At 68.4% G+C, this 93,120-nt stretch carries 91 protein-coding genes, 2 tRNA genes, 3 rRNA genes and 1 riboswitch; of the genes, 29 read left to right on the plus strand and 67 right to left on the minus strand.

From position 1 onward, the window contains the following. The coding region (locus tag ACXJLU_RS06490) for an FtsX-like permease family protein (RefSeq protein WP_457329630.1) at positions 1 to 1,856 on the plus strand (1,856 nt) is incomplete at its 5' end. Positions 1,857 to 1,868: 12 nt separating this feature from the next. On the opposite strand, the gene ACXJLU_RS06495 is transcribed toward ACXJLU_RS06490, so the two are convergent. Further along, positions 1,869 to 2,384, minus strand: a complete 516-nt coding sequence (locus ACXJLU_RS06495) for a M48 metallopeptidase family protein (protein ID WP_457329631.1) — start codon at positions 2,382 to 2,384, stop codon at positions 1,869 to 1,871. A 68-nt stretch (positions 2,385 to 2,452) separates the two neighbouring features. Between ACXJLU_RS06495 and ACXJLU_RS06500 the strand changes: the two genes are divergently transcribed. Further along, positions 2,453 to 3,019, plus strand: coding sequence for a DUF1415 domain-containing protein (locus tag ACXJLU_RS06500; RefSeq protein ID WP_457329632.1), 567 nt, complete (start codon positions 2,453 to 2,455; stop codon positions 3,017 to 3,019). 43 nt (positions 3,020 to 3,062) lie between these two features. On the opposite strand, the gene ACXJLU_RS06505 is transcribed toward ACXJLU_RS06500, so the two are convergent. From ACXJLU_RS06505 to ptsP, 7 genes are all read right to left on the minus strand, one after another. Continuing rightward, a complete protein-coding gene (locus ACXJLU_RS06505) occupies positions 3,063 to 3,635 on the minus strand; it encodes a hypothetical protein (protein WP_457329633.1) in 573 nt (190 codons plus the stop codon). A 292-nt stretch (positions 3,636 to 3,927) separates the two neighbouring features. After that, positions 3,928 to 4,040 (minus strand): 5S ribosomal RNA (rrf, locus tag ACXJLU_RS06510). A 211-nt stretch (positions 4,041 to 4,251) separates the two neighbouring features. Next, positions 4,252 to 7,128, minus strand: a 23S ribosomal RNA gene (locus ACXJLU_RS06515). Between the two features lie 338 nt (positions 7,129 to 7,466). Next, positions 7,467 to 7,542, minus strand: a tRNA-Ala gene (locus ACXJLU_RS06520). Between the two features lie 9 nt (positions 7,543 to 7,551). Continuing rightward, positions 7,552 to 7,628, minus strand: a tRNA-Ile gene (locus tag ACXJLU_RS06525). Positions 7,629 to 7,714: 86 nt separating this feature from the next. Continuing rightward, positions 7,715 to 9,245 (minus strand): 16S ribosomal RNA (locus ACXJLU_RS06530). Together the 16S, 23S and 5S rRNA genes with 2 tRNA genes alongside form the textbook arrangement of a ribosomal RNA operon. A gap of 369 nt (positions 9,246 to 9,614) precedes the next feature. Further along, entirely contained in the window at positions 9,615 to 11,399 is a 1,785-nt protein-coding gene (gene ptsP, locus ACXJLU_RS06535; RefSeq protein WP_457329634.1) for a phosphoenolpyruvate--protein phosphotransferase, read from the minus strand. A gap of 130 nt (positions 11,400 to 11,529) precedes the next feature. Here ptsP and ACXJLU_RS06540 point away from each other — a divergent pair, with 130 nt between their 5' ends. Continuing rightward, positions 11,530 to 12,375: a GNAT family N-acetyltransferase gene (locus tag ACXJLU_RS06540; RefSeq protein WP_457329635.1), complete on the plus strand. Its 846-nt coding sequence runs from the start codon at positions 11,530 to 11,532 to the stop codon at positions 12,373 to 12,375. Between the two features lie 41 nt (positions 12,376 to 12,416). On the opposite strand, the gene ACXJLU_RS06545 is transcribed toward ACXJLU_RS06540, so the two are convergent. From ACXJLU_RS06545 to ACXJLU_RS06555, 3 genes are all read right to left on the minus strand, one after another. Next, positions 12,417 to 12,686 (minus strand): HPr family phosphocarrier protein, encoded by a 270-nt coding sequence (locus ACXJLU_RS06545; protein ID WP_073468190.1) that lies wholly within the window; start codon positions 12,684 to 12,686, stop codon positions 12,417 to 12,419. After that, positions 12,655 to 13,104: a PTS sugar transporter subunit IIA gene (locus ACXJLU_RS06550; RefSeq protein WP_073468189.1), complete on the minus strand. Its 450-nt coding sequence runs from the start codon at positions 13,102 to 13,104 to the stop codon at positions 12,655 to 12,657. The genes ACXJLU_RS06545 and ACXJLU_RS06550 overlap by 32 nt, the downstream gene beginning before the upstream one ends. 166 nt (positions 13,105 to 13,270) lie before the next feature. Next, positions 13,271 to 13,789 (minus strand): hypothetical protein, encoded by a 519-nt coding sequence (locus ACXJLU_RS06555; protein ID WP_457329636.1) that lies wholly within the window; start codon positions 13,787 to 13,789, stop codon positions 13,271 to 13,273. Positions 13,790 to 13,828: 39 nt separating this feature from the next. On the opposite strand from ACXJLU_RS06555, the gene ACXJLU_RS06560 reads away from it, so the two are divergent. Together ACXJLU_RS06560 and ACXJLU_RS06565 are read left to right on the plus strand one after the other, a co-directional pair. After that, complete coding sequence (locus ACXJLU_RS06560) at positions 13,829 to 15,079, plus strand: CaiB/BaiF CoA transferase family protein (RefSeq protein ID WP_457329637.1); 1,251 nt, start codon at positions 13,829 to 13,831, stop codon at positions 15,077 to 15,079. 134 nt (positions 15,080 to 15,213) lie between these two features. Beyond that, positions 15,214 to 16,356 (plus strand): hypothetical protein, encoded by a 1,143-nt coding sequence (locus ACXJLU_RS06565; RefSeq protein WP_457329638.1) that lies wholly within the window; start codon positions 15,214 to 15,216, stop codon positions 16,354 to 16,356. On the opposite strand, the gene ACXJLU_RS06570 is transcribed toward ACXJLU_RS06565, so the two are convergent. Next, positions 16,349 to 17,038 carry a DUF4197 domain-containing protein gene (locus ACXJLU_RS06570; protein ID WP_457329639.1) on the minus strand — a complete coding sequence of 230 codons (690 nt, stop codon included), beginning with the start codon at positions 17,036 to 17,038 and terminating at the stop codon, positions 16,349 to 16,351. The genes ACXJLU_RS06565 and ACXJLU_RS06570 overlap by 8 nt on opposite strands. Positions 17,039 to 17,050: 12 nt before the next feature. Between ACXJLU_RS06570 and ACXJLU_RS06575 the strand changes: the two genes are divergently transcribed. Continuing rightward, positions 17,051 to 17,569: a TlpA family protein disulfide reductase gene (locus tag ACXJLU_RS06575; RefSeq protein WP_457329640.1), complete on the plus strand. Its 519-nt coding sequence runs from the start codon at positions 17,051 to 17,053 to the stop codon at positions 17,567 to 17,569. Between the two features lie 19 nt (positions 17,570 to 17,588). Here ACXJLU_RS06575 and lipA read toward each other — a convergent pair whose 3' ends face one another. The 9 genes from lipA to ACXJLU_RS06620 are packed head-to-tail and all read right to left on the minus strand — an operon-like array spanning position 17,589 to position 24,339. Next, positions 17,589 to 18,581, minus strand: coding sequence for a lipoyl synthase (gene lipA, locus ACXJLU_RS06580; RefSeq protein WP_457329641.1), 993 nt, complete (start codon positions 18,579 to 18,581; stop codon positions 17,589 to 17,591). A gap of 44 nt (positions 18,582 to 18,625) precedes the next feature. Further along, positions 18,626 to 19,291 (minus strand): lipoyl(octanoyl) transferase LipB, encoded by a 666-nt coding sequence (lipB, locus tag ACXJLU_RS06585; protein ID WP_457329642.1) that lies wholly within the window; start codon positions 19,289 to 19,291, stop codon positions 18,626 to 18,628. A 27-nt stretch (positions 19,292 to 19,318) separates the two neighbouring features. Continuing rightward, positions 19,319 to 19,594 carry a YbeD family protein gene (locus ACXJLU_RS06590; RefSeq protein ID WP_073468198.1) on the minus strand — a complete coding sequence of 92 codons (276 nt, stop codon included), beginning with the start codon at positions 19,592 to 19,594 and terminating at the stop codon, positions 19,319 to 19,321. Positions 19,595 to 19,646: 52 nt separating this feature from the next. Next, entirely contained in the window at positions 19,647 to 20,522 is an 876-nt protein-coding gene (locus ACXJLU_RS06595) for a D-amino acid aminotransferase (protein WP_457329643.1), read from the minus strand. Between the two features lie 39 nt (positions 20,523 to 20,561). Beyond that, positions 20,562 to 21,752 (minus strand): D-alanyl-D-alanine carboxypeptidase family protein, encoded by a 1,191-nt coding sequence (locus tag ACXJLU_RS06600; RefSeq protein WP_457329644.1) that lies wholly within the window; start codon positions 21,750 to 21,752, stop codon positions 20,562 to 20,564. A 40-nt stretch (positions 21,753 to 21,792) separates the two neighbouring features. Beyond that, positions 21,793 to 22,407 (minus strand): alpha/beta hydrolase, encoded by a 615-nt coding sequence (locus ACXJLU_RS06605; RefSeq protein ID WP_457329645.1) that lies wholly within the window; start codon positions 22,405 to 22,407, stop codon positions 21,793 to 21,795. Positions 22,408 to 22,421: 14 nt separating this feature from the next. Continuing rightward, positions 22,422 to 22,748, minus strand: coding sequence for a (2Fe-2S) ferredoxin domain-containing protein (locus ACXJLU_RS06610; protein ID WP_056804579.1), 327 nt, complete (start codon positions 22,746 to 22,748; stop codon positions 22,422 to 22,424). Positions 22,749 to 22,757: 9 nt separating this feature from the next. Beyond that, entirely contained in the window at positions 22,758 to 23,891 is a 1,134-nt protein-coding gene (locus ACXJLU_RS06615; RefSeq protein WP_457329646.1) for a VanZ family protein, read from the minus strand. Between the two features lie 7 nt (positions 23,892 to 23,898). Continuing rightward, positions 23,899 to 24,339 carry a CopD family protein gene (locus ACXJLU_RS06620; protein WP_457329647.1) on the minus strand — a complete coding sequence of 147 codons (441 nt, stop codon included), beginning with the start codon at positions 24,337 to 24,339 and terminating at the stop codon, positions 23,899 to 23,901. Between the two features lie 274 nt (positions 24,340 to 24,613). Here ACXJLU_RS06620 and hemB point away from each other — a divergent pair, with 274 nt between their 5' ends. Next, on the plus strand, positions 24,614 to 25,621 hold the full coding sequence (hemB, locus tag ACXJLU_RS06625) for a porphobilinogen synthase (RefSeq protein ID WP_457329648.1): 1,008 nt from the start codon (positions 24,614 to 24,616) through the stop codon (positions 25,619 to 25,621). Positions 25,622 to 25,650: 29 nt separating this feature from the next. Next, positions 25,651 to 26,769, plus strand: coding sequence for a magnesium transporter CorA family protein (locus ACXJLU_RS06630; protein ID WP_457329649.1), 1,119 nt, complete (start codon positions 25,651 to 25,653; stop codon positions 26,767 to 26,769). Positions 26,770 to 26,773: 4 nt separating this feature from the next. Here ACXJLU_RS06630 and ybeY read toward each other — a convergent pair whose 3' ends face one another. Then, entirely contained in the window at positions 26,774 to 27,223 is a 450-nt protein-coding gene (gene ybeY, locus ACXJLU_RS06635; protein ID WP_457329650.1) for an rRNA maturation RNase YbeY, read from the minus strand. A 2-nt stretch (positions 27,224 to 27,225) separates the two neighbouring features. Further along, positions 27,226 to 28,248 carry a PhoH family protein gene (locus tag ACXJLU_RS06640; RefSeq protein WP_073468176.1) on the minus strand — a complete coding sequence of 341 codons (1,023 nt, stop codon included), beginning with the start codon at positions 28,246 to 28,248 and terminating at the stop codon, positions 27,226 to 27,228. A 104-nt stretch (positions 28,249 to 28,352) separates the two neighbouring features. Here ACXJLU_RS06640 and ACXJLU_RS06645 point away from each other — a divergent pair, with 104 nt between their 5' ends. From ACXJLU_RS06645 to ruvA, 3 genes are all read left to right on the plus strand, one after another. Beyond that, positions 28,353 to 30,275, plus strand: a complete 1,923-nt coding sequence (locus ACXJLU_RS06645) for a sensor histidine kinase (protein WP_457329651.1) — start codon at positions 28,353 to 28,355, stop codon at positions 30,273 to 30,275. A 72-nt stretch (positions 30,276 to 30,347) separates the two neighbouring features. Continuing rightward, positions 30,348 to 31,001 (plus strand): response regulator, encoded by a 654-nt coding sequence (locus tag ACXJLU_RS06650; RefSeq protein WP_073468174.1) that lies wholly within the window; start codon positions 30,348 to 30,350, stop codon positions 30,999 to 31,001. Continuing rightward, the gene (ruvA, locus tag ACXJLU_RS06655; RefSeq protein WP_457329652.1) at positions 30,998 to 31,570 is read left to right on the plus strand and encodes a Holliday junction branch migration protein RuvA; all 573 of its coding nucleotides are present in this window, start codon (positions 30,998 to 31,000) and stop codon (positions 31,568 to 31,570) included. The genes ACXJLU_RS06650 and ruvA overlap by 4 nt, the downstream gene beginning before the upstream one ends. A gap of 7 nt (positions 31,571 to 31,577) precedes the next feature. On the opposite strand, the gene ACXJLU_RS06660 is transcribed toward ruvA, so the two are convergent. From ACXJLU_RS06660 to ACXJLU_RS06670, 3 genes are all read right to left on the minus strand, one after another. Further along, a complete protein-coding gene (locus ACXJLU_RS06660) occupies positions 31,578 to 32,045 on the minus strand; it encodes a copper chaperone PCu(A)C (RefSeq protein ID WP_457329653.1) in 468 nt (155 codons plus the stop codon). 26 nt (positions 32,046 to 32,071) lie between these two features. Next, positions 32,072 to 34,294, minus strand: a complete 2,223-nt coding sequence (locus ACXJLU_RS06665; protein ID WP_457329713.1) for a TonB-dependent receptor — start codon at positions 34,292 to 34,294, stop codon at positions 32,072 to 32,074. 152 nt (positions 34,295 to 34,446) lie between these two features. Beyond that, positions 34,447 to 34,842, minus strand: a complete 396-nt coding sequence (locus ACXJLU_RS06670; RefSeq protein WP_457329654.1) for a DUF2946 family protein — start codon at positions 34,840 to 34,842, stop codon at positions 34,447 to 34,449. A gap of 99 nt (positions 34,843 to 34,941) precedes the next feature. Between ACXJLU_RS06670 and ruvB the strand changes: the two genes are divergently transcribed. Beyond that, the gene (gene ruvB / locus ACXJLU_RS06675) at positions 34,942 to 35,997 is read left to right on the plus strand and encodes a Holliday junction branch migration DNA helicase RuvB (protein ID WP_457329655.1); all 1,056 of its coding nucleotides are present in this window, start codon (positions 34,942 to 34,944) and stop codon (positions 35,995 to 35,997) included. A 30-nt stretch (positions 35,998 to 36,027) separates the two neighbouring features. On the opposite strand, the gene ACXJLU_RS06680 is transcribed toward ruvB, so the two are convergent. From ACXJLU_RS06680 to ACXJLU_RS06705, 6 genes are all read right to left on the minus strand, one after another. Further along, complete coding sequence (locus tag ACXJLU_RS06680; protein ID WP_457329656.1) at positions 36,028 to 36,432, minus strand: hypothetical protein; 405 nt, start codon at positions 36,430 to 36,432, stop codon at positions 36,028 to 36,030. A 66-nt stretch (positions 36,433 to 36,498) separates the two neighbouring features. Further along, entirely contained in the window at positions 36,499 to 37,335 is an 837-nt protein-coding gene (locus ACXJLU_RS06685; RefSeq protein ID WP_457329657.1) for a helix-turn-helix transcriptional regulator, read from the minus strand. Next, positions 37,328 to 38,116, minus strand: a complete 789-nt coding sequence (locus tag ACXJLU_RS06690) for an acetoacetate decarboxylase family protein (protein ID WP_457329658.1) — start codon at positions 38,114 to 38,116, stop codon at positions 37,328 to 37,330. The genes ACXJLU_RS06685 and ACXJLU_RS06690 overlap by 8 nt, the downstream gene beginning before the upstream one ends. A 69-nt stretch (positions 38,117 to 38,185) precedes the next feature. Further along, positions 38,186 to 39,289, minus strand: a complete 1,104-nt coding sequence (locus ACXJLU_RS06695; RefSeq protein ID WP_457329659.1) for a sterol desaturase family protein — start codon at positions 39,287 to 39,289, stop codon at positions 38,186 to 38,188. 90 nt (positions 39,290 to 39,379) lie between these two features. Beyond that, positions 39,380 to 39,658 (minus strand): hypothetical protein, encoded by a 279-nt coding sequence (locus ACXJLU_RS06700; protein ID WP_457329660.1) that lies wholly within the window; start codon positions 39,656 to 39,658, stop codon positions 39,380 to 39,382. A gap of 92 nt (positions 39,659 to 39,750) precedes the next feature. Further along, positions 39,751 to 39,873 (minus strand): hypothetical protein, encoded by a 123-nt coding sequence (locus tag ACXJLU_RS06705; RefSeq protein WP_457329661.1) that lies wholly within the window; start codon positions 39,871 to 39,873, stop codon positions 39,751 to 39,753. Between the two features lie 24 nt (positions 39,874 to 39,897). Between ACXJLU_RS06705 and ACXJLU_RS06710 the strand changes: the two genes are divergently transcribed. Next, the gene (locus ACXJLU_RS06710) at positions 39,898 to 40,785 is read left to right on the plus strand and encodes a helix-turn-helix domain-containing protein (protein WP_457329662.1); all 888 of its coding nucleotides are present in this window, start codon (positions 39,898 to 39,900) and stop codon (positions 40,783 to 40,785) included. A 3-nt stretch (positions 40,786 to 40,788) separates the two neighbouring features. Here the strand turns inward: ACXJLU_RS06710 and ACXJLU_RS06715 are convergent, their stop codons facing one another. Then, on the minus strand, positions 40,789 to 42,135 hold the full coding sequence (locus tag ACXJLU_RS06715) for a sensor histidine kinase (RefSeq protein ID WP_457329663.1): 1,347 nt from the start codon (positions 42,133 to 42,135) through the stop codon (positions 40,789 to 40,791). Next, positions 42,132 to 42,536 carry a putative pterin-binding protein gene (locus ACXJLU_RS06720; protein WP_457329664.1) on the minus strand — a complete coding sequence of 135 codons (405 nt, stop codon included), beginning with the start codon at positions 42,534 to 42,536 and terminating at the stop codon, positions 42,132 to 42,134. Before ACXJLU_RS06720 ends, ACXJLU_RS06715 begins: the two co-directional genes overlap by 4 nt. A 151-nt stretch (positions 42,537 to 42,687) precedes the next feature. On the opposite strand from ACXJLU_RS06720, the gene ACXJLU_RS06725 reads away from it, so the two are divergent. After that, entirely contained in the window at positions 42,688 to 43,032 is a 345-nt protein-coding gene (locus tag ACXJLU_RS06725) for a dihydroneopterin aldolase (protein WP_083614573.1), read from the plus strand. After that, a complete protein-coding gene (locus tag ACXJLU_RS06730) occupies positions 43,029 to 43,736 on the plus strand; it encodes an SDR family oxidoreductase (protein WP_457329666.1) in 708 nt (235 codons plus the stop codon). The genes ACXJLU_RS06725 and ACXJLU_RS06730 overlap by 4 nt, the downstream gene beginning before the upstream one ends. 40 nt (positions 43,737 to 43,776) lie before the next feature. Here the strand turns inward: ACXJLU_RS06730 and ACXJLU_RS06735 are convergent, their stop codons facing one another. The 8 genes from ACXJLU_RS06735 to ACXJLU_RS06770 form a co-directional block, all read right to left on the minus strand. Continuing rightward, positions 43,777 to 44,892 (minus strand): DSD1 family PLP-dependent enzyme, encoded by a 1,116-nt coding sequence (locus tag ACXJLU_RS06735; protein WP_457329667.1) that lies wholly within the window; start codon positions 44,890 to 44,892, stop codon positions 43,777 to 43,779. Next, positions 44,892 to 45,581: a histidine phosphatase family protein gene (locus tag ACXJLU_RS06740; protein WP_457329668.1), complete on the minus strand. Its 690-nt coding sequence runs from the start codon at positions 45,579 to 45,581 to the stop codon at positions 44,892 to 44,894. The genes ACXJLU_RS06735 and ACXJLU_RS06740 overlap by 1 nt, the downstream gene beginning before the upstream one ends. Positions 45,582 to 45,585: 4 nt before the next feature. Continuing rightward, positions 45,586 to 46,212 carry a YbhB/YbcL family Raf kinase inhibitor-like protein gene (locus ACXJLU_RS06745; RefSeq protein WP_457329669.1) on the minus strand — a complete coding sequence of 209 codons (627 nt, stop codon included), beginning with the start codon at positions 46,210 to 46,212 and terminating at the stop codon, positions 45,586 to 45,588. Positions 46,213 to 46,221: 9 nt separating this feature from the next. After that, positions 46,222 to 46,545 (minus strand): DUF1840 domain-containing protein, encoded by a 324-nt coding sequence (locus tag ACXJLU_RS06750; protein WP_457329670.1) that lies wholly within the window; start codon positions 46,543 to 46,545, stop codon positions 46,222 to 46,224. Beyond that, on the minus strand, positions 46,542 to 47,795 hold the full coding sequence (locus tag ACXJLU_RS06755) for a class I SAM-dependent methyltransferase (RefSeq protein WP_457329671.1): 1,254 nt from the start codon (positions 47,793 to 47,795) through the stop codon (positions 46,542 to 46,544). Before ACXJLU_RS06755 ends, ACXJLU_RS06750 begins: the two co-directional genes overlap by 4 nt. A 113-nt stretch (positions 47,796 to 47,908) precedes the next feature. After that, a complete protein-coding gene (locus ACXJLU_RS06760) occupies positions 47,909 to 49,981 on the minus strand; it encodes a putative bifunctional diguanylate cyclase/phosphodiesterase (RefSeq protein ID WP_457329672.1) in 2,073 nt (690 codons plus the stop codon). Further along, positions 49,978 to 51,279 (minus strand): cyclic di-GMP phosphodiesterase, encoded by a 1,302-nt coding sequence (locus ACXJLU_RS06765; protein WP_457329673.1) that lies wholly within the window; start codon positions 51,277 to 51,279, stop codon positions 49,978 to 49,980. Before ACXJLU_RS06765 ends, ACXJLU_RS06760 begins: the two co-directional genes overlap by 4 nt. Before the next feature lie 167 nt (positions 51,280 to 51,446). Beyond that, entirely contained in the window at positions 51,447 to 51,887 is a 441-nt protein-coding gene (locus ACXJLU_RS06770; RefSeq protein ID WP_457329674.1) for an Lrp/AsnC family transcriptional regulator, read from the minus strand. 120 nt (positions 51,888 to 52,007) lie between these two features. Between ACXJLU_RS06770 and ACXJLU_RS06775 the strand changes: the two genes are divergently transcribed. The 4 genes from ACXJLU_RS06775 to pcaF all read left to right on the plus strand — a co-directional run bounded on the left by ACXJLU_RS06775 (position 52,008) and on the right by pcaF (position 55,763). Next, entirely contained in the window at positions 52,008 to 53,126 is a 1,119-nt protein-coding gene (locus ACXJLU_RS06775; protein ID WP_457329675.1) for a saccharopine dehydrogenase family protein, read from the plus strand. 80 nt (positions 53,127 to 53,206) lie between these two features. Beyond that, on the plus strand, positions 53,207 to 53,908 hold the full coding sequence (locus tag ACXJLU_RS06780) for a 3-oxoacid CoA-transferase subunit A (protein ID WP_457329676.1): 702 nt from the start codon (positions 53,207 to 53,209) through the stop codon (positions 53,906 to 53,908). A gap of 5 nt (positions 53,909 to 53,913) precedes the next feature. Then, positions 53,914 to 54,549, plus strand: a complete 636-nt coding sequence (locus ACXJLU_RS06785) for a 3-oxoacid CoA-transferase subunit B (protein WP_457329677.1) — start codon at positions 53,914 to 53,916, stop codon at positions 54,547 to 54,549. Between the two features lie 11 nt (positions 54,550 to 54,560). Continuing rightward, on the plus strand, positions 54,561 to 55,763 hold the full coding sequence (gene pcaF, locus ACXJLU_RS06790; RefSeq protein ID WP_457329678.1) for a 3-oxoadipyl-CoA thiolase: 1,203 nt from the start codon (positions 54,561 to 54,563) through the stop codon (positions 55,761 to 55,763). Between the two features lie 59 nt (positions 55,764 to 55,822). On the opposite strand, the gene ACXJLU_RS06795 is transcribed toward pcaF, so the two are convergent. From ACXJLU_RS06795 to ACXJLU_RS06850, 12 genes are all read right to left on the minus strand, one after another. Beyond that, entirely contained in the window at positions 55,823 to 56,692 is an 870-nt protein-coding gene (locus ACXJLU_RS06795) for an EamA family transporter (RefSeq protein WP_457329714.1), read from the minus strand. 8 nt (positions 56,693 to 56,700) lie between these two features. After that, a complete protein-coding gene (locus ACXJLU_RS06800; RefSeq protein WP_457329679.1) occupies positions 56,701 to 57,807 on the minus strand; it encodes a GGDEF domain-containing protein in 1,107 nt (368 codons plus the stop codon). 51 nt (positions 57,808 to 57,858) lie between these two features. After that, a complete protein-coding gene (locus ACXJLU_RS06805) occupies positions 57,859 to 59,145 on the minus strand; it encodes an FGGY-family carbohydrate kinase (protein ID WP_457329680.1) in 1,287 nt (428 codons plus the stop codon). Between the two features lie 3 nt (positions 59,146 to 59,148). After that, the gene (locus ACXJLU_RS06810; protein ID WP_457329681.1) at positions 59,149 to 59,463 is read right to left on the minus strand and encodes an L-rhamnose mutarotase; all 315 of its coding nucleotides are present in this window, start codon (positions 59,461 to 59,463) and stop codon (positions 59,149 to 59,151) included. Then, the gene (locus ACXJLU_RS06815) at positions 59,463 to 60,428 is read right to left on the minus strand and encodes an ABC transporter permease (RefSeq protein WP_457329682.1); all 966 of its coding nucleotides are present in this window, start codon (positions 60,426 to 60,428) and stop codon (positions 59,463 to 59,465) included. Before ACXJLU_RS06815 ends, ACXJLU_RS06810 begins: the two co-directional genes overlap by 1 nt. Further along, positions 60,425 to 61,408 carry an ABC transporter permease gene (locus ACXJLU_RS06820; RefSeq protein WP_457329683.1) on the minus strand — a complete coding sequence of 328 codons (984 nt, stop codon included), beginning with the start codon at positions 61,406 to 61,408 and terminating at the stop codon, positions 60,425 to 60,427. The genes ACXJLU_RS06815 and ACXJLU_RS06820 overlap by 4 nt, the downstream gene beginning before the upstream one ends. Further along, a complete protein-coding gene (locus ACXJLU_RS06825) occupies positions 61,405 to 62,940 on the minus strand; it encodes a sugar ABC transporter ATP-binding protein (protein ID WP_457329684.1) in 1,536 nt (511 codons plus the stop codon). Before ACXJLU_RS06825 ends, ACXJLU_RS06820 begins: the two co-directional genes overlap by 4 nt. Positions 62,941 to 62,948: 8 nt before the next feature. Further along, positions 62,949 to 63,878 (minus strand): rhamnose ABC transporter substrate-binding protein, encoded by a 930-nt coding sequence (gene rhaS / locus ACXJLU_RS06830; RefSeq protein ID WP_457329715.1) that lies wholly within the window; start codon positions 63,876 to 63,878, stop codon positions 62,949 to 62,951. Positions 63,879 to 64,004: 126 nt separating this feature from the next. Further along, a complete protein-coding gene (gene rhaI / locus ACXJLU_RS06835) occupies positions 64,005 to 65,297 on the minus strand; it encodes an L-rhamnose catabolism isomerase (protein WP_457329685.1) in 1,293 nt (430 codons plus the stop codon). A 16-nt stretch (positions 65,298 to 65,313) separates the two neighbouring features. Next, positions 65,314 to 67,413 carry a bifunctional rhamnulose-1-phosphate aldolase/short-chain dehydrogenase gene (locus tag ACXJLU_RS06840; RefSeq protein ID WP_457329686.1) on the minus strand — a complete coding sequence of 700 codons (2,100 nt, stop codon included), beginning with the start codon at positions 67,411 to 67,413 and terminating at the stop codon, positions 65,314 to 65,316. Positions 67,414 to 67,675: 262 nt separating this feature from the next. Next, entirely contained in the window at positions 67,676 to 68,605 is a 930-nt protein-coding gene (locus tag ACXJLU_RS06845) for a LysR family transcriptional regulator (RefSeq protein ID WP_457329687.1), read from the minus strand. Then, the gene (locus ACXJLU_RS06850; protein ID WP_457329689.1) at positions 68,602 to 69,156 is read right to left on the minus strand and encodes an Lrp/AsnC family transcriptional regulator; all 555 of its coding nucleotides are present in this window, start codon (positions 69,154 to 69,156) and stop codon (positions 68,602 to 68,604) included. Before ACXJLU_RS06850 ends, ACXJLU_RS06845 begins: the two co-directional genes overlap by 4 nt. Before the next feature lie 189 nt (positions 69,157 to 69,345). Here ACXJLU_RS06850 and ACXJLU_RS06855 point away from each other — a divergent pair, with 189 nt between their 5' ends. The 4 genes from ACXJLU_RS06855 to ACXJLU_RS06870 all read left to right on the plus strand — a co-directional run bounded on the left by ACXJLU_RS06855 (position 69,346) and on the right by ACXJLU_RS06870 (position 76,125). Beyond that, entirely contained in the window at positions 69,346 to 72,909 is a 3,564-nt protein-coding gene (locus tag ACXJLU_RS06855) for an indolepyruvate ferredoxin oxidoreductase family protein (RefSeq protein ID WP_457329690.1), read from the plus strand. 119 nt (positions 72,910 to 73,028) lie between these two features. Then, on the plus strand, positions 73,029 to 74,336 hold the full coding sequence (locus ACXJLU_RS06860; RefSeq protein WP_457329691.1) for a HipA domain-containing protein: 1,308 nt from the start codon (positions 73,029 to 73,031) through the stop codon (positions 74,334 to 74,336). Between the two features lie 20 nt (positions 74,337 to 74,356). Continuing rightward, positions 74,357 to 75,859 (plus strand): S8 family serine peptidase, encoded by a 1,503-nt coding sequence (locus tag ACXJLU_RS06865; protein ID WP_457329692.1) that lies wholly within the window; start codon positions 74,357 to 74,359, stop codon positions 75,857 to 75,859. 8 nt (positions 75,860 to 75,867) lie between these two features. After that, a complete protein-coding gene (locus ACXJLU_RS06870; protein ID WP_457329693.1) occupies positions 75,868 to 76,125 on the plus strand; it encodes a hypothetical protein in 258 nt (85 codons plus the stop codon). Between the two features lie 25 nt (positions 76,126 to 76,150). Here ACXJLU_RS06870 and ACXJLU_RS06875 read toward each other — a convergent pair whose 3' ends face one another. The 8 genes from ACXJLU_RS06875 to ACXJLU_RS06910 all read right to left on the minus strand — a co-directional run bounded on the left by ACXJLU_RS06875 (position 76,151) and on the right by ACXJLU_RS06910 (position 83,699). After that, on the minus strand, positions 76,151 to 76,480 hold the full coding sequence (locus ACXJLU_RS06875; protein WP_457329694.1) for a low molecular weight protein tyrosine phosphatase family protein: 330 nt from the start codon (positions 76,478 to 76,480) through the stop codon (positions 76,151 to 76,153). 28 nt (positions 76,481 to 76,508) lie between these two features. After that, positions 76,509 to 77,534, minus strand: coding sequence for a phospholipase A (locus tag ACXJLU_RS06880; RefSeq protein WP_457329695.1), 1,026 nt, complete (start codon positions 77,532 to 77,534; stop codon positions 76,509 to 76,511). Positions 77,535 to 77,699: 165 nt separating this feature from the next. Next, positions 77,700 to 79,292 (minus strand): chitinase, encoded by a 1,593-nt coding sequence (locus tag ACXJLU_RS06885; protein WP_457329696.1) that lies wholly within the window; start codon positions 79,290 to 79,292, stop codon positions 77,700 to 77,702. 165 nt (positions 79,293 to 79,457) lie between these two features. Continuing rightward, positions 79,458 to 80,435: a hypothetical protein gene (locus ACXJLU_RS06890; protein WP_457329697.1), complete on the minus strand. Its 978-nt coding sequence runs from the start codon at positions 80,433 to 80,435 to the stop codon at positions 79,458 to 79,460. Position 80,436: 1 nt separating this feature from the next. After that, a complete protein-coding gene (locus tag ACXJLU_RS06895; protein ID WP_457329698.1) occupies positions 80,437 to 81,168 on the minus strand; it encodes an outer membrane lipoprotein-sorting protein in 732 nt (243 codons plus the stop codon). Between the two features lie 10 nt (positions 81,169 to 81,178). Continuing rightward, positions 81,179 to 82,387, minus strand: coding sequence for an ABC transporter permease (locus ACXJLU_RS06900; RefSeq protein WP_457329699.1), 1,209 nt, complete (start codon positions 82,385 to 82,387; stop codon positions 81,179 to 81,181). After that, a complete protein-coding gene (locus tag ACXJLU_RS06905; protein WP_457329700.1) occupies positions 82,384 to 83,058 on the minus strand; it encodes an ABC transporter ATP-binding protein in 675 nt (224 codons plus the stop codon). The genes ACXJLU_RS06900 and ACXJLU_RS06905 overlap by 4 nt, the downstream gene beginning before the upstream one ends. After that, entirely contained in the window at positions 83,055 to 83,699 is a 645-nt protein-coding gene (locus tag ACXJLU_RS06910) for a hypothetical protein (protein ID WP_457329701.1), read from the minus strand. The genes ACXJLU_RS06905 and ACXJLU_RS06910 overlap by 4 nt, the downstream gene beginning before the upstream one ends. A 155-nt stretch (positions 83,700 to 83,854) precedes the next feature. Continuing rightward, positions 83,855 to 83,967, plus strand: a riboswitch (TPP riboswitch). Positions 83,968 to 84,027: 60 nt separating this feature from the next. On the opposite strand from ACXJLU_RS06910, the gene thiC reads away from it, so the two are divergent. From thiC to ACXJLU_RS06935, 5 genes are read left to right on the plus strand one after another with little or no spacing between them, the layout of a single operon-like run. Further along, entirely contained in the window at positions 84,028 to 85,920 is a 1,893-nt protein-coding gene (gene thiC / locus ACXJLU_RS06915; protein ID WP_457329703.1) for a phosphomethylpyrimidine synthase ThiC, read from the plus strand. Positions 85,921 to 85,922: 2 nt separating this feature from the next. Continuing rightward, a complete protein-coding gene (locus ACXJLU_RS06920) occupies positions 85,923 to 86,987 on the plus strand; it encodes an FAD-dependent oxidoreductase (protein WP_457329704.1) in 1,065 nt (354 codons plus the stop codon). Then, positions 86,987 to 87,202, plus strand: a complete 216-nt coding sequence (thiS, locus tag ACXJLU_RS06925; RefSeq protein WP_457329705.1) for a sulfur carrier protein ThiS — start codon at positions 86,987 to 86,989, stop codon at positions 87,200 to 87,202. Before ACXJLU_RS06920 ends, thiS begins: the two co-directional genes overlap by 1 nt. 1 nt (position 87,203) lies before the next feature. Continuing rightward, a complete protein-coding gene (locus ACXJLU_RS06930) occupies positions 87,204 to 87,989 on the plus strand; it encodes a thiazole synthase (protein ID WP_457329706.1) in 786 nt (261 codons plus the stop codon). 27 nt (positions 87,990 to 88,016) lie between these two features. After that, entirely contained in the window at positions 88,017 to 89,447 is a 1,431-nt protein-coding gene (locus ACXJLU_RS06935; RefSeq protein WP_457329707.1) for a bifunctional hydroxymethylpyrimidine kinase/phosphomethylpyrimidine kinase, read from the plus strand. Between the two features lie 27 nt (positions 89,448 to 89,474). Here the strand turns inward: ACXJLU_RS06935 and ACXJLU_RS06940 are convergent, their stop codons facing one another. From ACXJLU_RS06940 to ACXJLU_RS06955, 4 genes are read right to left on the minus strand one after another with little or no spacing between them, the layout of a single operon-like run. After that, positions 89,475 to 89,891: an ExbD/TolR family protein gene (locus ACXJLU_RS06940; protein WP_457329708.1), complete on the minus strand. Its 417-nt coding sequence runs from the start codon at positions 89,889 to 89,891 to the stop codon at positions 89,475 to 89,477. Positions 89,892 to 89,903: 12 nt separating this feature from the next. After that, positions 89,904 to 90,578, minus strand: coding sequence for a MotA/TolQ/ExbB proton channel family protein (locus ACXJLU_RS06945; protein WP_457329709.1), 675 nt, complete (start codon positions 90,576 to 90,578; stop codon positions 89,904 to 89,906). Positions 90,579 to 90,603: 25 nt separating this feature from the next. Then, positions 90,604 to 91,419, minus strand: a complete 816-nt coding sequence (gene dapB, locus ACXJLU_RS06950) for a 4-hydroxy-tetrahydrodipicolinate reductase (protein ID WP_457329710.1) — start codon at positions 91,417 to 91,419, stop codon at positions 90,604 to 90,606. Beyond that, positions 91,416 to 91,952 (minus strand): outer membrane protein assembly factor BamE, encoded by a 537-nt coding sequence (locus ACXJLU_RS06955; protein WP_457329711.1) that lies wholly within the window; start codon positions 91,950 to 91,952, stop codon positions 91,416 to 91,418. Before ACXJLU_RS06955 ends, dapB begins: the two co-directional genes overlap by 4 nt. 118 nt (positions 91,953 to 92,070) lie before the next feature. Here ACXJLU_RS06955 and fur point away from each other — a divergent pair, with 118 nt between their 5' ends. Further along, entirely contained in the window at positions 92,071 to 92,496 is a 426-nt protein-coding gene (gene fur, locus ACXJLU_RS06960; RefSeq protein ID WP_073468120.1) for a ferric iron uptake transcriptional regulator, read from the plus strand. Positions 92,497 to 92,918: 422 nt separating this feature from the next. On the opposite strand, the gene ACXJLU_RS06965 is transcribed toward fur, so the two are convergent. Beyond that, on the minus strand, positions 92,919 to 93,120 hold a 202-nt coding region (locus tag ACXJLU_RS06965), incomplete at its 5' end, for a transposase (protein WP_457329712.1).

A 93,120-nucleotide genomic window follows, 5' to 3' on the forward strand; every position in this document is an offset into this window, starting at 1 on the left:
GCCCGAGGGCGTGGCCCGAGGGCGTGCGCGCGGCGTCGCCGGACGAAGCGGCGCAGCGTGTCTCGAACGTGTCGCGCGCCTACCGCGTGAACCTGACGGTGCTGGCGCTGGTGGCGCTGTTCACTGGCGCGTTCCTGGTGTTCTCGATCCTGTCGCTGTCGGTCGCGAAGCGGCAGCCTCAACTCGCGCTGCTGGGGGTTCTTGGCCTCGGCGGGCGCGAGCGGTTGCAACTGGTGCTGGCGGAGTCGGCGCTGCTCGGGGTCGCCGGCAGCGTGCTCGGGCTGGCCCTCGGCACCGGGCTCGCGGTCTTGGCGCTGCGGCTGCTGGCCGGCGACCTGGGCGGCGGCTACTTTCCCGGCGTCGCGCCGCACCTGCAGTTCAGCGCGCTGGCGGCGCTGGCGTATGGCGGCTTGGGCGTAGCGGCCGCGCTGGTCGGCGGCTGGCTGCCCGCGCGGGCCGCGCAGCAACTGGCGCCCGCGCTGGCGCTGAAGGGGCTGGGCACGCAGCAGGGCCGCGCGGCGCGCTGGCCGGGGCCGGCCTTGCTGGCCGCGGGGGTCGGGCTGGCGTTGCTGCCGCCGATCGCCGAGATCCCGCTCGCCGCGTATCTCTCGGTCGCGTGCCTGCTGCTGGGCGGCATCGCCTGTGTGCCGGTCGGCGTCGCGGCGCTGCTGTCGGTGCTGAAGCCGTCGACACGGCCGCTGGCGCTGCTGGCCATCGAGCGCGCACGCCATCAGCGCAACACCGCGACGATCGCAGTCGCCGGCGTCGTCGCGAGCCTGAGCCTCGCGGTCGCGCTGACGGTGATGGTCGCGAGCTTCCGCGATGCCGTCACCCAATGGCTGGACACCGTGCTGCCGGCCGATCTTTACCTGCGCGCAGCGGCCAACGCCGGCGGCAACGATGTGGTGACGCTGCCGCCGCAACTGCTGCAGCGCGCGGCGGCGATCGGCGGCGTGCTGCGCGTCGAATCGCAGCGGGTGTCGGTGGTGCAGCTGGATCCGCAGCGGCCGGGCGTCGTGCTGATCGCGCGGCCGTTGTCGCAGCCCGAGAAGGAACTGCCGCTGGTCGGCGAGCTGCTGCCGTTGCCGGCAGGCGAGCGCGCCGCCTACGTCAGCGAGGCGATGGTGAGCCTGTACGGCGCGGCACCGGCCACGCGCCTCGACCTGCCGCTGCCGAACGGGCAGCGCGCGCGGCTGTTCGTGCGCGGCGTGTGGCGCGACTATGCGCGCCAGCATGGGGCCGTGACGCTGCCGGCGGCCGACTATCAACAGCTGACCGGCGACACGCAGGTCAACGACATGGCGCTGTGGCTGGCGCCGGGCACCGATGCCGCTGCGGTGCAGGCGGCCCTGCGGGCCGCGGCGCAGGCGAGCGGGCTCGACGGGCGGCTGCTGGAGTTCGCGTCACCGGGCGAGATCCGCGCGCTCTCGCTGCGCATCTTCGACCGCAGCTTCGCGGTCACCTACTGGCTGCAGGCGGTCGCGATCGCGATCGGGCTGTTCGGCATCGCCGCCAGCTTCTCGGCGCAGGTGCTGGCGCGGCGCAAGGAGTTCGGGCTGCTGGCCCACCTCGGGCTGACGCGCCGGCAGGTGCTGGCGGTGGTGTCGATCGAAGGCGCGGTGTGGACCGCGGCGGGCGCGCTGCTCGGGCTGTTGCTGGGGCTGGCGGTCAGCGTCGTGCTGGTGAAGGTCGTCAATCCGCAGAGCTTTCACTGGACGATGGACCTGCTGCTGCCCTGGGGGCGCCTCGCGGCCTTGTGCCTGGCGGTGATCGCCGCGGGCACGCTGACGGCCTGGTTGTCGGCCCGCAGCGCGGCCGGGCGGCAGATGGCGCTGGCCGTCAAGGAAGACTGGTGACGGCGCTGCGGATCAGGGCTCGCGCGGTGCCTGCGATTCACATTCGCGCCAGGTGAGCCAGGCGCGCAGGTCGAACTCGAGCTGATGGTAGTCGGGCGCCATGTGGGTGCACAGCTGGTAGAAGGCCTTGTCGTGCGCGCGCTCCTTCAGGTGGGCGAGTTCATGCACCACGATCATCTTCAGGAAGTCGGCCGGTCCGGTGCGGAACACCCCGGCGATGCGGATCTCGCGCTTGGCCTTCAGCTGGCCGCCCTGCACGCGCGAGGTCATCGTGTGCAGGCCGAGCGCGTGCTCGACGACCTGCAGCTTGTTGTCGAACACCACCTTGCTGAGCGGCGGCGAGCTGCGCATGAAGCGGTTCTTCAGCGCCATCGTGTAGTCGTACAGCGCGCCATCGGTGCGGACCTCGTGCAGGTCGGTGTAGCGCGACGACAGTCGCTCGCCGAGCGTGCCGGCGTCGAGCAGGTCGCGCACCTGGGCTTGCAGAGGCTCGGGGTAGCCGGTCAGGTACTTCAGCGGCGGGGGCATGGGGCTGTTCAGGCGGGCGAGGCACGCAGTGTGCCAGCACGGTCGGCCGCACCGGCGACAATCCGCGGATGGACATCGATGCAGAGGCCGTGACGGCCGAAACCCGCGCGTGGGTCAACCGCGCCGTCGTCGGGCTGAACCTGTGCCCGTTCGCGAAGGCGGTGCAGGTCAAGGACCAGATCCGCTATGTGGTCAGCGAGGCGACCGACGAAGAAGTGCTGCTCACGGTGCTGTGCGACGAGATGCAGCGCCTGATCGACACGCCTGCCGACGAGATCGAGACCACCTTGCTGATCCATCCCGGCGTGCTGGGCGACTTCGAAGCGTTCAACGACTTTCTCGGCATTGCCGAGGCGGCGGTCGACGACATGGGGCTGGAAGGCGTGTTGCAGGTCGCCGCTTTCCACCCCGATTTCCAGTTCGGCGGCACCGAGCCCGACGACATCACGAATGCCACCAACCGCTCGCCCTGGCCCACGCTGCACCTGCTGCGCGAGGAGAGCATCACGCGCGCCGTCGACAGCTTCCCGGACCCGGACAGCATCTACGAAACCAACATGCGGACGATGCAGACGCTGGGCGTGGCCGGGTGGCTGGCGCTTCAGCAGGCTTGCAAGCGCGACGCGAAGGGATGAGCGTCGCGCCGTGAGTCGGACGGCCTGGCTGGACGTTGGACGCTCAGTTCGTCGCGAAGCAGTAGAAGAGGCCGGCACCGCCGGTCGCCTTCAAGGCATCCGGGCTGCAGCCGCGCGACGGGTGCGACGAGTTCCACGACTTGGCGGGCGCTTGCTCGTCGAGGCCGGTGCGGTCGTGGTGGCCGACGATCGCCGAGCCCTCGCCGCTCTGCGTCCAGTTGCCGCAGGTGAGATTCTTGTCGCCGGTCGCGACGCGGCCGTCCGGGGTCGAGCCAGTCAGCATGTCGTGCAGGTTCGGCGTGTCACCGCGGCCGTTGATCACGTCACCCTTCTCGGTGAGGGCGGTCTGCTTCGTGAGGGCATTCGCGCCATGCAATTCGTCGACGCTGTTGGCGATCACGACGCCGCGGGCGTTCTTCCACGGGCCTTTGCCAATGCGATCACGCGCATTCACCGGCGTCGTGCCACCAGATGCATCGGCACTGAGGTAGGCGCGCCAGTCTCTGTCGCCGGCGCCGACAGCCGTCGCGAGTGCCTTGCAGTATTGGTCTGCACCGGCCAGCCCGCCGAGGTCGGCCCCTTTGCCGGGATTCGCGCTGGTGACGAAGAAGGTCATCGGACTCTGGGGGGATGGCTTGCTCGCGCAAGCGGCGAGCATCGCGACTCCGGCAATGCATCCCAGGGCCATCCAATGGCGGGCGATGGTCATGGCGCGTCCTCGGTGAAGTTGTTGGAGCGCAGCAGGGTAGTGCATGACCCGGCGAGCAGCAATGCGGGTAATGCTTGGAAGCAAACTCGCCCGCGATGCGTATACCGCAGTTCAACTATTTCCACTCAACCGATTCCCGTTGCCCCAAAAGCGAAACCCCCGTCACCTTGGGAGGAGACGGGGGTTGGCTTTATTAATAGCCTGACGATGTCCTACTTTCACACGGGAACCCGCACTATCATCGGCGCTGAGGCGTTTCACTGTCCTGTTCGGGATGGGAAGGAGTGGGACCACCTCGCTATGGTCATCAGGCTTAACTTGTTGCCGCCGAGCTGGATCTTGTGAGATTCAGCTTTGCAGCCAATTGGTAGAGTCGACGCTTCGTGGATTGGAATCACACGAGCGTAATCAGCATGGCTTGATCGACGAATCGATCTGGAACTTGATTGCGTCCAAGGATATTCGTTGGAAGAACTGCACAACGCTTGTCCTCAGACAGCTTTGATCGTTGGATCAAAGTTATAGGGTCAAGCCTCACGAGCAATTAGTACTGGTTAGCTTAACGCATTACTGCGCTTCCACACCCAGCCTATCAACGTCCTGGTCTCGAACGACTCTTCAGGGGGCTCAAGGCCCCGGCAAGACTCATCTTGAGACGAGTTTCCCGCTTAGATGCTTTCAGCGGTTATCTCTTCCGCACATAGCTACTCGGCGATGCCACTGGCGTGACAACCGATACACCAGAGGTGCGTCCACTCCGGTCCTCTCGTACTAGGAGCAGGCTCTCTCAATCTTGCAGCGCCCACGGAAGATAGGGACCAAACTGTCTCACGACGTTTTAAACCCAGCTCACGTACCTCTTTAAATGGCGAACAGCCATACCCTTGGGACCGGCTACAGCCCCAGGATGAGATGAGCCGACATCGAGGTGCCAAACACCGCCGTCGATATGAACTCTTGGGCGGTATCAGCCTGTTATCCCCAGAGTACCTTTTATCCGTTGAGCGATGGCCCTTCCATACAGAACCACCGGATCACTTTGTCCTACTTTCGTACCTGCTCGACTTGTCAGTCTCGCAGTCAAGCACGCTTATGCCAATGCACTATCAGCACGATTTCCGACCGTGCCTAGCGTACCTTCGAACTCCTCCGTTACGCTTTGGGAGGAGACCGCCCCAGTCAAACTGCCCACCATACACTGTCCCCAACCCGGATAACGGGCCAAGGTTAGAACCTCAAACACACCAGGGTGGTATTTCAACGTTGGCTCCACGACACCTAGCGGCACCGCTTCAAAGCCTCCCACCTATCCTACACAGATCTGTTCAAAGTCCAATGTAAAGCTACAGTAAAGGTTCATGGGGTCTTTCCGTCTTTCCGCGGGGAGATTGCATCATCACAAACATTTCAACTTCGCTGAGTCTCTGGAGGAGACAGTGTGGCCATCGTTACGCCATTCGTGCAGGTCGGAACTTACCCGACAAGGAATTTCGCTACCTTAGGACCGTTATAGTTACGGCCGCCGTTTACTGGGACTTCAGTCAAGAGCTTGCACCCCATCATTTAATCTTCCAGCACCGGGCAGGCGTCACACCCTATACGTCGACTTTCGTCTTTGCAGAGTGCTGTGTTTTTAATAAACAGTCGCAGCCACCGATTCTCTGCGGCCTCATTGGGCTCCCCAAGTAAATGGTTCACCTACTAAAGGCACACCTTCTTCCGAAGTTACGGTGTCAATTTGCCGAGTTCCTTCTCCAGAGTTCTCTCAAGCGCCTTAGAATACTCATCTCGCGCACCAGTGTCGGTTTGCGGTACGGTCGTATGTAGCTGGAGCTTAGTGGCTTTTCCTGGAAGCAGGGTATCACTCACTTCAGCGGCAAGCCGCCTCGTTATCACGCCTCATCTAAGCTGCCCGGATTTGCCTAGGCAGCACGACTACACGCTTGAACCGGGACATCCAACACCCGGCTGAGCTAACCTTCTCCGTCCCCACATCGCACTACATATCGGTACAGGAATATTGACCTGTTTCCCATCAGCTACGCATCTCTGCCTCGCCTTAGGGGCCGACTCACCCTACGCCGATGAACGTTGCGTAGGAAACCTTGCGCTTTCGGCGAGGGGGCTTTTCACCCCCTTTAACGCTACTCATGTCAGCATTCGCACTTCTGATACCTCCAGCAGCCTTCACAAGCCACCTTCACAGGCTTACAGAACGCTCTCCTACCACTTGCTATTGCTAGCAAATCCGCAGCTTCGGTAACTGGCTTAGCCCCGTTACATCTTCCGCGCAGGACGACTCGATCAGTGAGCTATTACGCTTTCTTTAAATGATGGCTGCTTCTAAGCCAACATCCTGACTGTTTTAGCCTTCCCACTTCGTTTCCCACTTAGCCAATTTTGGGGACCTTAGCTGGCGGTCTGGGTTGTTTCCCTCTTGTGTCCGGACGTTAGCACCCGGTGCACTGTCTCCCAAGCTGTACTCATCGGTATTCGGAGTTTGCAATGGTTTGGTAAGTCGCCATGACCCCCTAGCCATAACAGTGCTCTACCCCCGACGGTAATACTTGAGGCACTACCTAAATAGTTTTCGGAGAGAACCAGCTATTTCCAAGTTTGTTTAGCCTTTCACCCCTATCCACAGCTCATCCGCTAGTTTTGCAACACTAGTCGGTTCGGACCTCCAGTAAGTGTTACCTCACCTTCATCCTGGCCATGGATAGATCACTTGGTTTCGGGTCTACACCCAGCGACTGAACGCCCTATTCGGACTCGATTTCTCTACGGCTTCCCTATTCGGTTAACCTTGCCACTGAATGTAAGTCGCTGACCCATTATACAAAAGGTACGCCGTCACCCTTGCGGGCTCCGACTGTTTGTATGCATGCGGTTTCAGGATCTATTTCACTCCCCTCCCGGGGTTCTTTTCGCCTTTCCCTCACGGTACTAGTTCACTATCGGTCGATTACGAGTATTTAGCCTTGGAGGATGGTCCCCCCATATTCAGACAGGATTACACGTGTCCCGCCCTACTTGTCGCACGCCTAGTTCCACACCCTACATTTTTCATACGGGGCTATCACCCGCTATGGCCGGACTTTCCATTCCGTTCTGATATGCAAGATGCTAAAACGTGCAGGCTCTTCCGATTTCGCTCGCCACTACTTTCGGAATCTCGGTTGATGTCTTTTCCTCGAGCTACTGAGATGTTTCAGTTCACCCGGTTCGCCTCGCATACCTATGTATTCAGTATGCGATGACCTTACGGTCGGGTTTCCCCATTCGGAAATCTCCGGATCAAAGCTAATTTGCCAGCTCCCCGAAGCTTATCGCAGGCTATCACGTCCTTCGTCGCCTGTAATCGCCAAGGCATCCACCACATGCACTTAGTCACTTGACCCTATAACTTTGACGCCCACTTGTGCTGGGCATCGGTCAATGACTGTTTGAGTATTTCGCGTTATGCCGTTCTTCAAAACTCGCTTCGATCGATTTCTCGATCAACTCAAGTTGAATATCTGTTGACGCAATCAAGTTCGTCATCGGCGGCACGGTGCATCCCTTTCGGTCTGCTTTCCGCCGACAACGCTGATTTTCGACTCTACGAATTGTTAAAGAGCAACAGCCGATTCTTTCGAACCGCTGACGAAAACAGCCTGGTGAGAACACCAAGCTGCTTGCGTCAGCGACGATTTCTTCTTCTTCAAGAGAACGCCTTCTTCAAAGACGTTGGTACATTGGTGGAGGATGACGGGATCGAACCGACGACCCCCTGCTTGCAAAGCAGGTGCTCTCCCAGCTGAGCTAATCCCCCGATGGAAGTTGGTGGGTCTAGTTGGGCTCGAACCAACGACCCCCGCCTTATCAAGACGGTGCTCTAACCAGCTGAGCTACAGACCCTTGTTCCGGATTGAACCGTTCTCTTGAACTGTTGTCACAACAGCCGATAAGCGTGGGCGCTAAAAATTGAGCACCATTTTTTCCAGAAAGGAGGTGATCCAGCCGCACCTTCCGATACGGCTACCTTGTTACGACTTCACCCCAGTCACGAACCCTGCCGTGGTAATCGCCCCCCTTGCGGTTAGGCTAACTACTTCTGGCAGAACCCGCTCCCATGGTGTGACGGGCGGTGTGTACAAGACCCGGGAACGTATTCACCGCGGCAAGCTGATCCGCGATTACTAGCGATTCCGACTTCACGCAGTCGAGTTGCAGACTGCGATCCGGACTACGACCGGTTTTCTGAGATTAGCTCCCCCTCGCGGGTTGGCAGCCCTCTGTACCGGCCATTGTATGACGTGTGTAGCCCTACCCATAAGGGCCATGATGACCTGACGTCATCCCCACCTTCCTCCGGTTTGTCACCGGCAGTCTCATTAGAGTGCCCTTGCGTAGCAACTAATGATAAGGGTTGCGCTCGTTGCGGGACTTAACCCAACATCTCACGACACGAGCTGACGACGGCCATGCAGCACCTGTGTTCTAGCTCTCTTTCGAGCACGAAACCATCTCTGGTAACTTCTAGACATGTCAAGGGTAGGTAAGGTTTTTCGCGTTGCATCGAATTAAACCACATCATCCACCGCTTGTGCGGGTCCCCGTCAATTCCTTTGAGTTTCAACCTTGCGGCCGTACTCCCCAGGCGGTCAACTTCACGCGTTAGCTTCGTTACTGAACAGCAAGCCGTCCAACAACCAGTTGACATCGTTTAGGGCGTGGACTACCAGGGTATCTAATCCTGTTTGCTCCCCACGCTTTCGTGCATGAGCGTCAGTACAGGTCCAGGGGATTGCCTTCGCCATCGGTGTTCCTCCGCATATCTACGCATTTCACTGCTACACGCGGAATTCCATCCCCCTCTACCGTACTCTAGCCATGCAGTCACAAATGCAGTTCCCAGGTTGAGCCCGGGGATTTCACATCTGTCTTGCATAGCCGCCTGCGCACGCTTTACGCCCAGTAATTCCGATTAACGCTTGCACCCTACGTATTACCGCGGCTGCTGGCACGTAGTTAGCCGGTGCTTATTCTTCAGGTACCGTCATTAGTCCAAAGTATTAGTTCAGACCGTTTCTTCCCTGACAAAAGCGGTTTACAACCCGAAGGCCTTCTTCCCGCACGCGGCATGGCTGGATCAGGCTTGCGCCCATTGTCCAAAATTCCCCACTGCTGCCTCCCGTAGGAGTCTGGGCCGTGTCTCAGTCCCAGTGTGGCTGGTCGTCCTCTCAGACCAGCTACAGATCGTCGCCTTGGTAGGCTTTTACCCCACCAACTAGCTAATCTGATATCGGCCGCTCCAATTGCGCGAGGTCTTGCGATCCCCCGCTTTCACCCTCAGGTCGTATGCGGTATTAATCCGGCTTTCGCCGGGCTATCCCCCACAACTGGGCACGTTCCGATATATTACTCACCCGTTCGCCACTCGCCACCAGGATTGCTCCCGTGCTGCCGTTCGACTTGCATGTGTAAGGCATGCCGCCAGCGTTCAATCTGAGCCAGGATCAAACTCTTCAGTTCGATCTTGATAAATTACTCAAAGAATTGAAGTGAACTTCACTTCTATGAGCGTTTAAGGTCCATGAGACCTCGAGTCTTGCGACTCTTCGGCACTCGCCTTCTAACGCCCACACTTATCGGCTGTTAATTTTTAAAGAGCTGCAAACCGGCTTCGCCGTCTTGCTTTGCTGTCCGATCTATCTCGTTCAGCGCAGCCTTAGACTGTAGCACCTTTTTGCTCGACTTCAACAACTTGCTTGATTTTTTTCGTCCGCCGCTTTCGCCGCCTGCCGAAACCAATCTGTTGCCTTGGTCGCTCCGTTGATCAGTGATCAGCGAAGACCACGACTATAGCATCGAATTTTCGGCCTTCGCGAGGCTGTCACGAAATTACTGCTGGATTCCGACGGTCTGCAGGCTCGCCTGAGCCCGCCGGCATACCGATGCCGGGTCGTCGCTCTGAAGAATGGTGGGCAGCAGCGATGCCAGGCGACGGGTATCCGCCCGCAAGACGCGCTGCTTGATCGACGAGATCTGCGACGGGTGCATCGAGAAGTTGCGCAGCCCCATCGCCAGCAGCAGATCGGTGAACTCAGGATCCCCCGCCATTTCGCCGCACACGCTGACCCCCTTGCCCGCCGCTCGCGCAGTCGTGATGGTCTGTGCGATCAACCCCAGCACCGCGGGGTGCCAGGGGTCGTAGAGGTGCGCCACCGCCTCGTCGGCGCGGTCGATCGCCAGGGTGTACTGGATCAGGTCATTGGTGCCGATCGACACGAAGTCGAAGTGCTTCAGCAGCAAAGGCAGCGCAAGCGCCGCCGCCGGCACCTCGATCATGGCGCCGACCTCCACCTCGCCGCACGGCCGCCCCGAATCCGCCAGCTGCTGCCGGGCCCGGTCGAGCGCCTCCAGGAACATCCGCACTTCGCTCAGGTGCGCCACCATCGGTACGAGGATGCGCACCGGCCCGACGGCCGCCGCCCGCAGGATCGCCCGCAGTTGCTGCCGAAACATGCCCGGCTCCGACAGGCTCCAGCGGATCGCTCGCAGCCCCAGCGCGGGATTCAGCGCATGCTCATGCCTCAGTTCATTGACCGACATGCGGTCGAGCTGCTTGTCGGCACCGATGTCGACCGTGCGGATCGTCACCGGCAGGCCCCGCATCGCCTCGATGGCCGCCCGGTACGCCTCGTACTGCTCGTCCTCGCCCGGCAACTCGCTGCCGCGGTTCATGAACAGGAACTCGCTGCGGAACAGCCCCACGCCGACCGCCCCCGCCTCCAGCGCCCCGATGGCATCCACCGGCAGCTCGATGTTGGCCTGCAGCTCCACGCGCTCGCCATCCATCGTCACCGCCGGCGTGTGGCGCAGCCGCGCCAGGCGGTCGCGCTCAAGCCCGCTCTGGCGCTGCCTGAAGCGGTATTCCTCGAGCACGATCGGCGACGGGTTGACGATCACCGCCCCGCAGTCACCGTCGATCACCACCCAGTCGTCCTGGCGGATGATGTGGCTCGCCTCGCGCGCGCCGACCACGGCCGGGATGTCCATGCTGCGCGCGACGATCGCGGTGTGCGAGGTCTTGCCGCCCACGTCGGTGATGAAGCCGGTGAAGATGCTGCGCTTGAACTGCAGCATGTCGGCCGGCGCGATATCGTTCGCCACCAGCACCAGCGGATCCTCGCCGCCGAAATCGCGCGGGCTCACGCCCGGCGCCGGCGCCGAATCCGACAGCGGCCCGCGGGCCATTGCCCGCAGCAGGCGCTCGACCACCTGCTCCAGGTCGGCCTTGCGCTCACGCAGGTAGTCGTCTTCCATCTCGTCGAACTGGCGCGCCAGCACCTCCAGCTGCGCCGACAGCGCCCACTCGCCGTTGTAATGGCGCTCCTGGATCCAGTTCTTGGTCGCGCCGGTCAGTGAGTCGTCGTGCAGCAGCATCAGGTGCACGTCGAGCAGCGCCGACAGCTCGCCCGGCGCATCGGCGGGCAGTTCGCGCTGCAGCGTCGTCAGTTCCTGGGCGACCGCATCGCGCGCCGTGCGCAGCCGCTCGATCTCCGATTCGACCTGCGACGCCTCGATGAAATAGTGCGCGACGTCGACGCGGCTCGACGCGACCATCACCGCGCGGCCGATCGCGACACCCCGTGACACCGGCAATCCGAAGACCTGGAAGCTCATGCAGACGATCGTAGCAGCGGGCGCTCCGCCCGCATGCAGGGAAACACGCAATGTCATCTGCGCGTCATCCCGGGTTCATGGACGCGTCACCGTGCGCATCCACCATCTCGGCAGTTCACAGGAGAAAGCCATGAGGGACCTGCCCCTGCCGACGATGCCTCTGTCCGATTTGCGTGGTGACACGTCCCGGAGGTCACTTCACGAAAGCTCACACACTCCACAAGCGCGCCGGATCGATGCTGCTCAGCTGGAAATTGTTTGGGCACGCGATGAAGACGAAGTTCGCCAGGCGCAGCGCCTGAGGCACCTGGTTTTCGCTGAAGAGATGGGCGCACGCCTGAGCGTGCCGCACGGCTCGCCGGCGGGGCACGACATCGACATGTTCGACCCGTTCTGCGAGCACCTGCTGGTGCGCGCCCCGGGCGAGGGTGGCGAGCCGGGCCCGGTGATCGGCACCTACCGCGTGCTGACGCCGGACTCCGCACGCCGCATCGGCGGCCTGTACAGCGAGACCGAGTTCGACCTGACCCGGCTGCGCCCGCTGCGCTCGACGATGGTGGAACTGGGCCGCTCCTGCGTGCACCCGGCCTGGCGCTCGGGCGGCGCGATCCTCGCGCTGTGGGGTGCGCTCGCCGAGTTCATGGTGCGCAACAAGCTGGACACGATGGTCGGCTGCGCGAGCGTCAGCATGCGCGACGGTGGCCATTTCGCCGCCAGCCTGTGGGAGCAGCTGCGCCACACGCACTTGGCGCCGATCGAGCTGCAGGTGCGCCCGCGGCTCGCGCTGCCGGTGGATGAACTGCAGCACGACCTCGTGGTCGAGGCGCCGGCACTGATCAAGGGTTACCTGCGCTGCGGCGCGAAGGTGCTGGGCCCACCGGCCTGGGATCCTGACTTCAACACCGCCGACCTCCCGATGCTGATGCGCATCGCCGACCTGCCGCAGCGCTACCGCAAGCACTTCCTGGGACAGTGAGCGACCGGGGCCGCGGCCCCGGTGCTTCGCCCGCTACGGCGTCACTCGCCTTCGCCGAACTTGTCGTTGATCAGCGCGACGAGGGCCTGCATCGCCGCTTCTTCGTCGGCCCCGGAGGTTTCGAGCTCGACCTGGGTGCCGATCCCGGCGGCCAGCATCATGACGCCCATGATGCTCTTGGCGTTGACCTGGCGGCCGTTGCGGCTCATCTGGACCTCGCACTGGAAACTGCCGGCAAGCTTGCTGAGCTTGGCCGAGGCACGCGCGTGCAGGCCGAGTTTATTGCTGATGGTGATGCTGGTTTTGGTCATTTCCGCCTGGTTTGAAGGCCTGGTTCTGCGGACGTGCGGAGGCCACCTGCATCACGCCCTGCGTGGCGCCGGCCATCGCACGTGCCGCCATCGCGTCGAGGGATTCGTCGGCATAGCAAAGAGAACGCCACAGCATCGGCACGTTGACGCCGGCGATGACCTTCACGTGCAGGCCGTCGGCGAGGCGCTGCGCCACGTTGCAGGGGGTTGCGCCGAACACGTCGGCGAAGATCAGCGCGTCGGGGTTGCTGACGCGGCCCAGCATCTCGCGCGCCTGGCGCTCGACCTCCTCGACCGGCGTGCCGGGCAGCACGTCGAGCGCCTCGAGCAGCCGCGCACAGTCCGGGAAGGTGTGCTGTGCCACCGCTTTCAGCGATGACGCCAGCGGCGCGTGGGCAATGATGAGAAGACCGGGCATGGTTTTCGATTATCGGCAGTTCGAGCCGCCGACTTGGTGGCTGAGGCCAACCGCGCGGCCTCGTCTCGCCACAAAAACCACAGATGTGCACCAAACCAGCATCCCTCCACAACGCTGGAGCGTGGTCGCGCGCTGACACGCGCTGTCACACGGCGCCCGCCCGTCGTCATCCCGCAAGCTTCAACCCGTCGAAAAAGGCGTCGGCGGCCGAGGCATCCACGCGCGCGCCGAGCACGGTCGCCTGGTAGACGACGGTGCCCTTGACGAAGAACAGCAGTTCCTCGCGCACCACGCTGCCGTCCGGGAACCGACCGTCGACACGCACCCGCTGCGCCAGCGGATTCGGCGTCATGCCGGCCACCACGGCAGCACCGGCGACGACGGGCGTGCCACCGAGGTTGCCGACGGCAGCCGTGCGCAGGGCCTCGATCGTCGCGGCGACGCGCGCCGGATCCTGCACGTCGGTGAAGCTGAGGGCGAAGGTCGCCCCTGCGGCCTGGCACGATTCCAGATTCAGCTTCAGCGCGGCGCCGGCCAGCGGCACGGTACGCGCATCCTGCGACGGCCGGCACGGGAACAGCGCAAGCACCCCGCCGCCGGCAGGTCGCACTTCGCGCCAGTCGAGCGAGGGCGTGCAGGCCGCCACCACCAGGCAGGCGGCAGCACAAAGACGTGGGATTCGCATCGGCCGATTATCCCGGCCCGCAGCGCCACAATGGCCCGCATGAGCACCACCTCCTCCACGCCCCTGCCGCTGTCGGGCATCCGCGTCCTCGACCTGTCGCGGGTGCTGGCCGGCCCCTGGTGCACCCAGACGCTCGCCGACCTGGGTGCCGACGTGATCAAGGTCGAGCGCCCGATGCGCAACGGCAGCGGCGGCGACGACACCCGCGGCTGGGGCCCGCCGTTCCTGAAGGCACGCGATGGCGAGGACACCGCCGAGGCGGCCTACTACCTCGGCACCAACCGCAACAAGCGTTCGATCACGGTCGACATCGCGCAGCCGGAAGGCCAGGCGCTGATCCGCCGGCTGGCGTCGCAGTGCGACGTCTTCATCGAGAACTTCAAGGTCGGCGACATGGCCCGCTACGGGCTCGACGCCGCATCGCTGCGGGCGCTCTACCCGCGCCTCGTCTACTGCTCGATCACCGGCTTCGGCCAGACCGGCCCCTATGCCGACCGCGCCGGCTACGACTACGCCATCCAGGGCATCGGCGGCCTGATGAGCGTGACGGGCGAACGCGACGACCTCCCCGGCGGCGGTCCGCAGAAGGTGGGCGTCGCGGTGGCCGACCTGTTCACCGGCATGTACGCGAGCGTCGCGATCCTGGCCGCGCTGCGCCACCGCGATGCGACCGGCCAGGGCCAGGCCATCGACATGGCGCTGCTGGACACCCAGGTCGCGATGCTCGCCAACCTGGGCGCCAATTTCCTCGCCACCGGTGTCGCGCCAAGCCGGGCGGGCAACGCCCACCAGAACATCGTCCCCTACCAGGTGTTCGAGACCTCGGACGGCCACATGATCCTCGCGGTCGGCAACGACGGCCAGTTCGCCAAGTTCTGCGAGGTGGCCGGCCGCCCGGAGCTGGCCGCCGACCCGCGCTTCGCCCGCAATGCCGACCGCGTGCGCCATCGCGCCGTGCTGGTGCCGCTGCTGGCAGCGCTGATCGCGGCCCGGCCCCGGCAGCACTGGCTGTCCGCCCTCGAAGCGGCGAAGGTCCCCTGCGGCGCGATCAACGACCTGGCCGAGGTCTTCGCCGATCCACAGGTGCAGTTCCGCGGCATGACGGTGCCGATGCCGCACCCGCTGGCCGACACGCTGCGCGTCGTCGCGAGCCCGATGAAGCTGTCCGATACGCCGGTGCAGTACCGTCGCGCGCCGCCACTGCTGGGCGAGCACACCGACGACGTGCTGGCCGAGCTCGGCTGGTCCGATGCCGAGCGCGCCGAACTGCGTCGCCAGAACATCCTGTAACAGACACCGCGACACCCCCGAGGTCGGGGGATTTGCGCGATCGGGGGGTGACCACGCCCATCTGCCTGAAGGACACTTGCAACCAAGGGTGACAAACCCGCACAAGCCGTTCTTTCACGGACAGGGATGCCAACATGGACATGACCGAACTCGACCGCGCCGCCGCGCCCGCTCACCAAGACGGCCACGAGCCGGACGAGCGCGATCACTGGCGGGACGTGGTCAACGAGCTCAGCGCCGAGATGGCGACGCCGCTGACCAGCGCGCTCGAACGCGTCACGACGCTGGCCGGCACCGGCCGCATCGACCGTGTCAGCCTGCGCTGCCTGGTGGAAGAACTGCAGAAGGCGCGCGCGATCAGCATCACCGGCCAGCAGCTCGGTCGACTGGCCTCGGGCCGGCTGCGGCAGACGCATGAGCGCCTGCCGCTCACGCAGAGCCTGAAAGACGTGCTGACCCAGCGCGCCGCCGAAACCCAGGCGCGCGGCATCCACATCAAGCAGGTGCTGAAGCCGGCCGACGTGATCGTCGACGCCTCGCTGCTGTTCAGCCTGTTCAACGCGCTGCTGGACTGGTCGCTGGCCCATGCGCAGTCGACCATCGACTACCGCATCGACATCAAGACCTGGCCGACGCATGCGCGCCTGGTCAGCAAGTTCGCCTACCAGCCCGAAGACCAGGCCGACCTCCCGCCGGCCACGGTGGAAGACGGCTCGCCGCTGGATTCGATCGCCTGGCGCCTGCTCGAGCAGACCGCCTGGACGATGGGCCTGCCGATCGAACGCAAGATCGAAGGCAGCCACGTGACGCTGTCGATCGAGTTCCCCCGCACCGTCAGCGAGCAGCTCGAAGGCCTGAGCATCCTCGAGCTCGACCGCGGCTTCGCGCCGTCGTCGCGCACCAAGCCGCTGGCCGGCAGCCACGTGCTGGTGGTCGCCTCGCGGCGCGACGTGCGCGTACAGGTGCGCGACGCGGTGCGCAACATGGGCCTGCTGGTGGATTTCGTGACCTCGATCGAGGAAGCCCGCGATTTCTGCCGCAGCGGCCTGCCGCATGCGATCGTCGTCGAGGCGGTGCTGCGCGGCGACCGCTTCAACGACCTGCGCCACGAGGTCGATTCGGCCGGCACCGAGGTGGTGTTCATCGAGATCATCGAAGAGGGCAACGCCTTCGAGATCTCGGGCTTCGGCGGGCTGAGCATGGCGCGCGTCGGGCGCGACGCGATCCTGACCTCGCTGCCGTCGGCGCTGATGTTCGAGCTGTCGAAGACTACTTGAGGCTGCCGAACACCTTCTTCAGGATCGCGCTCCCGGTGGCGACCGGGTTCTCGCGGATCTTGTGCTCTTCTTCGCCGATCATCACGAACAGCCCGTCGAGCGCCTTCTCGGTGACGTAGTTGTGGATGTTGGCGTCCTGCGGCTTCAGCAGCCCGAAGCTGGCCGCCTTGCCGGCCACCGCGTTGTACTTGTCGACCAGCGCCACCTTCTCGGTCGCCCGCTTGACGATCGGCAGGAAGCGCACGCCCAGCGGCTCGCGGGTCTTGGCCGAGAAGAACTGCGTCACCGAGCCATCGCCGCCGGTCAGGATGCCCTTCGCGTCGTCGACGCTCATGCTCTTCACCGCGCCGACCAGCAGCGTCTTCGCTTCCGGCACCGCGGCCTCGGCGGCGCGGTTCAGCGCCGTCTCCAGTTCGTCGACGCGCCGTTGCTGGCCGGTCGCCTTCAGGAAGCGCGCAGCGTCGTTCAGGAAGCCGGGCAACGGGATGTGCACCTTCGGGTTCGCGAGAAAACCGTCGGGCCGGCCGAGCAGGCTGACGGCCGACACCGCGCCGCGCTCCAGCGCCGCCCGGATGCCCGAGGCCGCGTCGCCTTCGCTCAGGCTGAACGCCCAGGCCGAGCCGTTCCAGGCCCACAAGCCCAATCCTGCGAGCGCCCCTGACGTAAACTTTCTCCGTTGCATCGATCGAACCCCATGAAATTGACCCGCCATCTTGCCGTTGCGTTGAGTGTTCTGGCAATCGCGGCAGCGGCTTGTGGGGCTTATGCAGTGTTTTCGGGCAGCGCCGGTCCGCGGATCGCGCCCGACGCCGCGTTCACCCGCCTCGACGGTAGCCGCAGCAGCGTCGCGCAGTTGAAGGGGCAGGTGGTGCTGGTCAACTTCTGGGCCACCACCTGCACGACCTGCGTGCACGAGATGCCGCAGGTGGTCGAGACCCACAACCGGTTCAAGGCGCGCGGCTTCGAGACGCTGGCGGTGGCGATGAGCTACGACCCGCCGGCCTCGGTGATCCACTTCGCCGAATCGCGGCACCTGCCGTTCACCGTCGTGATCGACAACACCGGATCGGTAGAGAAAAGCTTCGGCCCGATCGAGGGCACGCCGACCAGCGTGCTGATCAACAAGCGCGGCGAGATCGTCAAGCGCTATGTCGGCGCGCCGGACTTCGCGGCGCTGCAGGCGCTGGTCGAGAAACTGCTCGCCGAGGCCTGATCCCGGATCACGCCTGCGTTCAAATGGCGTTCGCGACGCCGGCTTCGTGCGCCTGCTGGTCCGCGTGGTAGCTCGAACGCACCATCGCGCCGACGGCCGCGTGCGTGAACCCCATCTTCAGCGCCTCGTGCTCGAACATCTTGAAGGTGTCCGGGTGCACGTAGCGTCGCACCGGCAGGTGGTGGCCGCTCGGCGCGAGGTACTGGCCGATCGTCAGCATGTCGATGCCGTGCTCGCGCATGTCGCGCATCACCTGCAGGATCTCTTCATCGGTCTCGCCGAGGCCGACCATCAGCCCGCTCTTGGTCGGCACGTGCGGCGCGAATTCCTTGAAGCGCTTCAGCAGGTTCAGCGAGTACGCGTAGTCCGAGCCCGGGCGTGCTTCCTTGTACAGGCGCGGCGCGGTCTCGAGGTTGTGGTTCATCACGTCGGGCGGTGCCGCCTTCAGGATCTCCAGCGCGCGGTCCATGCGGCCGCGGAAATCGGGCGTCAGGATCTCGATGCGGGTCTCGGGCGACAGCTCGCGGGTGCGCTGGATGCACTCGACGAAATGCGCCGCGCCGCCGTCGCGCAGGTCGTCGCGGTCGACGCTGGTGATCACCACGTACTTCAGGCGCAGCGCCGCGATGGTCTTCGCGAGGTTCAGCGGCTCGTCCGCATCGAGCGGATCGGGCCGGCCGTGGCCGACGTCGCAGAACGGGCAGCGGCGGGTGCACTTGTCGCCCATGATCATGAACGTGGCCGTGCCCTTGCCGAAGCATTCGCCGATGTTCGGGCACGACGCTTCTTCGCAGACCGTGTGCAGCTTGTGCTCGCGCAGGATCTGCTTGATCTCGTAGAAGCGGGTGGTCGGCGAGCCGGCCTTCACGCGGATCCAGTCCGGCTTCTTCAGCGTCTCGGCGGCGACGATCTTGATCGGGATGCGGGCCGTCTTGGCCTGCGCCTTCTGCTTGGCGCTCGCATCGTAGTGGGCCGCGTCCTGGGCCTGGTGGATGACGTTCTCGGTCGACATCGGGGTACTTTCTTGGGGGCGGCCGACGGGTCAGCGCAGTGGAATCAGCTGAGGTGCGACGCGAGCCGGTCGCCCAGCTGCTGCGCCGCGGTGGTCCAGTCGGTGCGGACGCCCAGTGTAGCCAAGTCGACGGTTTGCAGCCCGGCGTAGCCGCAGGGGTTGATGCCGCTGAAGGGGCTCAGGTCCATCGCCACATTCAGCGCGACGCCGTGGTACGTGCAATGCCGGCTGATCTTGATGCCCAGCGCGGCCACCTTGCCGAGGCCTTCGAACTCGTGCACGCGCGGTCCGCTCAGCGCGGCATGCCCGGCCGGATCCGCGAGGTTCACGTAGATGCCCGGCGCGCCCGCCACCCGGTGGCCGGTGATGCCGAAGCCCTCCAGCGTCTTGATGACGCAGTGCTCCAGCCGGTAGACGTATTCCTTCACGTAGATGCCGAGCCGGCGCAGGTCGATCAGCGGGTAGGCCACCACCTGGCCGGGGCCGTGGTACGTGACCTGCCCGCCGCGGTTCGTTTGCACCACCGGGATGCCGTGCGGGTCCAGCACATGCTCGGCCTTGCCGGCCAGGCCCTGCGTGTAGACGGGCGGGTGCTCGCACAGCCAGATCTCGTCCGGCGTGTCGGCGCCGCGGCCCTCGGTGAACTCGCGCATCGCCTGCGCGGCCGCCGCATAGTGGGTCGGGCCGAGCAGCTTCAGCAGCGCGGACACGTCAAAGCACCAGCCACCGCGCCAACGTCAAAGCACCACCTTGACCATCGGATGGGTCGACAGCGTGCGGTACAGCTCGTCGAGCTGCTCGCGGCTGGTGGCGGTGACGGTGATCGTCACGCCCAGGTACTTGTTGCCGCTGCTCGGGCGGATCTCGACGGTGGACGCGTCGTAGGCCGGGTCGAACTGCTTCGCGATCGTCGTGATCGCATGGACGAAACCGTCGACGTTGGTGCCCATCACCTTGATCGGGAAACGGGACGGGTAGTCGATCAGCGACTGGTCGGGCGGAATCTCTTGCATCTCTTGCATCGTGGCGTTCATGCCGTCGCAGATGGGGCGGCCGGCAGCAAATTCAAATCGACTGCACCTTCTTGGCCCGCTGGTAGGCCTCGTAGAGCTTCGCGTAGACGGGGCCCGGCTTGCCGCGCAACGCGCCATGGCCGACCGCTTCGCCGTCGACCTGGGTCACCGCCAGCACCTCCTTGGTGGCCGAGCTCAGCATCAGCTCGTCGGCGCCCGCCACCTCGGCCTCGGAGATCGGGCGCAGGTTGTAGCCGATGCCGGTTTCCTCGCACAGCTCGCGGATGAGCTCGTAGCGGATGCCTTCGAGCACGTGCTCGCTCTTGGGCGGCCCGAGCACCGCGCCTTCGTGCACGACCCAGACGTTGCTGGACGAGGCCTCGGTCAGGAAGCCGTCGCGGAACATGATCGTCTCGATCGCGCCGTGGTCGGCCGAGATCTGGCGGGCCAGCACGTTGCCGAGCAGCGAGATCGACTTGATGTCGCCGCGCTCCCAGCGGAAGTCGCGCGCGGTGACGCAGGTGACGCCGTGGTGGCGCTGCTCGGCGCTGGCCGGCTTCATCGGGTTGGCCATCATGAACACCGTCGGTGTCAGATCGGGCGGCATCACGTGGTCGCGCACCGCGACGCCGCGCGTGATCTGGATGTACAGCAGCTGGTCGTCGGCCGCCTGCGCGTCGATCAGCGTGCGGCAGCGTTCCAGCCACTGCGCCCGGTCGAACGGGCTCGCGATGCGCACCTTGCCGAGGCTGCGGGTCAGGCGGGCGAGGTGCTCGTCGAAGCGGAACAGGCGCCGGCCGTAGACCGGCACGACCTCGTAGATGCCGTCACCGAAGACGAAGCCGCGGTCCAGCACCGACACCTTGGCGTCGCGCAGCGGGCCGTACTCGCCGTTGAGGTAGCACAGGGTGTCAGGAAGGGCTTGCATGCGGGCTCCCGGGGACAGATGCAGTGGGGACGGACGAGCTTACTTGATCCACAGCCGCAGGGCATCCCAGGCGCGGCCGAAGATGCCGGCCTGCTCGACGGCAGTCAGCACCACCAGCGGCAGCTCGGCCACCGGCGCGCCGGCGGAGGTCGTCACCCTCAGCGTGCCGACGCGCTGGCCCTGCGCCAGCGGCGCGACCAGCGGATCGGTGCGTTCGATCTTCGTCTGCAGCTTCGCGCCGTCGCCCTTGGGCACGCTGACGAAGACCGCGTTCGCCGCGCCCAGCTGGGCCTCGCGTGCCGCGCCCTTCCAGACCGGCACCGTGGCCACCGCCTTCGACGACTCGAACAGGCGCACCGTGTCGAAGGCCTGGAAGCCCCAGTTCAGCAGCTTCTGGCTCTCGTTCGCGCGCGCGTCCATCGAGGCCGCGTTGAGCACCACGCTGAGCAGGCGCCGCTTGCCACCGGCCGCGCCATTGGCGGCCAGGTTCGGGAAATCGCGCTGCGCCGACACCACCATGCAGTAGCCGGCGGCCTCGGTGTAGCCGGTCTTCATGCCGTCGACGGTGGGGTCGCGCGTCAGCAGCACGTTGCGGTTGTTCTCGTTGCTGATCGGCGCGCCGTCATAGTGGTACTTCTTGATCGAGTAGATCGGGTAGTACTCGGGGAAGTCGCGGATGATGCGGCCCGCGATCACCGCCACGTCGCGCGCGGTGCTCTTGTGGCCCGGCTCGGTCAGGCCGGTGGCATTCTTGAACTGGGTGTTCTTCAGGCCGAAGGCCTGCGCCTGGCGGTTCATCAGCTCGATGAACTGGTCGAGCGTGCCGGCGACGCCTTCGGCCAGCACCACCGCGGCGTCATTGCCCGAATTGACGATCAGCCCGCGCAGCAGATCCTCGACCTTCGGCGTGCTGCGCGGCTCGATGAACATCAGCGAGCCGCCCCCCTTGCGCTCCTGCCAGGCGCGCAGCGACACCGGCAGCGTCTGCTCCATCGTCAGCTTGTGGTCGCGCAGGGCCGCGAACGCCAGGTACGCGGTCATCAGCTTGGTCAGCGAGGCCGGGTCGGCCGGCGCATCGGCCTCGCGCTCGGCGAGCGTCTGGCCGGTGGTCAGGTCGAGCAGGATGTAGCTCTTGGCCGCGACCTCCGGCGGCTGGGGGGCCTGCGCGTGGGACACGGACGAGACGGCGGCGGCGGCGAGCGCCAGCACGAGGGCAAACAGTCTTTTCATGACATCGGAATCAGGTTGGGCGGCGCGAATGGCCCCGGCATCAACGATGCCAGGACCGCACCACCAGGTTCTTCAGCAGCGCCAGCTGCCCGTGAAAGAAATGGCCCACGCCGGGGATGACCACCACCGGCAGGGACTGCGGTCGTGCCCAGTCGAGGGTCGCCGACAGCGGCACGATGTCGTCCGACTCGCCGTGGATCACCAAAGTTTCCTCCGGCACCGGCGCGACCTTCTGTTTCTGCGTCGACGGCCCGACCAGCACCAGCCGCTCGACCTTCGCATCATCGGGCAAGCGGGCCGCCGCCTGCGATGCGACGTAGCCGCCGAACGAGAAGCCCGCGAGCGCGAGCGGCAAGGCCGGATCGCGGTGCGCGGCGATCACGGCCAGCGCGTCGTCGATCTCGCCCTGGCCTTCGTCCCACACGCCCTCGGAGGCCGCCACGCCGCGGAAGTTGAAGCGCACGCTGCGGTAGCCCAGCTGCAGGAAGGCGCGCGCAAGCGTCTGCACGACCTTGTTGTCCATCGTGCCGCCCTGCTGCGGGTGCGGGTGGCAGATCACGGCCACGCCGCGCGGCTCGCCCTCGGGGCGGTCGAGCGCGCATTCGAGCGCGCCCGCGGGGCCCGGCGTCAGTTGCTTGACGGTCTTCGAATTCATCGGCCCGGCCCCGGTCAGCGCCCGACCGAGTCCGGCAGCAGCAGCCGCTCGACCACCACGCCGTTCTTCAGGTGCGATTCGACGATCTCGTCGATGTCGGCATCGTCGATGTAGGTGTACCAGACCGCTTCCGGGTAGACAACCGCCACCGGCCCGCCGGCGCAGCGGTCGAGGCAACCCGCCTTGTTGACCCGCACGCCGCCGGGGCCGGCCAGCTTCTCGGCCTTCGTGCGCGACTTGCAGCGTTCGAAGCCGGCCTGCGCATGGTGGTTGGCACAGCTGTCTTCGCCTTTGTCGCGCTGGTTCAGGCAGAAGAAGATGTGGCGCTTGAAATAGGTCATCGGCGCATTTTACGGACCTGGGGCGGCGGGCTCGATGCTGTCCCGGGCGGCCACGCGGGCAAGAAGGTAGACCAGCGCCGCATACGGCCACAGCCAGCCCACCCATTGCGCGAGGCCGTGGAAGCGGATGAAGCGGCCCTGCTCCCAGCCCTGCAGGCTCTCGGCGAAGTAGGGGTCGGTCGGCGCCTGCGCCACCAGTGCGACCAGCGCCGTCACGACCACCAGGCCGAGGCCGGCCGCGCCGCGCCGCGGCACGCGCAGCAGCAACAGCCCGGCGATCGCACCGGCCAGGAGCCCCGGCAACGCGGGCGGCGTCAGCCACGCCAGCGCATGCTGCGGGCCGAAGTTCAGCGCCGTCGACAGCGTGGTCGTCGCGAAACCGAGCGCGGCCGCGCCGGGCACCGTCACCGCGCGGCGCCAGCCCGGCCGCACGATGGTGTAGGCGACCAGGCAGGGCGCCAGCAGGCCGAGCAGGATCGTCAGCACCTCGCTGCCGCGCGTCAAGGGCGTCATCGCGACGCTCGCATCGGCCCAGTCTTCGGTCCACGCCGACCAGGGCGTGCCGGCGAGCGCCTCGGCGGCCAGCTCCTGCAGCCGCACCAGCACCTGGCCGAGGCCGAGCGGCACCGGCGTCGGGAACAGCAGGCCGATCGGCCACAGCAGCAGCAGCAACAGCCCGCCGGCACTGCGGGCGACGAACCAGCGGTCGCGCAGCGTCTGCCAGCGCTCGATGCCGCCCAGCGCATGCACCGCCACCGCGACCAGCGCACCGGCCAGCGTGCCGGCGGCGTTCAGCATCCAGTCGAGCATCGACGGCACGCGCTGCGGCAGCCAGTTCTGCAGGCTCTCCATCAGGAACGACAGCAGCGCGCCGGCCAGCAACGCCACGACGAAGGCGATCGACACCCGCCGCCCCGAGCGCACCAGTGCCCCCACCGCGAGCGCGCCGAGCGGCATGTAGCCGAGCAGGTTGGAGACCACGTCGAAGGCCGTCCAGTAGCGCAGCCACGGCAGGTGGCCGAGCCCGTACAACGGAAGCGCAATCGGTTGCTTCCAGCCGGTGAACGGCGACAGGCTGGCGTAGACGATCAGCGCCGCATACAGCCACGCCAGCGGTGCGGCCGAGCTGCGATGCCGTGCCATGGCCTGGTCAGAACGGCTTGACGATCACCAGCACGACGATCGCGGCGAACAGCAGGATCGCGGTCTCGTTGAAGAAGCGGTACCAGCGCTCGCTGCGCTGGTTGCTGAACTGCTCGAACTTGCGCAGCAGCGCGCGGCAACCGTGGTGGTAGCCGATCGCCAGCACCACCAGCGCGAGCTTGGCGTGCAGCCAGCCGTTGCCGGGCCCGCGCCCGACGCCGAAGCCCAGCCACAGCCACAGGCCGAACAGCAAGGCCGGCACCATCAGGAAGCTGCTGAAGCGATAGAGCTTGCGTGCCATCAGCAGCAGGCGCTCACGTTCAGCATGGCTGTCGGGCGGCACCGATGCGAGGTTGACGAACAGGCGCGGCAGGTAGAAGAGACCGGCGAACCAGCTCGCGACGAAGATGAGGTGCAGGGCCTTGACCCAGGGATAGAGGCTGCTCATCCGCGGGATTATGGCGGCCCAAAAAAGAAAACCCCGACCGTCAAGGCCGGGGTTGAAAAGCCTCATCGCTGTCATCACGGTAAGGCTCCTGCTCAGGGAGGAAAAGCAGGGAATGACGACCTTGCGGCTATCATTCAGTGGCGACTTTAGCAGATGAGTGCCGGGCTGTTGAAGTGCCGCCGCACGGGATTTACACGTAAAAAGTCCCGATGTCTCATCGTCACATCGGTTTCGGCGGCCGGCCCCCGCGTCGCAACCGCCCTCAGAAGAAGCCATGCTGCCGCCCGCCCCGTTCCCCACCAGCCGCCCGCGCCGCCTGCGCCGCGATGAATTCACCCGCGCGCTCGTGCGCGAAAACCGCCTGCATGCCAGCGACCTGATCTACCCGGTGTTCGTGCAGGACGGACACAACCAGGTGCACGAGGTCGCGTCGATGCCCGGCGTGCAACGCTTGAGCCTCGACCGCCTGATGCCGCTGGCCGAAGAATGCGTGAAGCTCGGCATCCCGGTGATGGCGCTGTTTCCGGTCATCGAGCCCGCGCTGAAGACCGAGGACGGCAGCGAAGCGCTGAACCCGAAGGGCCTGGTGCCGACCGTGGTGCGCGAACTGAAGAAGCAGTTTCCGCAGCTCGGGCTGATGACCGACGTGGCACTCGACCCGTTCACGAGCCACGGCCAGGACGGCCTGCTCGACGACACCAATTACATCCGCAACGACGACACCGTGAAGGTGCTGACCGCCCAGGCGCTGGTGCAGGCCGAGGCCGGCGTCGACATCGTCGCGCCCAGCGACATGATGGACGGCCGCATCGGCGCGATCCGCAACGTGCTCGAAGCGCGCGGCCTGGTCCACACGCGGATCATGGCCTACAGCGCCAAGTACGCGAGCGCCTTCTACGGCCCGTTCCGCGACGCGGTCGGCTCGGCCAAGAACCTCGGCAAGGCGAACAAGAAGGTCTACCAGATGGACCCGGGCAACAGCGACGAAGCGCTGCGCGAGGTCGCGCTCGACCTGGCCGAAGGCGCCGACATGGTGATGGTCAAGCCCGGCATGCCCTACCTCGACATCGTGCGGCGCGTGAAAGACGAGTTCCGCGTGCCGACCTTCGCCTACCAGGTCAGCGGCGAGTACGCGATGGTCAAGGCCGCCGCCGCCCAGGGCTGGCTCGACCATGACGCGGTGATGCTCGAGAGCCTGCTCGCGTTCAAGCGCGCCGGCGCCGACGGCGTGCTCACCTACTTCGCGCTCGACGCGGCCCGGCTGCTGCGGCAGCAAGGCTGACGGCGCACCTGACCTCACCAACGCGGCGCATGCGCATCTTCCACATCACGGCCGAGCAATTCTCCGAGATCGAATCGCTGCCCGACAAGCTCCCGCCCACCGGCTACCTGTGGATCGGTACCGCGCGGCGCGAGTTCGAGGTCAACGTCGCTGAGATCCAGGCCGGGCTGCAGCGCTGGACCGGCGGGCAGCTGGTCGACCTGCACATCTCCGACCTGCTGAACAACCAGCTGCCGTCGCACTTCGACTACACCTCGTGGTACGACCTGATGGTGTTCCGCCGGCTCGCGGCCGGCAGCGGCAGCGCGGGCCTGTTCCTCGACGACCAGACCGGCACCGCCAGCACCGCGCGGCGCGCGCTCGAGGCGATCGACACCAGCCCGGTCGGTTTCGCGGTGTTCGACCGCGTGCTGCTGACGGTGCACCCGACCGACTGCCAGGTGCGCGATTTCTTCGCGAGCAAGCTGCAGCAGATGGTCGAGGGCGCCGACCAGCGCTACGAGCCGCGCGGTGCGATGCGCCTGCCGGCCAGCCCCGCCGACCTGATGCTGCGCATGCTGAACCACATGGTCGACAGCTACCTCGAGCTGCGCCGGCTGCTGACCCGGCAGCTCGGCTACCTGCAGCAGGAGCTGTTCAACCCGCGCAGCCAGTTCGACAGCTGGCAGGTGCTGCTCGAGTCGCGCAACTCGCTGCACCTGCTGGAAGACACCTGCGAGGACCAGCGCAGCGCGATCGTCGAATGGATCGACTCGCTCGACGAATGGCCGGACGAGCCGGACCCGAAGGCCGCGCGCGACCGCGAGCTGCTGCGGGTGCGCTCACGCGACGTGCTGGAGCACATCGAGCGCGTGCTGAGCCATGTGCGGCGGCTCGAATCCTCGGCCGAGACCGCGGTGCAGATGCATTTCTCGGCGCAGAGCAACCGCACCAACGACATCATGCGCACGCTGACGGTGCTGACCGCGATCTTCTTGCCGCTGAACCTGGTCACCGGTTTCTTCGGGATGAATTTCGAAGGGCTGCCGCTGATCCACAGCGGCGACGGTGTCTGGATGGCCAGCGGCTTCATGCTGGTGATCGCCGGCACGCTCGGCTGGTTCTTCTGGCGCAAGCGCTACCTGAGCACCTCGCGCCGGCCCCGCTGATGCTTCAGCGCTGGTACGGGTCGTCGTAGCCGAGTGCCGCGAGGATCCGCGTCTCCTCGGCCTCCATCTCGACCGCTTCATCTTCCTGCTCGTGGTCGTGGCCCTGCGCATGCAGCGTGCCGTGCACCAGCAGGTGCGCGTAGTGCGCCTGCAGCGTGATGCCCTGGGCGCGCGCCTCGGCCTCGACGACCGGGGCGCACAGGATCAGGTCGGCCACCACCACCGGCGTGTGGCTGTAGTCGAAGGTCAGCACGTTGGTCGCGTAATCCTTGCTGCGGTAGTCGCGGTTCAGCGCGCGGCCCTCGTCGGCATCGACGATGCGCACCGTGATCTCGCCGGGCGCCTGCAGCGCCGCGCGGATCCAGCGCGCCACCTTGTGGCGGGGCAGCTCGGTGCGGTGCGACGCGTCGGCGAACTGCAGCGACAGGCTCAGGTCATCCCGTGCAACCGCCATGGTCAGAGGCGCTCCGCAGGGGTCGCGTCGTAGGCCTCGACGATGCGTGCGACCAGCGGGTGGCGCACGACGTCGGCGGCGGTGAAGCGCGTCATCGCGATGCCGGCCACGCGGCGCAGCACGCGCTCGGCGTCGATCAGCCCGCTGTCGGTGCCGCGCGGCAGGTCGATCTGGCTCACGTCGCCGGTGACGACGCACTTGCTGCCGAAGCCGATGCGCGTCAGGAACATCTTCATCTGCTCGCGCGTCGTGTTCTGCGCCTCGTCGAGGATCACGAACGCATGGTTCAGCGTGCGCCCGCGCATGAAGGCGAGCGGCGCGATCTCGATGTTGCCCTTCTCGAACGCGCGGGCGACCTTGTCCATGCCCATCAGGTCGTACAGCGCGTCGTACAGCGGGCGCAGGTAGGGGTCGACCTTCTGCGCCAGGTCGCCGGGCAGGAAGCCGAGCCGTTCGCCGGCCTCGACCGCCGGTCGCGTCAGGATGATGCGCTGCACGCTGCTGCGCTCGAGCGCATCGACGGCACAGGCCACCGCGAGGAAGGTCTTGCCGGTGCCGGCCGGGCCGATGCCGAAGGTGATGTCGTGCGCCAGGATGTTGCGCAGGTACAGCTGCTGGTTCGGCGTGCGGCCGGTCAGCTCGGAGCGGCGGGTGCGCAACTGGACCTCGTCGTCGTCGCCGGCCTCGTCGCCCTGCACGTCGCCCTCGACCGCCTCGCGCAGTGCCGGGCGTCCGAGCTGGGGCGTGCGCGGCCGGGCCTGCGAATCGTCGGCCAGCGCCTCGGTGACCGCCAGCTGCAGCGTCTCGGCCGTGATCGGCCGGCGCGAGCGGCCGTACAAGGTCTGCAGCAAGGCCACCGCGCGCTCGGCGCTCGCCTTCGGGCCGTCGATGCGGAACGATTCGTTGCGGCGCGAGATGCTGACGCCGAAGGCCGTCTCGATGCTGCGCAGGTGTTCGTCGACGCTGCCGCACAGGTGCGACAGGCGGGCGTTGTCGAGCGGGATGAAGGCGTGGCGAAGGATCACGGGGCGGGGGACTCCGGCAGGCAGAAGAGGGGCAACAAGAAGGGCGAGGCCGGATTGTCGCCGGAAGGCCCCGACGCCGCAGCCATCCTGCACAATCCGCGTCCATGCCCTGCCTTGCGCCGCCGCCCACCCTCGCCCGACGGCTGCGTGCCACGGCCCGGCGCATGGCGGCCACGCTGGCCGCGGTGGTGAGCACGGTCGTGGCGTCCACGCTGGCGCTCACCGCCCTGCCGGCCGGGGCCGCCGACACGTCCGGCGTGATCGAGATCCGCAGCGCGAGTGCGGTCGCCAGCAACGCGCCGGTGTTTCCGCAGGACCTGAAGCAACGCAGCGTGCGCCTGCCCGACGACTGGGCCGAGACCCTGCCGCAGGCCGACGGGCCGGTCTGGTACCGCCTCGAGTTCACGCTGCCGGCCCCCCAGATCACGCCGGCCCCGCTGATGGCCGCCTACATCGAGCGCGCCTGCAGCACGGCGCAGGTCTGGCTGAACGGCAACCTCGTCTTCAGCGGCGGCCACCTGACCGAGCCGGTGACGCGCAGCTGCTTCTACCCGCAGCTCGTCACGCTGCCGCCCGCGCTGCTGAACCCGCAAGGCAACGTGCTCGAGATCAAGGTGCAGGGCAGCGCGCTGCAGCACGTCGCGTCGCGCCAGCGTGCCGGCGGCCTGTCGGCGGTGCAGATCGGGCCGCATGCGCAGCTGGCCGAGCTGCAGGCCCGGCAGACCTTCTGGAACGTCTCGCTGGTGCAGGTGATCTCGGCCATGCTGGTGCCGCTGGGCATCGTGATGCTGGGCATGGGCTGGCAGGACCGTCGCAGCCCCTACCTGATCTATTTCGGCCTGCTGGCGATCGGCTGGGCGGCGCTGTCGGCGCGCCTGTGGTGGCGCGATCCGCCGTGGGACAACATCACCAGCGAGTTCCTGGTGTGCGTCGGCTTCGGTGTGCTGGTGGCACTGGCGATCCAGTTCCTGATGCGCTATGCCGCGATGCGCTCGACCAAGCTGGAGATCGGGCTGGTGGTGCAATGCGTGCTGGTGCCGATCAGCCTGGCGCTGGCCGGCCCGGAGCGCCTCTACACGGTGACGAGCGGCTGGTACCTGCTGCTGTCGGCCGAGGTGATGGCAGCGGTCACGCTGTACCTGCGCGTGACCTGGCGCAAGGGCCCGGACGGCCGCGCCGAGTTCTGGCCGATGGCCTTCATGCTGATGGGCGTCGGCGTGCTGGTGCTGGTCGACCTGGCGACGCAGCACGGGTGGATCACGCTGCTGCCGGTGCACGTGCTGCACTTCAGCATGCCGCTGATGTTCGCCGCGGTCGGTGCGCGCCAGATCCAGATCTTCGGGCGCGCGCTGCAGGTGGCCGAGGCGAGCCGCAATTCGCTGGAGAGTCGCATCAACGAGGTCACCGCCGAGATCGAGCGCAACTTCTCGCAGATGGCCGAGCTGCGCGTCGAGCAGGTGACCGAGAAGGAGCGCAAGCGCATCGCCGCCGACCTGCACGACGACCTCGGCGCCAAGCTGCTGACCATCGTGCACACCAGCGAGAGCGAGCGCATCTCCACGCTGGCGCGCGAGGCGCTCGAGGAGATGCGCCTGTCGGTGCGCGGGCTGACCGGCAAGCCGATGCAGGTGGCCGACGCGCTGGCCGACTGGCGCGCCGAGACGGTGTCGCGCCTGAGCCAGGCCAACATCGAGGCCGACTGGCGCAGCCCGACCGAAGACGTGCACCAGCAGCTGTCGGCGCGCGCCTTCGTGCAGACCACCCGCATCCTGCGCGAGGCGGTCAGCAACATCATCAAGCACAGCGGCGCCTCGCACTGCAAGGTGCGCTGCAGCATCGGCGAGCACGATTTCGTGCTGGTCGTGCAGGACAACGGCAAGGGCATCCCGATGGAGCTCGACGGCAAACTCGACCGCGGCCACGGCATGGCCAGCATGAAGCACCGCGCCAAGCAGATGCAGGGGCAGTGCCTGGTCGAATCCGGCCCGGGCTACGGCACCGTGATCAGGCTCACACTGCCGCTGTGAAGCGCGCTGAAAGCGCACAATCGGCCCCTTGCGCGGCTGCTACGATTCCATGTTGCCTCGAGGACCCCGACCATGAACAAGATCCTGCTGCTTGAAGACCTGCCCGAGATCCGGGCCTGGGTGAAGGCCTTGGTCACGCAGGTGTTCCCACAGGCGCAGATTTCCGAAAGCGCCCGGGTGCACGACGCGCTGGCGCTGATCAGCGCCGAGCGGTTCGACGTGGCCCTGGTCGACCTGGGCCTGCCCGACGGCTCGGGCGTCGACGTGGTCGCGGCGCTGCGCGAGAGCCAGCCCGAGGCCCAGTCGGTGGTGGTGACCATCCACGACGACGACGACCACCTCTTTCCCGCACTGCAGGCCGGGGCTTTCGGCTACCTGCTGAAAGAGCAGCCGCGCGAGCACTTCGTCGAGCAGCTGCGGCGCATCAGCCAGGGCGAACCGCCGCTGACGCCGTCGATCGCTCGCCGCGTGATCGCGTACTTCGCGGCGCAGAACAAGCCGCAGGAGCGGCCGCAAAACCTGCCGCACGTGTCGCTCACCGACCGCGAGAACGAGGTGCTGCTGTGGGTGGCCAAGGGCTTCACGCTGCCGGAGATCGGCACGCAGCTGAACCTGTCGCGCCACACCATCGCCGACTACGTGAAGCAGATCTACCGCAAGCTCAATGTCAGCTCGCGCGCCGAAGCCGCGCTCGAGGCGCAGCGGCTGGGCCTGTTCCGCCGATGATCGGCCGGCTGAGCGGCCTGCTGGCAGAAAAGAACCCGCCCCAGTTGCTGCTGGACGTCGGCGGCGTCGGCTACGAGGTCGACGTGCCGATGAGCACCTTCTACAACCTGCCGGCGCTGGGCGAGCGGGTCACGCTGCTGACCCATTTCGTCGTGCGCGAGGACGCGCAGGTGCTGTTCGGCTTCCTGTCGGCCGAAGAGCGCGCGACCTTCCGGCTGCTGGTCAAGATCTCCGGCGTCGGGCCGCGCACGGCCTTGTCGATCCTGTCGGGGCTGAGCGTCGGCGAGCTGGCGCAGGCGGTGTCGCTGCAGGAGAGCGGCCGGCTGATCAAGGTGCCGGGCATCGGCAAGAAGACCGCCGAGCGGCTGCTGCTCGAGCTGAAGGGCAAGCTCGGCGCCGACCTCGGGCTGCCGGCCAGTGTCGCGAGCGACGCGCAGGCCGACATCCTGCAGGCGCTGGTGGCGCTGGGCTACAGCGACCGCGAGGCCGCGGCCGCGCTGAAGAGCCTGCCGGCGGATGTCGGCGTGAGCGACGGCATCAAGCTGGCGTTGAAGGCCCTCGCGCGCTGACCCTTCGTCAGTGGCTGTGGTCGGCGCCGGCGGCCTCGACGTTCACCGTCACCGTCACCTCCCCCGCCTTCTCGAACTTCAGCCGCAGCGGGAACTTGTCGCCCTCCTTCAGCGGCCCCTTCAGGCCGATGAACATCACATGCAGCGCACCGGGCTTCAGCTCGACGTACTTGCCGGCCGGCAGGTCGATCGCCGCCACCTCGCGCATGCGCATCACGTCGCCCTCCATCGTCATCGTGTGCAGCTCGGTCGCACGGCCGACGTCGGCGCTGGCCGACAGCAGGCGGTCGTCCGCCTTGCCGCGGTTCTCCAGCCGCAGGAAGCCACCGCCGGTCGGCTGCCCCGGCGCGGTCGCGCGTGCGTAGGGGTGGCCGATGGCGATCTGGCCGACCGTGAATTCATGGGCCTGGGCCGCCAGGGCGGCGAGCGAGACCAGGGCGGTGGCGGCAATGCGGGTGAGGATGTTCAGGGTCATGGCTGGGGTCCGTTTCAGGGAGGCGTTCACAGGTCGTACCTCAGCTCCGCACTGTAGGTGCGTTGCGGGTACGGGTGGAAATTCCAGTAGTGGTAGTTGTTCAGGTTGTCGATGCCGAACGCGGCATGCCACTGCTTGTCGATGGCAACGCGCACCCGCACATCGGTCGTGAAGTACTTCGACGTGCCCATGTACGTGAAGCCGTTGGTGTCGCTGTTGTCCAGGCTGCCGTACTGCCGGCCGCTGTAGCGGGCGCCGTAGCTGACGGTCCATCGATCGTCGACGCGCCACGCGGCCAGCGCGCTCGCACGCCAGCGCGGCACGCGCGGCTGCCACTTGCCGACGGTGTCGCCCGGCGTGCTCACATAGCCGCTGTTCGCGACGATCTTCGAATCGGCGTACGTCACGCTGCCCTGCAGGCCGAGCCCGCGCCACAGCACGTTCTCGCGCTGCGCCGCGGCCTCGAGGCCGGTGGTGCGCACGTGGTCGACGTTCTGCACGCTGTTCGTCGCCGGCGTCACGTTCGGCAGCGGCTGGCTGTACAGCGCGTCGCGCGTGTCCTCGTGGAACAGCGTCAGGCGCAGCGTCGCCGCGTCGGGCAGCGTCCATTCGGAACTCAGCTCCGAGGTCCACGAGCGCTCCGGCCGCAGGTCGGGGTTCGCAATGTTGCTGATGCCGCTCGAGGTGGCCGCGCCCTGGTACAGCTCGGACACCGTCGGGAAGCGCAGCGCCCGCCCGGCCGAGGCCTTCAGCACCCAGCCCTCGCGCAGCTCGTGCGACAGCGCGGCCTTCGGCGACAGCGCGGTCTCGCTGCGCTGCGGGTGCGCATAGGGCGCGAAGCTGCCGCTCTGCGTCAGGCCGTTGTAGGCCTGCCAGCGTTCGCCGCGCAGCCCGAGCACCGCCATCCAGCCGTCGGCGAAGCGCCAGGCGTCCTGGCCGAACGCCGAGCGCAGCCGCGTGTTGCCGTCGAAGCGGGAGCTGACCGCGCCGCTCTGCTGGTCGACCCAGTCCGTGAGCGCGTAGACGGTGGTGCGCAGGCGGAAGCTGTCCTGCTGGACACCGGCGTCGATCACGTGTGCGCTGGCCTCGCCGCCCGGCCGCCAGGTGCCGCGCGCCGACAGCGTGTTCCAACCGGTGCCGTGCAGGTCGGTCGCGCTGCCGTCGCCGCCCTCCAGCATCGCTTGCTGCACGGCCGGCTGCAGCGTCGAGCCGGCCTTGGGTTTGCGGCTCAGGTCGCGGCGGTAGTCGTAGACGCTGGCGGCCAGTTCCCAGTCGAACGCGCCGCCCGCGTTCTGCTTCAGCGACAGCGCCTGCATCAGGTGCGCGAGCCCGTCGCGGTTGGTCACGCCGCTCAGCACCGGCGCCACGTACTGGTCGGAGCGCCCCACGGCATCGTTGTGCCACCAGCCCGCCGTGTAGCTCGCGCGCAGGTCGGGTGCCAGGTCGTAGGCGAGCTTCAGCTTCAGGTGGTCCTGCACCGTGCGGTACTGCGTGCTGGTGCCGCGCACGTACCAGGGCTTGCCGGATTTGTCGGTGTCGGGCACCGCGCCTTCGGTCGGCGTGGCCGTGGTGTCGAACACCAGCGGCTGGCCTTCGCTGTCGAGCCGGTTCGCGTTGACCCACCACGACCAGCCGCCGCTGCGGTCGCCGAGCGAGGCGCTGGTCTGCCAGCCGTTGTAGGTGGTGTCGGTGTCGTAGAGCTTGAAGGGCTGCGAGAACGCGCCGACCACCGCATGGGCCTCGAACTTCGACGGCATGCGCGTCAGGTAGTCGACCACCGCGCCGGCCGAGTTGCCGGGGTAGGCGGCCGAGAACGGGCCGTACAGCACGTCGACGCGCTCGATCTCTTCCGGCGTCACCAGCCCCCAGCGCGGCGCGAAGCTCGCGCCGTTGCCGAGCAGGTTCGACAGCAGGATGCCGTCGGCATAGACGAGCGAACGCGCGCTGTTGCCGGTGCCCGACGCGCGCGTCGACAGCACCGCATGGTTGTAGTCGCCGGCATAGCGCTTGCGCACCAGCAGGCTCGGCAGGTACTTCAGCGCGTCCTCGCTGTCGGTGGCGTTGATGCTGGCCTGCACCTGCGCACCGGTGATGCCCTCGATCGTCGTCGGGATCTGCGACGGCAGCGAGCCGCGGCGGCCGCCGGTCACGGTGACGACACCCAGGTGCTTGACGGGGGTGACGGGAGTGAAGGCATCGTCGGTGGCGACGCGGGTCGCGTCGGTGTCTTCTTCGGCCCAGCCCGCCATCGGCAGGCAGGCCAGCAGCGCCAGCACCGCACGGGCGGCTGGCGTGAATCGGTACGTCACGGGAATACTCCTGAACACGACCGGGCGCAGCGCGCGCGGTCAGTCACACGGGCCATCAGTGCGCGAGTGCGCCGACGGCCAAGGCGGTGGGTTCAGGTGAAAGAGGGAGGACCGTGCTTCAGCCGCGCGATCCAGTCGGCCTCGGCATCGGCGGCCGGCACGCCGGCGCGAACAGGTCGCTCGGGGGCCTGCCCGGCCGCAGCCGCTGCGATGACCGGGGCGGGTTCCGGCGCCGCGAACGCCAGCACCGCCGACAGCGCGCAGTGCTCGCTGCCATGCGCGCCGGCATGGTCGGCGGGCACCGGCTTCGGCTCGCCGCTGTCGTCGAGCGCGACGGTGGCGACGCCGTAGACCGTGCAGACCTCGACCAGCGTCTTGCCCTGCACCTGCGCCGACACGCTCGCCAGCATCGGCACCGCGGCCTTCAGCAGCAGCGCCAGCGCAAAGGCCCAGGCGGCCCATCGCGATGCAAGGTGGCGGGAGGTCATCGTCCGATTGTGCCGCAGCCGCATGGACTGCATCTGCACAATCCCTGCACACCGGGTGAGCAAACGCAAACGTTCGCAGACGCCGTCGATAATGCGGCGATGGCCATCCAGACCGACGATTTCGGCAACCTGCCACCGCGCGTGGTCAGTGCGGCGCCCAGCTCGCCCAACGAAGAAGCGATCGAACGCGCGCTGCGCCCGAAGGGCCTGGCCGAGTACGTGGGCCAGGCCAAGATCCGCGAGCAGCTGGAGATCTTCATCAGCGCGGCCCGCATGCGCGGCGAGGCGATGGACCACGTGCTGCTGTTCGGCCCGCCCGGCCTCGGCAAGACCACGCTGAGCCACATCATCGCCAACGAGCTGGGCGTGAACCTGCGCCAGACCTCGGGCCCGGTGCTCGAGAAGCCGAAGGACCTGGCCGCGATCCTGACCAACCTCGAGAAGAACGACGTGCTCTTCATCGACGAGATCCACCGCTTGAGCCCGGTCGTCGAGGAGATCCTGTACCCGGCGCTGGAGGACTACCAGATCGACATCATGATCGGCGAAGGCCCGGCGGCCCGCTCGATCAAGCTCGACCTGCAGCCGTTCACGCTGGTCGGTGCCACCACGCGCGCCGGCATGCTGACCAACCCGCTGCGCGACCGCTTCGGCATCGTCGCTCGGCTCGAGTTCTATACCCCCGAAGAACTGGCGCGCATCGTGCACCGCTCGGCCGGGCTGCTGAACGTGCCGACCGATGCCGAGGGCGCGTTCGAGATTGCCCGCCGCTCGCGCGGCACGCCGCGCATCTCGAACCGGCTGCTGCGCCGCGTGCGCGACTACGCCGACGTGAAGGGCGACGGCCGCATCTCGAAGGCGCTGGCCGACAAGGCGCTCGCAATGCTCGACGTCGACCCGCAGGGCTTCGACGTGATGGACCGCAAGCTGCTCGAGGCGGTGATCCACCGCTTCGACGGCGGGCCGGTCGGGCTCGACAACGTCGCCGCGGCGATCGGCGAGGAGCGCGAGACCATCGAGGACGTGATCGAGCCCTACCTGATCCAGCAGGGCTACCTGCAGCGCACGCCGCGCGGCCGGGTCGCGACGCTGGCGGCCTTCCGGCACCTCGGCGTCACGCCGACGCGGGCCGCCACCGACCTGTTCGACAACTAGCGCCGCAGCCCGGGCGCCGCGGCCCAGGCCCTAGATCAGGTCCTCGACCACCAGCCAGTGGTAGCGCTCGGCCAGCCGGGCGTCGAAGCGCTTGACGACCTCGGCGACGCGCTCGGCATGCAGCGTGTCGGGCGCGTACACCAGCAGCCAGCCGCAGCCTTCGCCGGCGAGCTGCTGGTAGCGCCGCATCAGCGTCACCTCGTAGCCGAAGCCGGCCAGCTGGCTGGCGTGGCCGAGCATGTGCTGCATCTGCGCGCCTTCTTCTTCGGCGGTGATGAACATCACGTCATCCTCGTCGAAGCCGGCGTCGAACAGCGCCTGCATCGCCTGCTGCGCGAGCTCGTCGCTCGGCAACGCGACGACCACGTGGCCGACCGGTTTGAATGCGCCCAGCGATTGCGGCCGGGCCCCCTTGGTCATTCGCTTGACTGACATGGCATCACCTCCTGACAGGATCGCGATGAAAGACCTGCAGGAAGTCTAGACCTCGCCCATCGGGCGTCAATGCGCAGTCGCCTGGGGCACCCTTGAATCGGGGTTGAAGTGAGCCGCCTGCGCGAGCGCACCGGGCGTGTAGCCGAAATGGCGGCTGAACCAGCGCGTCAGATGGGCCTGGTCGGCGAAGCCGCAGGCCTGGGCCGCCTGCGCGATCGGCCAGCCGTCGAGCAGCAGCCGGCGGGCCCGCGCCATGCGCGCGGCGCGCACGTAGTCGCCCGGGCTGATGCCCAGCCAGCGCGTCGCGATGCGGTGGAAGTGTTCGCGGCTGACGGCGCAGTCGCGCGCGAGTGCGTCGATCGCGACCGAGCCGTCGCCGACGGCAGCGCGCTGCAAGGCCGCCAGCACCTGCTGCGCGGCACGGCCGGCCGGTTCGGCGTCGGCCGGCAGCAGCGCGGCGCCGTCGGCGAGCGTCGCGGCCACGCGGCGCAACCACGCCGCGGCGTCGGCGCTGTCGCGCAGGTCCAGCGCCTCGGCCGCGAAGGCCGGCCGCAGGGCACGCGCACTGCCCCGCGGCATCGGCACCCCGAGCGCGGCCAGCCACGGCACGTCGGCATAGACCATCACGACCTGCGTCTCGCCGCCCTCGTCCGCATCCAGCCCGCAGGTGTGGACGGCGCCCGGCGCGATCGCCAGCAGGTCGCCAGCCGACGCGGTGTGCCGGCGGCCGCCGAGGCTGAAGCGGCAGCGGCCGGCGAGCACCGCACCGATCGACCATTCGTCATGCCAGTGCGGCGCCCACTCCTGCCCCGGCCGGTGGTGCATCACCTGCTCGAGCGCCGGCTGGCCGTCGACATGCCAGCGCCGCACGCGCGAATGACGCGACACGGCCAGCTCAGGCATCACGCGCTCCGACGACGGTCAGGCCGAACCAGCCGGCGCTCGCGTCGCCGGCCTGCAGTTCGCCGAGCAGCGAGAGCTCCTCGCGCGGGTGCTCGAACACCCGCAGCGATGCAGTGGCCGCATGCCATCCGCTCGCGGTGGGCTGCGCGACGTCGGCGCGCAGCAGCCGCAACGCGGGCGCACGGGTCGGTTCGCGCAGGTCGGGGAAGCCGACGACGCCAAGCGTCGGTGCCGCGAGGAAGCCGAGCGGCCGGCCCGGCTCGCCGCTCAGGCGCGCCTTGGCCTCGATCACGCGGCGGTCCTTCACCGCCAGGCTGGCGCCCAGCCGGGTGCCAGCGCGCAGCGGCGCGGCGGCCGGGTGGTCGAGCGGCAGGCTGCGCGTGAGCCAGGTGCTGCCCATCTTCTTCGGCCAGCCTTGCAGCAGGCCGCGCAGCATCGAGACGTCCTGGTCGACCCAGATCGCCGGGCAGAAGCCGCAGCGGCTGCCGTCGGGGCGCTCGATCTCGAGCACGACGATGGTCTCGCGGTACTGCGCCTGCACCGGGTCGAGCAGCTCGCTGCCGTCGGTGGTGGCCTGCCAGTCGGCGAAGTGCACGCAGCCTTCGCCTGTCGTGCGGCCGATTGCTGGCGGCACCAGCTCGGCGCCACGTGCGGCATCGAAGCCGAACGCGATGTTCAGCAACCAGCCGGCGTAATGCCAGGGCGGCGGCGCGACCAGCGCGCTGCGGCCGGCGACGGTGTAGGGCGGCGTGAAGCTCGGCGAGCTGAGGCTGGCGGACATGGGCGGCATTCTGCGTTCAGGGTTCGCCATGCTGCTGATGCGGGCGACTGGCGTCTTGAACGCCAGTGATCACCGCGGCTGGGTAACCCGCCGCGACGCCGGCCAGCGCACGCCGTGCTCCGACACCCAGCCGACCGCCCACAGGCCCACCAGGATCCCCGCCGCGGCAGCGGCCTTCGCGCCGCCCGACATCCGGTGCGCGTTCCACAGGAACACGCTGGTGGCGGCCAGCAGCACGAGGAACACGCCGCCGGCGACCAGCGCCGCGGCGCGCGAGCGGTGCGGGTCGTACTTGCGGCGGGCGCCGAGGTCGAAGGCCGGCTTCGGGAAGCGCTCGGCCACGTCGGCCGGCCGCCACCCCGGTGGCTTGATCCACACCAGCAGCTTGTCGCGCCAGCGCCGCGCATGCCAGGCGTCCTGGGCGATGTCCCAGTAGACGTGCAGGTTGGCCCACAGCGGGTTCCAGCTCGCCAGCGGCGTGCGCGTGCCGTAGACGCAGGGCTCGGCATCGTCTTCCTCGATGAAGCTGCCGAACAGCCGGTCCCAGACGATCAGGATGCCGCCGTAGTTCTTGTCGAGGTACTTGTCGTTGACGGCGTGGTGCACCCGGTGGTTGCTGGGCGCGCAGAACCAGCGGTCGAACCAGCCGAGCCGGCCGATCTGCTGCGTGTGCACCCAGTACTGGTAGAGCAGGTCGACCAGCGCGACGACGCCGAACACCAGCGGCGGGAAACCGGCCACTGCCATCGGCAGGTAGAAGATCCAGCCGAACAGCCAGCCGGTGCTGGTCTGGCGCAGCGCGGTCGACAGGTTGTATTCCTCGCTCTGGTGGTGCACCGCGTGCGCGGCCCACAGCACCGCCACCGTGTGGCCGAGGCGGTGGTGCCAGTAGTAGCAGAAGTCGTAGACCAGCAGGCCGACGAGCCAGACCCAGGCGGCATCCTGCGGCAGCGGGTGCACGGCGAGCGTCTCGAACGCGAGCGCGTAGATGCCGACCATCAGCAGCTTGCTGAACACGTTCAGCACCTGGCTCATGATGCCCAGGCCAATGCTGTTCAGCGCATCGGCCGTCACGTAGGTGTTGCGGCGCCGCGCGAGGCCGACCGCGAACTCGACCGCGATCAGCAGCAGGAACAGCGGGGTCGCGAGGACGATGATCTGGGAATCCGTCATCTGGCGATGGTGGCGCTGCACGCATCGATTGGACAGTCGGACGGTCCCGGATTGCGCTGCGCTTCATCCGGGCTACACAGCGCGCGGTGTCTACCGGGGGTTGTCGAGGCGTGCGGTCTTTGCGCATCGGCACGCGAAGACGGAATCGGGCGACGGCCTGGCGACTTCGTGCGAGACCTGCATCACCGGCCCGGGACCCCGAAGCATCGTCGGAAGAATGCAGAGCACGCCGATCAGGAACAGCATCGCCAGCACGAAGAGGCACGAGCCGACGGCGTCCTCGCTGACGATCCCGGCCCGAGATCGCCGGCGCCTTCTGGAGAGGAGGATCATCGCGAACGCGACGGCGAACGCCACGGTCCCCAGCAAGCAGTAGATCGGTGGCTCGAACGGACGATCGAGACACGGGGCGGACCCCTGTGGCGATGCGGCGCGGACGTGAGCGCCCGAGAGAGGCATCCTCATGACATGAACTCCTGTTCTGTGGGCACCAGCCAGCCGGTGCCAAAAAGGCTTCCGCCTTTCGCTTCAGGAGACAACTTTCTTCCCTTATCCGGAAGTTTAGTAACTGTTTTCGTCTTCATCAAGGAATATTATTGGGGCGACGTGTGCATGCCGCAATGCGAAAATCCACCGCGGATGACCACTTCCTTTTCGACATGACGAGCAGCAAACCCGGCGCGGACGATGGCGAACAATCACTGGCCGCGATCTGCGTTCGCGCGCTGCTCGATCGTCATGAAGTCCCCCGGCACAAGCACTCGACCTTGACCGCGGACGTCCTGGGCCTGTCCTACTCGCATGCGCATCGCAAGGTCCAGAAGGATTCGACCTGGTCGCTTGAAGAGCTCAAGCGCATGGCGGAGTTCTTCGGCGAAACGCTTGCGCAACTCGTGAGCCTGGGTGAAGCCGAGGCACCGCGCTCGGCGGTCCTGCTCGCCGGATCGGCGCGCGTGCCATGTCGGATCTGGCTCGAGCAGGAAGCGAAGTCGGCACTGCCGGGATCGCTCGTCGCGATCGCCGTGGGCAGCGAATGGGTCGTGATGCCCGCCGGCGACAACGCGCCTCCCCACGCCTTCGACATCCGCCTGCTGGTGTTGCAGGGCGATGCGCAGACCGCGCGGCGGATCGCCGTGCTCGACGACAAGCGCGACACCACCGACAGCCTGGTCGAGGCGCTGGTGGCATCGGGATTCGAGGCGACGCCGTTCTACGCGGCGCAGGACTTGGCAGACGCCGTGCGGGCACGCCCTTTCGACGGCTACCTCATCGACTGGATCATCGGCAACCAGGACAGCCGCGAGCTGATTGCCGGCATCCGCGAGAGCGACCTGCAGTGCCCGATCGGCCTGCTCACCGGCGAGTTCGACACCGGACGCGCCCAGGCGAACGAGGTGGCCGACGCGGTGCGGCGCTACAAGCTGATGTTCTTCGAGAAGCCCTTGCGGCTGCCGATCATCAGCGCGCAATTGACGCAGGCGTTCGGTCCCCGCTGAGGCTCACGACGCCACGGGCGTTCCCTCGTCGACCCTCGTCACAGGAATACGAACCTCGAAACAGGAGCCGGCGCCCAGGCTGCTCTCGACATCGACCGTACCGCCCAGGTGCGCCGCGACGGTGTGGACGATGGCCAGGCCGATGCCCACGCCCTCGCGGCCGCCCCGCTCCAGGCTAGCGAGCCGCGTGCAGGCCAGGAAGAGACTCGGCAGCTGCTCCGACGCAATGCCTCGGCCGGAGTCGGACACCGTCAGGTGCAGTTCGCGCGGTACAGCGGGCATGGCGTGCAGCGTGACGTGAACATGCCCTGCGTCGGTGTACTTCACGGCATTGCTGACGAGATTCGACAGCACCTGGAGGATGCGCTTCGGATCGGCGATGACGAAGACCGGATCGTCAGGAACGTCGGCACGGAGTTCCAGTCCCTTGGCGAAGGCCTGCGGCTTGAAGGTGTCGACGACATCGCGAACGAGAGCCCCGGCCTCGAAGGCTTCCGGGCGGATCTCGAGGCGCCCCGCCTCGCCGGTGGCCAGCGTCAGCAGATCGCGCAACTGCGTGCTCAGCGCGTTGGCAGCGCGCCGGATGCGACTGACGAATTCCTCGTTCGCTGCACCGCTCCCGCGACGCTCCATCACATCGAGCGAGCAAAGGATGTCCTGCAACGGCGACCGCAACTCGTGACTGACCATGGCGAGGAAGTTGGACTTCGAGCGGATGGCATCCCGGAGTTTGCGTTCTGATCTCGCCAGCGTCACCAGCCAACCGGTGATCAGAAGCCATGCAGCTGTCAACACGCCCCACAGCAGCGTACGCCGCTGCAGCAACGCATCCGCGGCCGCTTCACGGCTTCGCATTTCCTCGATCCTCACCTCATTGGCAAGTCGCACGAGCACGGGCTCGATGTCCTCGAACTGCGACAACAGCTCGATCGCACTCTCGCGGTCGAGGTCCTGGCGTGTCAATCGATGCATCACCCGCAGATGGAAGCCCTGCAGCTTCTCGACATTCGCCGAATAGCCCTCGATCCCGGCGAAATACCGAGTCAGTTCGGACGGAACGATCAGGATCCGCGCCTTGGACTGCAGGATGTCCGCGCGCAGATGGCGGTGGTCCTGATCGACGGGTTCGCCGGCCGCCTCCACGCGCACCAGTTCGCGCATGCGGTAGAAGGCCAACTGGTACTGGGCAACGCTCCAGTAGTAGCCCTCTCGCGGACCGTTCAGCGACCAGGCGGAGTCGTCGGGCCGGTACAGCACGTAGGTTCCGCCGACGAAGACCGCGCTGAGCGACACCACCTTCGCCAGCAAGTGCCAGCCGGGGGACCGTGCCTTGCCATCGCGGACGTTCATTGCACGTCGATCCGGTTGACCTGCCAGATGAACTTCGCCTCCGTCATCGGCGTCCCCAGCTCTCGGGGGCTGTCATCCCGCGGGTAGATGACGAACAGCGGCCCCCACTGGCTACGCTGCAACCGATTCCCGTCGCGGCTGTGGGCCAGCACGATGCCCCAGCGCGCGATGTCGCTCCAGGGGACGGTGACGTTGTAGTCGTCGACCGCCGTGATGCGCAGTGCCGTGCCCGTCGATGCGCCGACATGGGCCATCACGGCATCGACGCGAGGGCCTTCCCATCGAGACTTCGGCGTCCACGTGGTGGCTGTGACGATGACCGACTGCGGCAAGCGCATGAACTCGTCGTCCGTGAAAACGAAAACGTCGCCAGCGTTCCGTTTGCCGATCTTGCCGCCCACGGTCAGCAGCGGGCTGTTTGTTGCCCACGCTGGAACTGTCGCTGCCGTCAACCCTGACAAAAGTGTTCTACGCCGCATCTTTGTCCCCGACTAGACTGCCGCGGATGCTAGGCGCCGATGCGTCGCAGCGACAGACAGACAAAGGGACCCCATGCCAAGAATCGACCTGGAAGTCGTCGTGATCACCGAGATTGGAATTGCCCCGACGGAGATCGGAACCCAGCAGTCGCTGAACGTTCGCGTCGGGGTCGAGATCGATGCTGACGCAGCGAACAAGGCCGCCCGGACAGCCGATATCCGCGACACCCTCGACTACGGCCACTGCCGCAACATCGTGCGGCAGGTCTTCGAAGGTTGCCGCTTCGACCTGCTCGAAGAGCCCACGCTTCTCATCAAGCGCCAGATCGAAGAACTGCCACATGTGCGATCGGTCGTGGTGAGCCTCGCGAAGGCCCATCCGTGGCCGGACGTGCCCAGCGTTCGCTTCACTGCATGAAGGCAGCGCTCGTCACGGGCGCTGCCACGCGTGGCGGTGCGGCCATCGCCCGTGAACTGCACCGTCGCGGACTCACGCTGCTGCTTCACCATTCCCCACGCTCCGTCGTGCAGGCACAGGCACTGGCCGGCGAGATGAACGCAGCTCGCTCGGCAAGCGCCGCGACGTGGTGCGCCGATTTCAGCGACCCCGCCGTTCGTGTGCCGGGATGGGTCGTCGACGCCGCCGTGGAGGTGTGCGTGTGCAACGCCTCGGTGTGGGAAGCCAGCACGCTCGCCGACTGCGACCGGGCAGCGACCGATTGGAACGTGCACGTGGCGTCGCACGCGGCGGTGCTGACGGCGCTGAAGGCGAGCCTGCGATCCATCGTCACGATCACCGACGTGCATGCCGACCGGCCGGCGCGGGGTCACCTCTGGTACACGACGACGAAGGCGGCCCTGCAAGCCATGACGATGGCGCTTGCCGCGGACTGGTCCCCGCGGGTTCGCTGCAACGTCGTCCAGCCGGGCACGCTGACTTGGCCGGAGGGATGGTCCGATCGCGCCCGGCAGGAGTCCGTGCGTCGCGGGATCCCGTTGGCACGCGAGGGCAGCTTCGAGGAACTGGCCGCCGCCGTCGGCTGGCTTGCCCTGGACGCGCACTACGTGACCGGCCAGATCCTGGCCGTCGATGGCGGGCGAAGCCGCGTGCTGTGCGATTGAATGCACGTTGTAGCCCGGGTGCCAATCCGGGAATCGTCCGTCAGACCAGGCAGCCCCGCGCGTCGACCGGCCAGACCCCCTCGACGACCCCGTCGGCCAGCCCACCCCGCACCGCGACATACCGGTCATGCAGGTTGACCGTCGGATCGCAATGCCCCGGCACCAGCCACACCGTGTCGCCCAGCGCCGGGAGCGCATCGCGCCCCGGGTGCAGGATGCCGTGCTCGTCGCCCCCGTTCGCGAACACCAGCTCGCGCTGCCAGGTGCTCGGCAACCCGCTGTCGATCGCGTGCGACTTGTGGCCGGCGTCGACCACCGCATGCGACGCGCCGCGGCTGACCACCTGGCTCTTGACGAACAGCGCATGCTCGAACACCGGCGCGCCCGGCGCCGGCTGGTTGTCGGCGTAGTCGCGGTCCATGAACAGGTAGCTGCCGGCCTGCAGTTCGCCGTACACGCCGCTGGCGGCCTCGAACGCGAAGCTGCCGGTGCCGGCGCCGGTCACCAGCGGGCAGGCGATGCCGGCCCCGGTGATCGAGGCCTGCGCGGCCCGCACCAGCGCCACCGCATGGCGGATCGCCGCCGCGCGCTCGTCGGCGGAACGCAGGTGCTGGGCCTTGCCGTGGTACGCCTGCAGCCCGGCGAAGCGCAGGCCGTGCGACACCACCTGGTGCGCGAGCGCGCCGGCCGCAGCGGCGGCGACACCGCAGCGGCCCTGGCCGACGTCAATCTCGACGAACACGTCGAGCGAGGTGCCGGCCGCCTTCAGCGCGAGCGCGAGGCGGTCGATGCCGAGCGGCGAATCGACCGCGATCGCGAGCCGGATCCGCCCGGCCAGCGCGGCCACCCGCGCCAGCTTGGCTGCGTCGACGATCTCGTTGCTGATGTAGATGTCGCCGACGCCGCCGGCCGCCAGCGCCTCGACCTCCGACAGCTTCTGCACGCACACGCCGACCGCGCCGGCGGCGACCTGCAGCGCGGCGATGTGCGCACTCTTGTGCATCTTCGCGTGCGGGCGCAGCTTCAGCCGGCGCTCGCGCGCGAACGCGGCCATGCGCGCCAGGTTGCGCTCCATCGCGTCGAGGTCGATCACCAGTGCCGGCGTCGGCACGGCCGCGACCGGGTCGCCGACGCGCGGCTGCGGCTGCATCTGCATCACGCCGCGTGTCCCACGCGGTCGGTGGCGGCTTGGCCGGTCGCGTTGCCGGGGTCGTCGAGCGACGGGCCGTCCAGCCCATCGAAATGGTGCGTGTCGTTCCAGCCGACCAGCGTGAAGCCCTCGGGCGTGTAGAGCAGCCGGTTGACGCTCGCATTGCCGAGCTGCCACGAGCGCGGCGCCTGCAGGTCGATGCGGGCCGCGGCGCGGTACAGGCAGTCCATCACGCCGCCGTGCGCGACGATCGCGATGCTCTGGCCCAGGTGCGCCTCGGCCAGCCGCGTCACCGCGCCGACGCAGCGGGCGTACAGCTGCTGCAGGTTCTCGCCGCCTTCGGGGCCGTACTCGGGATCGCGCTGGCGCCAGCGCAGGCTCTGCTCAGGCCAGCGCGCCTCGATCTCGGCGAAGGTCCAGCCCTCGAAAATGCCGAAGCTGCGCTCGCGCAGGCCGGCATCGGCATGCACCGGCAGCCCGTGCGGCCGCGCGACCGCCTGCGCGGTCTCGAAGGCGCGCTGCAGGTCGCTCGCGAACACGATGTCGATCTGCTCGTGCGCCAGCGCGGCGCCCAGGCGCCCGGCCTGCCAGCGGCCCTTGTCGTTCAGCGGAATGTCGGTGTGGCCCTGGATGCGGCCATCGACATTCCACGCGGTCTCGCCATGGCGGATCGCAAGGATGCGGGTCAATTCCATCGGTTCAGGTCAGTCGTCGGTTGAGCGTGTAGGTGCCGGAGTGCGTGGCTTCGGCCAGCACATGCGGAGCGATCGCCTCGCGCACCTGCGCGCCGGTGAACACGCCGTCGACCGGCGCGCGTGCCACGTCGAGTGCATACAGCGTGAACACGTAGTGGTGCACCAGCGAATCGTTGAACGGTGGGAACGGCCCGTCGTAGCCGAAGTACTGCCCGGCCATCTCGGGGTTGCCGGCGAACCAGCCGGTGTAGTCGTTCAGGCCATGGCGCGCGCCGTGCAGCGTCTGCGGACCCGGCTTGCCGCGCGCGCTGAAGCTGCGGCTGAACTCGCCCTCGGCGATCGCGCCGAGACCGGCCGGCAGGTCGACCATCACCCAATGGAAGAAGTCGACCCGCGGCAGGTCGCTCGGCACCTCGCGGTCGGCCTGGTTCACGTCGTCGCCTCGGCTGGGCACGTCGAAGTCGTGGCAGATCACGGCCAGCGACTGCGTGCCGGCCGGGACCTCGCTCCACGCGAGGTGCGGGTTCAGGTTGTCGGAGAAACCGACCCCGCTGGCGCCGTCCAGCCGCCCGGCGGCGAATCGCGCCGGAATCCGGTCGCCGTTGATCCAGCTGTCGCTCCACAGTTTCATCGCTGCTCCTCAGACACCCCAGGTGATGCCGGCGTCGGCCGGCTGCGCGCGCTTCATCATCTCGACCAGCGGCCAGGCGCGCTGGCGCAGGCCCACGCCGTCGGCCGGCGGCAGCTTCTTGCCCTCGGCGGCCGCCTCCTGCTCGGCCTGCTTGCGGGCCGTGTCGTCCTGCGCGATCGCGGCTTCGAGCGCCGCGATGGCCGCCGGCATCTGCGCCGGCTCGATGATGCCCGTCGCACCGGGCTGCTTGCCGATCAGGCGCAGCACCTGGTCGCCGTTCGGTCCCATCATGATCACGTCGCCGGCCGCCTTCGATTTGAACTTGTAGATCATCGGTACATGTACTCGCGGTTGAACGGGAACTCGGATTGTGCGCCGCGCATCGGGCCGCGCGACGGGTCGCCGTCCGGCCGCGCGGCCAGCATCTGGAACAGCGAGATCCAGCCCTGCTCGAAGCACATCGCGCAGCCCGCGAGGTACAGCCGGTAGGCCCGCACCACCGATTCGCCGGTGAGTTCGCGCGCCTTGTCGAGCTGGCTCTCGAGCGCCCCGCTCCAGGCCCACAGCGTGCGCGCGTAGTGCGGCCGCAGGTTCTCGGCATCGACCGGTTCGAGCTGCGCTTCGCTCATCACCTTCAGCACGTGCGACAGGTGCAGCAGCTCGCCGCCGGGGAAGATGTAGCGCTCGATGAAATCGCCCATGCCGGCACCGAGCTGGTCGTGTTGCGTGCTGCCGGCGGTGATGCCGTGGTTCATCAGCAGGCCGCCCGGCTTCAGCAGCCGGCGGATCTTGTCGAAGTAGGCCGGCAGCTGCACGTGGCCGACGTGCTCGAACATGCCGACCGACGCGATCTTGTCGAACGGCTCGTCCTCCGGCAGCTCGCGGTAGTCGCGCAGCTCCATCGTGATGCGCCCGCGCAGCCCGCAGCGCTCGATCAGCTGGTTGACGTGGGCATGCTGGTTCTTCGACAGCGTGATGCCGTGCGCCCGCACGCCGTAGTGCTGCGCGGCCCACATCAGCAGCCCGCCCCAGCCGGCGCCGATGTCGAGGAAGCGCTCGCCCTCGCGCAGCATCAGCTTGCGGCAGATGTGGTCGAGCTTGGCCTCCTGCGCCTTCGCGAGCGACAGGCTGCCTTCGCGGAAGTACGCGCAGGAGTAGACCTTGCGCGGGTCCAGCCACAGCGCGTAGAAATCGTCCGAGACGTCGTAGTGGAACTGGATCTGCTGGGCGTCCGACTCGGTGCTGTGGCGCGCCCGCGAGCGCGCGGCCCGGGTGATGTTGCGCCACCAGGCGAGCGGTGCGCCGCTCGCCTCCGACTTGGTCGGGTCGTCGTCGATCAGCTGCGCGGCGATGGCCATCAGGTCGCGCACCGAGCCGTCGAAATCGAGCCGGCCCTCGACATAGTCCTGCGCAACCCGGCCGACCTGGCCGCCGGCGATGTGCATCAGCGGCGACAGCTCGTTGAGCCGGATCGTCACCGTGGGCTGGGAGTGGCCGAGCCGCTGCCCACCGGGCAGCACCACCGCCATCGGGACACCCAGCGCTTCAACGCGCTGCTCCAGCGTTCGCTCAAGTGGACTCATCGGGATCCTCCTGGATCCCCAAAATGTAGGGAAAAAAGCAAACGCCCCGGCGGCGTGCGGGCTTTCCGACCCGGCGACCCGGATCGATGTCAGTTCATGTCAAGCGCGACGGATCAGACGGGCTGGACCAGGCGCACGCTCCGGGCCGCCGGCGCGCCGCGACCGACGCGGCCTTCGAAGCTGCCGTGGTCGAGGGCCGGCGCGAACAGGAAGCCCTGGAATTCGTCGCAGCCGGCGTCGTGCAGGAACTGCCGCTGCGCCTCGGTCTCGACGCCCTCGGCGATCACGCGCAGGTTCAACGCCCGGCCGAGCTGGATGATCGCGTTGACGATCGCGACATCGCTGGTGTCGTCCGGCAGGTTCTTGATGAAGCTGCGGTCGATCTTCAGCCGCGCAATCGGGAAGCGCTTCAGGTAGCCCAGGCTCGAATAGCCGGTGCCGAAGTCGTCGATCGCCATCTGCACGCCCAGCTGCTCCAGCGCCTGCAACCGCTGCAGCGCGCCGGCGGCGTCGTGGATCAGGATCGATTCGGTGAGCTCCAGCTCGAGCAGCCGGGCCGGCAGGCTCGCGCCCTTCAGCGCATCGGCCACGTGGTCGATGAAATCGGGCTGCTGGAACTGCAGCGCCGAGACGTTGATCGACACCGGCATCTCCAGCCCGTTGGCGCGCCACGCGGCGGCCTGCCGGACCGCCTGCGCCAGCACCCAGTCGCCGATCGCGATGATGAAGCCGCTCTCTTCGGCCACCGGGATGAACTCGGCGGGCGAGACCTCGCCGAGCACCGGGTCGCGCCAGCGGATCAGCGCCTCGGCACCGATCACCTGGCCGCTCTTCAGGTCGATCTGCGGCTGGTAATGCAGGCGGAACTGGCCGCTCGCGAGCGCCTGGCGCATCGCATGGTCGATCTGCATCGGCGAGTTGTCCGCGCGCCGGCCGGCGTCGCCGCGCGGCTGGTGGAAGCGGAAGCTCGCGCGCCCTGCTTCCTTCACACGGTGCATTGCGGCATCGGCACGGCGCATCAGGTCGTCGGCCGTGTCGCCGTCGGCCGGGCTCTGCGCGATGCCGATGCTGCAGGTGACGGTGAAGCTGACGGTGTCGAGCGTGAACGGCCGCGCCATCGCGTCGATCACGCGGCGCGCGGTGGCCTCGGCCGCCACGGCATCGGCCTGGTGCACCAGCAGCACGAATTCGTCGCCACCCAGCCGCGCGACCGTGTCGACGTTGCGCAGGCTGGCCTTGATGCGGTCGGTCACCTCCAGCAGCACGCGGTCGCCGAAACCCAGGCCGAGCGTGTCGTTGATCTGCTTGAAGCGGTCGATGTTCAGCACCATCAGCGCGAACGGGTTGCCGCCGCGCTGCGCCATCGCGAGCGCGAACTCGATGCGGTCGGCCAGCAGCCGCCGGTTCGGCAGGCCGGTCAGCGCGTCGGTGTGCGACAGCTCCTCGATGCGCGCGCTGGCGGCCAGCTTCTCGGTGATGTCGCGGAACGAGAACACGCGGCCGATCGGGTGGCCGCGGGTGCACTGCGGCAGCGTCAGCCGCTCCAGCACGCGGCCGGAGTGCAGCGTGAAGACGTCGCTGGTCTGCAGCATCGTCGCTTCCTGGATCGCGGCCAAGCGGCGCTCGTAGTCGGCACCGTCGACCACGCTCGCGCGCATCCAGTCGCGCACCGCTGCATCGTCGCGCCGGGCCAGCACTTCTTCGGGCAGGGCCCACAGGCCGGCGAAGCGGTGGTTGAAGCTGCGGATGTGGCCCGACAGGTCGGTCACCAGGATGCCGTCGGCGGTCGATTCGAGCGTCGCGCGCAGTTCGGCCAGGCGGGTCTCGAGCTCTTCTTCGGCGGCGCGCTGCGCGCTGCGGTCGCGGCAGGTCACCAGGAACAGGCCGTCGCCGATGCGGCTCACGCGGCGCGTCACCGGCAGCAGGCGGCCGGAGAAATCGCGCACCAGCGTGTCGGAGACGATCTGGTCGACCAGCCCGGCCGACGCCTCGCTCCAGAACACCAGGTCTTCAGGCGTCGCGCACAGGTCGGTGGCGCCGCGGCCGCACAGCGAGGCGGCCTCGACGCCGAACAGTTCGCCGGCCGCGGCGTTGGCCGCGCGAATTTTCAGGCTGTCGGCGTCCACCAGCCATACCGCCTCGAGCAGGCCATCGATCAGGCCCTGCATCGGGTCGGGGACGGTCATGCAACGGCCTCGGCGTCCGCGGTGTCCGGCACCTGCTCCGGTTCGAAGAAGTAGGCCACGCGGGCGCGCGGCGACAGGTAGATCAGCGAGGCCGTCGGCAGCTGCTGCGGCTTCAGGCTGCGGCGGATGCCCAGGCGCGGGGTCAGCTCGAGGTCGAGCATCAGCGCTTCCTCGCGCGGCACCTTCGGGTCGTGCACCAGCACGCGCGGCTTCAGCGGCCGGGTCGAGTTGACTGACACCACCATCGCGTAGCGGTCGTCGGTCAGCTGCACCGTCGAGCCGGGCGGGTAGACGCCCATCATGCGGATGAAGGCGCCGAGGATCGCGGTGTCGAACTTGGCCTTGCTCTGCGCGAACAGCGTCGACAGCGCCTCGTGCGGCGTCAGCGCGCGCGACGGCACGTGCGGGTTGCACAGGTTGTCGTAGCGGTTCACCAGCGAGACGATGCGCGCGGCGGTCGTCATGCGGTCGCTGTTGAGCTTGAGCGGAAACCCGCTGCCGTCGGCATGCTCGTGGTGCTGCGCGATGACCAGCGTGGCGCCGGGCTGCAGGTCCATCTTCTTGGCCAGCGTCACGCCGTGCGTCACGTGCTCTTGATAGAACTGGGTCTCGGCGTTCGTGAAGTGCTCTTCGCGGTGGCGCACGCGGTCGGGCAGCTCGATCTTGCCGATGTCGTGCAGCAGCGCGCCGACACCCAGGTCCATCATCTCGGGCGACGACAGCCCGAAGGTCTTGCCCATCAGCAGCGAGATCACGGCGACGTTGACCGAATGCATCGACGCCTTGTCGCCGATGCCGTCGCTCAGCAGGCGGATGCACAGGTCTTGCGCCGCGAGCATCTTGTCGACGAAGGCCCGGCTCAGCGCCTCGGTGTTCTCGCGCGCCTGCTGCGGCTTGGCCGTCACCAACTCGAGCGACAGCTTGCAGGCCTTGGTGGCTTCGGCGAACTGGCGCTCGCAGACGGCAAGCGACGCTCGCTCGGCCGCCAGGGCTTCGCGCAGGCGGCGGCGTTCGCTGACTTCAGGGGATTCGGCGGGCGCGACCGGGGCAGCCGGCGGCGCCTGCGCGGCGGGCGCTTCGACCACCGGCGTGGTCACCGGCGGCGGGTCGCTCTTGTCCGGGCTCCAGCGCACGCGCGGCAGCCCGAGGCTGCGGATCGTCGCGATCTGGTCGGCCGTCGTCAGCTTGAAGCTGCTGAGCGGAAACGGGTGCGCCATCCAACCCACGTCGAGATGAACGAACATCCCGACGCGCAGTTCCTGGACCTCGATGACCAATGGGGAGATGGCTTCTTTCATGCGGATGGCGAGCAACCTCGGACCAGGGGTGCGCGCCACGGGGCACGCTTGCAAGGTTTTCGGCGGCTGGGTGCCTTGACTTGAAGTTCATTATCCCGAGGGACACATGTCCTCACACCTGCTAACTCTGACAGGAAACCGCGATTCAGGACCACCGTCCGTGACTTTTACCGCTCTATTCGGGTCGACAGCACGATCGCCGAGGTGGTGCGCTCGACCCCTTCGAGCGCGCCGATGCGGTCGATCAGCGCGTCGAGCTCGCCGATCGACTGCGCCGCGACGATCGCAATGAGGTCGAACGGGCCGCTGACCGAGTGCAGCACCCGCACCTCGGCGATCTTGCGCAGCGCCGCCTCGATCGCGGCGCTCTGGCGCGGCGCCACCGTGATCAGCACGTGGGCGCGCACCAGCGCGGCTTCGAGCTCGTCGGGCACGACGATCGTGTAGCCGGCGACCACCCGCTGCCGCTCCAGCCGTTCGAGCCGGCTCTGCACCGTGGTGCGCGACAGCGCCAGGCGCCGCGCCAGCTCGGCGGTGGAGGCGCGCGCGTTCTCGCGCAGCAGCGCGAGCAGCGCGTGGTCGGTCTTGTCGAGGATGGGTTTGGTCATTTCGTCGAAGTCTGTCGGCGATATGCCGGAATGTGCCCGTCGTTTCGTTGAATTTCAAGCTGCCTTTTGATCGGATGCTTCGGACAATCGCCGTCATTCCCCACAGCATGCGAGGCGGCAATGAAAGACATCCTGGTGATCGGCGGCGGCAAGATCGGCTCCGTGGTGGGGGCCTTGCTGGCCTCGGCGAGTGGTGGCGAGCGCTACACCGTGACGGTGGCAGACCGTTCGGCGGCCCAGCTCACCGACATCGCCAACGAGATGGCCGGCACCCCCGGCCTGTCAACGCTGGTGCTCGACGTGAACGATGCCGAGAAGCTGCGCAGCGCGCTGCGCGGCCGCTTCGCGGTGCTGAGTGCGGCGCCCTACCACCTGACGGCCAAGGTGGCGCAGGCGGCGCGCGACATCGGCGTCCACTACCTCGACCTGACCGAAGACGTGGCCAGCACCCGGCGCATCCGCGAGCTGGCGGTCGGCGCCGGCACGGCCTTCATCCCGCAATGCGGGCTGGCACCCGGCTTCATCTCGATCGTCGCGGCCGACCTGGCGCGCGGCTTCGACACGCTCGACAGCGTGCGCATGCGCGTCGGCGCGCTGCCGGCCTACCCGAGCAATGCGCTGAACTACAACCTGACCTGGAGCACCGAGGGCGTCATCAACGAGTACTGCGAGCCCTGCGAGGCCATCGTCGACGGCGTGAAGCGCGAGGTGCCGGCGCTCGAGGAGCGCGAGGAGTTCTCGCTCGACGGCGTGCTGTACGAGGCCTTCAACACCTCCGGTGGCCTCGGCACGCTGTGCGAGACGCTGGCCGGCAAGGTGCGCACGCTGAACTACCGCACCATCCGCTATCCGGGCCACGCCGCGATCATGAAGGCGCTGCTGCACGACCTGCGGCTGAAGGACCGGCGCGACGTGCTGAAGGACATCCTCGAACAGGCCGTGCCGACGACGATGCAGGACGTGGTGATCGTGTTCGTCACCGTCTCCGGCATGAAGGACGGGCGCCTCGTGCAGAACACCTACGCGCGCAAGACCTACGCGCACGTGCTGGCCGGCAAGCTGCGCAGCGCGATCCAGATCACCACCGCCAGCAGCCTGTGCGCGATCCTCGACATGCTGGCGAACGGCCAGCTGCCGCAGAAGGGTTTCGTGCGGCAGGAAGACGTGCTGCTGGCCGACTTCCTGGCCAACCGCTTCGGCCGCGTCTACGCGATGGACGAGTTGGCGAAGGCAGCCTGACCGCCTTACACTGTTCCCATACAGAACCCGAGTTCGTCAAAAGAACTTTTTGACGAACTCGGGCCGTTGTGAGGAACAGCATGATCAACAAGCTCTGCGATTCGGTGCAGGACGCGCTGGCCGGCGTACCCGACGGCGCGACGGTGATGATCGGCGGCTTCGGCGGTGCCGGCCAGCCGGGCGAGCTGATCGACGCGCTGATCGCGCAGGGTGCGCGCGACCTGACCATCGTCAACAACAACGCCGGCAACGGCGAGACCGGCCTGGCCGCGCTGCTCGCGACCGGCCGCGTGCGCAAGATCATCTGCAGCTTTCCGCGCCAGGTCGATTCGCAGGTGTTCGACGGCCTGTACCGCAGCGGCCGCCTCGAGCTGGAACTGGTACCGCAGGGCAACCTGGCCGAGCGCATCCGCGCGTCGGGCGCCGGCATCGGCGGCTTCTTCACCCCCACCGGCTACGGCACCGAGCTCGCGCGCGGCAAGGAAACGCGCGAGATCGACGGTCGCATGTACGTGCTCGAGTCGCCGATCCATGCGGACGTGGCGCTGATCAAGGCCGAGCGCGGCGACCGCTGGGGCAACCTGGTCTACCGCAAGACCGCGCGCAACTTCGGGCCGATCATGGCGATGGCGGCCAAGCTGAGCATCGCGTCGGTGCACGAGGTGGTGGCGCTCGGTGAACTCGACCCGGAGCACATCGTGACGCCGGGCATCTTCGTGCAGCGCGTCGTGCAGGTGCCGCGCAGCAGCACCGGCCCGGCCGGCTTCAAGCAGGCGGCGTGATGGCGATGCAACGACTCAACCGAGACCAGATGGCCGCCCGCGTCGCGCGCGACATCCCCGAAGGCGCGTACGTGAACCTCGGCATCGGCCTGCCGACGCTGGTGGCCAACCACCTGCCGCGCGAGCGCGAGATCTTCCTGCACAGCGAGAACGGCCTGCTCGGCATGGGCCCGGCGCCGGCCGCGGGCGACGAGGACTACGACCTGATCAATGCCGGCAAGCAGCCGGTGACGCTGCTGGCCGGCGGCGCGTTCTTCCACCATGCCGACAGCTTCGCGATGATGCGCGGCGGCCACCTCGACATCTGCGTGCTCGGCGCGTTCCAGGTGTCGGCGCGCGGCGACCTGGCCAACTGGCACACCGGCGCGCCGGATGCGATCCCCGCGGTCGGCGGCGCGATGGACCTGGCGATCGGCGCGAAGCGGACCTTCGTGATGATGGAGCACCTGACCAAGGCCGGCGAGAGCAAGATCGTCGCCGAGTGCAGCTACCCGCTGACCGGCGTGGCCTGCGTGAGCCGCATCTACACCGACCTGGCTGTCATCGACGTGACGGCCGCCGGGCTGAAAGTGGTGGAGACTTTCCACGGCCTGCCCTTCGATGAACTGCAGCGGTTGAGCGGCCTGCCGCTGATCGCCTGAGAGATTCCGCCATGACACAAGCCTTCATCTGCGATGCGATCCGCACGCCCTTCGGCCGCTACGGCGGTGCGCTGTCATCGGTGCGCACCGACGACCTGGGCGCGATCCCGCTGAAGGCGCTGATGGCGCGCAACGCCGGCGTCGATTGGGAGGCGATCGACGACGTGCTGTTCGGCTGCGCGAACCAGGCCGGCGAGGACAACCGCAACGTCGCGCGCATGTCGGCGCTGCTGGCCGGCCTGCCGATCGGCGTGCCGGGCATGACGATCAACCGGCTGTGCGGCTCGGGCATGGATGCGGTGGGCAGCGCGGCGCGCGCGATCCGCAGCGGCGAGGCCGGGCTGATGATCGCCGGCGGTGTCGAAAGCATGAGCCGCGCGCCCTTCGTGATGCCGAAGGCCGAGAGCGCGTTCAGCCGCAGCACCGCGATCCACGACACGACGATCGGCTGGCGCTTCGTCAACAAGCTGATGAAGGAGATGCACGGCGTCGACTCGATGCCGGAGACGGCCGAGAACGTGGCGGCCGATTTCGGCATCGCGCGCGACGCGCAGGACCGGATGGCGCTCGCGTCGCAGCTGAAGGCCGTCGCGGCGCAGAAGGCCGGCTTCTTCGACGCCGAAATCACGCCGGTGACGATCGCGCAGAAGAAGGGCGATGCGCTCGTCGTGACGCAGGACGAGCACCCGCGCGAGACCTCGCTCGAAGCGCTGGCGAAGCTGAAGGGCGTGGTGCGTCCGGACGGCACGGTGACGGCCGGCAATGCCTCCGGCGTGAACGACGGGGCCTGCGCGCTGCTGCTCGCGAGCGAGGCAGTAGCGGCACGCCATGGCCTGACGCCGCGGGCCCGCGTGCTCGGCATGGCGACGGCCGGCGTACCGCCGCGCATCATGGGCATGGGCCCGGCACCGGCGACGCGGCGCGTGCTGGCGCTGACCGGGCTGCGGCTCGACCAGATCGACGTGATCGAGCTGAACGAGGCGTTCGCGGCGCAGGGCCTCGCGGTGCTGCGCGACCTCGGGCTGCAGGACGACGATGCGCGCGTCAACCCGAACGGCGGCGCGATCGCGCTCGGCCACCCGCTCGGCGCGAGCGGTGCGCGGCTGGTGACGACCGCGGTGAACCAGCTGCACCGCAGCGGCGGCCGCTACGCGCTGTGCACGATGTGCATCGGGGTCGGCCAGGGCATTGCGGTGGTGGTCGAGCGGGTCTGAGCCACATCCGTTCACCCTGAGCCTGTCGAAGGACCCTGCTCAGGGCGAACGGAAGTCTGCTATCCGGCGGGCCGCAGGCGCGGCCACAGCAGGTTCAGCGCCAAGCCCGCCATCACCAGCCCGGCGGCGACCAGCTTCCACGCCGGCAGCGATTCACCGAGCCACCACGACGACGCGGCCATGCCGAACACCGGCACCAGCAGCGCCATCGGCGTGATGGTCGCGGCCGGGTGGCGCGCCAGCAGCCAGCCCCAGGCGGCGTAGCCGAACAGCGTGTTGCCGACCGATTGCCACAGCACCGAGGCCCAGGTCACCGCGTCGGCCTGGCGCAGGCCCGCCTCGATCGCGGCGCCGCCTTCGAACCACCACGACAGCATGAACAGCGGCGGCACCGCGAACGCGCTGGTCCACACCACGTAGGCCAGCATGTTCACGCGGCCCGCGGCGCGGCTGACGATGTTGCCGCCGGCCCACGACAGCGCGGCGAACAGCACCATCAGCACGCCAGCCACCGTGGTGTCGCCGCCGGTGTGCGAACCGATCACGACGATGCCGGCCACCGCCAGCCCCAGCGCGACCCACTGGAACGGCCGCACCACCTCGCCGCTGCCGCGCATCGCGAGGCCGATCGTGAAGAACACCTGCGTCTGCACGACCAGCGACGCGAGCCCCGGCGTGATGTGCCCGCGCATCGCGAGGTACAGCACGCCGAACTGCCCGACGCCGATCAGCAATCCATACGCCGCCAGGTTGCGCCACGGCACGGCCGGGCGCGGCAGGAAGAACACGGCAGGCAGCAAGGCGAACGTGAAGCGCAACGCGGCGAACAGCAGCGGCGGCAGGTGCGTGAGGCCGAGCTTGATGACGACGAAGTTGGTGCCCCAGACCGCCACGACCAGCACCGCGAGGAAGAAATGCCGCGCCGGCAGCGGCGCACTCATGCGAGCACCACGCGGTTGCGCCCTGCTCCCTTGGCCGCACGCAAGGCCTGGTCGGCCCGCGCAATCGTGTCGGCCACCGATTCGCCGGCCCGGTGCTCGGTGACGCCGGCCGAGAAGCTGACGTGGATCGGCGGCCCTTGCGCGTCGATCTGCATCGCGAAGATGCGTTCGCGCAGCCGCTCGAGCCCGAGCCGTGCGAGCGAGGCCCGGGTGTCCGACAGCAGCAGCAGGAACTGTTCGCCCTGCCAGCGCCCGAGCAGGTCGGAGATGCGGATCACGTTCAGCGCTTCTCGGGCGAAGCGCTTCAGCAATCGGTCGCCGAACTCATGGCCTTGCTGGTCGTTGATCTTGCGAAAGCCGTCGAGGTCGATCATCGCGAGGCAGAAGGTGTAGCCGGAGCGCACGCCGCGCTGGCGCTCCTGCTCCATCAGCTCCTGCATGTGGCGCCGGTTGATCAGCCCGGTCATCTCGTCGCGGGTGGCCAGGTCCTGGATGCGCGCGAGCGCCGTCGACAACTCCTTCTTCTGCCGCCGCATGCGTTCGCGCAGCCGGCTGAGCTGCCCGGCCAGCACCGCAATCGCCGGCACCATGATCGCGATCATGATGAAGTGCCCCCACTCGACGGCCGGTTCGTAGGTGGCCGGGTCGTGCCAGGCCATCGCGGCCATCGTCACGCCGAACAGCGCGACCGCGAACAGCGCGATGCGCATCACCTGGGCCGGCGGCAATGCATACATGCTGAACATGAAGATCACCATCAGGATCGGAAAGGCCCCTCCGCGGCCCGCACCGGCCAGCGCGTAGCCGCCGGCGCCGCAAACGATCGCGAACACCATCTGCGGCCGCGTCAGCGCCGGATCCGGCAGCTTCAGGTTCAGGCCGCTGCGGATCACGCCGAAGAAGACCGCGAAGCCGCCGGCGAGCACCACGCTCCACAGCGCGACAGGCCAGGCGGGCGCGAGGCCGGCGAGCACGAGGTACTGCATGTTGAGCACGCTGCCGAGCACCAGCAGCATCGCGACGCCGCATTGCACGAGCCGCAAGCGCTGCTTGGGTTCGGTGCCGAAAACACGGTCGGCAAGGGAAACGAGGACGGTCCGCACGGGGCGAGAGGTTAGCAGCCTCGCGGCCCCTGGCCGCGCAATGTCAGGGGTTCAATCGTTCCAGCGGGTTAACGCCAGGGCACCCAGCACCGTGCCATCGATCGCGGCATCGCCGACCTGGCAGCGGTGGCCAGGCAGCGATTGCGCGAGCAGCGCGAGGTAGGCGGCATTGCGGGCGAGCGGGCCTTCGACGACGACCGGCGACGGGCCGGACAGGGCCTGCACACGCTCGGCGGTCATCGTGGCGCAGTACCGGGCGGCGAGGGTTGCACGCTGCGACGGCGTGAGCCGCTGCGCGGCCTGCGCGGTGATGTCGTCGCCGTGGCAGACGATGCGCGGCCCGCCGCCATCGGCCGAGGCCACAGCCTGAATGCCGGCCTCGGCCAGCGCGGGCAGGCACGCGAGATCGGCCGCATCGGGATCGGCACCGGCACACAGCGCCGCATGGTCCCGCCCGCCCATGAAGCGCGCCGTCGGCACCAGGTCCTGCGCGACCGACACATTGGCGAGCATGTCCGCCGACAGGTCCAGCCGATCGACGGCGCCACCGCAAGCCATCACCACGGTCCAGGTGCCCGAGGTCACCAGCGTCATCGCGGGCGAGCGCCGCAGGTGGCGCGCGAGGCAGGCGTTGCTGTCGTGCACGCCGGCATGCACGCGGAAGTCGACCGGCAGGCCGAGGCTTTTCGCGAGCTCGGGGCGCACCGACCCGAGCTCGTCCCATGCAGACCGCAGCGGCGCGAAGCGCCGATCCCAGCCTTCGGCTCGCGCGAGGCGCGACCAGCTGCGCGCGACCGGCGCCCACAGATGCGTGTGGCACCCCAACGAACTCGCCTCGCTCGCCGCGACGCCGCTCAAGCGCCAGGCCCAGTACTGCGGGTACGGCAGCAGCGTGCTCGCGCGGGCAAAGTCACTCGCGCACTCACGCGACAGCCAGTACCAGGGCCGCGCCGCATTGAGCCCCATCGGCAGGTGCGGCGACAGCGTCTCACGCAGGTCACCGACGGCATCCGCATAGGCATCCCGCTGATCCGCATAGGCATCGAACTCGTAGTCGACGATCGGTAGCACGAGCCCATTCGCATCGATCGCGGCGAAGGCAGCGCCATGGGTGCTGGTGATGATGCGATCGACGTGGAACTCCACCGCCAGCGACGCGAGGCTCTCCCACAGCCAGGCTTCGATGCCATCGGTGTCGAGGGCCGCGTAGCCGGCGGGGCTTGGGACGCTCGCGTTGTCGCGTGTCCGGACGGCGAGGACGTGGTCGCTCGCGTCGAGGGCGCACAGCTTGACGTGGGTCTTGCCGACGTCGAGCACGACGGTGGCTACTTGCTTCATCTGTCAGTCGAGATGAAACATCGGCTGCAAAGCCACGACCTGAGGCGCCAGTGAAGGCTCGACCTCCATCAGCCCCGCCATCTCCGCCCACCACCGCTTCATCACTGGATGCGACGGCAACTCATCCATCCGATGATCGACCGGACGACGCAGCACCGCGAACAACGCGAGGCTCTCCTCGTCGAGAAAGATGCTGTAGTCGCGCACGCCGGCCTCGTGCAGCAGGCTCGCGAGTTCCGGCCACAGCGCATCGTGCCGGCGCTTGTACTCGGCCGCGCAACCCGGCTTCAATCGCATCCGGAACGCGACCTGCTCCATCACAGCAGCACCCGCGGACCGCGCAGCAGCCGCGGCAACACCATCGAGACGATCAGCAGGATGCCGACGATCATCGCCATCACGATGCCCGAGATATTCGCCATGCCGAGCGCGAAGGTGAACAGGCCCAACAACAGCGACGCCAGCAACACGCCGACGATGCTGCCGCGCCCGCCCTCGATCGCGACACCGCCGAGGATCACCATCGTCACCGCGTCCAGCTCCCAGCCGAGCGCGATGTTCGGGCGCGTGCTGCCGATGCGCCCGGTCAGCAGCACCGCTGCCAGCGCCGCCATCAGCCCGGCGAACACGAACAGCGCGAAGCGGTGGCGGTCGACCTCGATGCCCGAGAAACGCGAGGCGATCGGGTTCGCACCGATCGCCACCAGCCGGCGGCCGGTCACGGTGCGGTGCAGCAGCACGCCGACGAACACCGCCATCAACAGCAGGATCGCGAACTCGATCGGCACGATCAGCCAGGGCAGGCCGACCAGGTCGCCGAGGTAGCCGTTGCCGAGCACCGACAGCGCTTCGGGGTAGCCGGTGATCGCCTGGTCGCCCAGCACCACCAGCGCGATCCCGCGGTACAGCGACAGGCTGCCGATGGTGACGACGATCGACGGCAAGCGGTAAGCAGTGACGAGCCAGCCGTTCAGCGCGCCGGCCGCGGCGCCGGTGCCGAACGCAGCCAGCAGCATCAGCGGCAAGCCCGCGCCGGCCTTCATCGCGAAGCCCATCGCCAGCGAGCACAGCGACAGCGTCGCGGCGATCGACAGATCGATCTCGCCGGCCATGATCAGCAGCGCCATCGCGAGTGCCAGCAAGCCCTTCTCGCTGAAGTTGAACGTGCTGTCGGCCAGCGCGTAGGGCGACATGAAGCCATCGATGCCGAAGCCGAAGCCGGCCAGCAGCAGCACCAGCAGCGCGAGCAGCATGCGTTCCCACAGTCCGAAAGCCTTGGTCATGCCGGCACCTCTCGTCGTTCCAGAATCTGCCGACCGCTGCGCCTTTGCGCACCGGCATTCACCGCCACCGACACCAGGATCACGAGGCCGGCGATCGCCTGCTGCCAGAACGGCGACACCTGGATCACCGGCAACGCGCCGTTGACGACGCCGATGAACAGCACGCCGAGCACCGCGCCCGCCACGCTGCCGACCCCGCCGCCGATGCTGACGCCGCCGATCACGCAGGCGGCGATCACCGTCAGTTCATAGCCGGCCGCGAGCTCGGTGAACGCGATCGCATAACGGCCCACCCACAACAGCCCCGCCAGCCCGGCCAGCGCGCCCGACACCGCGTAGACCAGCAGCAGGCGCCGCCGCAACGGGATGCCGACGTACGCCGCCGCGGTCGGGTTGCCGCCGAGCGCATACAGCTCGCGCCCCTCGCGGCGCCAACGCAGGAACACCGCCATCGCCAGCACCACCGCCGCGGCGATCCACACCAGCGCCGGTAGCCCCAGCCATTGCTCGCGCGGCAGGCCCTTGATCACCGGATGGATCTGGTGGTCGGAGATCCACGCCCCCTGGCTCGCGACGAAGATCGCGCCGCGGTAGGCCGACAAGGTGCCCAGCGTCACGACGATCGGCGGCAGCTCGAAGAACGTGATCAGCCAGCCGTTGACGAGGCCGAGCAGCGTGCCGATCGCGATCGCCAGCAGCACCAGCGGCACCACCCCGAGCTGCGGCAGCGCGCGGCCGGCCAGCGCGCACAGCATGCCGGTCAGCGCCAGGTTGGACGCGGCCGACAGGTCGACACCGCGCGTCAGCAGCACCAGCATCTGCCCCATCACCAGGATCGCGAGGATCGCCGAATCGTTCGCGACGTCGAGCGCGTTGTGCCAGGTCAGGAACACCGGCGCACGCGCACCGACCGCCAGCGCGATCGCGATGATGATCGCCAGCAGCGCGATCTCGCGGTACCGGTCCTTCAGGCCCTTCATGCCGCCAGCTCCCGCAGTTCGAGCGGCGCCTGCGGACGCGGTGGCGCGGCCAGGCCCGACGCGGCCGCGACGACGGCCTCGGCTTCCGCACCGTCGCGCGCGAACTCCGCCACCTGCCGGCCGCGCCGCATCACGATCACGCGGTGCGCGAGGTTCATCACCTCCGGCAGCTCCGACGACACCAGGATCACCGCCAGCCCCTGCGCCACCATCTCGCCGATCAGTTGATAAACCGCCTGCTTCGCGCCGACGTCGATGCCCTTGGTCGGCTCGTCGAGGATCACGATGCGCGGGTCCAGCCCCAGCCACTTCGCGATCACCACCTTCTGCTGGTTGCCGCCCGACAGCCCCGCCATCGGCGTGTGCGGCGAACCGGTCTTGATCTGCAGCCGCTCGATCATCCGCCCGCACAGCGCCGATTCGCGCAGCGCCGACAGCCACGGCCCGCGCGCAAAGCGCGACAGCCCCGCCAGGCTGATGTTGTGCTGCACCGAGAAGCTCAGGATGCCGCCCTGGCGCTGCCGCTCTTCGGGCACGTAGGCGATGCCGGCCGCGATCGCGTCGCCGGCCCGGCCCGGCTTGAAGCGCTTGCCGTCGATCTCGAACTCGCCGCGCGCGTCGGCGTTCAGGCCCATCAGCGCGAGCATCGCCTCGCTGCGGCCCGAACCGACCAGGCCGTAGAAGCCGAGGATCTCGCCGCGCCGCAGCTCGAACGACAGCCCGTCGAACTCGCTCGGGTGCGACAGCCCGCGCACCCGCAGCACCACCTCGCCGGGTGGTGCGGCCGGGGCCGGGTAGATCTGCTCGATCGCGCGGCCGGCCATCAGCTTCACCAGCTCGCGCTCCTCGGCCTGCGCGATCGCACCGCACCCCACCGACGCGCCGTCGCGCAGCACCAGGTAGCGGTCGGCCACCGCGAAGATCTCGTCGAACTTGTGGGTGATGAAGATCACGCCGACGCCCTGCTCGCGCAGCGTGCGCACCAGGCCGTAGAAATCGCGGATCTCCTGCTGCGACAACGCGGCCGTCGGTTCGTCGAGGATCACGACCGAGGCCCGCTGCGACAGCGCTCGGGCGATCTCCACCAGGTGCCGCTCGGCCAGGCTCAGGTCCTTGACGAGCGCGCCCGGCGCGAAGCGCGCACCGATCTTCGCGAGCACCTGCGCCGCCTGCGCCTGCATCGCGGGCCAGTCGATGAAGGGCCCGCGCTGCAGGTGCCGGCCGATGAAGATGTTCTCGGCCACCGACAGCTCGTCGAACATCACCGTCTCCTGGTGGACGGCGACGATGCCGGCGGCCTGCGAGGCCTGCGCATGCGCGAAGCGCAGCGGCCGGCCGTCGAGCTCGATCGCGCCCTCGTCCGGCTGCACCACGCCGGTCAGGATCTTCACCAGCGTCGACTTGCCGGCGCCGTTCTCGCCGACCAGCGCGAGCACCTCGCCGCGCTGCAGCTCGAGGTCGACGCCGCGCAATGCGTGCGTCGCCCCGTAGCGCTTGTGGATGCCACGCAGGCGCAGCAGGGGTTCGCTCATCGGACGGCTCAGAAGAATTTCGCGAATTTCTCGACGTTGCCCGCGTCATAGGTGAACGGTTCGGCCATCGCCGCCTCGTTGTTCGCGTCCAGCGCGACCGTGCCGACCCGGCCCAGCGACACCTTCTCGCCCGCCACGCCCTTGGCCTTGCCGTGCACGAACTGGTGCGCCGCATACACCGCCGAGTAGCCGAGGTCGATCGGGTTCCAGATCGCGAACGACTTCACCGCGCCGCTCTTCACGTGGCCGGCCATCTCCGACGGCAGCCCGAGCCCGGTGACGAACAGCGTGCCGACCTTCTTCTCGTCCTGCACCGCCTTGGCCGCGGCCGCGACGCCGACGGTGGTCGGCGCGACGATCGCCTTCAGGTTCGGGTAGCTCTTGAACAGGCCCTGCGCCTCGCGGTAGCTCTTGTCGGTCTGGTCGTCGCCGTAGACCACGCTGACCAGCTTCAGCCCGGTGTACGGCGGCTTCGCGAGCACCTTCTTCATCTCGTCGATCCAGATGTTCTGGTTGGTGGCCTGCGCGGTCGCCGACAGCACCGCGATCTCGCCGCTGGCGCCGATCGCGTCCTGCGTCATCTTGACGAGCTTCTCGCCGATCAGCGCGTTCGACGACGGGTTCAGGTGCATCAGCCTGCCATCCTTGCGCACGCCGGAATCGAAGGACACCACCTTGATGCCGCGCGCCATCGCCTTCTTCAGCGCCGGTACCAGCGCGTCGGGGTCGTTCGCCGAGATCACGATCGCCTTCACGTTCTGCGCGATCAGCGAGTTGATGATCTCGATCTGCCCTTCGGCCGTCGCCTTGGCCGGGCCGGTGTAGATGATCTCGACGTCCTTCAGCTCCTTGGCCGCTTCCTGCGCGCCCTGGTTGGCGGCATCGAAGAAGCCGTTGCCCAGGCTCTTGACGACCAGCGCGATCTTGTCGGCGGCCATCGCGCCAGGGGCGAAAGCCGCGCACACCAGCGCGGCCAGCAACACTTGCAGAGGTTTCTTCACGGGTTTGTCTCCTGATTGGTTTTTGAACTGACGGGGAACGTGAAACGTGGAATCGAAAAAGCGTCAGACGATGCCGCTGCTCGGGCCCGACGCGGGCCGGGCCTCGGCGACGCGGGCGCGGTAGCCGCTCGCGCGGTACGCCGCCACCGGCTCGATCGCGCCGCCGGCCTCCAGCCGCACGCGCTGCAGGATGGGCGTCACGTCGGTCTGGTAGGCCTGCTTCAGCGACTGCGCGGCCATCAGCGCGTCGTTGCCGTCCTGGTAGGCCGCCAAGGCCTTGCGGTCGACGATCAACGCTTGCGCATAGCAGCGCTGCACCGTGCCGGCGCTGGTCATCAGGCTCTCGATCGGGTCGGTGACGTTGTGCGACTGGTCCAGCATGTAGGCCGGCGCGAAATCGGGCGCGCCGGATTGCGCGGCATCGACCAGCTCGTTGAACACCAGGAACAGCTGGAACGGGTTGATGCTGCCGCTGTCGAGGTCGTCGTCGCCGTACTTGCTGTCGTTGAAGTGGAAGCCGGCCAGCTTGCGGGCATGCACCAGCCGCGCGACGATCATCTCGATGTTGACGTTCGGCGCGTGGTGGCCCAGGTCGACCAGGCAGCGCGCCCGGTCGCCCAGCGACTGCGCGGCCAGCAGGCTCGAGCCCCAGTCCTGGATCACCGTCGCATAGAACGCCGGCTCGAACATCTTGTGCTCGAGGAACATGTGCCAGTCGATCGGCAGCCCGGCGTAGATGCGCCGCGTGCTGTCGAGGTAGCGCTCGAAGCTGCGCCGGAAATGCTGCTGGCCGGGGAAGTTCGCGCCGTCGCCGATCCACACCGTGATCGCGCGGCTGCCGAGCTGGCGGCCGATCTCGATCACCTCGAGGTTGTGCGCGATCGCCTGCGCCCGCACCGCGGCATCGCTGTGCGTCAGGCTGCCGAACTTGTAGCTCAGCGGCTGGCCCTTCTGGTCGGAGAAGGTGTTGGAGTTGACCGCGTCGAACGCGAGGCCGCGCATCGCCGCATGCTCGCGCAGCTCGCTGTAGTCGCTGCACTTGTCCCACGGGAAGTGCGGCGAGACGGTCGGCGTGCAGCGCGCGAGCTGCTGGATCACGCTGCAGTCCTCGATCTTGTCGAACACGTCGCGCGGCTCGCCGGCGCCGGGAAAGCGCGCGAAGCGCGTGCCGCCGGTGCCGACGCCCCACGACGGCACCGCGACCGCGAACTCGGCCACCTGGCGGCGCACCGCGTCGATGTCGACATCGCGGCGCGCGAGTTGCGCACCGAGCACGTCGTAGTCGTCGCGCACGCGCGCAGCCAGGGGAGCGTTCTGCGATTCGATCAGGCTGGTGGCGATCAACTGGCTCGGCATGGCGGTCTCCTTGGAATCAACGCGGGAACGCGGCGAGGTTGCCCGCATCCACGTTGAGGATGTTGCCGGTCGATTTGGCCGACAAGTCGGACGCGAAGAAATAGGTGGCTTCCGCGATGTCCTGCGGCAGCACGCTGCGCTTGAGCATCGAGCGATCGCGGTAGAAAGCCTCCAGCTCCTCTTCCTTGATCTTGTTCGCGGCGGCGCGTTCCTGGCTCCAGGTGCCCGTCCAGATCTTGCTGCCGCGGATCACCGCATCGGGGTTCACCACATTGGCACGGATGCCCAGCGGCGCACCCTCCAGCGCAAAGCAGCGCGCCAGCTGGATCTCGCTCGCCTTGGCCGCGCAGTAGGCCGAGGCCTGGTTGCTCGCGACCATGCCGTTCTTGCTGGCGATGAAGACGATGGCGCCGCCGACGCCCTGGGCCTTCATCACGCGGAAGGCCTCGCGGCCGACCAGGAAGTAGCCGGTGCTGAGGATCGATTGGTTGCGCATCCACAGCTCGAGCGTGGTGTCCTCGATCGGCGCGGCCGACGCGATGCCGGCGTTCGACACCAGGATGTCGACGCCGCCGTACTCGGTCACCGCATCGGCATAGGCGCGCAGCACGCCGGCCTCGTCGGTCACGTCGCAGCGCAGCGTGCGCACCACGTCGCGGCCGAAGCGGGTGCGCAGCTCGTCGCCGACCTGCGCCAGCGCTTCGGTGTCGATGTCGAGCAGCACCGCGCAGGCGCCCTCGCCCAGCAACCGCTCGACGATCGCGCGGCCGATGCCGCCGGCGCCGCCGGTCACCAGCGCCACCTGGCCGACCAGCGGCTTCGGCTTCGGCATGCGCTGCAGCTTGGCCTCCTCGAGCAGCCAGTACTCGATGTCGAAGGCCTCCTGCTCGGGCAGGCCGACGTAGCGGTCCAGCGCATCGGCCTCGCGCATCACGTTGATCGCGTTGACGTAGAACTCGCCGGCGATGCGCGCGGTGGCCTTGTCCTTCGCGAGCGACACCATGCCGACGCCGGGCAGCAGCACGATCACCGGGTTCGGGTCGCGCAGCGCCGGGCTGTTCGGCCGCTTGCAGCGCTCGTAGTAGGCGCTGTAGTCGGCGCGGTAGGCGGCCAGGCGCTCCTCGATCGCGGCAGCAAGCGCAGGGCCTTGCAGCGCGTACAGCGAGGCCGGCAGGATCAGCGGACGGATCTTGGTGCGCAGGAAGTGGTCGGGGCACGAGGTGCCGAGTGCGGCCAGGCGGTCCAGGTCGCGGCTGTTGACGAACTCCTGCACCGTGGCCGAGCGGTCGACGTGCGCGAGCTTGTGGCCGCTGCGCGAGACCGCGCCGCGCAGCACCGGCAGCAGCCGGGCCAGCAGCGCCTGCTGCTCGTCGCCGGGCAGCGGCTCGCGGGCGGTGCCGCCGAAGCTGACCAGCTTGCGCTCGCGCCGCTCGGCCTGCAGCCAGGCTTGCGCGTCGCGGATCACGCCGACGGTGTTCTCGTAGCAGCTGCGGGCGTCGTCGCCCCAGGTGAAGAGGCCGTGGCCGGCCAGCACGAGGCCGCGCAGGCCGGGGTGCTCGGCCACGTGGCGCTGCAGCTGCATGCCGAGTTCGAAGCCCGGGCGGCGCCACGGCAGCCAGCCGACGCTGCCGCCGAAGATCGTCTGTGTCAGCGCGCGGCTGTTCTCCATCGCCGCGATCGCGATCACCGCGTCGGGGTGCATGTGGTCGACGTGCTTGAACGGCAGGTAGGCGTGCAGCGGCGTGTCGATGCTGGCGGCGCGGGCGTTCAGGTTGAAGGTGCAGTGCGGCAGGTAGCCGACCATCTCGTCTTCGTGCTCGGGGCCGCGGTAGATCGCCTGCAGCGCGCGCAGCTTGTCGAGGTAGAGGGTCGAGAAGCCGTCGAGCTTCATCGAGCCGAGGTCGCCGCCGGAGCCCTTGACCCACAGCACCTCGACCTCCTGCTGCGTCAGCGGGTCGCGCTGCAGCAGCTTGGCCGAGGTGTTGCCGCCGCCGTAGTTGGTGATGCGCAGGTCGGAGCCCAGCAGGTTCGAGCGGTACAACAGCCGGCCGGGTTCATCGAGGCGTTCGGCGTGGGCGGCGTCCCAGGTCGGGAAGGGGTGGGTCGGATCGTTCATGGAGACGAAATCTAGGAGCCTCCAGGCATAAGGACAAGCAATGGTTTCTTATCCGGATGAATGGGTTTTCCTGATACACCGCGCTGCCCGTTCGGGCTGAGCCCCCATTCCGTTCGGGCTGAGCCTGTCGAAGCCTGGTGACAGGCGAGCAGGCCCTTCGACAGGCTCAGTGCGAACGGGGGTAGGTGCGGGAAAACGCCGACGGTCGCCCAATGACGGCCTCCCCGCATGCCGCACACCAGCACCGGGCAACCCCGCGCCCCTACCCGCCCTTCAACTCGCAATGCGCCAGCCGCGCCCCCTGCTCCAGCACGAACTCCCGGAACGCCGCGTTCACGCCTGCCAGCACGCCGTCGCGCCGGTGCAGCAGGCACCAGTCGAGCAGCTTCGGCATGCCCACCAGGTCGAGCACCGCCATGCGCCCTGCCGCGAGCTCGATCTGGAACGCATGCGCCGACATGAAGCTGATGCCCATGCCGGCCATCACCGCCTGCTTGATGGTCTCGTTGCCCGACAGCTCCATCGTCACGTTGACCTGCAGCGATTGCGACTGCAGCAGGTGCTCCAGGAACTGCCGCGTCGCCGAGCCCGGCTCGCGGAAGATGAACGGCTCGCCCTTCAGCTCGCTCCACGCGATGCGCCGCTTGCCGGCCAGCGGGTGCCCGGGCGCCGCGACGATGCAGTGCGGATGGCGCGCGAAGGCCTCGGCCTCGACATCGGCCTCGGACGGCGGGTAGCCGGCGATCGCGACGTCGATCTGGTGCTCGTTCAGCAGCGCGAGGATGGTGTCGCGCCGGTCCACCGACAGCTTCAGCTTGACCTCGGGAAAGCGCTCGCGGAACGCCATCATCAGCAGCGGCGCGAAGTAGTTGGCCGTCGGCACCACGCCCAGGTGCAACTGGCCGCGCGTGCGGCCCTCCGCCGACGTCATCGAGGTCAACGCCTCCTCGGCGTGGCGGATCGCGCCGAGGATGCCGCGCGCATGGCGCAGCAGCTCGTCGCCCGCGTCGGTGAGCTGCAGCCCGCGGCCCTGCTTGCGAAACAGCGGCAGGCCGAGCTCGTCCTCGAGCAGCCGGATCTGCATCGACACCGCCGGCTGCGTCAGGTGCAGTTGCTCGGCAGCGCGCGAATGGCTCAGCGTGGTCGCGGCCGCCTCGAAGGCGCGCAGCTGGCGCAGCGTCAGGTTCTTCATGCGCCGCTCGCCTTCAGGTGCCCGAGCGGCAAGGCGCCGCTTGCCTTCACCTCGCCGAGCGAGAAGCTGGTGTGGATGTCCTTCACGTTCGGCAGGTTCAAGAGAGTCTCGATCGAGAAGCGCGAAAACGCATCGAGGTCGGTCGCCATCACCTGCAGCTCGAAGGTGCCGGCGCCCGAGATGTAGTGGCAGGCGATCACCTCGGGCAGCTGCCGGATCGCGTCTTCCAGCTGGCGGGTTTCGCTGCCGGTGTTGCGGTTCGCATCCACTCGCACGAAGGCCAGCACGCCCAGGCCGACCTTGCGCCGGTCGAGTTCGGCGCGGTAGCCGGTGATGTAGCCCTGCTCCTCCAGCCACCGGACCCGCCGCCAGGTGGGCGCCGCGGACAGCCCGATGCGCGCCGCGAGCTCGGTGTTGGACAGGCGCGCGTCCTGCTGCAGCTCGCGCAGGATCAGCACGTCGTAGCGGTCGAGGGTGGCGCCGTGCGGCTCGGCGGGCGCTGCGGTGGCCGGTGTGCTGGTTTTCCCTGATACGGCCTTTTTGAGCGTCATTCTCGTCACCACATGAAGATGTCAGCAAGATTATTGCGCAGCACCGCGCTTTGCCGGCAAACAAAGAAAGGACTTGCCGGGGGTGAATCCCTACACTGACTGCTCTTGCCCACCAGCGCAGCCCGGCGCCGACGCTGCCACGAGCGGTCGACGCGCCTCACCGAACCCTCCCCCAAGGAGCCATGGCCGATGAACGCCCCGCTACCCGACTCCATCCGCAAGGCGCTCGAGAGCGTCTCTCTCGACGACAAGTACAGCCTCGCGACCGGCCGCGCCTTCATGAGCGGCGTGCAGGCGCTGGTGCGGCTGCCGATGCTGCAGCGCACGCGCGATGCGATGGCCGGCCTGAACACCGGCGGCTTCATCAGCGGCTACCGCGGCTCGCCGCTCGGCGGCTACGACCAGGCGCTGTGGCAGGCCAAGAAGCACCTGCAGGCGCAGAACATCGTGTTCCAGCCCGGCGTCAACGAAGAGCTGGGCGCGACCGCCGTGTGGGGCACGCAGCAGCTCGACCTGTACCCGCAGAGCAAGAAGTTCGACGGCGTGTTCGGCATCTGGTACGGCAAGGGCCCGGGCGTGGACCGCTGCTCCGACGTGTTCAAGCACGCCAACATGGCCGGCACCGCGAAGCACGGCGGCGTGATCGCGCTGGCCGGTGACGACCACATCGCCAAGAGCAGCACCGCGGCGCACCAGAGCGACCACATCTTCAAGGCCTGCGGGCTGCCGGTGTTCTTTCCGTCGAGCGTGCAGGACATCCTCGACATGGGGCTGCATGCGTTCGCGATGAGCCGCTTCGCCGGCGTCTGGTCGGGCATGAAGACGATCCAGGAGATCGTCGAGTCATCGGCCAGCATCAGCGTCGACCCGGACCGCGTGAACATCGTGCTGCCCGAAGACTTCGTGATGCCGGCCGGCGGGCTGCACATCCGCTGGCCCGACGCGCCGCTCGAGCAGGAGGCGCGGCTGATGGACCACAAGTGGTACGCCGCCCTCGCCTACATCCGCGCCAACAAGCTGAACCACAACGTCATCGAAGGCCCGAACGACCGCTTCGGCCTGATCGCGAGCGGCAAGGCCTACAACGACACCCGCCAGGCGCTGCACGACCTCGGCCTCGACGACGACGCCTGCCGCCACCTGGGCATCCGGCTGCACAAGGTCAACGTGGTGTGGCCGCTCGAGGCCACCATCACGCGCGAATTCGCGAAGGGCCTGCAGGAGATCCTGGTCGTCGAGGAGAAGCGCCAGGTCATCGAGTACCAGGTGAAGGAAGAGCTCTACAACTGGCGCCCCGACGTGCGGCCGACCGTGCTCGGCAAGTTCGACGAGGTGGCCGGCGACCAGAGCGGCGGCGAGTGGTCGCAGCCGAACCCGGGCAGCAACTGGCTGCTGCGCGCGCAGGCCGACCTGACGCCGGCGATCATCGCGAAGGCGATCGGCAAGCGGCTGAAGAAGCTCGGCGTCGATGCCGACACCGCCGCGCGCATCGATGCGCGGCTCGCGCTGATCGAGGCCAAGGAGCGCAGCCTGGTCGAGGTGAAGAACGAGGGCGGCGACCGCCTGCCGTTCTTCTGCAGCGGCTGCCCGCACAACACCAGCACCAAGGTACCCGAGGGCTCGCGCGCGGTGGCCGGCATCGGCTGCCACTACATGGTGGTGTGGATGGACCGCAGCACCAGCACCTTCACGCAGATGGGCGGCGAGGGCGTGCCCTGGATCGGCCAGGCGCCGTTCACGACCGACGAGCACATCTTCGCGAACCTCGGCGACGGCACCTACTTCCACAGCGGCAGCCTGGCGATCCGCCAGAGCATCGCGGCCGGCGTGAACATCACCTACAAGCTGCTCTACAACGACGCGGTCGCGATGACCGGCGGGCAGCGCGTCGGCGAACGGCCCGAGGGCCACTCGGTGCTGCAGATCATGAACAGCCTGAAGGCCGAGGGCGTGTCCGCGCTGTGCATCGTGACCGACGAGCCGGAGAAGTACGACGGCGCCGCGTTGGCCGAGGGCGTGCAGGTGTTCCACCGCGACGAACTCGACCGCATCCAGCGCGAGTACCGCGAACTGAAGGGCACCACCGCCATCATCTACGACCAGACCTGCGCGACCGAGAAGCGCCGCCGCCGCAAGCGCGGCACGATGGTCGAGCCGGCCAAGCGGGTGGTGATCAACGAGCTGGTGTGCGAGGGCTGCGGCGATTGCTCGGTGCAGAGCAACTGCCTGAGCGTCGAGCCGGTCGAGACCGAGTTCGGCCGCAAGCGCCGCATCAACCAGAACACCTGCAACAAGGACTACTCCTGCGTGAAGGGCTTCTGCCCGAGCTTCATCACCGTCGAAGGCGGGCAGCTGAAGAGCGCGAAGAAGGCCAGGCAGGAACGGCCGCAACCGTCATCGATCGCAGTGCCGGAACCGGTGCTGCCGGTGGCCGAAACCGCCTGGGGCATCGTCGTCGCCGGCGTCGGCGGCACTGGCGTGATCACGATCGGCCAGCTGCTCGGCATGGCCGCGCACCTGGAGGGCAAGGGCATCGTCACGCAGGATTCGGCCGGCCTCGCGCAGAAGGGCGGCAGCACCTGGAGCCACATCCAGATCGCGAACCGGATGGAGGCGATCCACACCACGAAGGTCGGCACCGCCGAGGCCGACCTGGTGATCGCCTGCGACCCGATCGTCGGCGCCAACAAGGCCACGCTCGCGACGCTGCGCGAGGGCCGCAGCTTCGTCGCGCTGAACACGCACGGCTCGCCGACCGCGGCCTTCGTGACCAACCCGGACTGGCAGTTCCCGGGTGCCAACTGCGAGAGCGCGATCGTCGCGGCGGCCGGTGCGGCGCAGGTCGGCATGTTGGATGCCGAGGAGCTCGCGGTGCAGCTGGTCGGCGATTCGCTGTACACCAATCCGCTGATGCTCGGCTATGCGTGGCAGAAGGGCCGCGTGCCGCTCGGCCATGCGGCGCTGATGCGTGCGATCGAGCTGAACGGCGTGCAGGTCGACAACAACAAGGCGGCCTTCGAATGGGGCCGGCGTGCGGCGCACGACCTGGCGTCGGTGAAGGCGCTGTTCAAGGCGGCGCAGGTGATCGAGTTCGTGCGCAAGAGCGTGAACATCGACGACGTGATCGCGAAGCGGGTCGAGTTCCTGACCGGCTACCAGGATGCGGCGTACGCGGCGCAGTACAAGGCCTTCGTCGAGAAGGTGCGGGCTGCCGAGGCGCCGCTGGGCGGCCACAAGCTGACCGAGCAGGTCGCGCGCTACCTGTTCAAGATGATGGCCTACAAGGACGAGTACGAGGTCGCGCGGCTGCACACCGACAAGAGCTTCCTCGACAAGGTGGCGGCGCAGTTCGAAGGCGACTACACGCTGAACTACCACCTCGCGCCGCCGGCCATCGCGAAGAAGAACGACCAGGGCGAACTGGTGAAGCGGCGCTTCGGCCCGTGGATGCAGACGGCGTTCCGCGTGCTCGCGAAGTTCAAGGGGCTGCGCGGCACCGCGTTCGACCCGTTCGGCCGCACCGAAGAGCGCAAGACCGAGCGCGCGCTGATCGGCCAGTACCGCGAATCGATCGACGAGGTGCTGCGCGGGCTGACCGCGCAGACGCTGCCGCTCGCGCTGCAGATCGCGCGCATTCCGGAAGACATCCGCGGGTATGGGCATGTGAAGGAACGGCACCTGGCGACGGCGATGCCGAAGTGGTCGGGGCTGATGGCGCAGTGGCGGGCGGTTGGGGTGCGAAAGGCGGCCTGAGGGGCGCCAAAGGCCGTCTTTTTCCATTCATTTGCTATTCATTTCCTATTCAAATAGGATGCCGAAGCAAGACTAACCTGTTGATCCTTCAGCAGGTTTCCTGATTCGACTTCCTATTCATGGAATACAGCCAAGACCCGCTCGAAACCCAGATCCTGCAGGCGCTGACCGAGCGCGGCGTTGCCAGCTCGCCCGACCTGCAGGTCCTGACCGGCAAGAGCCAGCCGACCATCTCCCGGGCCTTGCGCCGCATGGGCGACCGCGTGCTCACGCTGGGCCAGGGTCGGGCGGTCCGCTATGGCGTGCCGCACCTGATCCGGGGTCTGCCGGCACAGCAACCGCTGTGGTGGATCGACCAGAACGGCGTCATGTCGCGCTGGGGCACCCTGAGCTTCCTGGCCGGCGATCGCCTGCACGTCGCCGCCGATGGGATCGACCTGGTCACCGCCGGCCGGCTGCCGTGGTTTCTCTCACCGCTTCGGATGCAGGGCTTCCTGGGCCGCGAATGGGCGCGGCGGCTCGGACTGGAAGGCGATCCCGAGCGCTGGTCGGTCGAACAGGTTCTGTTCGCGGCAGGTCAGGTCGACGACCCGACCGGGGCCCTCTCGATGGGAGAGCCTCGCGGCGAAATGGTCCCCCAGGCACCGATCGACCTGCAAGCGCGCGCAGCCCACTACGACACGCTCGCCGCCAACGTCGCCGGCACCTTGCCAGCCGGTTCGTCGGCCGGCGGCGAGCAAGCCAAATTCCTGACCGCGCTGGCCTCGGGCGAGCGTGTGCTGGTCAAGTTCACGCCGCCGCGCGGCACGCCCTTCGGCGAGCGCTGGCACGACCTGCTGCACACCGAAGCGCTGGCGCTGCAAGTCATGCGCGAGCATGGGCAGGCCGTGGCAGAAGCCCGGATCCTGCACAGTGGCACGCGGACTTACCTCGAGTCCACGCGCTTCGATCGCTTCGGTCCGCATTCGCTGGGGCGTCGCCACGCGGTGACGCTGGACGCCGCGCACGAAGCCTTCGTCCACGGCCCGCTGCACCACTGGGCCGCGACCTGCGACGCGCTCGCCACGCAGCGCCGCCTGAGCGCCGAGGACGCTTCCGCCGTGCGCATGCGACTGATGTTCGGTCGCCTGATCGGCAACACCGACATGCACTTCGGCAACCTCGCGCTGTGGGCCGACGAACCCGCCAAGGGGCGCTTTGCGCTGGCCCCGCTGTACGACATGCTGCCGATGCGCTGGCGACCGGACGCCTTCGCCGGGCTGCACGACTACAGCGGGTTCGCCCCCCCCATGCTGATACCCGGCGACGAAGCGAAGGCGGCACGCGTCGCCGCCGTCGATTTCTGGCGTCGTCTCGGCGTTCATGAAGGCGTGGACCGCAAACTGCGTGACGTTGCCAAGGACATGGCCGACCGCGTACAAGAATGAAAACAGGGAGAAAGAACAACATGGATCCGACTCGGCGACCGCGTCGCCTCATCGTCATTCCGCCGGCGCGTGCCGGCAAGAACGCCCCGGCCCCCGCGGCCACGATGCGCAGGCTGCAGGCCGCGGCCGCCGAGAAGCGCCCCACCGTCCCGCGGATGACGCCGTCGACGCTGAAGCTCGTCACCAGTTCGCCCGCCGACGGCGCCGTGCTGCTGGACATCGGCCGCCGCAGCATCGACGAGATGCGCGCGAGCGCGCCCGATGGCGCCACACTGGCCGAGGAGCAGTGGTACCGCCTGGAGCGCCCTGCCCGGCCGTGGCACAAGCTCAGCGAGCACCTGAAGGCACCGCGCATCGCGGCGGGGCGCGACCAGGCCTGGACCGTGACGGTTGTCGTGGACGGCGCGGCGCGCCAGCGGCTCGCGCACGCGCTGGTGACGATCCTGCTCGACGAAGAAAAAGGCACCGGCCTGGAGGCGATGACCGACAGCCGCGGGCGCGTCAGCTTCCGACTGGGCCGCGGCACGAAGCGACTGGATGCCGTCGAGGTGGCACCGCTGCACAGTGGCTGGCCGGTGCGGTTGTCGAATGTGGAACTGCTGCGCGGCGGCCTCGAGATCGCCGTGCCGGCCCTGTCGTCGCGGACGCCCGATGCGCGCGGGTTGATCTACGGCAAACCCGCTGCCGCTTCCGGCAAGGGCGTCTCGGTCGGCGTGGTCGATACCGGCATCGGGCCGCACGATCACCTGAAGCTCTCCGGCGGGCGCAACACCACGGCCAAGGAAGCGACGCGCTTGCTGCGCGACGCCGATGGCCACGGCAGCCACGTGGCCGGCGTGATCGCCGCGACGGCCGGTGGCTGGCGGCGCGGCGAGGCCAGCGCGGTGTCGCTGCACGCGTACCGCGTGTTCGAGGCGGGCGACCCGTTCGCATCGACCTTCGCGATCCAGGCGGCGATCAAGCAGGCGGCCGTCGACGGCTGCGACCTCGTCAACCTGAGCCTGGGCGACAGCCTGGCGGACGAGGCGGTGCGCGACGCGGTGGAGTTCGCGTGGGCGCGCGGCTGCGTCTGCGTGGCGGCGGCCGGCAACGACGGCGCCGACGAGGTCGACTACCCGGCGCGCTACCCGAAGGTGATCGCGGTCTCGGCGATCGGCCTCGACAACGCGTGGCCGGCCGGCGCCTACCTGGAATGGACGCTGGGCGAACCGAGCGGCAAGCCGATCGGCAAGCATGTGCCGTTCATCGCGCAGTTCTCCAACCGCGGCCGCAAGCTGGGGCTCGCCGCGCCGGGCGTCGCCATCGTGTCGACGCTGTTCGGCAACCGCTGGGGGGTGATGTCGGGCACCTCGATGGCCACGCCGATCGCCACCGGCGTGCTGGCGCGCCGCCTGGCCGCAAGCGCCGTGCTGGCGATGCCGCACGACGCCCGGCGTTCGGCGGCCATCGTGAGATTGGCCACGGCGCACGCCCAGGACCTCGGATTCCCCGCCCGTATGCAAGGCAAGGGCTTGGCGCGATAATCGAGGCCATGGCGCGCTTCGTCTTCTTCAACTCCAGCGACGTGGACGCCAAGGCGCTCACGGCGGCGAAGAAGTCGGTGCGTGCCTTGGGCGGCATCGTCGTCGGCGGTGCCGCCGGCTCGATGCTCGTCGAGGCACCGCCCACGAAGGCGGCGCAAGTGGCCAAGGCCCTGCCGGGCTGGCACTATGCGCAAGACCGCAAGACCGCCCGCGTCCCCGAGCACACGCCCTTGCAGCGTGCCAAGCGGGCCGCCGCCAAGGGCTGACACGCTCCTCCCCCCGTTTTCCGTTTCACCGTACCCGCAAGTAGGGTCCCACCTTCGTCGTCAGCAAGTCGATGAGCGCCGGGTCCATGAAGGCGTACTCGTCGGGAATGCCCAGCACGATCACCCGCTTGCCGTTCAGCCAGGGCTTGAACTTGCGGGACAGCTTGTTGCGGTGCGAACGCTCCATCACGAAGATCACCTGCGCCCACTGCACGGTATCGCTGTCCAGCGGCGTCAGCGCCGAGCTGTCGAGCCCGGCCGAGGTGCATTCGACGTCCGGCCATGATGCGAACACCTGCTCGGCCGTCGGGCTGCGCAGGCGGTTCTGGCTGCAGAGGAAGAGCACGCGTTGCATCGTCGGTATCTTGGCTCGGAACCTCGGCTCAGAACTGCAGGAACGTCACCCCCGCCCCGAAGCTCGTCTGCCGGAAGTTGTAGTCCGTCAGCGTCTCGCCGTAGCCGCGGAACGCCTGCAGGTACCAGCGCAGGCCGTTCGGCTGGTCGCTGAACACCGGGTGCGTCCACTCGAGCTGCAGCGCACCGTACTTCACGCCCTGCAGCGTGCTGCGGTACAGCAGCGACGCGGTCGACGTGCCGCTCGCCCAGTTCAGCTGCGTCTCGCTGCGGCCGCGGTAGTCGATCAGGTCGGGGTTGTTGTCGGTGTCGCCGTTCTCGCTGAAACGGTGGATCAGCCGCGTGCTCAGCGACAGGTTCTCGCGCTCGAAGCCGACGCCGACATAGGCCCGGTTCCAGCTGCGCGACAACGGGTCCGACTGCCCGTTCGACTGGTGCGCGATGCCCAGCTGCGCATAGCGCCATTGCCAGCCGAACGGCAGCCCGCGCCAGGCCTTCGGCGTCGGCACCACGTACAGCACCTCGGGCTCGTAGTCGCTGTTGCGGAACGGCTTCGAATCCTTGCCGTTCCAGATCTGCCACAGCGCCTGCTGCGTGAAACCCAGCCACACGTCGCCGCCCTCGAAGCCGACGTCCTGCAGCGCCTTGGTGCGCAGCGACAGCTGGAACTTCGCCTCGATGCGCTTGTAGTCGGGCAGCGGCACGCCGGCCTGGTTCGGCGACTTCGGCTCGCGGTTGATGCGGCTCGTCACGTGCACCGGCAGGATGTAGTTGGGCCGGTAGCCGACGAAGTTGAAGGTGCCGCGCTTGTCCTCGGGATCGAGCTCCCAGTAGCGCGAGACCAGGCTGCCGCTGCCGGCGATCGGCTGCTTGGCCGGCGGCAGCAGCTGGGACTTCGGGGCCAGCAGTGAATCGCTGGCACCCTCGCGGCCGGCGGGAACGGGTGCATCGACGGCGCGGCCCGCGAGCTTGTCGTAGCAGGCCAGGCGATCGGCTGGCGCACCGATCTCGGCGCAGGCGGCCAATCCGTCCGACTGCGCGAACGCAGTCGACATCGGAACGATCAGGCTGGTGATGAGGGCCGCGGCTTGGCGGAGCGTCGAAGAGATCGGCGTGGTCAGTCGCATGCGCCCGGATGGTAGGGCCATCAGGTGAATCCCCGAGCAACGAGCGCCGGATGGGCGTCCCGCCACTCGGGTATCACGCAAACCTCGCTCGCCTTACGGCAGCGTCTTCAGGTGCGCACCCACGGGCGCCGAGAAGTTGTAGCCGTCGAAGCGGTCCCAGTTGATCGACCAGGTCATCACGCCGCGGAAGGTCGGATACGCCTGGTTCGGGCGCACGCTGCCGCAACCGCTGAGCTTCACCAGGCAATCCACCGCGTTGTTGACGGTGGCCGACGTGACGAAGCCGGAGTTCGCCGAGCGCGGGCCCGACGGCACGCCGAACGCGACCTGGTCCGGACGCAGGCCGGCGAAGTTGCCCGCCGAGCCGTTCGACAGCCCGAAGCCTTCGATCAGCATCTTGCTGCCGGCCACCAGCATGTCGACCGAGCCTTCCGGATACGGGTTGCCCTGGTACGGCGTGTAGAGGCCGCCGTTGTTGTAGTACTGCACGTGGATGATCGACAGGTCGTTGCGCAGCCCGTCGATGATCGGCAGGTAGGCGCCCCAGATGCTGCCGTACGAGATGAAGCCGCCTTGCACGTACGGCCACTCCGGCGCCATCGACAGGTAGAACTTCGGGCCGACCTTGGCCTTCAGCGCCTTCACCGAGCTGACCAGGTACTGCTGGATCGGCGCGCCTTGCGCGACGCCGTTCTCCAGGTCGAGGTCGATGCCGTCGAAGCCGTACTTCTGGATGATCGCGTACAGGCTGTTCGTGAAGTTCGTGGCCTCGGCCTGCGAGCCGACGCTGACCGAGCCGTTCTGCCCGCCCAGCGACAGCACCACCTTCTTGCCCCTGGCCTTCAGCGCCCGCACGTCGGCGATGAACTGCGCATCGCTGCCGGCGTTGGAGTCGACCGTGAAGCTGACGTTGCCGCCACCGGCGTTGTCGGCGAACGCGACGACGATCACGTCCCACGCATCCGGGATCTGGCTCAGCGGGTAGGTGTTGCCGGCCGGGTTGGTGAAGTTGTGCCAGTAGCCGACCAGTGCGTGCTTGGCGATGTCGCTCGACGGCGCGGGTGCCGGTGCAGGGGCCGGCGCGGGGGCCGGTGCCGGTGCGGGCGCAGGAGCCGGCGCAGGCGCGGGAGCAGGGGCCGGTGCGGGCGCCGGCGCCGGGGCGGGTGCAGGCGCGGGGGCGCCATTGCAGTTGGTCGTCGCGGTCCACGGCTGGCCGCTGCCGACCGGGCCGTTGTTGGACGACGGGTTCTGGCCCTGCGTCCACCAGTTCGCCTTGTAGTTGGTGCCGTTCACGCTGACCAGCGCACCGCCGTTGTACTGCGTGGCCGCGAGCCACAGCGGGCTGCAACCGGCCGGTGCCGGGGCCGGGCTGGGGGACGGAGAGGGAGACGGTGCGGGCGCAGGCGCAGGCGACGGGGCCGGCGACGGCGCGGGGGCCGGCGGGGGTGTGCCGCTGCTCACGCCCAGGTCGGTCCACAGGCTCGCGGTGGTCGGGTTCCAGCCGGTGCTCGCGTAGTCGGTCTGGCTGACCAGCGCACGGTAGTCGTGCCCGTTGTACGAGACGACGGTGCCGGCAGCGTAGAAGGTGTCGGCCTTCCAGGCCGGGTAGGCGGCGTAGGCGGACACGGCGGCGACGGACGTCGCCAGCGCGGCGAGCAGGCGCAGCTTGTGCGGTGCGTTGAACATGGTGGATCTCCCCTCGGCAAGTCGATGAACCCCACCTGCACGGCGGGACGGCGTTGCCCGATTGGCGCACGGAACCAATACGCTACCAGGCAATACCATCGTAATACCAGTAACGAGCGGTGTGAAGCGCGGAGATCCCCGCCCGGTGAGTCCGTTCAACGCCCTTCAAAACGGCCAGGTGGCCGCAAAAAAGGCGACTCGCCGGATCGGCAAGTGCGCGATGGCCGCCGTCTCCGGCCCGCCGTACCAACGCAAGCCGGCATCGAATCGCCAGCGGTCGCCCTGCCAGCCGAGCGCCGCGGTGGTGATGCGGCCGCGGTCGGCCTGCACCAGCAGCAAGTCGACCACAGGTTGCCAGCCTTCGTGCTCCCAAGCTGCACGCAGATACACATTTCTGCGGGGCTGGGGCGCGGCTGCGAGGCCGTCGAACCAGGTCTCGGCCGTCAGGCTGAGCTTGCTCTCGCCGGTCCAGGTGACGCCGGCCAGCGCCTGCGTGACGTGCTGCTGCCAGGCCCGCCGCACCGAGGCATGCAGCTCGACGCTGTCGGTCGCGACCCAGGAGGTGGCCGCACCGAGGCTGCCGCGCGAGTGCTCGCCGACACGGGCGAAGCCGTGCCAATCGGCCGCCCCGACGCGCCGGTACACGCGCGCGGCGAAGGCTTCCTCATCGCCGCCCGCGAGCGCCTCGCTGCGGGGGTTGACCCAGACCAGCGTCCACGCGGTGTCGGCATCGAAGTGTTCGGCCTGCACCAAGCCGCGGCCCTGCGGTGTGGACGGCAGCAGGGTGCGGCGCTGCTCCTGCTGCACCACGTCGTTGGGACGGAAGCCGTAGCCGACATCCCACGCGACGATCTTGCGGCCACCGCTCCACTGCCAGCCCAGCGCATCGGCCGACGCATACAGCTCGTTGACGGCGGCATCGTCGTGCCACGCCCCGCCGTCAAGCCGCTGCTGCGTGAAGACGACGTTGCCGCTGAGCGCCTTCCAATGACCGCGCAGTTCGGTGTCGAGCGTGGTGGCGCTCGGCGGTGCGGCGCCCTCCACCTGCTCGCGGCGCGCACGCACCTGCCCGCTGAACTCGTCGTCGGCCACGGCGCTGCCCGCGAACGCGCAGAGCGCCGCGATCCCCAGGAAGCGGCGCATTTCAGTCGAGCGTCGGGTTGCGCGCGAGGAACATCGGATTCAGCCAAGCCTCGGGCACGTTGCGCGGCGCACGCGAGACGTACCGCACCCGCGTCTCCTTATGGTTGCTGAGCTGGTCTCGCAACGCCATCTCGGCCACCTGCGTCGGCGCGGCCGGCTTGTCGAGCACGAACGCCGCCTGCTTCGCGAGCTTGTCCGACTGCACGTACAGCTCGGCCTTGATCGGCTCGTGCAGTTTCGTGCCCAGCCACAGCTCGATGCGCTGGTAGGTGACGCCCTTGCGGCCGGCCGCCAGGCTCAGGTGCAGGCACGGCACCTCGCCGCAGCGTTCCTCGCCGACGACGCGGCCGCCGTAGTCGTCGGCCCAGCTCAGCGTCGCGATGTCGCCAGTCGACGCATCGCCCAGCAGCTTCTGCATCGGCGTGATGCGCAGCGGCCGCTGGCTGCCGGGCATCAGCAGCCAGAAGTCGTCGCCCAGCATCAGCACCTTCTGGCCCTTCTCGGCCGGGCTCTGCATCAGCACCAGCGAGCGGTGGCCGGCCTGCGCGAAGACGGTGTAACGCCGCTCCTTGTCGGGCGAGCCGTCGGTGTTGAAGACGCTGATCAGCGTCTCGACCTGCAGGTTGTCGCTGCTCATGCGGAAGCGGTCGGCGGCCTTCAGCAGCGAGGAGATGTCTTGCGCGTGAACTGACGCGGCGAGCAGGCCGAGCGCGATCGCGAGGAGGCGTTTCATCGGGATTCCTTCAGGTGTGGGCGAGCGCATCCACCACCGGCGCGTGGACGGTCTTGCGGGCGACCAGCGCGGCCGCGGCCATCGCGAGCAGCAGCATCGCGAGCACGGTGGCGGCGAACATCAGCGGGTCGACCTCGACGGTCAGCGGGTAGCCGCTGGAGCGGCCGGGCGGCGGCGGCATCTGCACCGGCACCACGTACAGCAGCAGCGAGATGGTGCCGGCCAACGCCGCGCCGAGCAGCGCACCGGCACCGCCGAGCAGCATGCCTTCCAGCGCCAGCGTGCGCAGCAGCTGCGACGGCAGCGTGCCGAGGGCGCGCAGCGTGCCGATCTCGCGCGTGCGCTCGATGATGGCCATCGCCATCGCATTCGCGACGACGAAGATCACGATCACGCCGATGATCAGCCCGAGCGCGCCGAAGATGCGGTTGTAGAGATCGCGCACCGAGCGGTAGAAGAACGCCTGGTCGAGCCAGGTCTGCACCGTCAACGACGGGAACGACGCTGCCATGCGCTCGCGCGCCGGCGCGGTCGATTCCATGCGGTCGAGGAACACGCCGAGCGTCGACACCCGCGTGGTGTTCAGCAGCTTCTGCGCCGTCGCGAGGTCGGTGTAGACGAGGCGCTTGTCGATCTCCGGCACGCCGGTCGAGAACACGCCCTTCACGCGCACGTCCAGCGCATTCAGCGCGCCGTCGGTGGTGCTGGCCAGCAGCGTCAGGCTGCTGCCGGGGGCGGCTTTCAGGCTGCGCGCAAGGCCGTCGCCGAGCATCACCTCGGCGCGGTCGGCACCGGCCAGCACGTCGCCGGCCGTCATCGTGAGGAACGGCCCCTTCACCGAGAACTCGCCGTCGGGGTCGACCCCGTTGGCCATCATCACGGTCGACTTGTCGCCGTTGCTGATCAGGCCGCTGAACTCCACGCGCGGCAGCACCTGGCGCACCGCGCGGTCGGCGAGCAGCCGCGCGCGCAGCGCGGCGACATCGTCGAGGCCGTGCTGCAGCGGCGTGTCTTCATCGCTCCTGAACTGCGCCGGCTGGCCGATGACCAGGTGCCCGGTGCTGCGCGCCGCGGCCTGCGCCAGCGCATGGTAGGTCGACAGCGCGAAGCCGCCGGCCAGCAGGATGGCCGCGGTGCCGAGCGCCGCGATGCCCACGGTGACGAGCGAGCGCCGCCGGTTGCGCAGCGTGTTGAGCCACGCGAAATACAGCCACTTCATTCGATCCTCCCGTCGCGCAGCGCCACGGTGCGATCGCAGCGTTTCGTGAGCCGCGCATCGTGCGTCGCGATCACGAAGGCGGCGCCTTCGGCATGGCCGCGTTCGCGCATCAGCGCGAGCACCTGGTCGGCGGTGGCGGAGTCGAGGCTCGCGGTCGGCTCGTCGGCGATCACGAGCTTCGGGCGCTTGACGAGTGCCCGCGCGATCGCGACGCGCTGGCGCTGCCCGCCGGACAGTGCGTCGGGCCGGTGGCCTGCATGGTCCTGCAGTCCGACCGCGAGCAGTTGCACCGCGACCCGTTCGCGCCGCTCGGCCGCCGGCACGCCGGCGAGAAACAGCGGGTAGTCGACGTTCTCGGCCACCGTCATCACCGGCACGAGATTGAAGCTCTGGAACACGAAGCCGAGCGCATCGCGGCGCAGCAGCGTGCGCTGCACCTCGTCGAGCCCGGCGACGGGTTGGCCGTCGATCGCGATCTCGCCGGCATCGGCGCTGTCGATCAGTCCGCACAGGTTCAGGATCGTGCTCTTGCCGCTGCCCGACGGGCCGGTCAACGCGAGCAACTCGCCGCGCGCCACAGTCAGGTCCACGCCCTGCAGCGCCGGGATCACGTGCGGGCCGAGGCGGTAGGTCTTGAAAACGCCTCGCAGCTCGACCGCGGCAGCACTCACGACGGCAGGCCCTGCAACGCCACGCGCGCCTGTTCGGCCTGCGGCGCACCGCTTTGCACGACCTGCTCGAAGAAGCGGCGCGCATCGGCCACGCGGCTCTCCTTCGCGGCCTGCGCACCGGCGCACATCCACACGGCGGACTGGAACGGCAACGGCGATGACGCCAGCAGCGGGCTGGCCAGCACCTCGGCCAGCAGCGTGTTGCCACGGGCGCCGCGGTGCATGAACTCCGGCACTGCGAGGAAGGTGCTGGCGGCGACGAAGCGCGTCTCCAGGCTGGCGGGCGTGCCGTGCTGGCCGATCGCGTCGTGGGCCGGCGTCAGCAGCGCGAGTGCCTTGTCGAGCATCGCCAGGCCGTCTTCGGCGTAGCCCATCTTCTTCCACGGCAGCATCGTCGTGCGCGCTTTCATGGCCGTGCTGGCGCCGCTGTAGGCCATCAGCACCGGACTCGCGGGCTCGGCCTGCAGCAGCTTGTCGAAGGCGTCGGCCGCGGCATCGACGGCCGCCTTGTCGCCGGCCGAGGCCTGGTTGAAGAGCTGGAACGCGGGTCGGAACTGCGCGTCGGGGGCAGCGTGGCTGGTGGACAGCGCGAGCGTGAGCACGGCGAAAGCCAGCGCACGTGAAAGGAGCGGACCGTTCATCGAAGTCTCCGGAAGGTGGCGATGCCGCGCATCCTCGGAGGGCTGCTGCCCACGCGCAGCCGCGCTGCGACGAAGCGGCGGCGCTTGGCGCCAGATGTCGAAGCCGCGGCGCGAACGGCAACCGCCCCGACACGCCGCTGCGTGCCCTAGAATCCACCCGCTTGTCGGGGTGCCGAGGATGCGAATCCAAGGCTGAGAGGGCTTCACTGCCTAACCCGTTGAACCTGATCGGGGTCATCCCCGCGTAGGAAACAGCACTCGGCCACCGGTCCCATCCGCTCACGCGGGGCACGGTCTCCCAGGCAGGCACACCACCTCTGGAGACCGCATGGCCAAGCAAGCATCCTCCGTCGACACCGACGAGCTCTCACGCCGCATCACCCGCACGCCGTTCGCCGGCTCGCGCAAGGTCTACCTTGACGGCAGCCGCCCCGACCTGCGCGTGCCGTTCCGCGAGATCAAGCTCTCCGACACGCTGGTGCAGCAGCCGCACGGCGAGCCGCTGCGCGAGCCCAACCCTCCCCTGCGCGTCTACGACCCCTCGGGCCCGTACACCGATCCGCAGGCCGCGATCGACATCACGCGCGGCCTGCCGCCGTTGCGCCATGCGTGGATCGCCGATCGCGCCGATTCCGAAGCCCTGCCGCACATCAGCAGCGCCTACGGCCGCACCCGGCTCGACGACCCGGCGCTCGCCGCGCTGCGCATGGCCAGCCCGCCGCTGCCGCGCCGCGCGAAGCCCGGCGCCAACGTCTCGCAGATGCACTACGCGCGCCGCGGCATCGTCACGCCCGAGATGGAGTTCATCGCGCTGCGCGAGAACCTGGTGAAGGCCCAGCTGCGCGAGCGCCTCGCGACCGAGCGCCTGCCGCAGCGCGGCCATCCGTTCGGCGCGGCGCTGGTGCGTGACATCACGCCCGAGTTCGTGCGCAGCGAGGTCGCGCGCGGCCGCGCAGTGATCCCCTGCAACATCAACCACCCCGAGAGCGAGCCGATGGTGATCGGCCGCAACTTCCTGGTGAAGGTCAATGCCAACATCGGCAACTCGGCGGTGACCTCGGGCATCGAGGAAGAGGTCGACAAGCTGGTGTGGGCGATCCGCTGGGGCGCCGACACGGTGATGGACCTGTCGACCGGCGAGAACATCCACGAGACCCGCGAGTGGATCCTGCGCAACTCGCCGGTGCCCATCGGCACGGTGCCGATCTACCAGGCGCTCGAGAAGGTGAACGGCCGCGCCGAAGACCTCACCTGGGCGCTGTTCCGCGACACGCTCATCGAGCAGGCCGAGCAGGGCGTCGACTACTTCACCATCCATGCCGGCGTGCGGCTCGCGCACGTGCCGCTGACCGCGAACCGCCTGACCGGCATCGTCTCGCGCGGCGGCTCGATCATGGCCAAGTGGTGCCTGTCGCACCACCGCGAGAGCTTCCTGTACGAACGCTTCGACGAGATCTGCGAGATCATGAAGGCGTACGACGTCTGCTTCTCGCTCGGCGACGGCCTGCGCCCCGGCTCGATCGCCGACGCCAACGACGAGGCCCAGTTCGCCGAGCTGACCACACTGGGCGAGCTGACCCAGGTGGCCTGGCAGCACGACGTGCAGGTGATGATCGAAGGCCCCGGCCACGTGCCGTTGCAGCTGGTGCAGGAGAACGTCGACAAGCAGCTTGCCGCTTGCGCCGAAGCGCCGTTCTACACGCTCGGGCCGCTGATCACCGACATCTCGCCCGGCTACGACCACATCGCGTCGGCGATGGGCGCGGCCAACATCGGCTGGTACGGCACCGCGATGCTCTGCTACGTGACGCCGAAAGAGCACCTCGGGCTGCCGAACCGCGACGACGTGAAGCAGGGCCTGATCGCCTACAAGATCGCCGCGCACGCGGCCGACCTGGCGAAGGGCTTCGCCGGCGCGCAGATGTGGGACAACGCGGTGTCGAAGGCACGCTTCGAGTTCCGCTGGGAAGACCAGTTCCGCCTCGCGATCGACCCCGACACCGCGATGGCCTACCACGACGAGACGCTGCCGAAGGAGAACGCGAAGGTGGCGCACTTCTGCTCGATGTGTGGGCCGAAGTTCTGCTCGATGAAGATCAGCCAGGAGGTGCGGGCCTTCGCGCAACGCGACGCGGCGGCCAAGCCGGTGATCGAGATCCGGCAGGCGATGGACGGCAAGGCCGAGGAGTTCCGCGCACAGGGTGGCGAGCTCTACCTCTGACCATGCACATGGACAACAGCAGCGACAGCGATGTGCTGATCGCAGGCGCCGGGCTGGCCGGCCGGCTGTGCGCGTGGCGCTATGCGCGCGCCGGCCGGCGGGTGCGGCTGTTCGACGCAGCGCGCCGCGACGATGCGCGCTCGGCCAGCGCGGTGGCGGCGGCGATGCTGTCGCCGCTGGCCGAGCTGGCGGCCGCCGATGCGCAGGTGCATGCGCTCGCGCAGCAGGCGATGGCGCTGTGGCCCGACTGGTTGCTCGCGCTGCAGGCCGACAGCGGCCGGCCGGTGTACTTCCGCCGCGCCGGCACGCTGGTGCTGGCGCATGCGGCCGATGGCGGCAGCCTCGACCATTTCGAGCGCGTGCTGCGGCACAAGCTCGCGCCGGCCGAGCAACACGCGATCCACGTGCTCGACGCGGCGGGCGTCGCCGAGCACGAGCCGGCGCTCGAAGGCCGCTTCGCCCGTGGGCTGCTGCTGGCCGGCGAAGGGCAGATCGCCAACGACGAACTGCTGGTGGCGCTGGCGCGTGCGCTCGACCGCTTCCGCGTGCACTGGCATGAAGACGAGCCGGTGCAGCAACTGCATGCTGAGGGGCTGCGCACCGCGCAGGGCGAGTTCCGTGCGCCGCTGGTGATCGACACGCGCGGCCTGCGCGCCCGCGCCGACTGGCCGGGCCTGCGCGGTGTGCGCGGCGAGATCCTGCGGGTCGAGTGCGAAGGCATCGCGCTGCAACGGCCGGTGCGGCTGATGCACCCGCGCTACCAGCTGTACGTGGCACCACGGCCGAAGCAGCGCTTCGTCGTCGGCGCGACCGAGCTCGAATCGGAAGATGCCGGCCCGCCCAGCCTGCGCTCGGTGCTGGAGCTGGGCAGCGCGCTGTACAGCCTGCACCCGGCCTTCGCCGAGGCGCGGGTGCTGCGCATCGACACGGCGCTGCGGCCGGCGCTCGACGACCACCGGCCGCAACTGCGCCGGCATGGCGGCGTCTGGCAACTCAACGGGCTGTACCGGCACGGCTACCTGTGCGCGCCGGCGCTGGTCGACCGACTGCTTCAGGAGACGACGTGATGACCACCACGATGACCGAGGTGTCGATGAATGGCCGCCTGCTGCAGACGCCCGCAGCGACGCTGGCCGAGCTGCTGCGGCAACAAGGCTACGAGGCGCAGGCCGCGATGGCGTGCGCGATCAACCGGCAGTTCGTGCCGCGGGCGCAGTGGCCGCTGCACGCGCTGCAGCCGGGCGACCGCATCGACGTGATCGCACCTGTGACCGGAGGCTGACATGACGTCTTGGACCCTCGCAAGCACCCCGCTCACCAGCCGGCTGCTGCTCGGCACCGCGCACTACCCGTCACCGCAGGTGCTGGCCGACGCGGTGCAGGCCAGCGGCACGCAGGTGCTGACGGTCGGCCTGCGCCGGCTGCAACCGGAGCATGGCGGCGGCAACGCGTTCTGGCAGCGCGTGCGTGCGCTCGGTTGCCACGTGCTGCCGAACACCGCCGGCTGCCACGACGCGCAGGAGGCGATCACGCTCGCGCAGATGGCGCGCGAGCTGTTCGACACACCGTGGATCAAGCTCGAGGTCATCGGCGACGACTACACGCTGCAGCCCGATCCGTTCGGCACGCTGGAGGCGGCGCGCGTGCTGGTGCGCGAAGGCTTCCAGGTGCTCGCCTACACCACCGACGACCTGGTGCTCGCGCAGCGCCTGCACGAGGCCGGCTGCGCCGCGGTGATGCCGTGGGCCGCGCCGATCGGCACCGGCCGCGGCCCGCAGAACCCGTATGCACTGCAGACGTTGCGCGCGCGGCTGCCCGACGCGGTGCTGATCGTCGACGCCGGTCTCGGCCGGCCGTCGCACGCGGCGCAGGTGATGGAGATGGGCTTCGATGCGGTGCTGCTGAACACCGCGGTCGCGCAGGCGGGCGACCCGGTGCGCATGGCGCGCGCGTTCGCGCAGGCGGTCGACGCGGGGCGGCTGGCCTTCGAGGCCACGCCGATGGGCGAGCGGCAGACCGCGCAGGCGTCGACGCCGACGCTGGGGATGCCGTTCTGGCATCAGGCTTGAAGGACGCGGGTTGAAGGAGATCACGAGATGCGACCCTTGTTGACGATCGCGGGGCACGACCCGGTGCACGGTGCCGGCATCACCGCCGATCTCGCGACCTGGCACGCGATGGGGCTGCCCGGCAGCAGCGTCGTGACGGCGCTGACGGTGCAGGACAGCCACGGCCTGAGCGCCCTGCAGCCGGCACCGGCCACGCTGGTGCGCGACGCGCTGCAGGCGCTGCTGCGCGATGGCGAGCCGGCCGCCATCAAGCTCGGCATGCTGGGCTCGCTGGAGGTGCTGCGCGAGGTGCATGAATTCGTCGCGGCGCGGCGTTGCCCGGTCGTGCTCGATCCGGTGCTCGGCGCGTCGAACGGCCGCAGCAGCCACGATGCGGACGAACACGCGTGGATCGAGGCRGTGCGTGCGCTTGCACGCGAGGTCGACGTGATCACGCCGAACCTGCAGGAGGCGCAGCGGCTGGGTACGCTCGACGGACCGGCCGCGCTGGTGCTGAAGGGTGGGCACGCGGACGGCGACCGCAGCATCGATGAGGTGATCGAAGGCGCCCGGCGCGCGTGGCTGTCGACGCCGCGCGTGGCTGGCTCGGCGCACGGCAGCGGCTGTGTGTTCTCGGCCGCGCTGGCCGGCGCGCTGGCGCAGGGCTGGGGCGTGTTCGATGCCGCCTGCGTCGCGAAGCTGCACGTGACGGCCGGGCTGGCGCAAGCACGCGATGTGGGTCCGGGTCGGCCGAACATGAACGCGGCCGCCGTGGCCGACAGCGCGCACCTGCCGGCGTTCCGCTGGGCCGACGACGTGGTGGCCCCGGCATGGCCCTTCGCGCCCGTCAGCGGCCCGCTCGGCTTCTACGCGGTGCTGCCCGATGCCGACTGGATAGCGCGCGCGCTGGCGATGGGCGTGCGCACGCTGCAACTGCGCCTGAAGGCCGGTAGCCTGCCGCCCGCCGAGCTGCATGCGCAGCTGCGCGCGGCCGTGCGGGCGACGCGCGAGGTGCCGGGCGCGCAGCTCTTCATCAACGACCACTGGCGCGAGGCGCTGGAGCTGGGCGCGTACGGCGTGCACCTCGGCCAGGAGGACATCGCCACGGCCGATCTCGGCGCGATCCAGTCAGCGGGCCTGCGCCTGGGCGTCAGCTCGCACACGCCGCTGGAGATGTGCCGCGCGCATGCGCTGCGGCCGTCGTACATCGCGATCGGGCCGGTCTACCCGACGACGCTGAAGGCGATGGCCTACGAGCCGGTCGGGCTGCAGCGGCTGGCGCTGTGGGCCTCGTGGCTGAAGCCGGCGTACCCGGTGGTCGCGATCGGCGGCATCAGCCAGGAACGCGCGCCGCAGGTGATGGCCACCGGCGTCGATTCGATCGCGGTCGTCAGCGCGCTGACGCAGGCGGCAGATCCGCAAGCCGCCGCCGCGGCGTTCGTAGCCCGGATGCCAATCCGGGAAGCGGCCGTGATGTGACGAACCATCCCCGGATTGGCATCCGGGCTACGGCTTCGGTTCCGCGACGAAGCCGATGCGGTTCAACCCCGCCTTCTGCACGACCCCGATCAACTCGGCGACGCGGCCATAAGGCACCGTGCGGTCGGCCCGCAATTGCACCTCGGTGGCCGGGTTCTTCTGCGCAGCCTGCGCGACCTGGTCGGCGAACGCTGCAGCATCCACCGGCTTGTCGCCAACGAACAGCCGCCCCTGCGCGTCAACCGCGACCGCGATGAAATCCGGCGTCTCGCTCGGCGTCGCGGCCTCGGCGCGCGGCAGGTCGAGTTTCAAACTGGAGCTCATCAGCGGCGCGGTGATCATGAAGATCACCAGCAGCACCAGCATCACGTCGATCAGCGGCGTCATGTTGATGTCGCTCATCGGCGTCGGCCCGGCCGTGCGTTCGAGGCGACCGAAGGCCATCGCCGTGACCCGTCAGGCCTGCGCGGCGACGGCAGCGTCGCGGCTGTGGTCGATCATCATCTCGCGCAGGTCGTGCGCGAAGCCTTCGAGCTCGGCCTCGCAGGCGCCGACGCGCTTGCCGAACACGTTGTAGGCCAGCACCGCGGGGATCGCGACCGCCAGGCCGGCCGCCGTCATCACCAGCGCTTCGCCGACCGGCCCCGACACCTTCTCGATCGTGATCGAGCCGCCCGCCGAGATGCTCAGCAGCGCATGGTAGATGCCCCAGACCGTGCCGAACAGCCCGATGAAGGGAGCGGTGCTGCCGATCGACGCGAGCAGCACCTGGCCGAACTGCAGCTGCGCGAGCACCGCGTGCAGCGCATCGCGCAGGCGGCGCGTGAGCTGCGATTCGAGCCGGCCGAGGCCTTCGAGCGTGCCGGCCGGCGGCGTGGCGATCGCGGCGTCGAGCAGCGGGCGCAGCACGGCTTCACGGTCGAACGCGGCCAGCTGCTCACGCCCGCCGTCGAGCGTGGGCGCGGACCAGAAGGCCGGCACCGCGCGGGCGATGTCGAGCCGCGCGCGGCGCAGCAGCCAGCCCTTCCAGAAGATCAGCACCCAGGCGCTGACCGACATCAGCAGCAGCAAGGCCGCGACGCTGCGCGTGATCAGGTCGCCCTGCTGCCAGAAGTGCTCGACGCTCGTCATGCAGGCGTGTATGCGGATGCGAGGCTCAGAGGCCCAGCACGTCGTTCATCGAGAACAGCCCGCTCGATCGCGACGCGAGGAATCGGGCCGCGCGCAGGCTGCCCTGCGCGTAGGTGACGCGGCTCGAGCTCTTGTGGGTGATCTCGATGCGCTCGCCGGTACCGGCGAACAGCACCGTGTGGTCGCCGACGATGTCGCCGCCGCGCACCGTCGCGAAACCGATCGTCGACGGATCGCGCTCGCCGGTGACGCCTTCGCGACCGTAGACCGCGCAATCCTTCAGGTTGCGGCCCAGCGCCTTCGCGACCACCTCGCCCATCGCGAGCGCGGTGCCGCTCGGCGCGTCGACCTTGTGGCGGTGGTGGGCCTCGATGACCTCGATGTCGTAGCCCTCGTTCAGCGCGCGGGCGGCCAGGTCGAGCAGCTTGAACGCGACGTTGACGCCGACGCTCATGTTCGGCGACATCATGATCGCGATGTGTTTTGCGTGTTCGGCGATCTCGGCCTTCTGCGCGTCGCTGAAGCCGGTGGTGCCGATCACGGCCTTGACGCCAAGGTCGCGGCACACCGCCAAGTGGGCGAGCGTGCCTTCGGGGCGGGTGAAGTCGATCAGCACCTGGGCGTTGGCGAGGCCGGTGCGCAGGTCGTCGGTGATCGCGACGCCGCTGCTGCGGCCGAGCCAGGCGGTGGCGTCGTGGCCGAGTGCCGGAGCCTCGGGGCGATCGAGCGCGCCCGCCAGTGCGCAGTCATCGGCAGCAGCGACCGCCTCGATCAGCATGCGGCCCATGCGACCGCTGGCGCCTGCCACTGCAATGCGCAACGGGGAAGCGCCGGCGCTCATGAACGCTCGAGCGGCGGGTAGCTGCGGACCGGGCCTTCAGGCGCCGACGCGGCGGGCTCGGGCGGCTTCGGCGGCACCGGCAGCGCCTTCAGCTGCTCGTCGGTCAGCGCGAGCGGCGGCGCGTTGCGCGAGGTCTTGAAGGTGTCGATCGATTCGACGAAATCGCGTTCGCCCGGCAACTCGGGCGCCTGGATGCTGGCCATCTTGTCGCCGTCGAACAGCACGACGACGCTGCGCTGCTGCGGCTCGGCGCCCTGGCGCTTGATCGTGAAGACGTAGTCCCAGCGGTTCGCGTGGAAGGTGTCTGTCAGCAGCGGCGAGCCGAGCACGTCGCGCACCTGGGCGCGGGTCAGGCCGGGTTTCACGAGGGCCACCTGCTCCTTGGTCAGTACGTTGCCCTGCACGACCTCGACGCGGTAGGGCGTGATCACGCCCAGGAAGTTGTCGGAGGATTGCAGCGAGCTGCAGCCGGTGAGCAGGCCGGCCAGCAACGCGACGCCGGCGACCGGCGCCAGGAACGGAAAAGAACGCATGGTGATGTGCGTGCGCGCCGGGGGGCGGCATCAACCTCGATATGATTCGACGATTCTAGCGGGTGGCCCCGGCCGCCCCGCCCTGCAGTGCCACCGAGAAGCGTCACCGAGATCTGCCATGTCCAATGCCGACGAACTCAAGAGCAGTGGCCTGAAGGCCACGCTGCCCCGCATCAAGATCCTCGACGTGTTCCAGAACACGACGCAACGGCACATGACCGCCGAGGACGTCTACAAGGCCCTGCTGCTCGAAGGGGCCGACATCGGCTTGGCCACCGTGTACCGCGTGCTGATGCAGTTCGAGCAGGCCGGCATCCTGTCGCGCAACCATTTCGAATCGGGCAAGGCGGTGTTCGAGCTCAACGAGGGCAAGCACCACGACCACCTGGTGTGCCTCGACTGCGGCAAGGTCGAGGAGTTCTACGACGCCGAGATCGAGAAACGGCAGAAGAACATCGCGCATACGCGGGGGTTCGAGCTGCAGGACCATGCGCTGGCCTTGTATGCGGTCTGCACGAAGAAGAACTGCGAGAACAAAAAGTAGCATCCCCTCCCCTGCCGGGGGGCTTGTTCACTGCGTGAGGCTGCTGCCGGGTCTCGCCCCGGCGGGCGAGTCACTTTCATTTGGGGCTCAAATGAAAGTAACCAAAGCAAAGAGCCTGAATGCAACACCATGCGGTTCGTTCTGTCCCGCTGCGGACAACACGGCCACGCCGCTGCACATCGTCCCTTGATTGGGATTGTTGCTCTCCCTCTCCACTCGACTCGCTCGCTTCGCGTCGCATCGTCTCGCACCGGCCGCCACCGCCGCGTCATGCGGACGATGCGCAGCGAGCTGGGTGGAGAAGAACAGCCAACAATCCCAATCAAGGTGGAGCTTGAGCCGAAGTGGCCGTGTTGTCCGCAGCGGGCCAGAACGAACCGTATGGTGTTCGGGTTCAAGCGCCTTTGCTTTGGTTGGCGGTTTCAAAGCCCAAGTGCAACAGCGGGTTGATTTGAGTGGCTGGCGTTGAAGGCTGACTCGAAGAAGACCTCAGAGGGAGTGCGCCAGCCAAGAGATTTGCGAGGACGGGTGTTGAGATCCCAGGCGGTGTGATCGAGCTCGCGCTGGGAGTGCACGCTCAAGTCGGAGCCCTTGGGCAGGAACTCGCGGATCAGGCCGTTGGTG

The organism is Rhizobacter sp. P5_C2, assembly GCF_054049715.1.

Coding starts and splice junctions, on each gene's coding strand:
- ACXJLU_RS06885 (WP_457329696.1), bottom strand. CDS start 79,292: ATGTTCAACGCACCGCACAAGCTGCGCCTGCTCGCCGCGCTGGCGACG.
- ACXJLU_RS06845 (WP_457329687.1), bottom strand. CDS start 68,605: ATGAAGAACCTGACGCTGCGCCAGCTGCGCGCCTTCGAGGCGGCCGCG.
- ACXJLU_RS06725 (WP_083614573.1), top strand. CDS start 42,688: ATGCCAAGAATCGACCTGGAAGTCGTCGTGATCACCGAGATTGGAATT.
- ACXJLU_RS06855 (WP_457329690.1), top strand. CDS start 69,346: ATGAACGCCCCGCTACCCGACTCCATCCGCAAGGCGCTCGAGAGCGTC.
- ACXJLU_RS06565 (WP_457329638.1), top strand. CDS start 15,214: ATGGACATGACCGAACTCGACCGCGCCGCCGCGCCCGCTCACCAAGAC.
- ACXJLU_RS06735 (WP_457329667.1), bottom strand. CDS start 44,892: ATGCAGATGCAGCCGCAGCCGCGCGTCGGCGACCCGGTCGCGGCCGTG.
- ACXJLU_RS06840 (WP_457329686.1), bottom strand. CDS start 67,413: ATGAACGATCCGACCCACCCCTTCCCGACCTGGGACGCCGCCCACGCC.
- ACXJLU_RS06945 (WP_457329709.1), bottom strand. CDS start 90,578: ATGACGAGCGTCGAGCACTTCTGGCAGCAGGGCGACCTGATCACGCGC.
- ACXJLU_RS06570 (WP_457329639.1), bottom strand. CDS start 17,038: ATGCAACGGAGAAAGTTTACGTCAGGGGCGCTCGCAGGATTGGGCTTG.
- ACXJLU_RS06785 (WP_457329677.1), top strand. CDS start 53,914: ATGCAACGACTCAACCGAGACCAGATGGCCGCCCGCGTCGCGCGCGAC.
- ACXJLU_RS06860 (WP_457329691.1), top strand. CDS start 73,029: ATGGAATACAGCCAAGACCCGCTCGAAACCCAGATCCTGCAGGCGCTG.
- ACXJLU_RS06505 (WP_457329633.1), bottom strand. CDS start 3,635: ATGACCTTCTTCGTCACCAGCGCGAATCCCGGCAAAGGGGCCGACCTC.
- ACXJLU_RS06680 (WP_457329656.1), bottom strand. CDS start 36,432: ATGTCAGTCAAGCGAATGACCAAGGGGGCCCGGCCGCAATCGCTGGGC.
- ACXJLU_RS06730 (WP_457329666.1), top strand. CDS start 43,029: ATGAAGGCAGCGCTCGTCACGGGCGCTGCCACGCGTGGCGGTGCGGCC.
- ACXJLU_RS06555 (WP_457329636.1), bottom strand. CDS start 13,789: ATGCGAATCCCACGTCTTTGTGCTGCCGCCTGCCTGGTGGTGGCGGCC.
- ACXJLU_RS06615 (WP_457329646.1), bottom strand. CDS start 23,891: ATGGCACGGCATCGCAGCTCGGCCGCACCGCTGGCGTGGCTGTATGCG.
- ACXJLU_RS06665 (WP_457329713.1), bottom strand. CDS start 34,294: ATGGCGGGCTGGGCCGAAGAAGACACCGACGCGACCCGCGTCGCCACC.
- ACXJLU_RS06620 (WP_457329647.1), bottom strand. CDS start 24,339: ATGAGCAGCCTCTATCCCTGGGTCAAGGCCCTGCACCTCATCTTCGTC.
- ACXJLU_RS06685 (WP_457329657.1), bottom strand. CDS start 37,335: ATGCCTGAGCTGGCCGTGTCGCGTCATTCGCGCGTGCGGCGCTGGCAT.
- ACXJLU_RS06910 (WP_457329701.1), bottom strand. CDS start 83,699: ATGAACGGTCCGCTCCTTTCACGTGCGCTGGCTTTCGCCGTGCTCACG.
- ACXJLU_RS06850 (WP_457329689.1), bottom strand. CDS start 69,156: ATGACGCTCAAAAAGGCCGTATCAGGGAAAACCAGCACACCGGCCACC.
- ACXJLU_RS06820 (WP_457329683.1), bottom strand. CDS start 61,408: ATGAAGGGCCTGAAGGACCGGTACCGCGAGATCGCGCTGCTGGCGATC.
- ACXJLU_RS06745 (WP_457329669.1), bottom strand. CDS start 46,212: ATGAAACTGTGGAGCGACAGCTGGATCAACGGCGACCGGATTCCGGCG.
- thiS (WP_457329705.1), top strand. CDS start 86,987: ATGACCACCACGATGACCGAGGTGTCGATGAATGGCCGCCTGCTGCAG.
- pcaF (WP_457329678.1), top strand. CDS start 54,561: ATGACACAAGCCTTCATCTGCGATGCGATCCGCACGCCCTTCGGCCGC.
- ACXJLU_RS06560 (WP_457329637.1), top strand. CDS start 13,829: ATGAGCACCACCTCCTCCACGCCCCTGCCGCTGTCGGGCATCCGCGTC.
- ACXJLU_RS06875 (WP_457329694.1), bottom strand. CDS start 76,480: ATGCAACGCGTGCTCTTCCTCTGCAGCCAGAACCGCCTGCGCAGCCCG.
- ACXJLU_RS06650 (WP_073468174.1), top strand. CDS start 30,348: ATGAACAAGATCCTGCTGCTTGAAGACCTGCCCGAGATCCGGGCCTGG.
- ACXJLU_RS06500 (WP_457329632.1), top strand. CDS start 2,453: ATGGACATCGATGCAGAGGCCGTGACGGCCGAAACCCGCGCGTGGGTC.
- ruvB (WP_457329655.1), top strand. CDS start 34,942: ATGGCCATCCAGACCGACGATTTCGGCAACCTGCCACCGCGCGTGGTC.
- ACXJLU_RS06595 (WP_457329643.1), bottom strand. CDS start 20,522: ATGCAAGCCCTTCCTGACACCCTGTGCTACCTCAACGGCGAGTACGGC.
- ACXJLU_RS06920 (WP_457329704.1), top strand. CDS start 85,923: ATGCACATGGACAACAGCAGCGACAGCGATGTGCTGATCGCAGGCGCC.
- ACXJLU_RS06810 (WP_457329681.1), bottom strand. CDS start 59,463: ATGGAGCAGGTCGCGTTCCGGATGCGATTGAAGCCGGGTTGCGCGGCC.
- ACXJLU_RS06590 (WP_073468198.1), bottom strand. CDS start 19,594: ATGCAAGAGATTCCGCCCGACCAGTCGCTGATCGACTACCCGTCCCGT.
- ACXJLU_RS06940 (WP_457329708.1), bottom strand. CDS start 89,891: ATGGCCTTCGGTCGCCTCGAACGCACGGCCGGGCCGACGCCGATGAGC.
- ACXJLU_RS06895 (WP_457329698.1), bottom strand. CDS start 81,168: ATGAAACGCCTCCTCGCGATCGCGCTCGGCCTGCTCGCCGCGTCAGTT.
- ACXJLU_RS06690 (WP_457329658.1), bottom strand. CDS start 38,116: ATGTCCGCCAGCCTCAGCTCGCCGAGCTTCACGCCGCCCTACACCGTC.
- ACXJLU_RS06645 (WP_457329651.1), top strand. CDS start 28,353: ATGCCCTGCCTTGCGCCGCCGCCCACCCTCGCCCGACGGCTGCGTGCC.
- dapB (WP_457329710.1), bottom strand. CDS start 91,419: ATGAGCGCCGGCGCTTCCCCGTTGCGCATTGCAGTGGCAGGCGCCAGC.
- ACXJLU_RS06545 (WP_073468190.1), bottom strand. CDS start 12,686: ATGACCAAAACCAGCATCACCATCAGCAATAAACTCGGCCTGCACGCG.
- ACXJLU_RS06600 (WP_457329644.1), bottom strand. CDS start 21,752: ATGAAAAGACTGTTTGCCCTCGTGCTGGCGCTCGCCGCCGCCGCCGTC.
- ACXJLU_RS06890 (WP_457329697.1), bottom strand. CDS start 80,435: ATGCGCCGCTTCCTGGGGATCGCGGCGCTCTGCGCGTTCGCGGGCAGC.
- ACXJLU_RS06900 (WP_457329699.1), bottom strand. CDS start 82,387: ATGAAGTGGCTGTATTTCGCGTGGCTCAACACGCTGCGCAACCGGCGG.
- ACXJLU_RS06765 (WP_457329673.1), bottom strand. CDS start 51,279: ATGAAAGAAGCCATCTCCCCATTGGTCATCGAGGTCCAGGAACTGCGC.
- ACXJLU_RS06760 (WP_457329672.1), bottom strand. CDS start 49,981: ATGACCGTCCCCGACCCGATGCAGGGCCTGATCGATGGCCTGCTCGAG.
- rhaI (WP_457329685.1), bottom strand. CDS start 65,297: ATGCCGAGCCAGTTGATCGCCACCAGCCTGATCGAATCGCAGAACGCT.
- rhaS (WP_457329715.1), bottom strand. CDS start 63,878: ATGGCCGCCGACAAGATCGCGCTGGTCGTCAAGAGCCTGGGCAACGGC.
- ruvA (WP_457329652.1), top strand. CDS start 30,998: ATGATCGGCCGGCTGAGCGGCCTGCTGGCAGAAAAGAACCCGCCCCAG.
- ACXJLU_RS06775 (WP_457329675.1), top strand. CDS start 52,008: ATGAAAGACATCCTGGTGATCGGCGGCGGCAAGATCGGCTCCGTGGTG.
- ACXJLU_RS06750 (WP_457329670.1), bottom strand. CDS start 46,545: ATGATCTACAAGTTCAAATCGAAGGCGGCCGGCGACGTGATCATGATG.
- lipA (WP_457329641.1), bottom strand. CDS start 18,581: ATGTCGACCGAGAACGTCATCCACCAGGCCCAGGACGCGGCCCACTAC.
- ybeY (WP_457329650.1), bottom strand. CDS start 27,223: ATGGCGGTTGCACGGGATGACCTGAGCCTGTCGCTGCAGTTCGCCGAC.
- thiC (WP_457329703.1), top strand. CDS start 84,028: ATGGCCAAGCAAGCATCCTCCGTCGACACCGACGAGCTCTCACGCCGC.
- ACXJLU_RS06670 (WP_457329654.1), bottom strand. CDS start 34,842: ATGACCTCCCGCCACCTTGCATCGCGATGGGCCGCCTGGGCCTTTGCG.
- ACXJLU_RS06780 (WP_457329676.1), top strand. CDS start 53,207: ATGATCAACAAGCTCTGCGATTCGGTGCAGGACGCGCTGGCCGGCGTA.
- ACXJLU_RS06825 (WP_457329684.1), bottom strand. CDS start 62,940: ATGAGCGAACCCCTGCTGCGCCTGCGTGGCATCCACAAGCGCTACGGG.
- ACXJLU_RS06805 (WP_457329680.1), bottom strand. CDS start 59,145: ATGAAGCAAGTAGCCACCGTCGTGCTCGACGTCGGCAAGACCCACGTC.
- ACXJLU_RS06610 (WP_056804579.1), bottom strand. CDS start 22,748: ATGACCTATTTCAAGCGCCACATCTTCTTCTGCCTGAACCAGCGCGAC.
- ACXJLU_RS06705 (WP_457329661.1), bottom strand. CDS start 39,873: ATGAAGACGAAAACAGTTACTAAACTTCCGGATAAGGGAAGAAAGTTG.
- ACXJLU_RS06495 (WP_457329631.1), bottom strand. CDS start 2,384: ATGCCCCCGCCGCTGAAGTACCTGACCGGCTACCCCGAGCCTCTGCAA.
- fur (WP_073468120.1), top strand. CDS start 92,071: ATGTCCAATGCCGACGAACTCAAGAGCAGTGGCCTGAAGGCCACGCTG.
- ACXJLU_RS06815 (WP_457329682.1), bottom strand. CDS start 60,428: ATGACCAAGGCTTTCGGACTGTGGGAACGCATGCTGCTCGCGCTGCTG.
- ACXJLU_RS06660 (WP_457329653.1), bottom strand. CDS start 32,045: ATGACCCTGAACATCCTCACCCGCATTGCCGCCACCGCCCTGGTCTCG.
- ACXJLU_RS06605 (WP_457329645.1), bottom strand. CDS start 22,407: ATGAATTCGAAGACCGTCAAGCAACTGACGCCGGGCCCCGCGGGCGCG.
- ACXJLU_RS06630 (WP_457329649.1), top strand. CDS start 25,651: ATGCGCATCTTCCACATCACGGCCGAGCAATTCTCCGAGATCGAATCG.
- hemB (WP_457329648.1), top strand. CDS start 24,614: ATGCTGCCGCCCGCCCCGTTCCCCACCAGCCGCCCGCGCCGCCTGCGC.
- ACXJLU_RS06880 (WP_457329695.1), bottom strand. CDS start 77,534: ATGTCGACTGCGTTCGCGCAGTCGGACGGATTGGCCGCCTGCGCCGAG.
- ACXJLU_RS06540 (WP_457329635.1), top strand. CDS start 11,530: ATGAGGGACCTGCCCCTGCCGACGATGCCTCTGTCCGATTTGCGTGGT.
- ACXJLU_RS06695 (WP_457329659.1), bottom strand. CDS start 39,289: ATGACGGATTCCCAGATCATCGTCCTCGCGACCCCGCTGTTCCTGCTG.
- ACXJLU_RS06930 (WP_457329706.1), top strand. CDS start 87,204: ATGACGTCTTGGACCCTCGCAAGCACCCCGCTCACCAGCCGGCTGCTG.
- ACXJLU_RS06550 (WP_073468189.1), bottom strand. CDS start 13,104: ATGCCCGGTCTTCTCATCATTGCCCACGCGCCGCTGGCGTCATCGCTG.
- ACXJLU_RS06865 (WP_457329692.1), top strand. CDS start 74,357: ATGGATCCGACTCGGCGACCGCGTCGCCTCATCGTCATTCCGCCGGCG.
- ACXJLU_RS06955 (WP_457329711.1), bottom strand. CDS start 91,952: ATGCGTTCTTTTCCGTTCCTGGCGCCGGTCGCCGGCGTCGCGTTGCTG.
- ACXJLU_RS06575 (WP_457329640.1), top strand. CDS start 17,051: ATGAAATTGACCCGCCATCTTGCCGTTGCGTTGAGTGTTCTGGCAATC.
- ACXJLU_RS06770 (WP_457329674.1), bottom strand. CDS start 51,887: ATGACCAAACCCATCCTCGACAAGACCGACCACGCGCTGCTCGCGCTG.
- ACXJLU_RS06715 (WP_457329663.1), bottom strand. CDS start 42,135: ATGAACGTCCGCGATGGCAAGGCACGGTCCCCCGGCTGGCACTTGCTG.
- ACXJLU_RS06740 (WP_457329668.1), bottom strand. CDS start 45,581: ATGGAATTGACCCGCATCCTTGCGATCCGCCATGGCGAGACCGCGTGG.
- ptsP (WP_457329634.1), bottom strand. CDS start 11,399: ATGAGCTTCCAGGTCTTCGGATTGCCGGTGTCACGGGGTGTCGCGATC.
- ACXJLU_RS06870 (WP_457329693.1), top strand. CDS start 75,868: ATGGCGCGCTTCGTCTTCTTCAACTCCAGCGACGTGGACGCCAAGGCG.
- ACXJLU_RS06755 (WP_457329671.1), bottom strand. CDS start 47,795: ATGAGTCCACTTGAGCGAACGCTGGAGCAGCGCGTTGAAGCGCTGGGT.